Here is an 83,875-nt window from a genome sequence, read left to right on the forward strand (position 1 = left end):
TTCGCAAGCCCTACGGCAAGGTCACGGAAGAACTTGCTTCCGCCAATGGATTCATCCCGATTATTCGTTCCCGAACCATGGACAAGGACGACAACGGGGAATGGACCGTCCCCTTGCGGAATGGTCAATGCTCCTGGTAATGCGGTGCTGCCTTCTCCGATCTTCACTTCCTCGGCCTTGTAGCGTTCAGGATGATCATAGGACGGTGCATGATAATTATCGACCAGTAGCTGTGGGAAGAAGAAATCATCTACCTTTCCATCCCGATCAAACCGCACATCAATCGCTACTGGCACGCCTTGAGGCCCCGCGTACATGACGCGTACATTATGGTGAACCGCATTTGTCGTCTCTGACACGTTCAACACTTTATCCAATTTGCCGTACATCGCTATGATTTGTTGCTGCATCATCTGTAAAGTCGGCACAGGAACTGTCGCCTGCAAGGGTTCACTCATCGAAGCACGCATCTCATCAAATTGTCCTGCAACGACTTGCTTCAGTAAATGAGTAGCCCGGCTCTTCAGATCCGCTTGATCAATCACGATCTCCCCCTGCTCGCCAACCGATAGATGAACTTGCAAGGCCTTGTTCACATCTTCGACCGAGACTTGCAAATGATGCACCGCATTCAACACCGCAGGTATAAGCATCGGATACGGCTCCCCATTCAATTGCGCCTGGCTCTGCCCGACTTGAATGATCCATTCGGTCGTGCCGTATTGCACAACGGCAGCCCGCTTCGCTGCATCCCACTTCACTGAAGCGCCGACCCACTCGGCCGCTTGCCGCAATTCAATCCCTTTACCTGCTGCTGTAGCTCCTGTCACACCTTCTGCTAGTGCCGCTTGTGCTCCGCTTGCCAACAAGCCTGCGATGGTTAACACACTAATCATTTTTTTCATACGGTTACAATCTCCTCTCCCAAACAATCATATATAATTTAATAGTTAGACAAACATCTAAATAAAGTATACCTTTGGACTTTCATTATTGTCAATCTTAACCATTATCAACATAAAAAAAAGGCAATACACTTCATCCCGTGTACTGCCCTCTGATTAAAACATCTTAAATCCACTGCGACGCAGCATTCGAATCGTCGTACCGCTAATGACTGCACCGACCAACCCGGCACATGCTGTGAGCATATCTACCAGGCTATACGCCTCGATATTACCCAGGAAGGATAGATCACTCTTCCAATACGAGATGATCACCGCGGGTACAATAACGATCACGAACAAGTACGCCGGGAACCATGTTGTTTTCATTAACATATTTAAAATAAACCCGATCCCAAACATCATCACAAAAAACAATACGAACAAAATGATCGGAATGATAGAACCTACCACACCATTCATGCCCTGAACGACCTCCCTATATGTGCGTGTTCAAAAAGTCGGCATTTCAGCACCGTGAAGGTTGCGAGAACCTGAAGTCATGCTTCCGTAGCTAGTTTTTCTTCGAAAAACTTTTAGGAGGAACGGAGTTTAGGCAAAACCTAAATGAGTACCTGAAATGTTTCCGAAGGAAACATACTTCGTTAGCATATGCTCTTCGAAGGTGAGCGCAAGATTCGATGTCGATTATGCTTCTTGAATGACTTCGTCTCAAATGATGACTTTTTGAACTACCCCTATATGTACAACCTGCAGCTTGTGTCTTACGTCTTTCCTTGTAGTGTACTAGAAAAATGTGGTGGAATCAACGAACTTTCCGTGACGTTTTGTGTGAGGATTGTCACACCTTCTCCATTTGTTCTGCGCGGCTGTTTTCGTTACAATGGAAGAAGTTAGAGGTAAATTCATGAAGGAGTGATCACGATGAGCGAAGCAGCTCTTACTTTAGAAGGCTGGTATGCATTGCATGATTTCAGAGCTATCGATTGGAATGGTTGGAAACGCGCGACCGAGGCAGAACGTGCTACGGCACTCGACGAGTTACATACATTTTTGCAACAATGGGCAACAGTAGAAGCGGACAAACAAGGCAGCACGGCGGTATACTCCATTGTGGGACAGAAGGCTGATTTCGTATTCATGCATTTGCGTGAGACGCTTGAGGAATTGAATGAGCTGGAGAATGCTTTTAATAAAACATCATTCGCGCAATTTACAATTCCCGTCTACTCCTATGTCAGTGTCGTGGAGCTCAGCAACTATTTGGCGGGCGGCGGAGATCCTTATGCGAGCCCTGAGGTTATGGCGAGGTTGAAGCCAACGCTTCCGAAGAGCAAGCATATCTGCTTCTATCCAATGAACAAGAAACGCGACCTTGCGGACAACTGGTACATGTTATCCATGGATGAGCGTAAAGGCATGATGCGCAGCCACGGCATGATCGGCCGCCAATACGCAGGTAAAGTGAAACAAATCATCTGCGGCTCCGTTGGTCTTGACGACTGGGAATGGGGCGTTACGCTCTTCTCGGACGATGCGCTACAGTTCAAGAAGCTTGTCTATGAAATGCGTTTTGACGAAGTAAGCGCGCGCTTTGGCGAATTCGGCTCTTTCTACGTGGGCAACCTGCTCGACGCGGACAAGTTCCAAGCGATGCTTGCTCTATAAATACGATGAAAACTTCTCTCTTGACGAGGGAAGTTTTTTTATTGAAGAATAAAGTGAAATCATTTTTATAGAAGTACAGAAATATATCCATGGTGGATTAGTGTATATCCCCAAACCCTATGGATCACGTAAAAAATGGGGAGAGAACTCTGGGAGTCAGCATCAAGAAAATCATTTATTCCAAAAAATAAGAGATACCAGGTCATATGGGAGTGTACCCCATGTGGCTTTTTTTGTGTAACGAACACTTTAAGTTATTCTTTACGTATTTGCTGCTTATTGCCCTTGTTATCATTTGCATAACAGTTTTCTAGAGAGGGGCATCTACATGAATAAGAACAATCGCGTCAAAGAAGCTTGGAATCTATGGTCAGATACGGATTTCGCAAAATTCCGTTCGGAGGAACGCATTTCAGAGTTAATCGCACGGCCTGAATCTGCCTTCCATCCAACGACGTATTCAATGTTGAAAGAAACCTTTCCCGATTTGCAAGGCAAACGCATTTGTGTACCTTCAAGCGGTGACAATCATGCTGTCTTTGCTTTTCATTTAATGGGCGCGACCGTAACCTCATGCGACTTTTCAGAACGACAATTAGAGAATGCTTCAGATATCGCTCGTTATCATGGATGGGATATCGAATTTATTTGCGATGACACTATGAAATTAAGCAATATCAAAAGCGATGAATATGATTTTGTATATACCTCGAATGGCGTTCATGTATGGATCCACGATTTACATGCTATGTACGACAATATTCATCGAATTCTCCATCACAAAGGGGTGTATATCATGTTTGATATTCACCCCTTCTTGCGACCTTTCGGTATACAAGTTACAGAACAAATAAATGTAGTCAATCCTTATCACATAACAGGTCCATTCGGAGATATACCCACGTATAAATGGCGAATCCAAGATCTTATGAATGCGATGATTTCATCGGGATTCCATATGAAGCATATCGAAGAAATGTACGCAGAGACCGGATTATTCTGGGTGGATGACTCCAAAAATGAAGGTGATTCGATGACCAAGAAAGAGCTTGATGACATGTGCAATTGGAGACTAAACCCCTTAGCAGCACTTCCACAATGGTTATCCATACGAGCAGTGAAATCATAAAATCTAACATGAACAATACAATAACCTCCTCTTCGAAGTTAAGTTAGAGGGAGGGATTCACCTAATCCCTGTCGAAGAACAAAGAACCGTTGTTCTTGCCCATCCATCGAAACGAGGTGTTCTGCAGTGAATGAATTAACAAGCATTTATAACCTAGCCCAAGTCATCAAACGTAACGTTCAAAAAGTCATTGTCGGCAAAGATGAGACGATCGACCGCATTTTTGTTGCTCTTTTTACAGGTGGACATGTGTTGCTAGAAGATGTGCCCGGAACAGGAAAAACGCTGCTCGTGAAGGCACTTGCGAAATCCATCAACGGTAATTGCAAGCGCATTCAGTTTACACCCGACTTGCTCCCCACCGATCTAAGCGGCATGAATATTTACAATCAGAAGACGAGCGAGTTTCAATTCCGTCCGGGTCCGCTATTCACGAACCTGCTGCTCGCGGATGAAATCAATCGTGCGACGCCCAGAACCCAATCCAGCCTGCTCGAATGTATGGAAGAACGTCAAGTGAGTATCGATGGTGACACGATGCTGCTGGACGAGCCTTTTATCGTGCTGGCCACGCAGAATCCACTGGATAACTATGGGACGTTCCCGCTCCCTGAGGCTCAACTCGATCGGTTCATGCTCAAGCTGAAGCTAGGCTACCCGACGTTTGATGAGGGGCTCCTTGTCTTGTCCCGATTCCGGGAACAACAACCGCTCGAACAGCTCGAGCCCGTCGCTTCCAAAGCAGACATTATTCAGGCGCGAGCCAACTATACAAAAGTACATATTAGCGACGATATGCTGGAATATCTATTGAGAATCGTGGAACAGACGCGCAAACACCCGGATATCGCACTCGGAGCAAGCCCTCGAGCGAGCCAAGCCTTACTGCGCGCCGTTCAAGCTTATGCTGTTATCCGCGGCCGGGAATTCGTATCTCCTGATGATGTGAAAGAGATGGTCACACCTGTGCTCGCCCATCGCCTGCTCTTCCGGAATGCTTCGCAGCTGCGAGATCAGCAAGCCGAGAATGTACTGGGACAAATTCTGAATCAAGTTCCCGTACCTTCCGAACCACTATTGAAGGGGTAATCGCGATGCCATTGCATTGGTTCATTTTATTCGCCGTTATCGTTATTGGTCTACAAGCCCTCCTCTTTAAGGTGCGCGCGTTATCTCGCTTGGGCTATTCCAGAACGTTTACGAAGCATCGCCTATTCGCACAGGATCAAGTAGAGATGACAGAAACCATTCGAAATGATAAGCTGCTGCCGCTGCCATGGGTTCGTCTCGAATCGATGCTGCCTAGTTCGCTTCATTTCGGGAATCAGACGAACTTAGCGATCAATACAGGAGAACTGCTCCAGAATCATCGAAGCTTGTTCACCTTAAAATCATACACACAAATTGTGCGAAGACATCAGATTACTTGTACGCGCCGCGGGATTTACCGATTGAACAGTGCCACCATGACCGCAGGAGATCTATTCGGGATGTTCGATGCCGTGCGCACCCTTCCGCTCGATCTCGAATTGATCGTCTATCCGGAGATCGTGCCGCTGCATCAGATTCCATTCTCCAATAAGAGTTGGATTGGGGACATGACAGTACGACGCTGGATTCTCGAGGACCCCTTCTGGAAATCCGGTGTGAGATCTTATCAACCTGGGGACCCGCTGAAAACCGTACATTGGAAAGCAACCGCGCGCACGAACCAGCTTCAAGTGCATCAGCTTGATTTTACCGCTGACCGTAAGATCATGATTCTGTTAAATTTCGAGACAACGAAGGGCATGTGGTCCAAAGTCACGCACCCGGAGATGATCGAACAAGCGATATCCTACGCCGCTTCGATCGCGAATACGACCATCCCGCAAGGCATTGAGACAGGCTTTGCCTGCAATGGAACGATGAAGACGCTCGCGAAAGGGCAGCCCGTTGTCATTCCTCCCGCGGCTGGTACGCATCATCTTACCGATGTATTCGAAAATATGGCGAAGCTCGAACTGGAGCTATCCGCATCCTTTCGTACCTTTATGGAGATCTGGGAAGATGCTGCAGGAACAGACTTCATTATCCTGACCGCGATTCCGCTTACCGATATAGAGCCTTTGTTATCCCGAATCCGCATGCGGGGGAATGGTATTGAAATCGTGGAGCTCAAACGCACAAATCAATCCGCACATGAAGTTGAGGAGGACACCATCTATGTTTAATCGTATCCTCCGTTCTGTTGGACTGATTCGAACCCTGACCGAATATGCCATGATGCTTCCTATCATTCTGCTGCTCCATATCTATCTCATACCGGATATACCATCACTTACGCTCTTGCTTACTCTCGTCTATCCGGCCTGTCACCGGATTGGTCAAATGACAAAATCATGGATTTACTGGCAACGTGATGTCTTATGGCTTACTGGATTGCTTATCCTGACCGTCACCTTCATTGTAATGACAGGACCGCTGACCATGTCACACATGATACCGCCATTGATCGGCTTCACCCTATTCACGCGCGGTGTGAAAATCGTAACCAGAGGAATGCCAATGTGGAGCACGGTGACCTGGTATTGGGGCGCGCTCGCAGCCTATTTCTTCACTTATGCTCTTGCCAGCATTCGGCCTGAAATTAGACAATTCGGGTTATATTTGTTAGCTGGCGGGTTATGGATGATCGTAACCACCCTGATGATGATGAATCAGAATATCCTGCATCGTGCGAATATGACAAGGGATTCCGCTGCCAAACTGCCAGAGGGCATCCTTCGTCAAAATACAAAATATGTCTTCGCGCTGATTGCCATCACGTTGTTCTTCGCTGCGATGATTTTCGGCAATCTCATGGATATCCTGATGCTATGGTTCCGTCAATTCGTCGCATGGTTGCTGCAAGATCGGCCCGCCGAAGTCGAACCCCGCCCCATTGAGCCTGTAGCAGAACCGCAGATGCCGCTCGCCGGACTCGAACCCGGGGAACCTAGTGCATTCATGAAATGGCTAGAGCAAATCATAATGATCTTGTTCTGGAGTGCGTTGATCATCGCAGTTATCGTCTTGTTGTGGCTGGGTCTACGGCATCTGATCAAGAAGCTGTTCCCGAAATTCTGGGCCGCTCTGCTGCGGTTCTTCGCACAGAAGCAGGAATTTACCCCATCGACCACTTTCTCTGATGAGCGAACCAATCTATTCGAGTGGGATAAGCTTCGTCAGCGTGTGTTCCGACCATGGGAAAATATCATGACCCGGTTCAGACAAAGAGATGTCCCTTATACCGAATTAACGAATAACCGTGATCGTATCCGCTATTGGTATCGATTCAAAATGAATCAAGTGACGCGTAAGGGCTTCGCTGTGCAAGAGAGCTCCACCCCTTCTGAAACGCTCCGGCAAGTGAAGGAATGGGATGTACATGAAACCCCTAGCGACTTAGAGGAATTAGCTGAGACTTACAACGCGTCACGCTACGGGAGTCACGACATTCCCGATGAGACCGTCGATCGCCTGCGCAAGAAGTTCGGTAATTCATCTTCTTCGTAACAAAAATACCCCCAGTGACGATGGTCACTGGGGGTATTGAGCTAATCGCTCATACCATTTATGAATGCGCACAGGACTTCGATGACAACTGATCCGCAAGCGCGAGGAAAGTTCCTAGTACACGCATGATCCGTTTGCTCATCTCATGTTCGGGGTCGAGCTGCGGCTGCTCGAATACGTTGCGCTGTGCTCCGCCGACAGACAACCATTCCGGGCAATTGATGCCATGCAGATTCCGTACGATCGCTTGAATCTGCTGCAATGAACTTACGCCGACATCTCCGCCAGATGAACTGACAGCCAGAACCGGCTTTAAGCTGAAATGATCTTTATTCATAAAATCCAGAGCATTCTTCAGCACACCACTCACACTCCCATGGTATTCGGGTGTCGCAAGCACAATAGCCTGGGAAGACAAGACGGCTTTTTTCATATCGCTGACATTCACGTCATTCGCATAAGACAGATCTGGCGAATATAAAGGCATCGGCTTCTCATAGAGATCAATGAAAATCACCTCATGACCTTGCTCTTGTATCGTTCTAGCCAGAACCTTAGCCACTTGAGTACTGGACGCACCTTTTCGATTACTTCCTGCAATAATTGAAATTTTCATACCAATCGAATCCTCTCACTAATAGTTGATGTACGACTATTTTACCTTATTTTCCCTTATCGTACATCCTTAGCAAGTCTGAATACGTAATACGACTTTAGTCTGATTTTGTCAGACTTCTGGAAATAAAGCACCACACAAAAAAGCCTGCTAAGCATAACGCTTAGCAGGCATCTCATTAATCTTCATCATCCATTTGGTTCATCGATTCCAGGAACTCTTCGGTCGCTCGATCTCGCGCACGGCCTTTATCCTTAAGCCGTTCAATGGCAGGCTGGATCAAGAGATCCACTTCCCGTTGCACGGTATAAGCAAGATCGTATCGCGTCTGCGATTCGAGATAGGAACCAACTTCCATCAACGCATTGTATCGATCCAGTTCATCGCGGGTTAATAACCCACGAACTTGAACGCTGCAATGCCGCATCTTATAGGAATTTACCTTTTTTCAATACGAGCGACAATCCGCCAATAATGAACAGGTAACGAATATCGATAATTTTCTTCAATTGTGCAGCTGTGAAGCCCTTAAGCTTCTTCGTGCCTACGATACCAATCGCTTCGCCTTTACCAAGGGAGGCAACTGTACCTTTGTTGCTGAATACGAATTTCGTAGGTTGTTGGTTACGGATCGACGCAACGATATTGTTCGCACAAGTCACACCTTGCTGCATCGCAATTTGCGCTGTTGGCGGATAAGGACGACCTTCTGGGTTGAACATCAAGGAGTTGTCTCCGATAACGAAGATGTTCTCTTGTCCAGGAACACGCAAGAACTCATCGACTTTAACGCGACCGCGCATCGTCTCGATACCCGCTTCTTCGATCATACGGTTACCACGAACCCCAGCAGCCCATACGACAGTTTGTGACTTGATCAATTCGCCTTCACCAACGATAACACCATCTGGTGTTGCTTCTTTGATCGGTGTACCAATTTTGAACGTAACACCTTTGTTCTGAAGCACGTTCATCGCGTATTCTACAAGCTCAGGATCGAATCCTGGCAATGCAGATGGAGCTGCTTCTACGTTATAGATTTTTACAAGCGAAGGATCTACATCGTATTGTTTGCATAGTTCAGGAATACGATCTGAAAGCTCGGATACGAACTCGATCCCTGTGAATCCTGCGCCACCGACAACGAATGTAAGACGGTCAAGACGCGTCTCATCCTGTTTGTACGCTGCAAATTGATACTCGATGTGCTGACGGATCATACGAACCGAGTTAATACTGCGAATACTCATCGCGTATTCTTTCATCCCTGGGATACCGAATGTTTCCGTCTCGCCGCCCACCGAAATAATCAGGTAGTCATAAGAAAGCGCGCTTCCATCCTCCAGAAGAACTTTCTTCTCTTGCGTACGAATTTGTTGTACCGTTGCTTTAACGAAATCAATTTTGAACTCATCGATCAACTTGGAAATCGCAACGCGTGCGTTCTCCATTTGATCCGTACCCGCAGCAGGCATATGCAAATGCGTTGTGAAATAGTGGTAGTCATGCTTATTCACAAGCGTTACATCCGCTTCGTTATAGTTCAATTCTTTCTGTAGGCGCTGTGCTGTAAGAATACCGCCATATCCGGCACCTAAGATGACAATTTTAGGAATATTACTCATGGTTGATCCCTTCCAATCCTTCTTGTGATTTATTGTATAGTATAAAACATGAATATGTGAAAAATTACACTTACAAAATAAAAAAATGGTGTAATGCCACGTTCTATATTCAAATCAATGAACATTTCATGAACAAACTGTATCAGAATTGTGCAGGATTCGACAACTGGTTTATTAACCCAAATGAAATCATACTGATTTTTCTCAAGAATATCAAGCTTTTCTTCAAAAAAGATTCGACATTTTTCATTTTATTTTTTTTGCAACCCGATTAAGTTTATTTGTTGATTCAAAAATGAAAATAGGTTTCATTCCCTTGCTGAGAAGCTTATAATAATTAAGGATGTGTAACAAATAATATTGAATTTCGGAGGTGCCCCTGTGGACCAACAAAATCTAACGACTCAAGAGCCCGCTGATATCCTGATCATCGGTGGCGGACCTGCCGGTATGTTTGCAGCATTTTACGGAGGTATGCGTCAAGCGTCCGTTAAATTGATCGAGAGTATGCCACAATTAGGCGGACAATTGGCAGCATTATATCCTGAAAAATACATTTACGATGTAGCAGGCTTCCCGAAGGTCACTGCGCAAGAGCTCGTCGATAACTTGAGCAAACAGATGGAAATGTTCCAGACCGATGTACGACTCGAAGAGAAAGTTATCGATGTCGTGAAGAAAGACGAGCGCCTCTTCGAAGTTACGACAGATAAAGGTGTTCATTATGCTAAAGCCATTATCATCACTGCAGGTGTAGGCGCATTTGAACCACGCCGTCTAGAGCTGCCTGAAGCTGCGCAATACGAGAAGAAAAACTTGAAGTATTTCGTTAGCGATTTACAGCAATATGCGGGTCAAAAAGTATTGATCAGCGGCGGCGGTGACTCTGCACTTGACTGGGCTCTTATGCTCGAACCGATTGCAGAACAAGTTACGTTGATCCATCGCCGGGACAAATTCCGAGCACATGAACACAGTGTAGAGCGTCTCATGGCTTCGAAGGTAAAAGTCATTACGCCAACCGAAATTGTTAGCCTCCATGGCGCAGATCAAATCGAGCAAGTTACGATCCAAGATGTGAAGACAAATGAACAGACGAAGATCGATGTTGATGCTGTTATCGTGACATTCGGATTTGTATCTTCACTTGGTCCAATTGCAGATTGGGGCATTAACATTCAAGGCGGTTCAATTGTTGTTGACACACGCATGGAGACAAATATCCCAGGTATCTTCGCTGCAGGCGATATTACGACTTACCCTGGTAAATTGAAACTGATTGCAGTTGGCTTCGGTGAAGCACCTACGGCGATCAACAATGCGAAGGTCTATGTAGACCCAAGCGCGAAGCTATCCCCAGGACACAGCAGCAGCATGAAGGTATAGTCCACTTTTTTATTATATGTTAGTACAATAAAGGGTATCCTACATTTCAGAACTTCTTAAAGGAAGTTCAAAGTCATCTTTTGACTTTTGAACATGCACTTTACATTTTCTGAAAGGGGGATACCCTTGTCTTATCGCTGTCCGCTATGTAACGGTTTCATCGCTTCCCATGTGACTTGTCCAGCTTGTCACCAGCTTGCGTCAGACTACGGCAAATTAGAGGATTACGAGGGACCCTACAGCCCTTATGCGGATTACTCCGCTTATTCTGAGCTCCACTCGATGAATCAAGATGCACCCGTCTGTACACATCTTCTCTACTGTGAAGTTTGTCAGCGATCATCCCCTCTCCAAGTCAGAGAATGGGGCCCTAATCTGGAGTGAATAAAAGGTATGAATTACTGCAACGGAAGCTGACGCAATCGTATCTCGGCTAAGAGCAGTCGGATAAATTCTCCCTCTAACTGCAACTCTATCGCCTTATAATACGATTCTACCAATAGCTCATCGGATAGAATAGACATCACACATACTTCCTTCCCTTTTATTTCCTGTTATTGAATTTTACTATATCACGCACACGCAAACAGAACAAGCGTTCCGGTTATCCACACCACGTTGTGGAAATCCTGTGATCTAATTGTTAATAACTCCCAAATTAAGCGTACTTACGCCCTGTAATATGTGGATAATAGTTATTCACAGGCTCATAACCGGAAAGCTGTATAAAAAAATTCTATTACACCGCCTATCACCAAAAATCAAAACTATCATATAATATGATAGAAAGAGAAAAGATGAATCTCCCCCTTTCTTATTGCGGACGAGTATTCACCTCAAAAATCCAAATCTTCCCACTCGTATCGATTCCATAATCAAACCCTAGCTGCCCTATTCCCGGAAATTTCCGCTCCAGAATTGTCGTAGACAACACCGTCAATTGCCGCATTTCGCTCTTCTTCGCTGCTACTTGCCCTCCTGAAAATGATCTTCTAATTCCTTGAGACGCTGACAACTTTGCCCCGCCCTTGCACAAATTCGTCACGAACAACCCTCGCCGCGCCAATCGGCCGACCATCGCACGAATTTCCCAATACTCTCTAACCTTCACAACTTTGACTCGATAATCGATCGGACGGCCATCTATTTTTGCTAAATGAATTCCACGTTGAATGATGTAACGGCGTTTCTTCTTCACGCCGCTAAGGGAGCGAAACAAGCGGCCGAAACTCCTAAATGACCGGTGCTTCGACATGGCTGTATAGGAATAGGTCTCCCCTTCCTTGGTTACCTTGATGACGCCATAGCCTCCGCCACCAACAACCGGTTTAATTACGACCATACCATATGCGGACAACATGGAGTGTAGGTTTGCAGCATTGTATCTCTTTGTCTGAGGAATATGAGCTGCGATTTTAGCGTCAGACAGTAATACTGCTGTCTTAACCCATTTGTTAGCCAGTTGTCTTCCAGCCATTCCGTCATCCCCTTTCTGAGAGTATACTTATACATACTCAGATTGAGGGTGAGCCTCCTGTATCATTGTCCCCGGTATATGCCTTAATTTGGATAGATAATTGTGAGTATTCGAGATATTATAGAAGGACAACAACCAATATTAAGCAAGGAGGAACCTTCCTTTGGAACAATTCGTTCAGAATCTATATACCCTTAGCTATTATGCGATGGCTGTAATTCTTGTCCTTGTAACACTCTGTATCTTCGTTGTAGGGATTAAAATGTTCATCGATCGCAAACGCGGCATCGGCAGCGCATTCGTAGTCTTCTCGATCCTCGCAACCGGAATGATCGCAGTTATGCTCAATCTAAAGTTTCTGTAATCCAATCCGATCCATACATAGATGCCAAAAAACCCCCTGAAGTCTTTCTTCAGGGGGGTTTAGCATGTCTTATGGCGTTCACGCAAGCGTAACGCTATTCGTGTATTAACATTGCTCTGGTGCAGGCGTACCTGCATCTGTAGCCGTACGGAATGACGATCCGCATCCGCAAGTCGCACTCGCATTTGGATTGTCAATCGTGAATCCACCCGACATACCGGATTCTTTGAAGTCAATAATAAGTCCATTCAAATATTTGATGCTGTCTTCTTCAACGACAACCTTAAGGCCTTTCACATCAAATACTTTATCATTGAAATGCTGCTCATCATCGAATCCCATCCCGTATTGAAACCCGCTGCATCCGCCGGATTGAACACCTATACGCAAGAACATGTTCGGAATTTCCTCTTGTGCAAGCATTTCCTGTATCTTAGCAATCGCTGCATCTGTAATATTGATCATCTGAATCCCTCCTTCTGTTACTATATCTTCAGTATACATGAACGATGCATTTTGCCACAAGTGTGAGAAACTACCGGTTGAAACAAAGGTTTACCTTTTTTGTCACATTCTATTGCTCCTCATCACAACGAGGTTTATAATGGGGTTACGACCGAGTTCTATTGGTCATTTTTTCATGAGATTTTTGATACACATCGGTTGATCTTGTAAGAAATTTCACATACAAAAAGAAAATACGAAGCGTTCCCGAATGGAACTCTAATTACAAAGGAGGAACGATCCGACATGACGACACTTGTGACAAGCCATACGGACTCTCGGATGGCAGAAATCATCGAAAAAGTACAGCGAGGAGAACGTCTTTCACTGGAAGATGGCGTCTATCTGTACCAGAGTGACGACATATTAACCATCGGTCAATTGGCCAATGAGGTCAATCTTAAGAAAAATGGGAAGAAAGTCTATTTCATCGAGAACATGAGCCTCTATTTCACGAACGTCTGTGAATCCCGCTGTGCCTTCTGCAATTTCCGCAAAGATGAAGGCGACGAAGGTGCTTACACCCTTTCCGGCGCTGAGATGATCGAATACGTCGAACAGCATATCAATCCAGGTGTGCGTGAATTTCATATCGTTGGCGGACATAACCAACATGTATCATTTCAATATTATGTCGATTCCCTTCGTGCACTGAATGAGAAATATCCAGATATTACCTTAAAGGCGTATACAGCCGCTGAAATTGATTTCTTCACACGGATTAGTGGACTAAGCATTGCCGAAGTCCTTCAAGAGCTGATGAAAGCTGGACTTAAGACCCTCACAGGGGGCGGTGCTGAAATTCTCTCCGATCAATATCGTGAGAAAATGCATGTGGACAAAGCGAATGTGGATCGTTATCTGGAAGTGCACCGTGTTGCTCATGAGCTTGGCTTGCGTACACATACAACAATGCTCTACGGTTCCATCGAGAGCCATGAAGATCGCGTTCGACATATGCTGCAGATTCGCGAACTTCAAGATGAGACGAATGGATTCATGGTATTCATTCCATTATCCATGCAGCCGAAGAGTAAATCAGCTGATATTCGCCGCCGCAACTCAGCTTATGAAGACCTTAAGACCATTGCGATCAGCCGATTGATGCTCGACAATATCCAACATATCAAAGCTTACTTCATTAATATCGGAACGCAGTTGACCCAAATGGCATTAGCATTCGGCGCATCCGATGCGCATGGAACCATTGTGAAAGAGCGAATCAGCCATGCTGCGGGCGCTCTAACACCTGAAGGCCTAACTCGCGCTGAGTTGATCTGGCTCATTAAAGGCGCGGGCCGAATTCCAGTAGAACGCGATACGTTCTATAACGAAGTGAAGGTATATGAATCTTAATTGAAGTTAAGGACAATTATTTGAGGCATACGGGGAGAGAGCTACTCATGAAAAAATTGGTCATCCTGGGCGGGGGCTATGGTGGACTTGCAGTTGCTAATCGGTTGTTAGAAGGTGAAATCCCGGTGGACACATCGGTGATGTTAATCGATCGCCAGCCCTATCAAGGACTTAAGACAGAATATTATGCACTCGCAGCTGGTACAGCATCTGATCTTCAAATCCGCGTTGCCTTTCCGATAGACCCGCGAATTGAACTCAAATACGGTGATATTACACGTATCGATTTGCAGGCCAAACATGTCTACTTAAATGCAGAAGAAGTTATTCCTTATGATCAACTTGTTATTGCACTGGGATGTACAGATAAATTTCATGGTATTCTCGGCGCAGAACAATATGCAGAGAGCATTCAATCCTTATCACGAACACGCCGGACGTATCAGATGCTCAATGATGTGAAGCCTTACGGCCAAGTGAACATTATGGGCGGGGGTTTAAGCGGTGTCGAAGTCGCGGCTGAACTTCGTGAGAGTCGACCGGATTTGAACATTCGGATCATTGACCGCGGACCTCGCGTACTCTCTGCTTTCCCAGAGAAGCTGTCCGCATTCGTCTCGGAGTGGTTCCACGAGCATCATGTCGATCTGAGCTCGCACATTTCAACGACCCAATTAGAGCAAGGCGGCATTATCCATCAGAACGGCGTTATCTATAGTGACGTTACCGTATGGACCGCAGGTATCCAGCCAGTTAAGCCAGTTCAAGACCTAGATGTTCCGAAGGATCCGCAAGGACGCGTTCTTCTTAACAACCATTTCCAAATTCCAGGCCATGAAGAAGTCTATGTGGTAGGTGACTGTGCTTCCCTCTCCTTCTCTCCAAGCGCGCAAGCTGCCGGAGCACAAGGAGAGCAAGTTGCAGATGTCATCCAAGCAGGATGGAAAGGTGAGGAGCCGAAGCTTGGCAAGATTAAGCTAAAAGGCGTTCTTGGTTCCTTAGGGAAGAAGAGTGGATTCGGACTATTAGGAAATAGAACGATGAAGGGACGTGTCCCTCGTGTCTTGAAGATGGGCGTCCTGTGGAGATCCAAGCATCATTTCGGTTAATGCTAGTCGCTGCTCTCTAGAGCTTCAACGGCACGGATTTCTTGCATAATTTTGTCTTCTAATTCATCAATCGTCTCTGCAGCGACAATATCACCATTCACATAAGCGAACGGGAAGAGATAACATTCTCCACAATTCCCAAGGCAGCCATATTCGATGACATCGTAAGCTGGATTATGCTCCAGCTTCTTCATCACAAGGTCTGTCCCGTGATGCATGTTACTGACGCAGAACTCGATGATCGGTCGCATTGAATCACCCGCTTTTGCTGAAGTCGTTTGTTTGAGCCATTTTAATTTAAACATCTTTATACTATAATAAGGTGAGAAAGGAGTTGAAGCAAATGAGTGAAAATACAGCTCAAATGTATGATGAAGTTCTAGAAGTGCTTGATAAACTTCGTCCATTCCTACAACGTGACGGCGGCGACGTTGAACTCGTTGATGTGGAAGACGGTATCGTTAAATTAAAATTGATGGGTGCTTGCGGCAGCTGCCCAAGTTCCACAATTACTTTGAAAGCAGGGATTGAGCGCGCTTTGGTTGAAGAAGTTGAAGGCGTTCAAGAAGTTGTTCAAGTATTCTAATTTGAATATGATCGAAGCCCTGTAAATGGCAATAGAAGCAGTCAATCCTCGGATTGGCTGCTTTTTTGTGCTGATGATGTCACCATATATCCAGAATAAAGTAAATCATACAGGAAATACTATGGGCACCAAATGGACTTGAGGAAGGATCGTTATGTCATCCCAACAGCAACAGCGTGCCACAATAAGCAATAATCTATCGGACAATATTACACAGATCAAATCGCTCTTCCAGGGATCTCCTGATCTGGTTATTCGTGAGTTTATCATCCAATCTATCCGCAAAACCGCAGCGCTTGTCTATTTAGGCGGGCTTACGGATAAGAATTCCGTGAATAATAATGTACTTGAGCCACTCATGTTCCAATTGAATATGAACCCCACCGTATCCATCAGTCATCTGATTACAGAAGACCAGTGGAGAGCGATATCAGCCGCTATTTTAGGAGGCAGCAGTGTCCTATTCGTGAATGGGAACGCGGAGGCTTCCATCCTCGATACACAAGGGTGGCCGCAGCGATCCATCGAAGATCCGCAGATCGAAGCATCCCTAAAGGGCGCACATCAGGGCTTTGTCGAGACCGGAAGCCAGAATATCGCGCTTATTCGCCGCTATATTCCAAGTACTGAGCTCAAGATTAAGGAGCTTAGGGTCGGCCAACGTGGTGCTACGACCGTGTCGATTATGTACTTGGGAGATGTCGCACAGCCCGAGATTCTCGATGAACTGGTGGAGCGCATCCAGAAGATTAATGTGGATGCCATTATTAATGCCGGAGAACTCGGAGAATTCATTGAGGATAATCCCTATTCCCCCTTCCCACAATTCATCTCTACGGAGCGTCCTGATTCTGCGGCTTCGCAAATTTTGCAAGGGCGATATGTCATGGTGGTGGATGGGTCTCCAAATGTGCTGATCGGTCCGACGACCTTTGTATCCTTCTTCCAGAGCATTGACGATTATAGTACGCGGTGGCTCATCTCTTCTTTTATTCGCGTGACTCGTTATTTTGCCTTTTTCATTGCACTCTTCCTGCCTGCCATCTATATCGCGCTTATTTCCTATAATTATGTCATCATCCCTGTTAAATTGATCATTTCGATCGGCGAGTCGAGAGAACGTGTTCCTTTCCCCCCTTTTGCCGAAGCGATATTGATGGAGATTACACTGGAGATGCTCCGTGAAGCAGGGATTCGATTGCCTGCGCCGATAGGACAAACGGTAGGAATCGTTGGCGGGATTGTCATCGGGCAAGCTGCCGTGCAAGCCGGTATTGTAAGCAACATCATGGTGATCGTCGTCGCTTCGACAGCCATCGCCTCCTTCATCATACCTAACTATGATATGGGGGCCGCCGTCCGCTTCCTTCGGTTTCCCATGATGATCATTGCCTCGATATTCGGTATCGTCGGGATTGCCGCGGGACTGATGACATTAATTATCCACCTAATCACCTTGAAATCACTCGATACGCCTTACGGCAGCCCGCTAGCTCCTGTTCGATTCACGGACTGGAAAGACACCTTCATCAGGGCGCCGTTATGGATCATGAAGAAAAGGCCGGTGAATGCTCATCCGGTTCAATTAGAACGGCAAGACTCGCCGCAGCCTGAGGAGAACCCTTGATGCAGAAATCGAAATCCATTCAAATTACATGGCTACAATTTGTATTGCTCATTCACGGCACGCAAGTTGGGGTCGGTTTCCTGACGCTCCCCAGGGAATTAGCAAAGGTCGCTGGCACGGATGGGTGGATCTCCATCATATTAGGTGGGGTACTCTCCGTGGTAGCCAGCTTATTCATTATTCATGCAATGAAGAGACAGCCTGAGGCAACCTTGTTCGATTTGTTCAACCATTACTTTGGCAAGTGGGTCGGAAAAACAGCTTCCGTCATTTTTCTTTTCTATCTGATTGGAGGTTCATTGGCAATCATATTTTCTATCGTCTCCATCTTGAGGATATGGCTAATGCCAAAAACGCCGGATTTTATGCTCATCCTCCTCTTAGCGGTCCCGACGTATATGATTGTACATCATGGAATTAAGATGATCGGGCGTTATGCCGAGCTAATTTTCTATTTTTCACTCTGGATCATTATCCTGCTTGCCTTTCCTTTGAATCATAGCCATTGGTTGTATCTGCTTCCGTTCATCAAAGAAGGCTGGATGCCTATCTTATCCGCTACGAGGCTGACCATTCTATCGTACCTTGGATTTGAGATTACATTCATTCTCTATCCGTTCCTTATGAACAAGAAGAAAGCGGTCTCCGCTGTGATTGTTGCAAATACGTTGACGATGTTATTTTACATATTAACGACATTGGTCTGCTTCTCCTACTTCAGTTCGCTGGAAATTCTTCAGTATACTTGGCCGACGCTCAGCCTTCTGAAGGTCATTCGGGTACAATTCTTGGATCGGTGGGATGTCATCTTCCTTGCAATGTATATGATTGTCATCTCCGTAACCTGGATTGTGTATATGAGCCTAGCCGTCTTCGGCGTGAAGCAATTGATTCCAAAATCGAAGCCCAGCATTACAACAGTGGTGATTCTATTGATTACACTAGCCCTCTCCCTTGTCTTGGACCTCTCGCATACCCAGGTGACCCAAATGACGAGAACGATGAGTAATATCGGAATAGTTATCGCTTACGTATTTCCGCTGTGCTTGTGGGGCTATGTGAAGCTACTTGAAGGCATTCGCCGTAACCATGGAGGAGATTCATCATGAAGTATTATTGGCTCAAGATATGTATTATCGTGGTCCTCTTAGGACTGCTGCCCGGTTGCTACGATAAAATGTATTTGGAAGATGCCACGCTCATTCTTGTGCTAGGATTTGATATAGAAGAGGACCGATTTATCGTGTATAGCTCCAGTCCCCTGTTCAATAAGGATGCGAAGAAGAAAACAGAAGAATTCTATGATGATAAACCGGTGTCTGTCCGGCATAGCAAGAACAATTTTGACACGATGTCCTCGGGAATTCCGAGTGCAGGAAAAATCCAGACCATCCTCATCGGCAAAAAATTACTGGAGCATGGGAATTGGTTCTCTATGCTGGATACGCTGTTTCGCAATGCGGAGTCCTCGGTCAATGCCAATGTGGCTGTTGTGAACGGACCTGTATCCGAGGTTGTTTATTACCATGCCGATGACAAGCCGCCACTCACGCTGCTGCTTCCCAAATTGATCAGCTCTTCTTCCAAGAAAAATGCAACGTTGGACACGACCCTTCAAGAATTTCACCGGCAAATGTACGATCAAGCGATGACCCCTGCTTTGCCGATGATTAGGAAGAATACGAACCTTGTTGCCGAAGGAGCGGCATTGTTGAATGAACAGGGCAAATACGTCACAAGTCTCGATCTGCAAGAGACCACGCTGCTACGTGTTCTCCAGCGTAATTTGACGGGTGTTGGTTCTTATACTGCCAACGTGCCGGAGTCTCAGGCTGGTCAACCTAATCCGATTGTTCAGAGCAAACTGAGCGTTGATATCGCTAAGTTATCTGTCCGCATCCGAACATCCTATGAGCATGGCCGATTCATATTCAATCTTCGATATAAGATGAAAACCAGAATAACGGAAAGAACCTTTCCGTTCAACACGACCATGCGAAAAACTCAGCTGCAAAAGCAATTGGATTCCCTCATACAGCGAGATCTTATGGCGCTAATCCATAAAATACAGAAAAACTGCATTGACCCCATCGGGCTCGGAATTATCGCACAAGCTTACCAATACCATGCTTGGAAGAAGGTCAAAGACCATTGGGGTGATGCGCTATCTGAAGCAGACATTCGATTGTCAGTGAAAACAGAAATGCTGGATAGCGGGGTTCTACAGTGAATGGTAGAATAGCATATTCTTCTACGACAAATATAACAATCTTACGAAAAAAGCTGACACCTGTATGTACAGATGTCAGCCTCTCTTATTTCGTAATTATTCAAATGCCGGCAATACCGCTTCGCCATATTTCTCTGCAATGAATTTCTTTAATTCTGGCGAATGAAGCGCTGCTGCCAGCTTCTTCATCGCATCGGAGTCTTTGTTGTCTGGACGAGCAACAAGGATATTGGTGTAAGGAGAATCGCTTCCTTCAATAAAGAGCGCATCTTTCGTCGGTGACAGCTCTGCTTGCAGCGCATAGTTCGTGTTAATAATCGCAGCATCGAATTCGTCAAGGACACGTGGAAGCATTGCTGCTTCTAGCTCTTTAAATTTCAAATTTTTCGGGTTTTTCGTAATATCGCGGATCGTTGCGTCCGCTACTTTGCCTTCGGCAAGCTCAATTAACCCTTGTTTTTGCAATAACAACAAAGCGCGCGCGCCGTTCGAAGCATCGTTCGGGATAGCAATGGTTGCGCCATCTTTCAATTCGTCAACCGATTTGATCTTTTTGGAGTATGCGCCGATCGGTTCAAGATGGACGCCTACCACGCTGACAAGATCCATGTTGCGATCCTTATTCATTTGATCCAAGTACGGCTGATGCTGGAAGAAGTTCGCATCAAGCTGCTTCTCGAACACTTGCACGTTCGGCTGTACGTAATCCGTAAATTCCTTCACTTCAAGCGTAACGCCTTCCTTCTCCAACATTGGCTTCAAGAAGTTCAGAATTTCAGCATGCGGTACGGCTGTAGCTCCGACTGTTAGTGTCGTCGTCTCTTGCTTGCTTCCGTTGCTCTCCTCACCGCTGCTTGCACTGTTCTTCTCGCCGCAACCTGCTGCAATCACCGCAAACGCGAGTACTGCTGTTAATGTGATCAACCATTTTTTCATTGTAAATCCCCCCATGATAATGTGAATTTATTGCATCTATATTATTTTCTAGAAAACCGTTTAACAAGAATATCACCAAGCACTTGGATCAACTGAACGATAATAATCATTAAGATGACAGCAACGACCATAATCTCCATCTCATACCGTTGATAGCCATATCGAATGGCCAAATCCCCAAGACCGCCGCCCCCAATCAATCCGGACATCGCCGTGTAGGAGACTAACGTTACAATCGTGATGGTGATGCCCGCAATCAGACTCGGCATGGATTCTGGCAGTAATACTTTACCCACGATCTGTCCTTTTGAAGCTCCCATCGCTTCAGCCGCTTCGATCACCCCGCGATCCACCTCACGAAGTGAGGTCTCCACGAGTCTGGCGAAGAACGGAGCCGCTGCGAGTACGAGCGGTGGAATGGAACCAAGTACACCGATCGAAGTCCCAACAATTAATTTCGTCAAAGGGATAATCGAGATCATCAGAATGACGAAAGGCACGGAACGCAAAATATTGACGATGAACGAAATCACCCGATAGAGCATCCGGCTCCAAACCGAATTTCCTCTTGCGGTCATGAATAGCAGGATGCCGATCGGAAGCCCGATAATAAATGTGAATATCCCAGAGAAGAACAACATGCGCAGCGTGTCCCACGTTGCCGTCCAAATTTCGGACCAATAGATTTTCGAGAAATCAAACCCCGTAGATAGGAGTATCATCCGATTACCTCCAATTCATGTACCTGTGTGCGCAACATCTCATACGTCTTCGCAATCGCTTCTTTATCCCCTTCAAAGCGCACGATGAGCTGACCATACGGCGTGTCCTTCATCGTGGCAATCGTCCCTTGCAGAATCGCAAAGGAAACGCCTGTCGCCTGAACAGCCTCAGATAGAATCGGTTGATACGTTGATGTCCCTAAGAAGTTAATCTTCACGACCTCGGTATGATCATTCGATGGTAACGAAGCAATTAGACGGTCCAGCAGCTCCGCGCTCTCATTTTCTTCCCGAATAAAATCTCGGGTAACTGCATGCTGCGGCTTCAAGAAGACCTCGGTCACTGGTCCTTGCTCTACAATGCGGCCATCATGAATAACTGCTACCGTATCGCAAATCGTCTGAATGACGTGCATCTCATGTGTAATGAGCACAATCGTAATGCCGAATTGCTTATTAATATCGAGCAGCAATCGTAGAATCGATTGCGTCGTCTGCGGGTCTAGCGCGGATGTAGCCTCATCGCACAAGAGCACCTCGGGATCATTCGCTAGCGCACGAGCGATACCCACACGCTGCTTCTGTCCACCGGACAGCTGCGATGGATATTTATTCCGGTGCTCTTCTAGACCGACAAGTTTCAGAAGGTTGTCCACCTTCTGTTCGACTTCTGCTTTGGGTGTCCGTACTAACCGCAGCGGAAAGGCAATGTTATCAAAAATGGTGGCAGACGATAATAAATTGAAATGCTGAAAGATCATTCCGATCTTGCGACGCTGTCCTTGCAGATCTACATCCGACAAAGCCGTAAGATTAGTGTCGCCAATCCACACTTCACCTGCCGTTGGGCGTTCGAGCAGATTGATACTGCGCAGTAGCGTACTCTTGCCCGCACCCGAATGTCCAATGATTCCGAAAATTTCGCCTCGATCAATGGTTACATTGATGTCTGAAAGCGCAACGGTCTGTTTATGCTTACTGCCGTAGGTCTTCGACAGTTGTTTAAGCTGTATCATGATTGTCCCCTCTCGTTTCTGATCGAGTAATGAGAAAAACTTTTTGTGGTCAAAAAAGCCCTTTTCCGGCACAACGGAAAAGGGCTGACAAGTCATCATAGTCCTCTTCTCATCTACCAGAATTCTGACATGAATTCTGAAGGATTTAGCACCATGACACTCCATATCCGTATAATTACTGGATCTGGAATCGGTTGCCGGGCTTCACAGGGCCTGTCCCTCCGCCGCTCTCGATAAGAAAGTATCGTTTGTATTAAATTTAAATTGAGTATAGTGTTGATGCAATTAAATGTCAAACAGAAAAAAATTCCAATTATCGTTGATACTTGTTACGCAGCATTATTTCGATATATTCGAACGCCGCTTGCAAGGTATCACAGGCCATTCGATAACCTAGCTCCAGATCATTTTGACGTTGCTGAATATCCTCCAGTTTAATCTTTCCATCGAGTGTCTGATCTCGTTGATTAAGATCGTCCTGCATCTCCATATTCATGTAATGAATTTCGATATTACGCCATTTGCGAAGATGGCGAAGCGGTTCATTATATTGTTCCTTCAATGTATTTAGCTTATCCATGAGTGCCAAATGCACACCCAAATATTGAAATTGCCGCAAGACGGTAAAAAAAGAAAAATGAGCTTTGGCTCGTTCGGTATGGAGTTCAAAGAGGTCATTCATCAATGTGCCGAGCTTATCCAATATCGAGAATACCCGAATAAATCCGTCCTTGTAGAAATAGACATGCCTGTGATAATCCGTATTTTCTTGCTGCGACATTTCATCTTGATACGAATTCCGAACGCGATCCGCAAAATGGCCCGCTAAGAAAACACTCTGCTCCAACTCATCTAAGGATTCGATCAGACCTTTCGTCCAAATCTCATGTTTACGCCAAATATGCTCGGGATCATGTCCCTCGGAGATACGTTTCTGAAGCTGGCTCAACACATGCTGCATGGCCTCGACAGCACCTTGCATTTCAGCGAGTTCCGCGCGAGGAGGCAGTCCTAACAAGATTCGCAGCATATCGTTCACACTCCCTTGATGATTGATAAATGATGATATGTATTCCGGGTAAAACAAAAAGTTCTCGAACTTCATATGCTCGACAACTTTCGTTTCATTTTAGTATATCCGATTTTATCGTTTGCCCATTTGCCATACCCTGACACTCATATAACATAACACGCCGAACAGACCTGCAATGAGTACAGTATGGAACAAGCCCGCGAACAAGCCCGCATTCTCATCCCCTAACGTAAATACAACCCATGCCCCGCTCAGAATTTGTGCAGCACATAAGATTAGAGCACAAACACCTATAATCCGTAACTCACGAATTTGCTTATGATTGTGATATGCGAAATGCGCTAGCGTCGCTACAGCGATGAATAGGATGAGTGCTGCAACACGATGAATAAATGCAATCAGTGTCGTTCCATGAAGTTCTGGAATAATCTCTCCATTACAGAGCGGCCAGCCTTGGCAGCCACCATAGGCTTCCGTATGCCGCACAAATGCACCAATATAGACAACGACATAGGCATATAACGTCACAATCCATGTCGCTGTTCGGAATCTGCCGGATACGTACACATCGGATGGCGCATTGTCATCCAACCCCCGGCTCCACTTGTTCAAGACAATCGAGAGCAGCAGTGTCCCTGCAAAAGCGATAAGCGAAAATCCGTAATGCAGTGCCATAACGGCTGGAACTTGTCCAAGCACGACGGCAAGCGCACCCATAATGGCTTGAATAAATGTAAATAAAAATGCGATCAAAGCATACCACCAAGCATCTTTACGTTCTTTCACATGGCGCCATACTGCGATGAACAGGACTAGCACAAGAATTCCTACAAGTCCGCTCACAGCACGGTGCGAATATTCGATCATTGAAGTGATCGTATAAGCAGGCACAAATTTGCCATTGCACAGCGGCCATTCCGCGCCACATCCCTGACCGGAACCTGTCTTCGTGACTAATGCACCATTCAAGAGAACCAGCATCATCCCGATACAAGTAATATAAGCAAGCCACTTTAATGTATTCGCTCTCAATCCTTCACCCACTTACTCTCTCAAGAAGTAAATTTCACCATTTCTCATTATACCTGATTTCAAGTTGAAAACGAAGGCGGAATTGTGACAAAACACATTGTAAATGGACAAAAAAGGATATTAAAAAAAGCCACATCATCGTGAGATGACATGGCTTATCCGAACTTATTTGGATTTCTTAACGGTATTTGCGACTGCGATTGCACGATCCATGAATGCTTCAATCTCTTCACGTGTCTTACGCAGCTTACTTACGAACCGAATCAGCTCTTGGCCATCTACATAGGCGATAAAACTCGGTATCCCGAGAATGTTATATCGCTCGCACAAGTCCGGTAATTCATCGCGGTCAATATGAACGAAGGTGAGTTGATCGGCATACTTCGCTTCAACCTCCGGCATAAATGGATCGATAAAATGACAGTCCTTGCACCATACGGCTTTAAATACACCGATCGTTGGTTTCGACGAGGCGATGACCTCGTTAAATTGCGCTTCTGACGTTAATTTCTCCATTGTAAACACTCCTTCATAGGGAATTGAATTCCATTAGGAATCTGAAGATTGAACGGCTTGTCCACGCTGCAATCGCATCAATGGCTGGAATACCTTGCGAAGCGGACGCGGATAACTGCTAAGCTCCTGCTGCGTAACGACACGGAACACGACCAGCATCACGGGATAGAGTACAATCAACACCAATCCGACTAAACTGGATGAGATGAAATACGCGATACGCGCATGCATAACATGAGTTAATTGATTACCTGCCCATTCGATAAGATAGCCAATACCTGCTAAGGCAATGACCGTCGTCAAGAAACCAGCCCACCGTGAGCCCAGGATCTTAAAATCGACGATTTGCTTGAGCGAACGTTGATTCAAATACATCGTAACGGCAAAGCAAAGCATCGTTGAACCAACAATCCCATAAATGCCGAAAACATAACCCAGCGTGAAACTTCCGGCTAACTTTACGGCAATACCAATCATCACATGAAACATCGGTGTCTTAGGTCGTCCAAGACCGAACAGAATCGAACCCGATACCATCATAACAATTTGGAAAATGGTACAGAACGTTAATAACGAAATAATTCCGCTACCATTCGTACTACTGAATAACAGACCATTCACGGAGAAGGCAGCGGTGCAAAGAATGAGCACGATTGGCGTCCCAGACAGAATCGCAATCCGAAGAGCTAAGGTTACCTGCTTATTCAGATGATCCATCTCTTTGCGCGCAAAAGCGCTTGAAATAATCGGAATGATCGATGTACTTAGTGCGATCGCCAGAATCGGGGGAATACCTGCAATGGATTGTGCATTCATCGTTAAGACTTTAAGTGCTTCCTTCGCAAGAGGCTCGCCAATCTGTCCTTTCAGAATTGGAACGATTATACTCGAATCAATGAAATAAATGATAGGTACTGCAAGCGATGTAATGACGATCGGAATCGAAAGCTTGAAAATATCCTTGTATATTTGACGAAGAGGCATAATAACGCTCTTATCTTGCCCATTCCGGGCTAGTCCCGCTTCACGGTCTGCCTTCTTCAGCTTCCTAGCATAATACAACATCACGAGAAAGGCACCGATACTGCCAAGCACGCCGCCGAAGGAAGCGCCTGCAGCCATTTTCTCTTCACTGTAGCCCCACGTTAAGAACAGATACGCAAGACCAACAGCTGTTATTACACGTAAAATTTGCTCAATAATTTGCGATATCCCGCCGGGTGCCATTTGATTTCGCCCTTGGAAATAACCGCGCATCATCGCGATAACAGGGAACAAGATCAGCGCTGGCGCTAAAGCCCGAATAGCAAGCGTTGCCTCCGGAACAGAACTCATCGCTGCATAGACAGGCGCGAATATGTAGAGCAGCGCTGTGATGATCCCCCCCATACCTAGGCCGAATAGAATAGCAGCAAAATAAATCCGCTGCGCCTCTTGTGGGCGATTCAGCGCATATTTCTCGGACACCATCTTACCTAACGTGCTTGGAATGCCGGCTGTCGCAAATGTCAGCAGCATTAAATAGACATTCGATGCTAATCCAAAGGCCGCCCCTCCGCTTACCCCAAGCATATGCTCCAAAGGCACCCGCTGTACCACACCGAGCACGCGCGCGATTAACGCAGCTGCTGCGAGTATGAGCGTCCCTTTGATAAATGATTCTTTTGCCACGACAACAATCTTCCCTTCTCCTCTACTTACGCACTAACAACCCAGATGATGAAGATTACGATCATGGCAAGCTGCAACACAATCTTCACGAGGGTACTTGTGAACAAGCCCACTAATGAGCCAAAACCAACCTTAATCGCACGATTCATATCGGAACCCGTCATCATCTCACCAATCATTGCACCGAGCAGCGGCCCGAGCAGTAGACCTGCAACCGGGATCACAAAGGGGCCAATAATAATCCCAATCGTACTCCCAATTATGGATGCGCGTGAACCACCATATTTCTTGACACCCCAGGCGCTGACCACATAATCGGCGATGAACAGCACAATAACGATGACTGTCTGAATACTCCAGAACCATATTCCAAAAGGCTCGAAGCTAATACATAGTCCGTAAACGAAGTATGCCGCATAAATGGCCACTGCCCCCGGTAGAATCGGGTAGATTGTACCAGCCATGCCTACTGCGAATAAGACGACAACCAAGATCCAGCCGATGATCTCTAGAGTCATCCCGAACTCCTCCTATGTCAATAAAAATTTACGGATCACTTCAGCGACACCGTCTTCTTCATTCGAAGCTACGACTTGGTCTGCCGCTTCCTTCACCGTTTCTTGTGCATTGCCCATCGCAACCCCGAGACCAACAGCTTGAATCGCTGCTAGATCATTAATACTGTCGCCAACGGCAACCACTTCATGCATACCAATCCCGAGCAGCTCACATACATCCAGAAGTCCTGATGCCTTAGATATGCCCTTCGGATTTAATTCAATATTGGTCGGCGAAGAATTCGTAATCTCCAGCCCGCCCATTGCTCGAAGCTGGGATAAGATCTCATGACGCATCCCATCATCTTCAACGGTATATCCGAATTTGAGCCATTCTTTATCCTCGAAGATGATCTCGTTATCCCAGCTCGAGCGCAGATAGATTTGACCTACCGAATAAGCCCAGAACCATACATCATATCGCTTCACGATCTGATACAGCTCCTTCATGACTCCTGCATCCATCAGATGTCTGCGATGAAGCTGATAGGGCGCTGACCATACCTCGCCGCCGTTCACCGTAATCATCGGTGAGTCCAGTCCAAGCTGCTTTGCGTAAGGCATGGCAGAATCGAATCCACGACCCGTTGAGAAGCTGACCGTAATGCCTGCCTTCACAGCCTCCTGTATCCAATACGCTGTATCCGGTGTAATCTGCTGTTGATCATTTAATACTGTTCCATCCATGTCGAGTGCCAGCAATTTATAGCTTCCCATTGTCTCCTCCAATTCTCTATCTGATATTCCGCATTTGCTGCATATCGACATTTTACCATAGATCGTGTTAAAAAGTTAAAAAGACAAGGGCCATCAGAAACCGTTTCAGGGAGGAACTCCATTTACGCCCTTTACGCATCGCATCATCCCACCTCTCGTGAGGGGTTAATTTGTCCCCTTATACTCCATTAAATGCAGGACCTTATCCGATTGTTCCGCCCCTCCAAAAAAGTTGGATATAGGAAACTATTGGACGAAAGAAAAAGAGAGCAAATTTCTGCTCTCTTATCGCGCATGTGTTATACGAAATTCAATCCGCCATTGAAGGGGAGTGGAACGGGAAAAACATGGTTCAGGAGGGTTCTTAATTCCTCCTCCATGGAAATGGCTTCATTTGAACCGAATAGCACATCCAGCAGCTCTTCTGGTGTGACTTCGACAGATCGATCACCGACGGTAATCCATGTATGACCATTTTCCAATGACGATACAGCGATCTGTTCTGCAACCTCCGATGATTGCGTCGCCAGATACGGACGCAGTTGTTCGAGCAGTCGCTCTGAACGAATAATCTTCAACGTCCCTCCGCATTTCCGTTCTTCATGATGTACATGCTTCAATTGTTCTTGCATCTCGAGATCATGAGCAGGTACGGTTATGTTCAATCCTGCTGCAGCAAGGGTTGCCATCGCGCGCTCGAACAACATATGAATCGTAGCCCGATCTCCTGCGTAATGATACACCTCAGGGCTGACCTCGGTCGATGCTGCTGTAGGGATACTGTAGACAATAAAAGCCTGAACCTTACCTTCACGCTCAGCCACCAGTGAGTGCATCGTATGCTTTCTATTGCTCGCGACCGCACCGGCTTCAATCAATTGCGCTAAGTCCCATAGGCTCTGCTCGTACCGTACGGATTCACCTTGGGTTAGATGATGTAGCTGAAACCAATCTGTCGATTGAATTTCCCTAATTACGAAATGATCTATTGCCTCTCTGAGCTCCTGACTGGATAAGTGGGATGAATCGTATCGACATCCATACACTCGTCCGAATGGGTAACAACCTGCCCGAGAATACAAAGAACGACTGCCGGATACGAACAACATGGTTCCATCTGCATCATCGATATGTGAGAATATTTCGCTCAATATATCCCCAGCAATCCCTTGGCCCCGATAATCGGGATGTGTACATACCGAGCCTAGACTATATACATTCAACGCTGCGGGGCCTATGCGAATTACAGCAGGCACGAGTCCCATAAATGAAACTAATCTCCCATCAACAAATGCACCATAGGATTGACCTAAACTACTGGAGAACACATAAGGATATGCTTCACCCATCGAACGATGCTCATGATCCCGAAATGTAGCATCTGAGAGGGCAATTGCCTCTTTCCATTCTTGCTCGGATTGTAATCTTCGAATATCTGCCATACTATGAACCTCCCCATGCATTACTTGAACAGTTTGATTAACAACATACTTTGACAAAAGCAATCATTTTCCTGCCTAAATCATTCAGAAACAAAAAGAAACCCCAAACTTTCAGGGTTTCTTAATCCTATTACGTCCGTAGTTCTTGTGTTATCTACCACTATTACTCGTGGAACCATTACTTCCGTTTCCACTCGTGGTTGTTGAATTTGTACCTGATGTACCCGTTTGTTGGCCATTCGCAGGTGTCTCTGGCTTCTTCGTTGGGTTCTTCGGCACGCCGTCGAGTCCCACTTCTGCATCATACGCATCGAAAATTTCACGTGCGATCGGGGCTGCCCCCTGTCCGCCGTATCCACCTTCCGGCACAACGACAGCGACAGCGAGAACGGGATTCTCTGCCGGAGCATAGGCAATAAATACCGCATTCTCGACTTTAATATTAGAGCCAACATCTTGCTGTGATGTACCTGTCTTACGGTTAAACGAATATGGGAAACCTTCGAATCCCGTTACACTAACTTTGGCCATCCCAGCTTCGATCGTCTTCCAATATGATTCATTGAACTTAACCTCGTTAAGCACTTCTGGCTTAAAAGTTTTTACTACATTTTTGTCTGTATCTTGAATTTCTTTAACAAACTGCGGTTTCAACCGTTTACCGTGATTTGCCAGCATCGTGACATATTGGGCAAGTTGCAGCGTTGTATAGCGACCTTGCTGTCCAAACGCAGCATATGAAAGAGCCGATTGGGCACTACCCGTTTTAATCTCTTTGTAGTAATCCACTGTACCAACACTCTCATTCAACAATCCGCTTTCTGTCGATACGCCGAGTCCGAATTTTTTCATATATCTATCCCAAAGTTCAACCCCAGCTTCACCATCTCGCATATACAGATTATTCCCAACCATTTCAGCCATAAATGCGTTAGATGATTTCTCAATCGCTCTTGACGCTGTTATCGATCCATTTGCTTTGTTCGATGCATTTCGGATCTTAACTTCATGTCCTTTTTTACCAAATTGGAAAAACCCATGATCTTGATACACAGTCCTTGAAGTGAACAATTGCTCCTGCAATCCAATGAGTACAGATAATGGCTTAATTACAGAACCCAATGGAACAATGGAAGACGGATGTCTGTTCTGTTCCTTCTGCGTCTTATATTTCTGCGATACCGAACGAATCGTCCCGTTCACATAACGGCTCTCAATCTCGTTATAATCATCTGTGCTAATTTTGCCCCCACGCCAAATGTTCGGATCATAATCCGGCATACTGGCCATGGCGACGACATTGCCTGTCTTCACTTCCATTGCTACCGCATAACCTGCACGAGGATTTGGTTTAAAGCCTCTGGATAAATGAGCTCTATCATTAATGCGCTTAATCCCATCCATAATTGCCTGCTCGGTTTTCAATTGGACGTTCTTATTGATCGTTAAGATCAAATTATCGCCTTTCGTCGGCTTCGTCAGTTCCATCGGTCCAATAATACGACCTGCGTTATTCACCGGGAACTTCTTAATTCCGTTCTTGCCACGTAATTCCTTCTGGTACAACAACTCCAGCCCATCAAAGCCTACATCTTCATTTTGCAAATATTTCTCATCGGATTTACTATCCAAATTATTACTATCTTCTTCAATTTTCCGGTAGTAATCTAGACCACCCTGTGGATTGACCGCGGATTTATATTTCTTCAGATAACCGACCAATTGAACAGCCACTGTATCGGGATCATAGTTCCGAATGCTTTCTTCGACAATATCAATGCCTTTGAACTCTTCCTTATGCTGCATGAAATAAGCGATTTCCTTCTGTGTCAGACCGGATTTAATCCGCCGAGGCACATAACCATAATTGAGCCGTGATTCGACATCCATCTGGTAGCGAATGTCGTCTTCGTTCATCTGAGGCACGTTCGGATCTCCGTATTTATCGAATACCTTTTTCAAGCTGGATATGATTTGATTTAATTCTGCCTTATTCTCGTCCAAGGTGTAATTCTTATTTAACGTAAAGTATAAAGACTGTGTCGAGGTGGAATAGGCGATAGGCTCCCCGGTTGAATCATAAATCGATCCACGAATCGGCGGGATTGGTACTTCTTTTGTTCCCATTTTATCTGCCATCGCCTTCAATTCCGGCCCTTCGACGAATTGTAGAATAGCAAGTCTCACAATTAATACCGAGAAGACAATAAATGAAATGAAGAAAAATATATTAAGCCGCATAGAGAAGTTCCGTCGGTTCGTGATTTCCCGTTTTTGCTGGTCATCCATCGAATGATTGCTCATACTTCGTTAGTCCTTCCTTTTTACCAAATGTCCGTTAAAACTACCAGAAGTAGTGTACCATATTTCACCCCTCTATTGCATCTTTACTATGATTCTTCCCACACAAAAAAACGCCTCGATCACTCCATCGAAGCGTTTTCTATGTAACGAATGAAATATTACTTGGTCGCCTGCTCCATAAACGATTTGACCGTCGCATCATTTAGGCTCATTTCGCCGAGCGATATGCCACGGAATGACACCTTCACTTTATCTTCCTTCGCTTTTCCTGTAATTTCGAGGTTATCTGTCTTTATGCTATAAGTTCCGTCATCATTTTGTGTATATTCAGCATTTTTGGCTTCTTTCAGCATGGCGTTCGTCGCTTGATCTTTGAGTGTCTGAACAGCATCATCTTTGACTGTCGTAACAACCTTGTTAAGATCATCAATCGTATACCCGCTGTAGATCGCCACCCCAAGGATGATTCCGATTACGAGCACCCATTTCAATACCGTCTTCAGGAAGCTAACGACTACGAATAGGACAACGACTGCAACGGCAAGCAGCATCCAATTCTCTTCGAGAAACTTCATAATTACTTCTTGACTCATGGTATTCCCTCCTTTCCACATCTTAACATTATACATGATAGCCATTTTATTCGTAAATCTTACCTTTGAATTAAAATAAGGGCATAAGTTCGTCCCGCGAGGCGTACAAGTAGATAGCAGAGGAGATTACAAATAATTGTTCATTAATCCAGCTATTCAGCATTGAACCTGCTCCTTGATTAACTCCGTGATCAAAAGTTGGATTTTTGAACTACCTTTAAGGAGTGAGTGGCTGTGAAAATTGCTATATGGTTGTATCTGTTCTTATTCGTCGCTTTTTTTGATCTGCATGCGCAGTATCCTATATTAACACCTTTTGCAATTTCTCTCGGAGCCGCCCCGTCCTTTATCGGTCTCATGATGGGAATTTACTCATTCACACACCTGCCTGGTAACTTACTTGCCGGGATAGGCGTAGACCGTTACGGCAGCCGAATTTTCATTCTCGGAAGTTTATTTGGTGCGGGTCTAATTCTTCTGTTCCAAGCGCATGTGACGAATCCATGGCAACTGCTCGTACTCCGCTCCATCAGCGGATTCGTGCTCGCCTTCCTCTCTCCTGCCTGTATGTCGCTACTCGCAAGACTTGCCCAAGATCATATCACGCAAGGAAAGCTCATGGCTGGCAATGGTCTAGTCCATACGTTAGCCTCTGTTGTCTCTCCTGCGGCTGGCGCCCTCCTCGTAGCGAAAATAGGCTTCTCTCAAGCCTTTAATGTACTGGGCTGGGTATTAATCGCTATCGCTGCGATTGCCGTATTTGCCATTCATGATCGACCTGCAGCAGTCACTGATTCCCAAGAGGCGATTTCGCTCCCTGAAAATGCGCCATTACCACAAATGCCGTGGCGATTCTTCATCTTGCCGCTTGCCATCTCCTGTTCACAAGGCATTCTGTTTTTTGAACTGCCCCTGATGAAAGAAGCACTTGAATCGATCATGAAAGCTGGCGTTTTTTTCTCCGTCATCAGTCTTGGCGCTTTGCTTACACTAAGCTTACTGTTCTTGAATCGATTTTCGCCTTATGTGAGAACATGGATCGGTAGTCTGTCTCTTGCCATTTCCTTTTTTGTTATCGCGATTCCTACGCCGTTCCCCTTAATCGTACTTCTCTTTGTTGTCGGGATGTCGAAAGGTATCATTTTCCCAGCTATGTCCTCCTACCTTATTGAACTGAGTGGCGGCACGCGTTATGGGCAGATGTTCTCCACGATGTCAATCGCATCGTCTATTGGTTATTTTTTCGGACCTTTATTAGCAGGAAATCTGCGCACCTTCGTCTCTCCTTACTTTATTGCATTTTTCATTCTAATGACCGCACTCGTCATACTGCCTGCGCATCATAGAACGCGCACGCAACTCACGCCAACATTACATGAATAGGGATTCACCCATTTTCATAGGCATGGGTATTCGCACAGCACGATAGCCCCCTCCACACATACTATAACATTGTCTCTAACAAGAGCTTGAAAGAGAGGTGACTTAAAATGGGTTTCGATAATTGTGGAATTATATCCCCAGTAGCTGTATCGCCAGTCGTTCCTTGTGGTCCTGCCGTAGGCGGTATTGGATGCGGTGGTTTGGGGACGACAACTGGTGTGATCTTGGTGTTGTTCATCTTGCTCGTTATTGTTCTTCGTGCAATGCGCCATCACATTTAGTCAATTGACTCCTTGATTTTTTGCCAAGTTGCGATTCTTTCCTCTACCCTTGGGCTCGCGATGTGCGGGCCTTTTTTTGTTATGATCGCATTTATCAGTTTGGAGTCCCCGCAAGTACCTGAATTTGCTTCGGATTCAGAGCGTCACTTTGTGGTGTAATTTTGCATAAAGCTTGTCTAACGCTGTACACTATTGATAAACGGCGCACGACCCGATTGTTAAATATCGACATTTCCCGGGGAATATATACAGATCAGAAACGAGGGATGCAGCATGGAGCCCATAATAATCGTCGAAGGAAAGAACGACCGTAGCCGGCTGAAGCGGTTATTGTCGCCTGACATCACCATACTCTGCACATACGGCACCCTGAGCACAGATCGTCTAGAAGATTTAAAAAGGAAGGTTGGAGATGAGGCAGTCTATTTGTTCATGGACAACGACGCATCAGGCAAAAAAATACGAGGCATCCTGCGCGATGCGTTTCCTGATGCAGAACAAATCTATACAAGGCGTGGGTACGCGGGTGTTGAAGGAACACCTGATGAATACATCATTCAACAATTAGAAAAAGCGGGGTTGGAGGAGTATATACAATACCCCGACCCAACCCCGTTCTAATTAATGTTTTTAAAATATCCCACGATTATAACGAAGGAACTCAGGAAGTAGTTCGACATCGAAGCTTGAATTCAACCGGGAATTCCGGTACTCACGTAGTCTCGCCTACGCTCCGTTTCCTCATTCCCTAGTTTCATCCAACCTTCTCGGTTCTTATCGCGGAATATTTTAAATTCTTATTTTTGATTACAATCTGACCTTACTTATGCGCCGTATCAATAATCATGATGATGAAGACCACCATGAGATAGTTGATCGACATGAAGAAATGTTTCTTCGCCCAAATTTCGTCGACCTTTGCCTTAAATCCGATAAAAGTCATGAATAACCATGCCGCGGAAAGTAATGTTGCAACGCACAAAAAGATCCAACCAACATATCCATATACATAGAATAAGATGGATACAAGCACGAGCAACGCGACATAAGGAATCATCTGGAACTTCGTGCGGCGTATACCTTTGACAACAGGTAATAACGGGAAACCCGCAGCGCGATATTCTTCCACTCTACGGATGCCTAGCGCCCAGAAATGCGGCGGCTGCCATAAGAACAACAGAGCGAATAACAAGATCGCCCCCATATCTATAGCGTTCGTTACTGCCACATACCCGATAACCGGTGGCATGGCCCCCGAAATTGCACCCACGGATGTGCTCCATGTCGAAGTACGTTTAAGCCACAACGTATAAATTCCACCATATACCAACATTCCGACAAGACCAAGTACACCTGCTAATACGTTCGTGAATACGAAGAGGACGGCAAGCCCGAGAACTCCAAGCACAATGGAATACCATAACACAACAGTCGGTGTTAATCGGCCTGTTGGAAGCGCGCGATCACGCGTGCGTGTCATTTTCATATCCAATTCACGATCGTAATAATTGTTAAAGGCACAAGAAGAAGCCATAACAAGCGTTGTACCAAGCAACATCCAGACGAGACTGACAAAGTTAATATCCCATTGTGATGCTAGCCAGAAACCGCCGAATGCAGCAATCAAATTCGAACGTAAAATCCCAGGCTTAATCACATTAATAAAGTCTTTCCAGGAGCCTGCTTGTATCGAAACTTGAGAAAGGGGTGCCGAGTCGGAAGAAGGAGCTTGGTAACTCAACTGTTTATCCACGTTTGAAGATCCTCCTCTAATAATTACAATTACACTACTGTGAGATTTATCATATCAAATGCATTCGATGTTTGACAATGTTCGCCGTCACAGTTCATCAATTTGACAATACATTGATAGGATTTAGGAAGTAATCGACGACTTCGCTCATATTAATATGTATTTCCGTTCATAATAAGTTTAAATATGGTAAATATTGAATAGAACATCATCATGAAGGAGAGAACGATTTGGATACAGGCACACATCTTGTTATGGGCCTTGGTATTGCAGGCCTATCCTATATCGATCCCGCTGTCGCAGCGGATCCTGCTCTGGCATCTGCCGTATTCTTTGGCGCAGTCATTGCAGGGCAAGTGCCTGATTTCGATGGATTTCTTCGACTCAAGAGCAACACCTTGTACATTCGTCATCACCGCGGCATTACGCATTCCCTCCCCTTCCTACTGCTATGGACAGTTCTGATTACAGGGATTTTCTCCTTCTTATGGGGCTTTGCATGGGGAAGCGCTGCAATCTTCCATCTCGGCTTTTGGGTCCTTCTATCGACTTGTTACCATGTCTTCTCCGACTTATTTAATACGTACGGAACACAGGCGGCCAGACCCTTCTCCTCCAAATGGATTTCGTGGAATATCATTCACATCTTTGATCCGACTATATTCACGACCCATGTTATCGCCATTGTGTTATGGGCATTTGGACTCGCCAAACCCGAGGTCATCTTTCCCATTCTCTACGGGTTCATCGCAATATATTATGTATGGCGAACCGTCGTCCACTGGATTCTAGAACGCCGGTTACCAGAGATAGATCCTGACCATGAACGAGGGGATACGTACATCGCAATCCCAACCGTTTCACTAACGCATTGGCATATCGTCAAAACCAGACGGGACGGATGCTTTGTTCTTGGTCATTATGACCGTACAGGACTTCGATTTATGGAGACAGCTAAATGCGCTAAGCATGCGGCAGTCGAAGGATCCAAAGCAGATCCAACCGTTCAGTCCTTCCTCTACCTGACGAATTATGCTTGTGCTGAGGTACGAGAAATCCGTGCTGGCTATATTGTGCGCTGGTCCGATGTTCGCTATCGGCATCGCAAGCAGTATCCGTTCGTTGCTATTGTCATGATGGATCGTAAGTTCAAAACAATTGATTCCTATGTCGGCTGGATCAGTGACAGCCAAATTGAGAAAAAATGGAGCCTCTTGTTATCTTAGAATTGAAGAAGCACGCTATCTATTGACGCATTCATTCGAATGCGTCAATATTATGTTCGAATGGAAATTGCCAAAAAGAAAGACCCAGAGCAGTCTGCTCTGAGCCTCTCTCTTATGGATGCTTAGCGAGTGCGGTTCGATGAGGAGCCTGCAAGAGACTGCTCAGCGATTTGCACAAGGCGCTTCGTGATATATCCACCAAGGGATCCTGCTTCACGAGAAGTAACATCGCCATAGTATCCACTGGAAGGGATTGAAACACCCAATTCTTGTGCAGCTTCCATTTTCAATTGCTCAAGAGCTGCTGAAGATTGAGGTACAACTAAAGAGTTACGTCCATTTGCCATTCGTAAAAACTCCTTTCACCCTGCTTCTAAAATATGTTTGCTTGCAAGCTTGCAAACTTATTATGACCTTCTTCTAGAATGTTATTCTCAGATATTCAGCCAAATTTGATGGAGGGTATTTCCAAATGACAAAGTCGCTATCGCTCCTTTTTGCCGTCATTAATATCTTGTTCATGCTAGCTATCGCCATCTCCATTGCCATCAGTATATGGCTGGTCTTGTTATTCACGTTATGCCTCATTGGATTCATGGGATTTAGCTTCGCTATGAAAGCACGCCTCGATCGCAAAAAAGCGGAGTGAATCACTCCGCTTTTGCTTTAGTTTAGGATTTTAAGTTTTCGGGGTTATTTAAGGGAGCAAAAAGCCCATCCGTTCCTTCACATCGCGTACGGTCTGATCTGCCACAGCAGCAGCACGTTCAGCGCCCTGACGCAGAATGTTATGAATCTCGCCAGACTCACGGATCTCACGATAACGCTGCTGCAGCGGCTCAAGGACCGATACAACAACCTCTGCTAAATCCTTTTTAAACGCCCCATAGCCTTGTCCCTCGTATTTCGCTTCAATCTGTTCAATGGACAACCCCGCACAATGCGAGTAGATGCTGAGTAGATTACTTACTTCCGGTTTATCCGCAGGATCGAATTTCACTTCACGACCTGAGTCTGTTGTTGCCCGGCTAATTTTCTTCCGTACCACATCTGGCGGATCCAGAAGTGCGATGAAGCTGCCAGGGTTCGGATTGCTCTTACTCATTTTCTTCGATGCGTCATCCAGTGACATCACGCGTGCACCAATCTTCGGAATATAAGGCTCTGGTACAGTGAAATAGTCTCCATAACGACTGTTGAACCGACCTGCGAGATCACGAGTCAATTCCAGATGCTGCTTCTGATCATCTCCTACAGGTACTAGATCCGCGTTGTAGATCAGAATATCTGCAGCCATAAGCGCTGGATAGACGAACAACCCCGTGCCAATCGACTCTTTGCCGGCTGACTTATCTTTGAACTGCGTCATCCGCTCTAATTCGCCCATATAGCTTAACGTCGTTAATAACCAACCTAGCTCCGCATGTCCGCGCACATGGGATTGCATGAAGATGTTCGCTTTGGCCGGATCGATCCCTGCCGCCACATACAATGTTGCAACCGCCTCCGATTGTTCGCGCAGCGCAGCTGGATCTTGCGGCACAGTAATTGCATGCAAATCCACCACCATGAAATAACATTCATGATCATTCTGTAACTTCACGAAATTCTGCATCGCTCCAATGTAATTCCCGAGGGTAAGCTGACCACTCGGCTGAATCCCTGATAATACTTTTTTCATTTCCTATGACCCCCTTCATTCCTTATCAAACAATACAAAAAGGCCTCCCGCCGCAAGGGACGAGAGACCGTGGTGCCACCCTAATTTATCTGCTGCCAGTCATTCCTCAGCAGCAAATCTTTCGTATTCCGTAACGTGGAACTGACGGCTGGCATACTAGACCCGGCTTACGCAAGTAAGCTCCATAATCGTTCTGCGCTCAGCACTCCAGGGTCCATTCGGTTCATGTGATACACCGGTTCGCAGCGAACACCGGCTTTCTGAAGTATCATTCCATCAACTTACTTATCCCTTTCACGGCTTTAAACAAATATTTGCGCTAATCATAACAATCTGACCCCTAATTGTCAATCAAGAAGGGACAGACTGTGAACCTAGGTGCACTTATGACTTTACACGGAACATCTGGTATGATGAAGTAGTGAGATGTCGGTTATTATCCATAAAAGGAGTTGAGCAACTATGTATCAAGTGACGAAAGGCCAGTGGAGCGGACAAGATACATATATATTAAATAGCGATCAGCTTGCCGTTACGCTGCTGCCTGGGCTTGGAAATAATGTGATTCGAATTTGGGACAAAGTGCTAGAGCGCGATGTACTGCGTAAACCGGAAGAATCAGATTATGAGTTCTACATGCAGAAGCCTTATCACTTTGGGATTCCTATCCTAATCCCGCCAGGCAGAATTCGTCGAGGCAAATTCGAATATTCTGGCGTACAGTACCAATTCGACCAAAATACAGCGAACAATAATCATATTCACGGCCTGCATCGTACACAATCTTGGAAGGTTACCGATTTGCAGGAGCAAGATGATTACTGTTCGATTACGACAACCTTCTATACGAAAGAAGATCCAAATTGGATCCGTCAATACCCTACCCCATTGAAGCTCGAAGTCGTTCTTGAGCTCCGGGGCACAGAATTGAAGCAGACTTTGCATGTTCAGAATCTAGGAGAACAATCTGCTCCGTTCGGATATGGCGTTCATACGTGGTTCATGATCGATGGGACTCCAGATCAATGGAATGTACAAGTCCCTGTTGATGCAATCTATGCATTAGATGAAGAACTGATTACAACAGGCGAAGTCGTATCACTCGGTGAATTTAGCGAATTGCCTAACGGATTGAACTTACAAGGAGTCAACTTGGATACCGTCTTCCGCGGCACTCAAGATCAACCCTTCGAGGCTCAATTAACGCGCAATGACGGACTCAAGATCAAATATAGCGCAAATCAACCATACTTCAAACATTGGGTATTATATACAAAAGGTGAGGCCGATCAATTCATTTGCTTAGAGCCATACACCTGGTTAACCGATGCGCCTAACTCCAAATTCGGCAGTGATGTTACAGGATTAATCGACATGCAGCCGCAGGAGCAAATTGAGCTCACGATTACACTTGATATCGAACATCCCTAACATAATAAAAAAGCAATGCCGGTTTACGCTTTACAGGCGCTAACCATGGCATTGCTTTTTTTGATTCGAATTACATCCCATAAATACGTTGAATGCCTAATTCTTCGAACACAGCATCCATCGAAGATTCGAGGGGAGCGTCCGTAACACAAGCGTGCAATTGATCTAGTGGAGCTATCGAGAATAAAGAGGCTTTGTTGACCTTCGTGCGGTCGAATACCGCAATTGTATGCTTCGCGCGGCTCATGAGCATTCGCCCTGTCTGTGCCTCGAGCTCAGAATACGTCGTAATCCCCTGCTCCGCAGATATTCCATCCACTCCAATGAATAACTTCTCGATATTCAAATGAGCGATCGTCTTCTCCGCAAGTGGTCCGCAAAGCTCAAAGCTCTTATTCCGCATAACCCCTCCGACGACAACGACTTGAATCCCTTCGCTATCCGCAAGTTCCATCGCGATATTGACGGCATTCGTGACGACGGTTACGCCATGGCGCTGCTTCAATTCCCGCGCAATCAGGAACGTTGTCGTGCCACCTGTCAGACAAATGCTGTCTCCTTCTTCAATCAGCTCAACAGCTTTGCGGGCAATGGCTTCCTTCTCGAGCCACAAATGCTGCTTCTTCTCTGCAAAAGGCATTTCACGGATAGGGGAGATCCCATCGAATAGTGCCCCACCAATCGTACGTATAATTTCACCTTTGCGATCAAGCAGATCGAGATCTCGACGCGCCGTTGCCTCAGAGCAGTCGAACTGATCAATAATTTCCTGTATCGTGATACGACCTTGTTGTTTCAACAATTGCAACATTTGTTGTCTTCGTTGCTCGCCTTTGGAAGGGTTCAAGCCTGCCATCAATTATCACACCTACTATTTATATTTCTACGAATTGCGTAAGATTGCGTGGATCATCCGGATTAAGTCCTAATTTCATCGCTGTATAGTAGCCATTATACTGAATCCATGGTAAGTATAGCACACTTCTTGCTTCATCGCTAAGCGATTGTCCACCTGTTTCAAGTACAAGATCAGCAAAAGTGGTATCGCTTCCTGCAGCTGCCGTAATGATCACGACAGTTGCACCGTAGCCTTTCATTTCACGAGCGACTTTAAGCTCGAACTCACGTGCAGACTCCGACAACATCAATACAACTTGCGAGCCAGGTTCGATAATGGATTTCGGGCCGTGACGGAACTCAAGCGTACCGTAAGCCTCTGTCCATGTGCAAGTCATCTCTTTCAATTTCAAGCACGCTTCAAGTGCAAGTCCACCAAAGGCACCCATACCAAGGAAGACTGTACGGGAGAATTCATGGGTCTGAACCCAATCTTTCATGACATCATCGGCTTTTTTGACAAGAGCTGCATCAAGGGCCAACACTTGCTCAAGTTCAGCCATCAATTCTGGTTTGCCTGCCACAAGAGCAATCGCTGCTTGCATCATGAATGTCATACTGCTAAGCGATTTCGTCATGACGGTACTTTTTTCTTTTCCTAATGGAGATAGAAGACAATCCGTCATTTGCGCCATTCTACTCGTCTCGTGACATGTGATACCGCAATGATCCCAGTTCGCAACGTCTTTGAACGAATCCAGAGCAATGATCACTTCATGAGATTCACCAGAACGAGATACCCCTACAATAAGAAGCTTCTTATTCACATTCAATGTCTGTTCACGGAACAAGAAGATGTCGGAGGATGGATACGCTGCCGCACTGCGTCCTGTCCATTTGCGGTAAGTAGCAGCCATTGTAAGCGCTTGATAGTAGGACGAACCTGATCCGATGAAAATAACTTCCTCGTACTTCTCATTTCCTATATATTGGGCCACCCAATCTTTCTGCTGTTGCAATTGTTCCCATGCTGCATTTAAAGCTTCGGCTTGAGCACTAATTTCCGTATACGTAAGTTCACCTGCACCAATTGACACTGTTAAAGTCCTCCTTTATAATCGAGTTAATGAAATTATAAATCATATTTTTGATTGTTTCAATCATTTTATTGGGAGGGTTTTGGAAATGGGTCATTTGATATCATCAACAAGAATGCTTGAAGTCGCGCGGGCAAACGGATACGGTGTTACAGCCTTCAATGTCCATACATTAGAAATGCTGCAAGCCGTCGTCGAAGCAGCTGAGGAAGCACAAGCTCCACTCATTCTTCAGACAACGGTAGGAACAGTAAAACACTTAGGACCGGAATATATCGTAGCTGCTGCACAAGTCGCTGCCAAGCAGTCTTCCATCCCGATTGCACTGCATTTAGACCATTGTACGGACTATGAATTGCTTGTCCAATGTATTCGTGCAGGCTATACTTCCGTGATGATCGATGCGTCCATGCATCCATTCGAAGAGAACGTTCGTCGTACGGCTGAAGTGGTACGTGTTGCTCGTGCAGCAGGTGTGAATGTCGAAGCTGAGCTGGGCAAAGTCGGCGGCGTTGAAGATGACATTATCGTCAGTGAAGAAGATGCACGCCTTGCAGATCCTAACGAATGTGTGGAATTTGTAGAACGGACGGGTGTAGCTACTTTTGCACCAGCGATCGGTACAGCGCATGGCATTTACAAAGGTGAGCCGAATATCGCATTCCATAAACTTGAGCAAATTTATAATCTCGTTCAAGTTCCACTTGTCCTGCATGGCGGTTCCGGTATCCCTGCTGAGCAAGTGAAACGCTGTGTCGCGCTGGGTATGGGTAAAATGAATGTTGCAACTGAACTGCGTATTGCATTCTCCGATGCGATCAAGCATATTTTCGAACAGAATCCTAATGAAAATGATCCTCGTAAATATATGGTTCCAGCAAAACAAGCAGTGAAGAAATTAGCTCTCGAGAAAATGCAGCTTACAGGTTGTGTAGGACGGGCGAAAGATGTCTATATCTAATCCCAATATGAATTCACAAATTGTGACCGTGACATTAAATGCAGCGATTGATAAGACTTACACGGTACCTCAATTTAATCTGAATTATGCCTATCGCGTGAATGAAATGGTAGCGACTGCTGGCGGCAAAGGAATTAATGTTGCCAGGGTCGCTTCGACCTTACAGCAGCCTGTTATTGCATCTGGTTTTGTTGCAGGTTCCCAAGGACGTTTCATTACGGAGGGACTGAATCAAGAAGGAATTACACATGATTTTGTTGAGGTTCCGGGCGAGTCGCGAGTATGTATCACCATCTTAGACCCTGCCAGACCCAATGAACAGACGGAGCTTCTCGAGCCTGGGCCGCGAATTACGCCAGACGCGATTGATGCGTTGTCGTTGAAATTGCAAGAGCTCGCGAAGACTTCTACCTGCATGGCTTTCTCAGGAAGCTTGCCGATGGGTTGTCCTACGGACACCTACGCTAGACTCATTCGGGATGTGAGGACCAGTAATCCGGATCTTCGGATTGTACTCGACGCAAGCGGTGATGCCCTCGTCGCTGGACTCGAAGCGAAGCCTTTCCTCATCAAACCCAATGAACATGAAATTGAGAAGCTTGTCGGCAAAAGCATCCAGTCGCCTGATGAACTGCACGAGTGCATTCTCTCATTAATGGCTGACGGCGTCGCTTGTGTCGTCGTGTCTCTAGGAAAAGACGGGGCGATTGCTGGCTATGAAGGCAAGCTATACCGCGTCACCTTCCCACCGCTCGAGATTGTAAATCCCGTCGGAAGCGGCGACTCCATGGTCAGCGGTATGATAATTGCCCTAGAACGTGGCTATAGCATTGAAGATACGCTGCGACTAGGCTCTGCGTGCGGCAGTGCAAATGCGCTCATGATTGGTGCTGGCTCTGTTCAACCGATAGATGTCGAGCGATTGTTCGCGAATGTCCACGTCGAAGTAATTCCTGTTGAAGGCTAGAATATAATAGAACACCTCCAGAATTGATGTTCGATTCTGGAGGTGTTCTTCATTTTTGTACGTATGCGAATCACGAATTAAAATTAAATAATTATGAGTCCAAGTTCGATCCTGCATACACATTCGTATTACGTTGGTTCATTCGAATCATGACGTTCGCCATATTGTAATGCGATTCAAATTGTGCGCTTGCGATAAGCATCTGTTGGCGAATTGTAAAATCGAAACAAATTTCTCCGTGGGTCCAGCCCTTCTTGAAGTTCAAAGCCTCAATAGCCATATTGCGGAATGCTCTCTGCTGTGATGCATCTAGGCCCTTAGAAGGTCTACTCCCAGTGCTTTCGATACAATCAATTGGATTATGACGTATGCCAAATTTACCAATTGTATTGTTTCGAATTTGAAGGAATAATGTTCCCGAAGTTAAGGTACCTAGCTCCTCACCCAGTTCTTTAAACGCCATGTCTGTCTGTCTAGCAAGAGAAATTTGTTCTAAATTCAATTAATTCCCTCCCATTCTGTTGTCAGTTTAGGTCATAATTTGTAGGACTTATTCCTCATTATACGGAAGGATTTTCCTTTTTACAACAATTTAATACAAAATATTGGAATATATTTTAAATTGTGCAAATCGTTCTTATAGACCATTTCTGAATTGACTGATATAATATGGATTAATCTTCCCATAAAGGAGCGTTCATATGAACTGGTTCCATTCTCTATCTTTTAAGCTTAAATTGCTAATTGGCTGTTACACGCTTGTAGGTATTTTCTCCCTTGCGACAATTATCCTACTCCTGACAGCGGGCGGTTCATTTATTCCCGGATTGATCGTCATTGTTGTGTTGGTCGCAGCTAGCTATCCGCTCATCAATTGGCTGGAACAGTTATTAACAGAACCGATTGTGAACATCTCTCGTGTTGCATTGAACATTTCCAAAGGGGACTTCTCCACCAAAATCAACGTATCATCGAATGATGCACTAGGACAATTAGGGCATTCGTTCAACAGTATGATCGATAAATTGAAAGAAATCCTGAATGATACATCGAATATTTCCCGACTCGTCGCTGACGCAAGCCGAGATATCTACTATAAGAACAACAACATGAAGCTTGTTATGGAACAAGTCGCATCCTCTTCCAATGAGCTTGCAACAGGCGCATCGGAGATTTCGGAAGATGTCGCATCCGTATCGGAATCCATCAAGGATATCGAGAGCAAAGTCGAAGCTTATGCCCACTCGACCAAAGCGATGAATAATCGCTCCGAGCAGACGATCCAGCTCGTCGAGAAAGGTCGAAGCGCTGTCGAAAGCCAGAGCCACGGCATGGAGAAAAATATTGAAGCGACAGCAAATGTTGCGATGACGATAGAAGAATTGGCGAAGCAAGCCGATGGGATTACGAAAATTACGAGGACGATCTCTGAAATTGCTGAGCAGACGAATTTGCTGTCCTTGAACGCTTCAATAGAAGCCGCTCGTGCTGGTGAGCACGGTAAAGGATTCGCGGTTGTTGCTCAGGAAGTACGCAAACTGGCTGAAGAATCCTCCGCATCGACGAAAGAAGTCTTCCTACTCGTTCGCGGTATTGAGCAAGGTATTAAGAAAGCGATCACAAATATTCAGACGAATGAAAATATTGTTCAAATTCAGACCGAACTCATTCGTGAAACCGAGCGCGTATTCGCAGAGATTGTGAACAGTGTCAGGTTCATTACAGAAGAAATTTATAACTTCTCCAAAGAAAGCGATGTCATGCTTGAAGGTGCACAGAAAATCTCAAGCACGATTGAGAACATATCGGCTATTACGCAACAATCTGCAGCTGGAACAGAGCAGGTCTCAGCTTCCATGAATGAACAGATCCAATCGGTTCTCGCCATGGTTGAGCAGACAGAGAAGATGCAGCAAGTCGTTGTTCAGTTGCAACGAACGATTTCCGTCTTTAAACTCTAATACATACATACGAATGAACAGGACTGAACTTCAGTCCTGTTTTTTCAAATCAAATTATAGAAATGAGGCACCTTAGATGAAAACACATTATGAAATTGTAGATGCAGCCTTAGCTGATCTGGATCGTATTGTTGAAATTTACAACTCCACCATAGCGGGACGCATGGTGACGGCGGATCTTGACCCCGTCACTGTGGAGAGCCGTATGACATGGTTCGATGAGCATTCACCAGATTTCCGCCCTCTGTGGGTTTTGAAACAGGATGGGCGAATTGCAGCATGGTTAAGCTTCCAATCCTTCTATGGCCGTCCAGCATACAATGCAACAGCTGAGATTAGCATCTATATTGCTGAGGAATACCGAGGGCAAGGGATCGGAAATCTCCTCATTCAACGGGCGATTGAAGCATGTCCAAGGCTTGATATCTACACCTTGTTAGGGTTCGTATTCGGTCATAATGAACCTAGCTTGGCACTGCTTCGCAAGTTCGGTTTTGAGGCTTGGGGAACCTTGCCGCAGGTAGCGAATTTGGACGGGATCGAGCGTGATCTGGTGATCGTGGGGAGAAGAATTTAAATCGAGAGTGTGAGCTATTGGGCATCCCATAGGGGAAGTGAGGGACTCCTTCCGGTCGCTTCTTGTCCGCCATTTACTTTGATGAGATAGAAGGCGGTAAATGGCTCCCAAAGAGCGAACGCAGGCTCCTACACGAGTTCCCTCCCTTCCCTTTCATGCCCTTTAGCTCACAAGAGATTTAAATTCTTCTCCGAAGTAGAGGAAGTAGGGAAAAGTAAAGGAGGCAGCGACCACGCTGCCTCCTTTTTGTTTAATTAATACCTCTTATACATGCCCACAGAACGAGGAGCCGTATGAGCAAAACCATATTTCTGATATAACTGATCCGCTGGAACATCTGCGATCAGACTCACATAGGAGTCCTTCGGTGCATACGTATCCAAGTAATTCATGAGCTCAGCCATTATCGTTTTGCCATAGCCTTTTCCTTGGTATGCTGGGTCCACGGCAATATCTACGATTTGATAAAAACAACCGCAATCACCAATGATCCTTCCCATTCCTATAAGCTGTTTATCCGCATTTCTCAACGATACGGCGAAGACGGAGTTTTGCAGTCCGATCTTCGCACCTTCTATACTTTTCGGACTTAGTCCTGCTGTGACGCGGAGTGCCATATATTCATCTGCATCTGGTACCTGATGAATGACATCGATAGAAGGATTCATAGGCTTATTCTGTCATTGCCATGAACTCACGAACATCGGCAATCGAGAGATCCACTGCTTTTTGCCAGAATTCCGGCTTCGTCAGATCGACGCCTAGATGCTTCTGAGCCAATTCCTCAACCGTCATACGTGCTGTATCACGCAGCAAATCGATATAACGCTGCTCGAATGCTGCACCTTCTTGCATCGCTTGCGCATAAATCCCTGCGCTGAACAAGTACCCGAACGTATACGGGAAGTTATAGAACGGCACATCCGTGATGTAGAAATGAAGCTTTGACGCCCAGAAGTGCGGATGGTACTCGGAGAGTGCATCACAAAAAGCTTCCTTCTGTGCCGCCACCATCAGCTCATTCAATTCCTCAACTCCGACGAGTCCTTCCTTACGCTTCGCATAGAAACGCGTCTCGAATAAGAACCGTGCATGAATATTCATGAAGAATGCGATGGAGTTCTGAATTTTGTTTTCGAGCAATGCCAACTTCTCATCGTCGCTCTTCGCCATCTTCACAACAGAATCCGATACGATCAATTCCGCGAAGGTTGATGCCGTTTCTGCCACATTCATTGCATATTCTTGCGCCATCGCTGGCAATCCATCGGTCACGTATTGATGATAGGCATGCCCTAGCTCATGGGCTAACGTTGAGACATTTGAAGGCGTTCCCGCATACGTCATGAAGATCCGCGTCTCTTTGCTCACCGGTAATGAAGTACAGAACCCACCAGGACGTTTACCTGCACGATCTTCGGCTTCGATCCAACGCTTCTCGAACGCTTGAACGGTGAAATCCGCCAGTTTAGGGCTAAATTTGCGGAATTGTTCTTCAATGATCTGTGCACCTTCATCATAGGAAATCACTTGACTCGAAGCACCCACTGGTGCCTCGACATCCACCCAGCTTAGACGTTCCGTACCGAGAAGCTTCGCTTTCCGATTCAAATACTCGATGAAGATCGGTTTATTCTTAATGATGACATCCCACATGACATTCAATGTCTCTTCGGACATCCGGTTAATGGCAAGCGGCTCTTTGAGGATCGAATCCCAGCCGCGTTTCTCATATAATTTCAGACGGAACCCTGCCAAGTGATTCAAGGCATCGCCACAGAAATCTGCTTTCTCGCCCCATGCCTCTTCCCACTTCTTGAACATTTCAGCGCGAACTTCACTGCTGCCATCTGACAATTTATTGTACGCTTGACCAGCGGACAAGTGCGTTGTCTTATCGCCTTCTTGCCAAGGAATCTGTACGCTGCCGACAATCGTGTTATACAGCTCTCCCCATGCATGATACCCGGAAACCGCAAGATCCCCTGCAAGTGCTTCGAGCTCTGGAGATAGCTTTTCTTTGGCCCATTCGCGACGTTCATTCAAGTTAAATGCTACCTCAGCGATCTCAGACTGCTTCAGCCATTCGCTCCAGACTCCGTCATCCAACGAACGGATTTGCTCATCAAACACCGTCATGACGGACAACAACTGCGCATTGATTGTCGTAACACGTCCTACGAGCATGGTCGCTTTTTTATCCTTCTGATTCTCTGCTGTTAGACAAGAAGCGAAGGAAGCTGCCTCACGAACACGAAGCGTAATATCTTGAAGCGATTGAAGCGATGCTCTAAATGAATTCACATCTGTAGAACCTGCAGCCGATGTTAATTGTTGTTGGAGTCCCTTAATATCGCTCTCGATCTGTAGTAGAAATTGTGCGAACGAGTCCGAGGAGGAACCTCCTGCAAAGATGGATTCTAGATCCCATGTTTGTTGTAATGGTTGTTGCATGAATTTTTCACCTGTCCTTTTGTCCATTTCTGATGAATGGTATACTGGAATAGCATTGAATTGCATTTGAACTGAACCCGAATTATTGTCCCACAAAGGAGGAACTGTATGAAACCTTTACAAATATCGCCTGAAACTGCTATCGCATTGTCTAAGAAGCTTGGTGTCCCGCTTGAGCATCTAATGCATATGCCGCAACATATTCTAATGCAGAAAATTGCCGATCTTGCCAAAGCTGATACAGCAATAACAGACGCCCCGTCTAAAGAGGATAAGCAATGATTCCGTTCGAAAATACATGGCCTTATGAACAGATCATGAACGATATTTACATCCACGCCTGCCCATTCTGCAGCAAAGAGAATGTTCTCTTGCCCTTGAAGCCGAAGGAGCTGCAAGACATTCATGACGGGAAAAAGAAGCTGCTCGTCTTCCCATGCTGCTCGCATCGTGTTACCTTGGTCGATATGGATCATGACTATCTGCTAGCATCGGAACCTCTACGAGGACGGCGGTAAACTGGAAATCAAGATGAAGACGCAACAAAGCCGCAATCCAAACCTAGGACATTCCATTCTTCATGGTACGTGCGGCTTTTTGTTGCGTCCATTATGTATACAAGCACTAATTACTTCGCTTCGCTCATTTCCTCAGACAAATCCATATGCTGCTCCTGCATTTCTTCGCGAAGGAGTTTCCACTGTTCACGTGACGCATGAATCATCGCAGAATCCACAATATTCTTATCGTTGATTACACGAGAGAACCATTTCACGGCTTCATGATTGTTACCCACGCGGCGGTATAATTCTCCGATGAGGTACAATAACCTCGCGTTATTCGCACCCACCCCATCCAGCTCATACACATGAATATACGCCTCAAGCGAGAATTTAAGGAATCTCTGCTCTTGTTCGATATTCTCTTGATAACGATAGAGCCAGGCAATATGCTGCAGCAGACTGGCAATAAGCCTTTCAGAATCTTGAATCGTCTGCGCGCACAAGAGCGCAAGTTGATAGGTCTCAAGTGCTTTCTCCCATGTCCGTTCCCCGCCATACTCACGCTGGACCCAGCGCGGCTGAATTTGTTCAGCAAATGCTTTTCGCTGCTTATCTGTCAGCTTTTCCGTCCCATTCTCCGTCGAAGCATAGCCGCAATTCGGACAGACCCGTACAACATAAAAATCCGGATTGGCTTCTTTATAATGCGAACAAAAATCGCTATCTGTCTTGTACGGTTTCTTAAGACTTTGGCGTACGCGTGAAGTACGATATTCCATTTCACAGAAAATACAGTTCACTTTAATTTGATAAAGCGGTTCGAGCGCCATGTGTCTGCCTCCAATACTGTCTAAGGTGTATTCACAAAATGATAAGCCGGACCTGATAATCTCTCTAACACAAAATTGCGCAGACTATCCTCAATTTCAATTTCTTGTAGCGCTTCGTTCATACACTGGAGCCAAGCATCCGCGTGCTCCTTCGTTACCGGGAAATGCATATGTCTTGCCCGCATCATCGGATGTCCGTACTGATCAGAGTATAAAGAAGGGCCTCCAAAAAACTGGCTCAAGAACATATACTGTTTCTCTTGCACAGGCACAATATCTTCTGGAAACAGCGGTCCGAGCAGCGCATTGCGCTGCACGCGTGGATAGAAGGCTGCCACCAAGCGACGAACAGAATCCTCACCACCCAAAGCTTCGTAAATTGTACTATTCGGTTTCACGTTCCACCCATCCTCTCTTTATCTTCGTTGCCTCATTATTATAACAAAAATAAACGCGCTGCATATCTGCTAAATGTTACTCGAGTATACGCAAAAGAAATCCGTGCCTCATAGACACGGATTTCCTTATCTCATAGCCTCAGGCAGTCAGATAACAGCCCTACATCATGGTTCTAAAGGTCTAGCTATCCCACTCTTCTTCGCCGGGTGTTAAAGACGCTCTAATAACATAAACAAAAGCACATACGAGAATGCCCGCCACAAGACTCATCTTCATCACACCACTTTCTAAAAAATGTATTTCTGCCGTTGACCCCTCTTTTTTCGTATATAGTTCTATTGTAGCATAGGATGCGAAAAATTAAACATGTTTTGTAACCGTTTTCTTAAACTATTTTTCATCCCTTGTCCTATCCAAGGGTCATGTTTGTCCTGCTTTTTTCATATATTGGCTAGGAAGAACTCTAACATTTTGACGAGCAGGAGGCTTACCCATTTGCGATTACGATTAACAATGACACCTATCATTGCTTTGATAACATGTGCAATTGTCGTATTCATGATCATTTTTCCGAGCGCGACCCTGGAATCCTCAGTTCGCGGTCTTGCCATTTGGTGGGATGTCCTGTTTCCCGCTCTGTTTCCCTTCTTTGTCATTTCGGAAATGCTGCTCGGCTTCGGAATTGTCCATTTCGTAGGTACCCTATTGGATCCGCTGATGCGTCCGATTTTTCGCATTCCTGGGACAGGCGGGTTCGTCGTTGCGATTAGCTTCGCTTCTGGCTATCCTGTAGGTGCCAAATTAACGGCTCAACTCTGGGATCAGAAACTGGTCAATCGGGAAGAAGGGGAACGGCTTGTCGCCTTTACGACAACTTCAGACCCGATCTTTCTCATCGGTGCTGTATCTGTTGGCTTTTTCCAAGATGCCCGTGTTGCGCCTATTCTTGCACTTGCTCACTATGGTGCGGGGATACTTATTGGTTTTCTTATGCGATTTCATGGTGCACGTTCATCTTCGACGAAGCCCATTCAGCCCTCAACGGGAGTATCCAGAGAAAGCCGAATCCGCCTTGCCATTCGCGCGATGCATCAGGCCCGGCTTCGTGATGGCCGAGATCTAGGGAAGCTATTGAGCGATTCCCTCCAATCCTCCCTGAAGCTCATGATGGTCGTCGGCGGACTTGTCGTCTTTTTCTCTGTTATACTCGAATTACTCACCTCCGCACACGTCATGAACGGCATGTATAGTCTGATTCAGTCCATCTTGGGGTTGTTCGGCATGCCACCTGAAATGTCCAAATCGATTATGAACGGCATCTTCGAGGTTACACTCGGTGCAAAATCGGCCGGAACCGCGGGAATCGATATTCCGCTTGTTACCAAGCTTGCCATTGCCGCATTTGTTCTCTCTTGGGGTGGGCTATCCGTACACGCCCAAGTTGCAAGCATTCTGAACGCAACGAACTTACGCTACTGGCCTTTCCTCATCGCAAGATTCGCACACGGGATCTTCGCTATGATCTTTGTCTTCTTATTCTACAAATCCTGACAAACAAACATTGTATTCTCTCTGCAGATTGATTATGATCTAATGAGGCAAGCATATCATTTTCACAAGACAAAGGGGCTCTTATTCCATTGAGATACAATGTGCAAAATCGTAATGATGAAATATCCAACCAACTCACAGCGAATTTTCATCGCTTGGCTGCGGATCGCGGTATGAAATTTGATGAGGAAGCACCCGAAGTTGTCGTATCGATCGGCGGCGACGGCACGATGCTGCACGCTTTTCATAAATATAGCGATCAATTGGATCGTATTTCTTTCGTTGGGGTCCATACGGGGCATTTGGGCTTCTATGCCGATTGGCAAGCCGATGAACTAGAACAGCTCGTTAACTTGATGGCAGGTACGAAGCTCCCAGACTCGATTACACCTCGCATTGTACAATACCCGCTCATTGAGCTAGAGATTGTCAGCGAACATGGCCTCGAGAAATATCAAGTACTGAATGAATTTACGTTAAAAGGGGTCGACGGTACACTCGTAGCCCAAATCGATATCAATGATCAAATATTCGAAATGTTCCGTGGGGATGGCATCTGTATCTCAACACCATCAGGCAGTACGGCTTATAACAAAAGTGTCGGCGGTGCCCTGATCCATCCGAGTATTGAAGCACTGCAAATCGCCGAAATTGCGTCCATTAACAACCGGGTATATCGTACGCTGGGTTCCTCGCTGATTCTGCCGAAGCATCATCATTGCGATATTTACTCCAGCAAAACCCAACGTCTTATCTTATCACTCGATCATTTAACCATCGCGGTAGATCAACTACAGTCCATTCGTTGTGCTGTATCCGCTAAAAAGGTAAGCTTTGCAAGATTTCGTCCGTTTCCCTTCTGGAATCGGGTCAAACAAGCCTTCATCGGGCAAGGCTTTCAATAAAATAAATTTCATTCAAACCAGGTCTGCGTACAACGAGATCTGGTTTTTTATTATGAAATATGTCCCAATGAAAAAAACGAGACTCCCTATTCGGAAGTCCCGCTGCTCGCTTGTACGAGTGGTTGTGTTGATGATGATGGTTGTTGGCCTTTTTCTGCTTTCTCAGGCTTGTTGTCAGCCTTATTATCAACCTTTTGTTGCTGTTGCTGAGTCTGCTGCTGTTTCTTCGCATGCTGCTTCTGCGCGGGCTGCCCGCCGCCATCCTGCTGCACCTTTTCAGGTTTATCCGATTTCTCGGACTTCTCGGTTTTCTCTGGCTTGTCCGTCTTCTCTGTCTTTTCTGGCTTCTCAGGTTTGTCAGATTTCTCTGGCTTCTGCTCACGCACTTTCTCCACCACGAAATAAGCACATCCGAAGTTGCAATACTCATTAATGTAATCGACCATACTGGCAATCATCGTATCCTTGGTCGCTTTGGAGTTATTATCTCGGAAAAACCCTTTAAGTCTGAGCTGATTGTATCCCCAGTCGCCAATGATGTAGTCGTAACGGTCGAGCACATCACTATACCGTTCTTTGAACGCTTCTGGGTTCCATCCGTTCTTATGATCCGTTATTACCTCATACGTTTTGCCGGTGATATGAATCAAGCCTACCCTCTCCTCGACCCTATGAACTGATTAACACTACATATAAGCTTATACTTGTTGTGCTGCATCTGCCTTCGACGCAGATTGTACTTGCTCATGTGCATGGTACGAACTACGAACTAATGGTCCGGATTCCACATGGCTAAATCCACGCTTCATGCCTTCTTCCTTCAATTTCGCGAACTCGTCTGGATGGTAATATTTCTCGACATTTAGATGCTTCTTCGTCGGCTGCAAATATTGACCAATCGTTAAAATATTACAACCCACGGCACGCAGATCATCCATCGTCTGAAGAATTTCATCCCATTCTTCGCCAACGCCAAGCATAATACTTGATTTCGTCGGGATCTGTGGCTGCATCTCTTTCGCACGACGCAACAGCTCCAGCGTACGATCATATTTCGCTTTGGCACGTACACGATCCGATAGACGTTCAACCGTCTCGACGTTATGATTCAGAATATCTGGCTTCGCATCCATTACAACGCGCAGCGCATCCTCATTCCCCATGAAATCTGGAATCAATACCTCGACACTGCAGAACGGCATTCTACGGCGAATCGCCTTAACGGTCTCTGCGAAGATCATCGCACCGCCATCTTGCAAGTCATCACGCGCAACCGAAGTGACGACGCAATGCTTAAGTCCCATCTGTTCTGTAGACTCAGCGACCCGTTCCGGCTCTTGCAAGTCAAGTTCCGTGGGCAATCCCGTATTTACCGCACAGAAACGGCAAGCCCGTGTACAAATATCCCCAAGAATCATGAATGTAGCTGTTCGATTCGCCCAGCATTCATAAATATTCGGGCAACGTGCTTCTTCACATACCGTATGCAATGTTTTGGAACGCATCATATTTTTAATTTCGGTATAATTCTCACCGGTTGTAAGTTTTATTTTGATCCATTCTGGTTTACGTTCTCGCTGTTCCGTTGTCATGCTGCTACCTTCTTTCGTATAACAATCACATTTGATTTGGCTCATACCTTCGTAATTATACCACATAATTAGCTTGGATAAAATGAACATCCTTGATTCAACCTAATGATATGATAAAAAAATTGGAGGGAACTGTTTGTGCTCTGGAACCATCGAACGTTACGGATCGGCTTACGTTGTCTGGCTGCGACAACAGCAATCAGTCTGTCGATTGTCTTGATTGACACCACTTCCCATCGTATAGCAGCACACGCTAAAGTTGACACTGAGCAAGCATCACAGCCTGAATCAAAGGAAGAGACTCTACGTAAACGAAAAAACATTTATGACAATATTCAAGCTAAGACACGTCTTTCCTGGAATCGACTGGCTGCCATTGACCAATATGAACGCACGATTGCGAAGACACCGAAAAAGTCGGCTGCTACTACCATTCAACAACAAGCTACCAATCGAATTACCGCAATAGCTATTCAGGAACCGGCATGGAGCGGCTGGCTAAACCCAGACTATGCAGATCAGAATCCGAAGTCAATCTCGATCTATTCAGGACTTGGCAAAGACGGCTCCGGTGATGGAATTGCAGATCCGACCAACGATCTCGATCTCCTCTATAGCATCGCGTCCTACGTTAGCAGCTATGGAACCTCAGCGGACGATTTCAGCATCGGACTCTGGAATTATTACCATAACTCGAACGCTGTGACACGTATTAATCAGTTCGCCAACATCTACGCGACATTCGGCTATGGAGCCCTTGATGAGCATGCTTTCCCTGTCCCGCTTCATGCGGATTATTCATACCGCAGTACATGGGGGACTTCCCGCAGCTGGGGTGGTTTTCGTATCCATGAGGGAACGGATATCTTCGCAAGATATGGCGTACCTGTACGCAGCACCTGCTATGGGATCGTAGAGACAAAGGGTTGGAATCCATTTGGAGGCTGGCGCGTTGGAATTCGTGATTTGAGTAATTATTACCACTACTATGCGCACTTATCAGGATTCGAGAAGACGCTGAAAGTCGGAGATCTTGTCAAGCCAAGCCAAGTCATTGGTTGGGTCGGCAGTTCGGGATACGGCAAACCAGGCACACAAGGAAAATTCCCACCGCATCTGCATTATGGAATTTACCGTGATCGGGGATGGACAGAGTGGTCCTTCGACCCTTATCCACTCCTACGCAAGTGGGAGAACGATGAACGACGCGCATTGAAAAAGGCAGGCAACCAATAGAGGTTGACTGCCTTACTTTTCGTTCCAACAGAGAGATTATTTCTTGCCTTCTAGATTCGCATTAACATCGACAGAAACATTCGACTGTTGTTCATGCGAATCGGTAATGACCGTTGTCGTCGTGCCTTGTGATTTTTTCTGTTCCGAAGAAGGTGTGTTAAGACCCGGTAACGCCAGGCTAGGCGCTCCCGCACTATTGTCACCTATGGCTTTACCTTTATTGTCATAATAATATTGCGGAACATTGCCAACCACCATCATATAGGAGATCGGTATATTAGACTCGACCACTTCGGGTTCGGTATCGAACGGGATAATGATGGATACCTCTGCTACAATACGGATGTATACTTCGACCAGAACCATATTAATGCCTGCATCCTGCTGTTTTGTATTCAACTCCACTTTTACGGCGCCTTGTGGTTCTAAGCGAATCGGAATTTGAGGCCCGAAAGAGGCAATCACGGCGCTCCCTAATGCTTGACCGAGCGGAATATGCTCGTTCAAATCTTCAATGTTCTTCAAGGTACCCTCGACAACCTCTTTGGTACGAGAAGTAATTCGCATATTCTCCGCATAATTCATCATAAATCCAGCGACCTTGCCATCCCGATCCGTCTTCCAATCAATCAAATTCTGAAAGTTACTGCCGCTGGCAATTTGTTCCGAGATCGCATTATTGATGGCCTGGGTCGCGATTTGTTTAATCCGGATTTTGGCTAGCGCCATAATTGGCGGCTTTAGATTCTTCTCTAAGAATATTAATGATTGCATCGATAGTAAGGTAAAGACGACGAGTGCGATAAAGAACAGTTTTCGTTTGCTCCCGGGCTTGCGGGTAGGCTTGCTTCGCCACCCTTTCCTAATCTGCATAGGCGTTCCTCCTGTGGGACACATCATACCGTTAACTCTAACAGCTTATGCAGCATGGCCCAGAAAAAGAAGAACAGGCTATCAGTGGTAGTTCAAAAAGTCATCTTTTACCCACGAAGTGCTACAAGAAGCGAATTCGACACCGAATCTTGCGTTCCTCCTTCTTCGGATTCTCACAACCTCAGCTGATACTTACGAAGCAAGTTTTCTTTGAAAACTCTTAGGTGCTGAAAAGCCGACTTTTTTGAACACGCATTATATTTTATTGCATCGCTTCGACATGAAAAAGAGCACGGCATACACCCGTGCTCTTCCCTTCTGATCATCATATGCAACTATGTAAATCGCCGCTGCCTAAGCGCCTCATATAGCAATACGGATGTCGCCATCGCAACATTAAGCGATTCCGCACGGCCCGGCATCGGGATAATAATCCGATCATCGACATAGGCTTCTGCCTCTGCCGATACCCCCTTGCCTTCATTCCCGACGAGCAGCCATGTCGATGGACGAAAATCATAGGCATAGCACGTGTGCTCCGCTTGTAAGCTGGTACTCACAATCCGTGCGCCACCTTGCTTGGCTGCAGGGAGTAATTCATTCAGATTCCCTTCCAGAATCGGCAAATGAAACATTGAACCCATCGTTGCGCGAATCGTCTTCGGATTGTACAGATCCACTGTGCCTTTCCCGAGAATCACTGCATCAGCCAGCACAGCATCCGCGCTGCGAATGATCGTGCCGAGATTACCTGGATCTTGTACGCCATCTACGACGACGACTAGCGCATTCTCTCGTTCCATTAAGGCGCCCATGTCCGAGCTTTGCTTGTGAACGACTGCGAAGACAGGCTGCGGCGTCTCGGTCGAGCTGCATTTGGCGATGATCGCTGACGTAACGCCGATCCATTCCACATCCAAGTGCGATGCTGTCAGCTTCTCAATTTCCGCAGGCATGCCCTGCTCCAAGCTATACACGATACATTCAACCGATGCACCTGAGATAAGCGCTTCCTGTACCAGATGAATGCCTTCAATAATATATTTGTGTTCTTTATCTCGCGTTTTTTTCTCCAGAAGCTGCGCCCATTGCTTCACCCGCGGATTCTGTAAAGATGTAATTTCCATGTACCCCTCACCCATTCGAATAGTGAATCTCCATCTTCTGAAGATCCTTGTTAGCCCCGACAATAATGAGAATATCATCGGATTTGATGCCATCATCCGCATTTGGAGAAATGTTCATTTTCCCATTATTTTTAATCGCCATGACGTTGCACCCGAATTTCGCACGCACATCTAATTCCTTCAAGTTCTTGCCTACCATCTGAGGCGCGGCTTGCATCTCGATAATACTATGATCACTCGACAGTTCGATAAAATCCATAATGTTCGGGGAGACTAAATGATGCGCGACGCGAAGTCCCATATCCCGCTCCGGATAAATAACTTTATCCGCCCCAATTTTATTGAGCACTTTTCCGTGCAATTCATTCTGCGCTTTGACAATAATCCTTGGAACACCAAGATCTTTAAGAATCAACGTTGTCAAAATACTGGATTGAATATCTTGTCCAATCGAAACAACGACCACATCGAAGTTACGAATACCGAGTGCTTTTAACGCTTCTTCATCTGTCGAATCGGCAGATACGGCATGTGTGACAATATTGACGATATCCTGCACACGACCTTCATCACTATCGATCGCTAGAACCTCAAACCCCATATCGCTAATGGCACGAGCCACACTAGAGCCGAATCGCCCCATCCCAATGACTGCAAATTGTTTTTTAGCCAATTCTGTCACCTTCCCCGTAGAAATCTCAATTGTGCTTATTATACCACACAACCTTCGAACGCATAAAAGCACATTTTCTCAAGAATCATTCCGGTTAATCTTGGGCATAGTACACAAGAATCCACTCTGGAGGTGCAAGTACATGGGTATACAACTGGATTTGCGACAAGCTATTCTCCGTAAAGTACAGAATAAGACCGATGCCGAGATTGCCGACATGATTGAGGATTCAATCGATTATGACGAAAAGGCGCTTCCCGGGCTTGGCGTGTTGTTCGAGTTGATCTGGAAACAGGTTGATGACAAGACACATCATGAGCTTATCCATGCGCTGCAAGAGAAGCTCTCCACCGACGCCCCCGCTCACTCGTAAATAATCGCGAACCTTTCCCTATATTGGGAAAGGTTTTTCACATTTTCATCACATTTCAATGCAACAAATTTCGTAGAAAAGAGAAACGAAAAGCCTTCTGATACGTTCTAGTATAGTATTTACATAAAATAGGGTTCAGAAAGGTGACTTCTTTTTGAGCTGCCTTTATGGCGATGAAGGGGAAGCTAATAGATTCGTCGTCTAATTCCATAGCACCATACTAGAAAGGAGGCTGCATCTTGCTGCGTGTAGAACATTTATCCCACGTCTTTCGCAATGGGAGCGAAGACACTCCAGTCCTCAGAGACATTAATTTCACCATACATAAGGGCGAGATCGTCGCACTGCTCGGCAGTTCCGGTTCTGGTAAATCCACGCTGCTCAACTTGATGGCAGGTCTGATGAAACCGACGGAAGGAACGATCTTGATTGCGGATCAAGCCATTGAGAAAATGAGCGAGAATAAACTGGCCGAATTTCGGCGTACGAACATTGGCTTTATTTTTCAGGCCTATGAATTAATCTCGCACATGACCGTACGCGAGAATGTGGAGCTTCCTCTTGTATTCCAAGGGGTCAAGCCTAGCAGCCGTAAAGAGAGAGCTCTATCCCTGCTCGAGAAGGTTGGACTCAAAGAAAAGACCGAGATGTTCCCTTCTCAGCTCTCCGGTGGACAACAGCAGCGTGTCAGTATCGCGCGATCGCTTATTACGATGCCTACCATTGTGTTCGCAGATGAACCTACAGGGAACTTGGATACAAAGACAGAGAATGAAATTATCGATCTACTCGTTGAATTGAACCAATCGCTTCAGCTGACCTTCGTCATCGTCACTCACGAGAAGGAAGTTGCTGATCGTACGAAAAGGATCATTCAACTGCGGGATGGCTATTTGATCGACCAGATGGTTGAGACGGGAGGTCAGGCCACATGAGAATACGCGATTATTTGAACATTGGTTGGGACCAGCTCAAACGGCGCAAAGTCGTTACGGCCATGTGTACCATCGGAATCGCCATCGGTTCCGCTGCTATTATCGTTGCCTTATCCTTAGGCGAGTCCGCACAGCAATACGCGCAGGAACAAGTCAATTCTTTTCTCAAAATTGATGAGATTACGATAACGAATGAAGCTAACACCTCTCAAGATAGCAGTTCATCCGATTCAGATCGTGGCATCATTACAAAACAGAAGCTCGATATTATTGCGCAGCTTCCTCATGTCAAGGCCGTAGGAACCTACAAAAGTATTGGAAACTTCGGATTCAGTGTCGATGAGACCAAGGAAGGACGTCTAGAGCTGACTGCGACCAATTTGGAATCGCTCGAAGCGTTCGATAACAAATTCAAGCAAGGCGGCATCTCGGAACAAGAGAATACCGTCGTGCTCAGTTATGGCGCGATGATGGGGCTTATGGATCAAGAAGCGATGGAGGCACGGGACAAGCAAATCCGGGCCAACCCGAATGATGAAGCCCTCTGGGAGCAATTCCGAGAGATGGATAAAATCGTGACACCACTCTACCAGAAGCAGTTGAAGCTGAAAGTCGACGTCACCCAAGATCTGAACAATCCCAAAATCGTAGAAATCCCGCTCCGAGTTGTTGGCGTGCTAGCCAAACCATCTGGTGTATCGGATAATCAAGTCTCCTGGATGAAGGATGCTTATATCTCCCATGCACTAGCTGACCAAATTACCGACTTAATGAAAGCTGCGCGACCTGGCACCGAACTTACTCCAGAGCTAAGCGCAGAATTCAACAAAGCTGTCGTCAAAGTCGATGACATCAAGAATGTCGAGACATTAGACAAAACGATCAAGAAACTAAGGTTAACACCTCAGAACAATTTACATCAGCAGGATCGACTCGCAGAACAATTCGCCATCGTTCGTACGGTTGCACTTGGGGTCGGGTTATTCGTCTTGTTCATTGCATCCATATCGATTGTTGTTGCCATGACCATGTCAACCTATCAACGAAGAAGACAGATCGGGATTATGAAGGTGCTTGGTGCGAACCTCGCGCAAATCCGCAACATGTTCATCGTAGAATCGGCACTCCTCGGACTTGTCGGCGGTGTGTTCGGCATTCTATTTTCCTATTGGGTCGTCTGGGGGATTAATGCACTCCTCATGGCAACCGAGGGCGGAGACCAGAGCATCCTCTTTATTTCCACCTGGATTCTTGGCGTTGGCATTTTCTTCGCCGTCCTGACCGGTATATTATCTGGCATTTATCCAGCGATCAGCGCATCGAGAACGGATGCTCTAACAGCCATCAAACGAGACTAGAACACGAACTATTACAGGAGAGTGACATCGATCATGAAAAAGAAAATATGGCTTGGGATCGCGGCCTTAATCATTATTGGGATTAGCTTCGGTCTCTACAGCCTCAGCTCGCCGAAACCGCCTGTTGTTGCCGATGGGCTGGACTCGACCTTGCAATTTGAAGTTACCAAAGAGAACTTATCCAAGACCATTGATGTAAAAGGCAAGTCCTCCTATCTCAATGAGACGGTCATTTATGCCCCTTATGACGCTTCCATCCTCAAATGGAATGTCAAGGACGGCATGCAGATCAAGCAAGGAGCGACGTTATTTTCCCTAGATCGTACGAAGATACATAATGAGATTGCGCAGCTCGAAGCGCAGCTTCAGAAATCTGCTCTTGAAGCCAGACTTAGTGACCTTCAGGCCAATGTTGCGGATACAGAAGCCACGTTAAGCCTATCTGAGGCGGACGCGAAGCGTGGGTTCGTGGAACGTGAGAAGAACAAAATTATGAATGAGCTGAACCAAGTGAATGACCAAATCAGCAAGACAGAGTTGGATTCGAAACGCAAGAAGCTGCAGCAATCGGATTTCAAGACACCAGCTTCCGGAATCTTCTTGTTCGATGATGCGAATGCGATTCCGAAGTCGGTGCATGAGAATGATCGGATCGGTAAAATTGTCGACTTAGATAAGCTTCAGCTCGTGAGCTATGTCGGCGAACAAGATGTCTTTCAGATCAAGGAAGGCATGCCTGTCAAAGTAAAAATCAATGCGCTCAAGAACGTTACGCTTACCGGGAAGGTCGTTAGCGTATCGAAATTCGCGAAAACAGGCACCGAGCAGAATGCCTCCCAATCCGCACAGTTCCAAGTTAATATCAGCCTGTCCAAAAATGAAAACCTCATCGCGGGTCTCAGCTTAACGGGATCCATTGAGGTTGCAAATAAACCGGATGTATTGGTCATTCCGACAATTGCTGTACAACGTGAGAAAGATCAATATTACGTCATGCTCAAATCAGGAAATGGCCTGGAGAAGAAATATATCAAAATTGGCCTTGAAACGCCGGATAAGACGGAAGTCGTTGAAGGATTGAAGGAGAAAGACACGGTCGTATTGCAGTAGATGAATCGGAATTAACAAATTAACAACCCCGGGATTATATTAATATTTCATACAAACCGATAAGGCACAACAGGATGCCTGCTAACACATTGGAGTAACGCCCGAACCATGTTCTAGCCATTCTCCTGCCGACGTTGGAGCCTACGCCGATGAATAATACAGAGAGTATACCAGTGATTACCGTCGTCCAGAGCGCTGATATTCCTGTTGCGCCGGCGCCAATGCCGGTAGCAATATTATTCAGCGTAAGCGCTAGGCCAAGTGCTAGAGATTCTTTCCATGAAATCACTTGATTATGATCCTGATCCGCATGGATCGGATTGCGCAGTACCTCAGATAAGGTAGGAGCTTCAAGCTCCTCCTTGGAGTCTGAGGACCGTATACTTCCCCATAGCGTCCAAATCCCGATAAGAATAATAACAAGCGCTCCTGACAAATTCGCCATGTCGCTTGAGATGAATTGGACCAGCCATTCGCCCATCCGCATCGAGAAATAAGTACCGATCATTGTGATACATGCAATCAGAATATTCGGTAGCCAAGGAATTCGAGTTCTTTTCATTCCAAAAGACAAACCAATCCCCAAATTATCCAAATTGGAAGCAACTGCAAACATAATCACAGATATCCAATGCAAATTCAATCACCTCTTCTATATCCCCTCCTACTCTATGCCCATTTTAAGAAGATGTGACAGAAACCGATATCTATTATCCAAATTGGATTGTGTCCGTCGAAGGAGCCACTACATTAGCACGAGGATCGATCTGCTCCATCAGCTTGATAAGCGCTTGCCGTTGCTGTTCCTCAAGCTCATTCGCCATAGCGCCTAACTCCGGACGCAACTGAAATTCAATCGACGTATCCCGCTTCAGCCACGCCGTATTCCTTCTTGCCGCACTACGCTGTACATCCTCGATCGTTGCCATAGGAACCGCGTGCGCTTCACCATATGCTGCAGAAATCGCAGCTTGACGGTACGATTGACGCAGCTCGATCACAGGTCTGATCGTACCGATCCCAACCGTTACATTCGTTCCATACATGTAATCCAAAAGCTTATAGAGGCGTTCAGCACGTAATAATGCAGCTTTACCTAGCGAGGTCTGATCATCTTCAGTGATGAAGAAAATCGTCATATATCGATTCATCATAGGGCTAGCTACGCATGGAGCTAGCTGCTTTGCAAATTGATTCACAGCATCATAATATCTAGATAAGCGCATATGATTCTCCGTCGGGCTTATCCCCTCAATTTGGGGGAAAGCAATCATCATCGCATACCCTGTATTCCATTGAAGATTGAGAATTTCTGTAAGCTGCCGGAACTTGGTATCCTGCATCGTCTCCATCATAAGGGAAATGGCCAATAAATTCTCAGTAATCGAGATTAACGTTGTTGTTGGCTTTGATGCCATACGGAGCTCTAACCGCTTCCATTGCTCCAGATCTAAATCCTGTACCTGTCTGCGAAGTGCATTTAGTAAATCTTCATCCGAATCCTGAGCGTCCGGGATAGTGTATAATATCCTGCATTGAGGGTCGAGCTGCTTCATCGCACAAGAGCGATTAACATCTGTATCATTCAACAACAGGATATCGGTTCCCCTCTGCTCGATACACCGTATCATTATCTCTTCGTTTTCTACTCGAAGGAGCTGGAATATCCCTGGCAACCGCCGAGTAATGAGCTCCTCTAACCTATCCTGTTCCTCAGGCTCATCGTTTACGATGAGTAACCGATACATAGTAATTCCCTCCTTAGCTACAATCCATAGTACCTGCTGCTGCGCTAATTTCGCCTCACCCTCTTTCCTTGGATGCGCTTTCACGAATTGGTAATATGATACAGTTTATCATAAAAAAATAAGGTTATCGATAGCCAAAGCTGATCGATAACCTTAAGTTTTGATGAATGTTTTGTTACGGCGCTGTTTCAAGGAATTTTGCCGTTGGATTCTTGTCCATTGCCGTCCGCATCGCGTATTCATTCTCGAAGAGGACAACATAATTGCCCTTCTTATCCGTGACGAGCTGCGAATTAATACGGAACTTGCCTGGATCGATTTTATTCTCCTCATCCACGATCCATCGTGCGAATTGATATGACATACGCTGCAATTGCACATCGACGCCATACTCGCCCTTCATCCGGTATTCGAATACCTCGAATTGGAGTTGTCCGACGACGCCTAGGATCGTCTCATCGAAGCCGCTAGCCGAATGGAAGACCTGAATCGTACCTTCTTCTGTCAGCTGGTCAACGCCTTTTTGATATTGCTTATGCTTCAATGCGTTCTTCACCGTTACTTTCGCGAAGATCTCCGGCGAGAACGTCGGCAGCTCATCGAATACGACCTCACTGCTCTGACTTAACGAATCTCCAATACGGAATATACCGGGGTCGAATAAACCAATTATATCCCCTGGATATGCATATTCAACAATATCCCGATCTTGTGCAAGGAATTGCTGCGGTTGCGACAACTTAATGTCCTTACCCGCACGTACATGGCGTACACTCATGCCGCGTTGGAACTTCCCAGAGCAGATGCGCAAGAAAGCAATTCGGTCACGGTGAGCCGGGTTCATGTTCGCTTGAATTTTGAAAACATATCCTGTAAACTTCTCATTCTCGAGCGGATCGATTGGACCAGCCGTACTGTTACGTGCTGTTGGTTTCGGTGCAAGCTCCAAGAAGTTCTCGAGGAATGTCTGCACCCCAAAGTTATTAATCGCGCTTCCGAAGAATACAGGTGTTAATTCACCCCGTTTGACTTTCTCGAGATCGAACGGATCGCCCGCAACATCTAACAGCTCAAGCTCCTGACACAATTGATCATGCAAGAATTCGCCCGCCATCTCACGAATGACTGGATCCTCGTAGCTATCAACCTTGCGAACTTGAATTTCGGAATGATCATTTCCTTGGAACAATTCCACTTGGTTATGGACACGATCATAGACGCCGCACAACTCACGGCCTGTGCCGATTGGCCAGTTCATCGGTACCGAACGAATGCCGAGCACTTCCTCCAGCTCTTCCATCAGTTCGAATGGGCTGCGGCCTTCACGGTCCAATTTGTTAATGAACGTGAAGATTGGAATCCCACGCTTCGCGCAGACTTGGAACAATTTCACGGTCTGAGCCTCGACCCCTTTGGCGACGTCAATCAACATGACTGCGCTATCCGCAGCAGTCAGCGTACGGTACGTATCTTCACTGAAGTCTTGGTGACCTGGCGTATCCAGAATGTTAATCCGATGACCTTTATAATCAAATTGCATCACAGAGGACGTTACCGAGATACCACGCTGCTTCTCGATCTCCATCCAGTCCGATGTTGCATGCTTGCTTGCCTTACGCGCTTTTACCGATCCAGCTTCGCGAATCGCGCCTCCGAATAAGAGCAATTTCTCCGTCAATGTCGTTTTACCAGCATCCGGGTGAGAAATGATTGCGAACGTGCGTCGTTTATCGACTTCAATCTGTAATTCTTCGGCTAATGTTTTGCTCATGCCCCATGTCCCTTCATCTACAAAATCATAACTTATATTGTAACATATTGAAGCGTGAAAATGTATTCGAATTGGAAGTGATAGCACCCATTTCATAAAAAAGACGCCTTCCTCTACCTCACGGCAGGAAAGCGTCTCAATATATCTCTTATTGGGCTGCCAATGCACGAATAACAACCGATATGACTTGATCCTCACCTTGACGTTCATGTTCGATAACGACCCAATTGGCAGCTAGGGCTGATTTTAATGAATCAACATTCACTGAAGATAGACGAAGCTGATCTACACGTCCTTCACTCGCCGTGAAGTCACGCCCCGCTTCAACACCGAAACGCTCGAAGAGCCAGATTTTCAACCCGTTATTCGTATTGAAAGTAATCTTGTAGCCTTCGCGAATCGCTTGCTCTAGAGGCTCGCCATTCTCTTCTGCATAAGAGAGAAAATCATCATAGCTGTAATACTCTTCCTCAGCAACTTTAAGCGGTGATAAATCACCTGTTTGAACCACGTTAAGCAGCACATCATCGGTTATACCGAAGCGGTGCGCCCGCTCCACCATAATCGCCGTATTCTGCGAGATTCTTACGATATTGCTCATAGCCAGCACATCCCTTCCCCATGATTCCAAGTTTCACTTAGTATAAATGACAGGCTGTATAATGACCTGGCGATATTTCTTTCCATTCCGGCTCTTCTGCACGGCAGTGATCTGTCGCGAATGGGCACCGGGAAGCGAACTTGCAGCCCTGCATGTCATTCAGCGGACTCGGCAAATCGCCCTTGAGCAATTCGGACGGCATCGCAGCAGCCTTCGGATCGGGTACCGGAATGGCGGATAGCAGCGCTTGTGTATAAGGGTGTGCCGGATGGGTGTAGAGCTCATCACTCGGTGCCAGTTCAACCAGCTTACCCAAATACATCACCCCGATCCGATTCGAGATATGCCGAACCATCGATAGGTCGTGGGCAATGAATAGGTACGTCAGACCGAATTCACCCTGTAAATCCTCCAGCATATTCACCACTTGTGCTTGTACAGACACGTCTAGCGCCGAGATCGGCTCATCACATAGGATGAATTCCGGATTGACGGACAAAGCCCTTGCGATACTGATCCGTTGTCTCTGCCCACCACTAAACTCATGCGGGTATCGATCAATATGTTCGGATTTTAGCCCTACCTTATTGAGAAGCTCGAGCACACGATCCTGACGATCTTGGCGGCTGCCGAACCCGTGAATCTCCATCGGTTCATTAATGATTTGCGAGACGTTCATGCTTGGGTTCAGTGAAGAATAGGGATCTTGGAAAATCGCCTGCATCCGCTTGCGGAATGGCTTAAGCTCCTTCTCCTTCATCTTCGCGACATCTTTGCCGTCGAACCAAATTTCACCGTCTGTCACCTCATGAAGACGTACGATGCTTCGACCTGTTGTTGATTTCCCACAACCAGATTCGCCGACAAGTCCAAATGTTTCGCCTCGGTTGATATGAAAGCTGATATTATCAACTGCCTTAAGTACCTTCTTTTCACGCCCGAAGCCTCCGGAACCCATTGGGAAATATTTTTTCAAATTTCGAACATCGAGCAATACATCGTCCTTCTTAGTCATTGTACTTCCTCCCCTCGACCCTTAGCACCATGCTTCATGTCATCTGAGAGCAACCAGCAGAGCGAACGATGTCCTTCTTCTGGTACGAAATAAGGCGGCATCTCACGGCATTTGTCCATCGCATGCGGGCAACGTTCCATAAATGGGCAACCTGAAGGCGGATGAAGCAAGTTCGGCGGCGTCCCTTCAATGGACGCCAGGCGCTCACGCTGCCCTTCCTTTACGCGCGGAATCGATCGCAGCAAGCCTTGCGTGTAAGGATGGCTTGGACGTTCGAAAATATCCTCAACCGTGCCCTCCTCCATAATCATCCCACCGTACATGACGATGACGCGTGTACATACCTGAGCAACGACGCCCAAATCATGTGTAATCAGCAGGATCGAAGTCTTCGTGTTATCGCGCAGCTGCTTCATGAGCGCAAGAATTTGCGCTTGAATCGTTACATCGAGCGCCGTCGTCGGTTCATCCGCGATGAGGAGCTCTGGCTTACAGGATAAAGCCATCGCAATCATAACGCGCTGACGCATCCCACCGCTGAACTCATGCGGATATTGATCAATCCGCTGCTCTGGCGAAGGAATTCCTACTTCCCTCAACAACTCAATCGCACGTTTACGGCTATCTGCCTTACTTAATTTCTGATGCCGACGAATCACTTCAATCATCTGCGATCCAACACGCTTCACCGGATTGAGCGAAGTCATCGGATCTTGGAAGATCATCGCGATTCTGTTCCCGCGAATTTGACGCAGCTGAGGTTCCGACATTTGGCGTAGATCTTGGCCGTGAAATAGAACCTTACCATCTTTAATGACACCTGGAGGCTGGATTAGCCCTAAGATGGACTTCGCAGTAATACTCTTCCCACTGCCTGACTCGCCAACGATGCCAATAACCTCGCCTTGCTGCACGTCAAAGCTAACCCCGCGGACCGACTCAACCTCACCATCACGCGTCATAAAAGACGTTTTTAAATTTTGCACGGATAATAATTCTGTCATACGTCTCACTCCGTTAAGTCATAATTCACGGGTTAACGCCGATTCACCTTCGGTTCGAATGCGACGCGGAATACATCCCCGAGAAAATTAAATGAAAGCACTGTTAATAGAATAAAAAGCCCTGGGATTATCGCCATATACGGCGCTTCCCCGATAAAGCCTTGCGCATTGTTCAGCATGCTGCCCCATGAAGAGTTTGGCTGCTGCACACCAAGACCTAAGAAGCTGAGTGACGACTCCATCAGAATCGCGGATGCGATATTAATGGATGCCGATACAATAATGGTCGGCAGAATGCTAGGTACAATATGCTTCGTAATGATCCGCTGCGTGCTCTGACCCGATACACGTGCGTACATCACATATTCCCGCTCCTTCACCGATAGTGTCTCCGCGCGGACAATCCGCGCAATACTCATCCAGCTGAGCAGCCCGATAATGATGATTATCGTCGGAATACTTGGTTTCAAATAAGCATTGAGAATAAGCATTAAGAAGAACGACGGAATAGACATCAGGACATCAACCATACGCATTAACAGGTTATCAATGAACCCGCCAAAATAACCACTGACCGCGCCAACGGCTGTCCCTACAACGACGGCAATGGCCATCGCCAAAAATCCGACACTTAAAGATACACGCCCCCCGTATAATGCCCTCGCAAAGTAATCCCGTCCGTAGTCATCCGTTCCGAACCAATGCGTCGCACTTGGCGGCAGCAACCGCTCTGTCGGGACAAGTTTGTTCGGATCGTAAGGGGACAAGAACGCGAACACGGCCCCGATGATGAAAATAGTAAGAATAATAAGGGCTACGATGCCCGTCTTTTGCTCTTTGAATTGTGCTTTTACATTACGCCATCTCATTCGATTCATCTGTCTAATCACCTCATCGTCTTGATACGCGGATCAACGACACTATATAAGATGTCCGCCACCAAGTTTCCAATCACGAGCATAAACGATGAGAACATCGTAATCCCCATAATCACGGGGTAATCCAGGCCGAATACCGACGAGATCCCGAGGGAACCCATGCCCGGCCAAGAGAATACCGTCTCTGTAATGAACGCTCCTGCAATCAGATCTGCGAAGGACATCCCCAGGATTGTAATAATCGGGAGCAGCACATTCTTCAGGACATGACGCCAAAGAACACTGCGTTTAGTTGCGCCATAGGCGTACTGAATCTGTACATAATCTTCTTCCAGCTGACTGATCGCTTGGGAGCGAATATACCGCGAATACATCGATACATTGATAAACGTTAGGACCGCACACGGCAGAATGCCATGCTTCACAATATCCCAGAAGGAATCCACGCCAATCGTACGCATCCCCATACTTGGCAGCCAGTGCAATTTCACGGCGAAAATATAAATCAACATGATCCCGAACCAGAAGCTTGGAATCGAGATCCCGATGTACGAAATCATGCTAATGCCGCGATCGAGCAGCCGATTTTTACGGGATGCCGCGATGATACTAAGTGGAATAGCAATAATTAGTGAAAGGAATAATGCTGAACCCATCAAACCAATTGTCGCAGGCAGACGCTCTAGAATCAATTCCAACACCGGACGATGATTCGTTAAGGAATATCCGAAGTTGCCTTGCAGCACATTCTTTAGCCAGATGAAGTATTGCATAATGACCGGCTGATCCAGGCCCAGACTATGCCGAATTCTCTCGACGTCTTCCGCGCTCATATTCGGTGTGACGAATGAATTCACCGGATCCCCCGGTGCGAGCTTAATTAATGCGAATGACACGACGGAGATAAACCAAAGCAACGGGATCGATTGTAGAACCCGTCGCAAGATGTTTTTTTTCAAAGGTGTCCCCTCCGAACTGAACACTCGGCGTTGCCGCCGAGTGTCGTGGAATGTTCTATTTAGTTACATACAATTTCGATAGATCCTCAAGCATAACAACCGGTTTCGTTACTGCTTCCTCCACACCACCGTAGCGTTTGTCGAGAGCAACAACACCTTTTGTATAAGCAATTGGGAAGACCGTCATTTCATTCGCAACGGTTTGTTGAATTTGTTTGTACAATTCGCCGCGTTTTGCTGTATCGGTCTGTACTGCTGCTTGATCCCATAATTTATCGAAGTCTGCATTTTTATAGTGTGAATAGTTATAAGCTTCATTACTCATGTAGAGCGTACGGTAAGCATCTGGCTCAAAGCCCATGATATAACCACCGAAGGAGAGATCATACTCTTTGTTGTTCATATCCAAGGATTTGTTACCGAAAGCCGTAATATCAAGCGGCATCAATTCCACTTCGATACCGACTTCTTTCAACTTTTGTTGAACATATAGCGCTAAGCTTGTTTGCGGTTTGTTCGAGTTCGTATAAGCAAGTTTCAATTTCAAATTCGATACGCCTGCTTGCGCGAGTAATTCTTTGGCCTTATCCAAGTTGTGGTCATATTTCTCAACATCATTGGTCTGATACAACGTGTCTGGCGTAAGGATTGAAGCAGCTGGTTCTGCATACTCACCGGACGTGTAAGCTGCTGTAATCATTTCGTTCTTATCGAGCGCATAAGCAATCGCTTGACGCACTTCCTTCTTCTTCATGACATCCACATTCAAGTTAAATACCATGTAGGACAAGCGGCCTTCTAGGTAAGTTAGGATGTTGAAATTGCCTGTATTCTTAAGTGTATTTACATCTTGTGTGTCAATCATACGCATTTGAATTTCGCCGTTCTGAAGGGCAAGATTAGCAGCATTCGGATCTTTCGCTACACGGTATGTGACGGAATCCAATTTCGGTGCGCCGCCAACATACTTGTCGAAGCGCTCTAATGTTACATATTCCCCTGCACGGTATTCTTTAAATTTGAATGGACCAGAACCGACCGGGTTGCTGTTCTTTGGACTTTTCTCAATATCCGCTTCCCCTTCGAAGATATGTTTAGGAATTGGGAAGATTTGAACGAGCATGCCTTCGAATGCTGCGGATACTTTCGGAAGAACGAAGTCCACCGTACGGTCGTCCACTTTCTTCATCGTTAACGGCTTGCCGTCATAGACGAATGAACCACGGAAGAAGCTATGCTGCTTCTCATCGAGAATACTGTTCATCGTGAAAATAATATCGTCAGCCGTCAATGGCTGTCCGTCGTGCCAAGTTAGACCTTCACGCAGTTTCAACGTGTATGTCAAGTTATCTGCAGATGGCGTCAAGCTCTCTGCAAGTACGAACGTCTTCTTATCTCCATTTACGTTGAATAGTGGTGCATACAACGCTTGGTCAATCGTTAATGTAACACGATCTCCCGCATAAATTGGGTTCAATACTTTAGGATCATCCTGAACGGCAATGACGAGGCTGCCCCCATTTTTTGCTGTCCCGGCAGGTGCCGTTGATCCTTGATCTTCTGCCTTTTTGTCGCTTGAAGCACTACCGCATGCACTCATGGTTAGAATCACAAGTGCCATTATCGCAGCAGTCCACATATTTCTACGCTTCATATTCGTTTACCCCCTGTAACATCATGTCGAATATTGTCTTTGGTTAAAACTAGTATACCAGTATCTTTTCATAAAGCAACTATTTTTTCCGAGTTTACAGGTAGGAATTAAAGTCACCCTAATACCAAACGGAAAAAAGGCACTCTGATAACATCAGAGCGCCTCCCTTCCAACGATGATCCTATTGTCCGATGAGAAATGCGCGTGCCGGAGCCGCTTCAATTCCCGTCATTTTCTAGCTGTCTTTTATGAATTTTTCCAGATCACTTCGTCCTCATCTTGCCCATTAACAGGCCACCAATGGAAGCCATCTTTGGCAAGAAGCTCATCCACCTTCTCAGGCCCCCAAGAACCAGCTGGGTAATGTTCGATAGCAGATGGGTTCGCTGCCCATGCTTCGGCAATGCGATCAACGAATGCCCAAGCGGAGGACACTTCGTCCCAGCGTGTGAAATACGTAGAATCGCCACGCGCAGCATCGAAGATGAGGCGCTCATAAGCTTCAGGCGAGTTAATGCCGACCAAGCAGCTCTGGCAGAAATCCATCGCAAGCGGTTGAATATCAGATTCCGATCCCGGTCTCTTCGCATTGATCTTCACATAAATGCCTTCCATTGGATTCACCCGAATGACGAGCAAGTTCGGCTCTAAGTTATGCTTCTGTCCGAGGTAGACATTCGTAGGCATCCGTTTGAATTCGACCACAACTTCTGTCGTCTTCACCGGTAGACGCTTGCCTGTACGAATATAGAACGGCACACCTGCCCAGCGGAAATTATCGACGAATACTTTGGCAGCGAAATAGGTCTCGGTATTGGACTCTGGATTGACGGATTCCTCTTCACGATAACCTGGCAATGCCTTGCCTTTCAACGCTCCGCTCGTATATTGTCCGCGAACGACATTCGCTTCCACTTCTTCCTTCGACGTATATGCACGTAGAGAGCGAAGCACTTTCACCTTCTCATCGCGAATATCCTCCGCAACTAACCGGCTAGGCGGCTCCATTGCGATCATCGTGAGCAGCTGCAGCATATGATTCTGTCCCATATCACGCAGCGCGCCCGCATGATCATAGTATCCACCGCGCTCTTCGACACCAACCGTCTCGCCAAGTGTGATCTGAATGTTCGCAATATGTTTGTTATTCCATAACGGCTCGAAGAAGGAGTTCGCGAATCGAATGACTTCGATGTTCTGAACCATCTCTTTGCCAAGGTAGTGGTCAATCCGGTAAATTTCCTCTTCGCGGAATACTTCGTTAATCTGCTTATTCAGCTCTTCCGCCGATTTTAGATCATAACCGAATGGCTTCTCGATCACAAGACGATGCCAGCCTTGGGATTCAAGCATACCGCCCTTCCGCAAATTCTGTGATACACCGCTGAACAGCTCCGGCGAGAGTGCAAGATAGAATAGGCGATTGCCTTCGATATTGAACTCTTGTTCAAGCACACGCGTCTGTTGATCGAGTTCCCGGAATCCATCAACATTATTAATATCTAGTGATTTATATTCAAAATGTCTAACAAAGTCATTCCAATCCGTATTGGCTTCTGGCTTGTAGCGGCAGAACTCCTTAATGGATTGAATAATATCCTCACGGAATTGATCATTCGTGCGTGGACGACGAGCAACACCGATTACCGCAAAACGCTCGCCTAGCTTGCCTTCACGATATAAGCTATAGATAGCTGGATACAACTTGCGACGTGCCAAATCTCCTGTCGCTCCAAAAATAAAAAAGACAGCGCCAGATGCTAAACTCGTTAGGTTATTCTCTATTTCGTTCATGGCTCCTCATTCTCTTCCTTATGTATTTTTATACAAAAAATTGACTCCCATCATCCAAGTGTTTCACATCTGTATCTTATGCCATTTTATCACAACCATCTCGTTGTTGCTATTCTCAGAAGACCAAATTTTTGCACATTCCTACATAATTTTTTTTGCATGTAATGCCTAATATTCCGTTGTTATAAGGGGAAGACCGATAGACACCCGCTCTTGATCTGTGCCGCTGATTTGATGAACAGCCATCTGAAGATGCAGCTCATGCTTACCACTTACGATACCTTGGCCCAACTCAGGGGCTGAATAAGATGCACTATAGGTGCCATTGTCTGTATATTTTTCCATTTGAATGAGTTTGACTTCCTTCGCAATTACATGCTCCAGTTGTTCTACGGTTACTTGTGCTGAACCCTTCGCTTGTCGTTCTTTCTCGCCTTGCACAGTACCATTCCAGTTATAATCCAAACCCAAGTCATTCAATTGACGTACGAATTTTTCTTGTGTCGCCTGTACTTCTGAATATAATTGCTTCTCGGATTGTGAAGAATCCACCCGCTTTGCTTCAATCTGATAGACCCAGAAGAATCGGTTCGCTTCACGTTGAACAGCCATCCAGTTCACACGCGAGCCATTTACTTGCCAGCTTGCGCTCACGATGACCTTTCCATTCTTCGTTTGTAGTTCGATTTTTTTCCTGGCAAGAAGTCCTTCGCTCCACGCCTCTACCTGACCCTTTAATGACTTGCTACCATCCATGAATTCCATCTCGCCATTGATTTTCACAACCCAGCGCGTCGGCTGCGCTTGCATCGATTCACTTAATTTCCATAGCTGTGCGAGGCGGTGTTCTGCCGTGGAGACGCCATCGCGCTGCTTGAATCCGGTTAGCATTGTGGCACTTAGCCACACGAGACACAAGCACATACAGCCTACCATCCATTTCCGCATCATCACCAGTTCCCCCATTCACGTCTTCGATTCTATGAATCTAGTAAATAGGATATCCGTTCCACCTCTCCCTTATACGCCTCATGCAAAAATAGGCACTTCACTGCTAGGTAAGTAACCATACACGTTTATCCCCGTTTGAATAGATTATTGTGAACCAGACAAATGCCGTATTCACATGAAACGGATCGTTAATTATAGGAGGTGTCGAACCTTATGATTCCGGTTTACCCTGTCAATGAAAAGAGTATTGGTCATATAACAGGCCGAATGGTATGTGTCGTGACAAGCCATGGAGAGCGTTTTATCGGTCGGGTCGCAGGCTGCAGGAATGGCAAGCTCGTACTGTTTGATGATGAAGATGAATCGCCTTTTAGCCCACCGTCCCATGAACATCATCATGAAGGTCCTAAGCATGAAGAAGAGCATCATGAGAAACATAAGAAACATCATAAGAAGGGCAAGAAACATCACTCCGATCACAAACCCCATAAGCATAAAAAACACAAGAACCACAAAAAAAGCTCATGCCGTATCGCCAAAAATTCAAGCTTCATCCCTAACCATGACAATCGCCGCAGATTTTTCGAAATCGACCTTGCACTCATCTCCTTTCTTTTCCTGCTTGTGCTATAAAAAACGCAGAAGAACCCGGAATCGCTCACGACCGCAGCAATTCGGGTTCTTCCTGTTTGTTACTCAACTATTATTCGGCTAAACCATTCTTATACGCATAAATGGCGGCTTGTGTGCGATCGTCCACACCGAGCTTCGCCAGAATATTCGTGACATGAAATTTCACAGTCTTGATTCCAATGAACAGCGCGTCTGCAATATCTTGATTCGACTTGCCTTCGGCGAGGAGACGAAGCACATCCATCTCTCGCTCTGTTAAATCTTCGTGTGCAGCAGCATGCTGCTTCGGTTGACGAAGACGATTCATCATCTTCGATGCAACCTGGGACTCCAGTACGGATTGGCCTCGAGCTGCCGCTCGTATCGCCTCTGCAATCTCGGTCGCACGGGAAGTTTTCAAGAGATAACTGAATGCCCCCGCTTCAATCACCGGATACATCTTCTCATCATCCAAGAAGCTCGTAAGCACAATGACCTTGCATTCTGGGTACAATTCAAGCAGCTTACGTGTTGTCTCGATTCCATCCATGCCTTCCATCACCAAATCCATCAATACGACATGTGGTCGATATTCTTGGGCAAGACGGATACCTTCGATTCCATTGCTAGCTTCGCCAACAACTTCGATCCCATCCTCTGTACCTAGAACTGCGGCAAGACCGATACGAACCATTTCATGATCATCCACGAGCAATACTTTAATCGGCGTCTCCAATCCCTTCACCCCATCCACTTTCCTCGTTTAATACCGGAATACGAATCTCTATTCTTGTCCCTTTGCCTGGCGCAGTAATTAACTGTAATGATCCACCAATTTCATTCACGCGTTCCTGCATCGTCGATAACCCATATGAGGTCTGCTTCTTCACATCAAGCTCAAACCCAATCCCGTTATCTCGCAATAACAGGCGCACCCCATCCTGACGTTGATGCAACTTAATCTCCATCTTCGTTGCCTTAGAATGCCTTAATGTATTCGATAAAGCCTCCTGTACAATCCGGAATAGATGATTCTCAATCCCCTTCATTAATGCAATGTCCTCATCCACCTCGTAGATAATCTCCATAGGAACTTTCGCTTTCATCTCGTGCAGGAGCTCTCTGAGACCTTCAGCAAGCGGCTTACCCTCCAAGTGTACAGGCCTCAAATGAAGCAGCAGCGCTCGCATCTCTGATTGGGCAACAGAAGCCATTTCTTCAATCAAGTTCACTTGCCTCAGTGCTCTGTCAAAATCTTCTTTCTCGAGGGTTCTGCCTACTGCGGTTGCTGTCATCGAGATCGCGAACAACTGTTGACTCACGGCATCATGAAGCTCCCTTGCAAGCCGCTGCCGCTCTTCAATAATAGCAGTAAAACGAGCCTTTTCTGCCAACTGCGCGTTGTTCGTCGATAGTCGTTGCAGCGAGCTCACTTGCTCTTCCCATTTCTTACTCATCCGACCTAACTGCTCTGCCAGGCGACCTACTTCGTCTTCACCTAGATCCGGCAGCGGGCGAGATAAATTTCCTTTCTCCATCTGAAGAACGGAATCTCTAAGCGTCTCCAACCTTCTACGCACATGGTAACTCTGATAGAACCCGAATATCGCTCCAAGCCCAATGGATATCGATACACCCGTAAGACTAATCCAGACGCCCTGCAGCCATGTCGTGAGCGGTTTCATATAGCCGTAGGACTGTAAGAAATAGATCGACGCTCCGAATAACAACATGGAGAAGAGGATCGTCTGGCCCATACTCCGTATAACCATATTGGTCGTTTTGGTCGTTTCCATGGCACCGATCCCCTTCCTGTTAATTAATTCGAATATCAATATCTCCTACGATATAGGAAATGACGAGTTTTACTTTTTGATCACACAAATCATAATGCGGTGACTTCCACACCCGTTTATTCATGAATCCTGCTTCCTTCTCATGGTTGAAATTAATCTGTCCCAAGACAACATTCGCTTCAAGCTCGAGCCCAATATCGTCTGGAATTGAGACATCAATATCCCCTAGCGCACCTTGAAGTACGACCGTGCACTCCTTCTCCTCCATAATGGCAAGTGATAGATCAAAATTCACTTCTCCCACGACATGCCAGAGGCTCATATTCCGCAATACCCATGGCTCGCGATCCCATTTCAAGCTACTCATTAGATTCTGCTTCTGTATATATCGTTCATCTCGCTGCTCTTTCTTCGATTTTGCATAGAATAGACCGAGTGAGATTAAGATTACTCCGAGTAAAAGTGTAAAATGATCCAGCAGCAATAGAATGCCACCAATGACAAAGAGCATATAGCCCCTTCGTGTATTTCCTCGTTTACGAATTTGATCTAAGCCTATGAAAAATAGAATGAGTGCGGCAATCGTCAAGAAGCTAATCCAATCGCCTAATAACATAAATAGACCTATACCGATCATAATAAATGCGATATTGCGATTTTTGCTTTGCATGTGCCGCCCTCCTCTCTTGATGGTATAAGGATGGAAAAGCCATGACAACGCAAATCTTGCGCTGTATGGCTTAACCTTTCATAGCATATCACAATTCGACATTATTACGAAATACTAATTTTGATTCAGTTTGTTCTTAAGTGCTTGAATCTGCTCATCAACCATAAGTTCTTTGCTTGGATCTACAGGGGCTTGATAGCGTCCTGCTACACCGCCTGGTACGCGCATAACATCAGCTTCTGCTTCCAATTGCATGATTTTCTCTTCCATGCGGTGGAATCCGCGAGATGCGCTACCGCCTTCGATCGTATGCAAGCTGCTGATCGTAGCCATTTGTTTCTTCGCTTTCGCCATTTGAGCACGGGATGCAAGCTCATTACGCTTATTGCGCAGTTTGTAGAACTCATCCTTCATCTCATGAAGCTGCTGCATCAAATCTTTTGCTTGTTCGCTGGATTGCGTATGCAAATCCGTATATTCAGTTATTTTTTGGTCGTGGTACAATTTCTCTTCGAGCAATTTACGAGCAACTTCCTCTTGACCATTACGAAGTGCATGCTCTGCTTGACGCTCACGCTCACCGCTTAGTCGGATGGATTCTTCAAGACGTTGCTTCACGCGACGCTCGTTAGCCATTTGTTTCGCTACAGTAACCTCTGCTTCATGAATTTCACTTTCCATATCACGAAGATACTGGTTTAGCATTACCACCGGATCTTCAACCTTATCCAACAATTCATGTACCGATGCCTTTGTCATGTCCTTAATTCTTTTAAATACTCCCATTTTACTTATCTCCCTTCTCGAATTGCGCAACTTTGGCGCGTAATTGTTCTAATTCTTTTTGCATTGCTTTCTTCTCGATATCCTCCATCATGGAGTCGAACGATGAAGATGTTGTAGATGATGTAGTGTTTGTCTTTGGTGCGCCATACTTGTTCATGTCTGAATAACCGCCTGATGTATAGGAAGGTCCTGAACCATATGTTGGTCCTTGGCCGTAATTCGTTCCACTACCATACCTAGGTCCTTGATGATAAGGATTCAAGGGATCCATCGGTTCCTTTGGAACAACCAAGCTAGCGACAATATAGACGAACAACGCAGTTCCACCAGTACAGACAGTTACGATAATGAGCGCTAAGCGTATGAACGTTGAATCGATATTCATGTACTGCGCAATCCCACCGCATAGTCCCGATACTTTTTTGTCATAAATCGAACGATACAGCTTATTCATCCTTTGTTACTCCTTTCTATCATTCTCCAGCTTCTGCTTCAGACGATCGAGTTCTCGATCTAAGACACCTTGGATTTGAGTGCCTGCCTGGTACATCATATCTTGGCCCATTCGCTTTATATCCCGCAGACTTCGCGTCTCAAGCTCAAGGTCCGATACTCGATCTTCGAGGCGATTGAACATGCGAGGAATCGTGTTCGATCCGTAAGCCTGTGTACGTTGGTTCATTCGTTGTTGAATCCGAATATTCTCCATTCGCGCAACATAATATTGGCGTTTATCGTATACCGTCTGGTATTCGATCTTTAGCAAATTCAACTGTTCTTCGAGTTCAATGATCGTGCTCTTGCTCTGTTCATATAGCTCCCCATATTGGGCTGCTTTTTCTTCGTGGATCATCTTCTCTTGAAGCGCCATCTTCGCAACATGTTCTTCGTCTGCCTTGAGTGCTAATAAGGCTTGCTGCTCACGTTTATCTCGCATGCTCTCCGCTTGTAGTACTTGATTCTTAAGCTGGTTGGCGTGCATAAGTACCTGTTGATACAATTTCTCTGATTCTACGATTTCATGTTTGGTCGACATGAGGAATTGATCGATTAATCTTACAGGATCCTCTGAACGTTCCAAACGGTCATTCAATGTTGCTGCCGTAATATCACGTACTCTTTTCATCACACTCATGATTCTCTCGAACCTCCTTATTCGTTTAATATGCCGTATTAGTAAGTTCTATTGTTTCGCTTGTTACTTAGCATTGATACACCTACAACTATCAACCCTATAGCGAGTAACAAGCCGAAGATCCAAGCGAGCTTACTGAAAAGGATAATGGCGCCGAGGACCATGATGATCCATCCAAAATACCGACTACCATTCTTTACGCCGTAATACCCAAGGGCGATCATCAATATTGGAACCAAGTAAGCCATCAATCCGCTTAAGAAACCAAATGCGAACTTCCCTAGTAGGATGACAACCCCGAGTCCGATGAGCAAGGCTGCAAATCCTGTTTTATTATTTCGATTCATCGTCGTTCACCGCCTTTCGTTTCTCTCTTGCTTATGTCTTTATTTTAGGCGGTTTAAGACTTTTCCAAAACGGACCCCCGGCGGTTTTTGATCCTAGACCTTGGTCCAGTCTGTTCACAGACCTTAGGGACGTATGAATTATTCATATCAATTGTATAATTCCGATTTTCATTGTAAGATATAGAAGGAATTTAAATTTGGGAATATATAGAAGATGCAAACCCTTTGTACATAGATGGCTCGGGAGGAATATCGTATGCTTAATCTTCAATCGCAATTCGCGAATATTCTATTAGGTCAACGATTAAAACACGATCTGTTTAACCATTCGGGAGTTCTTATCATTCCAGCGAAGACGGTCATCACCGAAGAACATTTGCAGATCGTATCCATGCATCACATTCCAATCTCGATTCATGATTTAGAAGAGATTACATTGTCCGAAGGAACAGATGGCTGTCAATTAATTGATCGCAGCGTTCTTATTATTCAGGATTTATATGAACGAGTAAGCTATAGGCGGGCCATTCCCATACTCGATATAAAGACACACATTCTTCCGATTATTCAACACACCGTCAAACATACAGACTTGTTCACATTACTCTCTTGGCTCAAATCTTCAGATGACTATACCTATCGCCACATGGTGGCTGTCTCCATTCTCTCCACGTTAATAGGCAAATGGCTTCAATTAAACGAAACAGAACTTCAAGATCTTACGATGGCAGCCGTCTTACATGATGTCGGCAAAATCAATATCCCTCTAGAGATACTTAATAAACCAGGGGCTCTCACCCCAGAAGAATTTGAAATCGTCAAACAACATACGAAAGATGGCTATGAGTTGATCAAAGCTACATCTGGAACGACCATGCGCCAAGCGCTCGTTGCCCTCCAACATCACGAACGTCAAGATGGCAGCGGCTATCCACTCGGACTTCGTAGCGATAATATTGATCTCTATTCCCGCATCGTCGCTGTTGCCGATGTATTCCATGCCATGTCCTCTGAACGTGTCTATCGCAATGCATCACCCTTCTATACATTATTGAATGAATTGTATCAATTTGCTTTTGGGAAACTGGATGCCAAGATCGTCCGCTTATTCTTAGACCGATTAATGCAAGCGCTTGTAGGAAATGAAGTCCTCCTCACGGATGGTCGCCGAGCGATTATTGTTATGATCAATTCCCATGATCCGATTCATCCGTTAGTCCGTGTAGGTGATGCTTTCGTGGATTTGAGTAAATGCTCGATTCAGATTGAAGAGGTTCTTGCGTAGGTTTTAATTGAATTGGACACTGACGTATGCAATTCGATGCTGCGTCTTTTTCTTTTGATCAAATATATGTATAAACAGCAAAAACACCTTAAGGATTAAATCCCTAAGGTGTTTATCATTTCATTTCCATTTGAAGAAGTGGTGCCGGTGAAGGGACTCGAACCCCCACGGTTTCCCTCACGATTTTGAGTCGCGCGCGTCTGCCAATTCCGCCACACCGGCTTATTAAACTTCTTGTTTTTAATGGCGCGCCCTAAGAGATTCGAACTCCTGGCCTTTTGATTCGTAGTCAAACGCTCTATCCAGCTGAGCTAAGGGCGCAATCATTATGGTAAATATGGTGCCGAAGACCAGACTTGAACTGGTACGGTAGTCACCTACCGCAGGATTTTAAGTCCTGTGCGTCTGCCGATTCCGCCACTCCGGCACGGAGTGAAAATGGTGGAGGCGCCACCCAGATTCGAACTGGGGGTAAAGCTTTTGCAGAGCTCTGCCTTACCACTTGGCTATGGCGCCAAATTATAAATGGAGCGGACGACGGGAATCGAACCCGCGACCCTCGCCTTGGCAAGGCGATGCTCTACCGCTGAGCCACGTCCGCGAAATGGCTGGGGATATAGGATTTGAACCTATGCATGACGGAGTCAAAGTCCGTTGCCTTACCGCTTGGCTAATCCCCAACAATTTTGTTATTTCATTGATTTAATTAATGGGGCGACCGAGGGGAATTGAACCCCCGAATGTCGGATCCACAAACCGATGCGTTAACCACTTCGCCACGACCGCCATAATTAAAAATGTATCAAGTTGTAATGCTCTTGGCAGGGGCAGCAGGAATTGAACCCACACCAAAGGTTTTGGAGACCTTTGTTCTACCTTTAAACTATGCCCCTATATTGTGGTGGAGGCTGATGGATTCGAACCACCGAACTCGGAGAGAGCAGATTTACAGTCTGCCGTGTTTAGCCACTTCACTAAGCCTCCACAATGAATTACATGGTGCCGTCGAGAGGACTTGAACCCCCAACCTACTGATTACAAGTCAGTTGCTCTACCAGTTGAGCTACAACGGCATATTAAATTTAAATGGTGGCTCGGGACGGAATCGAACCGCCGACACGAGGATTTTCAGTCCTCTGCTCTACCGACTGAGCTACCGAGCCTTATTCATGTTCTAGATGGCGGAGCTGACGGGATTCGAACCCGCGGTCTCCTGCGTGACAGGCAGGCATGTTAGGCCTCTACACCACAGCTCCACAGTATTGGCTCATTTAATAATTGGTTGCGGGGGCAGGATTTGAACCTGCGGCCTTCGGGTTATGAGCCCGACGAGCTACCGGGCTGCTCCACCCCGCGTCATCAAAAAAATATATATGGTGGAGGCTAACGGGATCGAACCGCTGACCCTCTGCTTGTAAGGCAGATGCTCTCCCAGCTGAGCTAAGCCTCCGTTTTACAGCGACATCTATTATTTTATCAGATGTTCTATCAACTTGGCAACCATCAATTTTTACCAGTTACGAAGTTTTAAATGGTGACCCGTAGGGGATTCGAACCCCTGTTACCTCCGTGAAAGGGAGGTGTCTTAACCCCTTGACCAACGGGCCATACTAGAAATAATTAGTGGCGGAGAGAGAGGGATTCGAACCCTCGAGACGCTTGTGACGCCTACACGATTTCCAATCGTGCTCCTTCGGCCAACTCGGACACCTCTCCACATGGCTCCCCGAACAGGACTCGAACCTGTGACAACTCGATTAACAGTCGAGTGCTCTACCAACTGAGCTATCAGGGAATATTCAGTTCAGAGTTTGATCTCTGAAAACCAGATGCGAAATAAATTTACGTTTTATGTTTTAGGATAAGCCCTCGACCGATTAGTATTGGTCAGCTCCACACATTGCTGCGCTTCCACCTCCAACCTATCAACCTCGTCGTCTTCAAGGGGTCTTACTAATTGGGAAATCTCATCTTGAGGGGGGCTTCACGCTTAGATGCTTTCAGCGCTTATCCCGTCCGTACTTGGCTACCCAGCGGTGCTCCTGGCGGAACAACTGGTACACCAGCGGTACGTCCATCCCGGTCCTCTCGTACTAAGGACAGCTCCTCTCAAATTTCCTACGCCCACGACAGATAG

The 83,875-nt window shown here is 46.0% G+C and carries 89 protein-coding genes, 17 tRNA genes, 1 rRNA gene, 1 riboswitch and 1 other annotated feature (1 of these 109 running past the window's edge); of the genes, 35 read left to right on the plus strand and 72 right to left on the minus strand.

The genetic code is table 11. The features are described 5' to 3' along the window. Together C558_RS0124020 and C558_RS0124025 are read right to left on the minus strand one after the other, a co-directional pair. Window positions 1–905, minus strand: partial view of an alpha/beta hydrolase family protein gene (locus C558_RS0124020; protein WP_018758866.1) — the 5' portion only. It extends 745 nt beyond the left edge of the window; 905 of the gene's 1,650 nt are visible here — the first part of the coding sequence; it begins with the start codon at window positions 903–905; the stop codon falls past the left edge of the window. Window positions 906–1,061: 156 nt separating this feature from the next. Next, window positions 1,062–1,367 carry a YuiB family protein gene (locus C558_RS0124025; RefSeq protein WP_018758867.1) on the minus strand — a complete coding sequence of 102 codons (306 nt, stop codon included), beginning with the start codon at window positions 1,365–1,367 and terminating at the stop codon, window positions 1,062–1,064. A gap of 462 nt (window positions 1,368–1,829) precedes the next feature. Between C558_RS0124025 and hemQ the strand changes: the two genes are divergently transcribed. From hemQ to C558_RS0124050, 5 genes are all read left to right on the plus strand, one after another. Then, window positions 1,830–2,573, plus strand: coding sequence for a hydrogen peroxide-dependent heme synthase (gene hemQ / locus C558_RS0124030; protein ID WP_018758868.1), 744 nt, complete (start codon window positions 1,830–1,832; stop codon window positions 2,571–2,573). Window positions 2,574–2,901: 328 nt separating this feature from the next. After that, a complete protein-coding gene (locus C558_RS0124035; protein WP_018758869.1) occupies window positions 2,902–3,702 on the plus strand; it encodes a class I SAM-dependent methyltransferase in 801 nt (266 codons plus the stop codon). Window positions 3,703–3,828: 126 nt separating this feature from the next. Further along, a complete protein-coding gene (locus C558_RS0124040; protein ID WP_018758870.1) occupies window positions 3,829–4,791 on the plus strand; it encodes an AAA family ATPase in 963 nt (320 codons plus the stop codon). A 5-nt stretch (window positions 4,792–4,796) separates the two neighbouring features. After that, window positions 4,797–5,915, plus strand: a complete 1,119-nt coding sequence (locus C558_RS31790) for a DUF58 domain-containing protein (RefSeq protein WP_018758871.1) — start codon at window positions 4,797–4,799, stop codon at window positions 5,913–5,915. Further along, window positions 5,908–7,239 carry a DUF4129 domain-containing protein gene (locus C558_RS0124050; protein ID WP_018758872.1) on the plus strand — a complete coding sequence of 444 codons (1,332 nt, stop codon included), beginning with the start codon at window positions 5,908–5,910 and terminating at the stop codon, window positions 7,237–7,239. The genes C558_RS31790 and C558_RS0124050 overlap by 8 nt, the downstream gene beginning before the upstream one ends. 58 nt (window positions 7,240–7,297) lie before the next feature. On the opposite strand, the gene C558_RS0124055 is transcribed toward C558_RS0124050, so the two are convergent. The 3 genes from C558_RS0124055 to C558_RS0124065 all read right to left on the minus strand — a co-directional run bounded on the left by C558_RS0124055 (window position 7,298) and on the right by C558_RS0124065 (window position 9,480). Then, a complete protein-coding gene (locus C558_RS0124055; RefSeq protein WP_018758873.1) occupies window positions 7,298–7,855 on the minus strand; it encodes an NADPH-dependent FMN reductase in 558 nt (185 codons plus the stop codon). A 178-nt stretch (window positions 7,856–8,033) separates the two neighbouring features. Next, window positions 8,034–8,282, minus strand: a complete 249-nt coding sequence (locus C558_RS0124060) for a hypothetical protein (protein WP_018758874.1) — start codon at window positions 8,280–8,282, stop codon at window positions 8,034–8,036. 1 nt (window position 8,283) lies between these two features. Next, entirely contained in the window at window positions 8,284–9,480 is a 1,197-nt protein-coding gene (locus C558_RS0124065) for an NAD(P)/FAD-dependent oxidoreductase (RefSeq protein ID WP_018758875.1), read from the minus strand. A gap of 381 nt (window positions 9,481–9,861) precedes the next feature. Here C558_RS0124065 and C558_RS0124075 point away from each other — a divergent pair, with 381 nt between their 5' ends. Together C558_RS0124075 and C558_RS33975 are read left to right on the plus strand one after the other, a co-directional pair. After that, window positions 9,862–10,866: an NAD(P)/FAD-dependent oxidoreductase gene (locus C558_RS0124075; protein ID WP_018758877.1), complete on the plus strand. Its 1,005-nt coding sequence runs from the start codon at window positions 9,862–9,864 to the stop codon at window positions 10,864–10,866. A 126-nt stretch (window positions 10,867–10,992) separates the two neighbouring features. After that, a complete protein-coding gene (locus C558_RS33975; RefSeq protein WP_156826250.1) occupies window positions 10,993–11,250 on the plus strand; it encodes a hypothetical protein in 258 nt (85 codons plus the stop codon). 14 nt (window positions 11,251–11,264) lie between these two features. Here C558_RS33975 and sda read toward each other — a convergent pair whose 3' ends face one another. Together sda and C558_RS0124085 are read right to left on the minus strand one after the other, a co-directional pair. Next, a complete protein-coding gene (gene sda, locus C558_RS0124080) occupies window positions 11,265–11,390 on the minus strand; it encodes a sporulation histidine kinase inhibitor Sda (protein ID WP_018758878.1) in 126 nt (41 codons plus the stop codon). A gap of 290 nt (window positions 11,391–11,680) precedes the next feature. Beyond that, window positions 11,681–12,343 carry a YheC/YheD family protein gene (locus C558_RS0124085; RefSeq protein WP_018758879.1) on the minus strand — a complete coding sequence of 221 codons (663 nt, stop codon included), beginning with the start codon at window positions 12,341–12,343 and terminating at the stop codon, window positions 11,681–11,683. Between the two features lie 163 nt (window positions 12,344–12,506). Here C558_RS0124085 and C558_RS0124090 point away from each other — a divergent pair, with 163 nt between their 5' ends. Beyond that, window positions 12,507–12,707: a hypothetical protein gene (locus tag C558_RS0124090; protein WP_018758880.1), complete on the plus strand. Its 201-nt coding sequence runs from the start codon at window positions 12,507–12,509 to the stop codon at window positions 12,705–12,707. A gap of 105 nt (window positions 12,708–12,812) precedes the next feature. On the opposite strand, the gene C558_RS0124095 is transcribed toward C558_RS0124090, so the two are convergent. Beyond that, entirely contained in the window at window positions 12,813–13,172 is a 360-nt protein-coding gene (locus C558_RS0124095; RefSeq protein WP_018758881.1) for a HesB/IscA family protein, read from the minus strand. 285 nt (window positions 13,173–13,457) lie between these two features. Here C558_RS0124095 and mqnE point away from each other — a divergent pair, with 285 nt between their 5' ends. Together mqnE and C558_RS0124105 are read left to right on the plus strand one after the other, a co-directional pair. Then, window positions 13,458–14,567 carry an aminofutalosine synthase MqnE gene (gene mqnE, locus C558_RS0124100; protein ID WP_018758882.1) on the plus strand — a complete coding sequence of 370 codons (1,110 nt, stop codon included), beginning with the start codon at window positions 13,458–13,460 and terminating at the stop codon, window positions 14,565–14,567. Window positions 14,568–14,614: 47 nt separating this feature from the next. After that, window positions 14,615–15,676 (plus strand): NAD(P)/FAD-dependent oxidoreductase, encoded by a 1,062-nt coding sequence (locus tag C558_RS0124105; protein WP_018758883.1) that lies wholly within the window; start codon window positions 14,615–14,617, stop codon window positions 15,674–15,676. Between the two features lie 2 nt (window positions 15,677–15,678). On the opposite strand, the gene C558_RS0124110 is transcribed toward C558_RS0124105, so the two are convergent. After that, window positions 15,679–15,927, minus strand: a complete 249-nt coding sequence (locus tag C558_RS0124110) for a YuzB family protein (protein ID WP_018758884.1) — start codon at window positions 15,925–15,927, stop codon at window positions 15,679–15,681. A 92-nt stretch (window positions 15,928–16,019) separates the two neighbouring features. Here C558_RS0124110 and C558_RS0124115 point away from each other — a divergent pair, with 92 nt between their 5' ends. The 4 genes from C558_RS0124115 (at window position 16,020) to C558_RS0124130 (ending at window position 20,119) form a co-directional block, all read left to right on the plus strand. Continuing rightward, entirely contained in the window at window positions 16,020–16,262 is a 243-nt protein-coding gene (locus C558_RS0124115) for a NifU family protein (RefSeq protein ID WP_018758885.1), read from the plus strand. Window positions 16,263–16,416: 154 nt separating this feature from the next. Continuing rightward, window positions 16,417–17,889 (plus strand): spore germination protein, encoded by a 1,473-nt coding sequence (locus tag C558_RS0124120; RefSeq protein ID WP_018758886.1) that lies wholly within the window; start codon window positions 16,417–16,419, stop codon window positions 17,887–17,889. Next, window positions 17,889–18,998 carry a GerAB/ArcD/ProY family transporter gene (locus C558_RS0124125; RefSeq protein ID WP_018758887.1) on the plus strand — a complete coding sequence of 370 codons (1,110 nt, stop codon included), beginning with the start codon at window positions 17,889–17,891 and terminating at the stop codon, window positions 18,996–18,998. The genes C558_RS0124120 and C558_RS0124125 overlap by 1 nt, the downstream gene beginning before the upstream one ends. After that, complete coding sequence (locus C558_RS0124130; RefSeq protein ID WP_018758888.1) at window positions 18,995–20,119, plus strand: Ger(x)C family spore germination protein; 1,125 nt, start codon at window positions 18,995–18,997, stop codon at window positions 20,117–20,119. The genes C558_RS0124125 and C558_RS0124130 overlap by 4 nt, the downstream gene beginning before the upstream one ends. 96 nt (window positions 20,120–20,215) lie before the next feature. On the opposite strand, the gene C558_RS0124135 is transcribed toward C558_RS0124130, so the two are convergent. From C558_RS0124135 to C558_RS0124190, 12 genes are all read right to left on the minus strand, one after another. Then, window positions 20,216–21,055, minus strand: coding sequence for a MetQ/NlpA family ABC transporter substrate-binding protein (locus tag C558_RS0124135; protein WP_018758889.1), 840 nt, complete (start codon window positions 21,053–21,055; stop codon window positions 20,216–20,218). A 41-nt stretch (window positions 21,056–21,096) separates the two neighbouring features. Further along, complete coding sequence (locus C558_RS0124140) at window positions 21,097–21,777, minus strand: methionine ABC transporter permease (RefSeq protein ID WP_018758890.1); 681 nt, start codon at window positions 21,775–21,777, stop codon at window positions 21,097–21,099. Next, complete coding sequence (locus C558_RS0124145) at window positions 21,774–22,793, minus strand: methionine ABC transporter ATP-binding protein (RefSeq protein WP_018758891.1); 1,020 nt, start codon at window positions 22,791–22,793, stop codon at window positions 21,774–21,776. Before C558_RS0124145 ends, C558_RS0124140 begins: the two co-directional genes overlap by 4 nt. Window positions 22,794–22,899: 106 nt before the next feature. Continuing rightward, window positions 22,900–23,033: riboswitch (SAM riboswitch) on the minus strand. A 73-nt stretch (window positions 23,034–23,106) separates the two neighbouring features. Next, entirely contained in the window at window positions 23,107–23,823 is a 717-nt protein-coding gene (locus tag C558_RS0124150) for a Cthe_2314 family HEPN domain-containing protein (protein WP_018758892.1), read from the minus strand. Between the two features lie 114 nt (window positions 23,824–23,937). After that, on the minus strand, window positions 23,938–24,858 hold the full coding sequence (locus C558_RS0124155; protein WP_018758893.1) for a COX15/CtaA family protein: 921 nt from the start codon (window positions 24,856–24,858) through the stop codon (window positions 23,938–23,940). A 165-nt stretch (window positions 24,859–25,023) separates the two neighbouring features. Continuing rightward, window positions 25,024–25,374 (minus strand): thioredoxin family protein, encoded by a 351-nt coding sequence (locus C558_RS0124160; RefSeq protein WP_018758894.1) that lies wholly within the window; start codon window positions 25,372–25,374, stop codon window positions 25,024–25,026. Window positions 25,375–25,407: 33 nt separating this feature from the next. Further along, complete coding sequence (locus C558_RS0124165) at window positions 25,408–27,045, minus strand: putative polysaccharide biosynthesis protein (protein ID WP_018758895.1); 1,638 nt, start codon at window positions 27,043–27,045, stop codon at window positions 25,408–25,410. 26 nt (window positions 27,046–27,071) lie between these two features. Then, on the minus strand, window positions 27,072–27,563 hold the full coding sequence (locus tag C558_RS0124170) for a DUF456 domain-containing protein (protein ID WP_018758896.1): 492 nt from the start codon (window positions 27,561–27,563) through the stop codon (window positions 27,072–27,074). A gap of 12 nt (window positions 27,564–27,575) precedes the next feature. Beyond that, window positions 27,576–28,319: a Cof-type HAD-IIB family hydrolase gene (locus C558_RS0124175; protein WP_018758897.1), complete on the minus strand. Its 744-nt coding sequence runs from the start codon at window positions 28,317–28,319 to the stop codon at window positions 27,576–27,578. Window positions 28,320–28,618: 299 nt separating this feature from the next. Next, window positions 28,619–29,761: a GNAT family N-acetyltransferase gene (locus C558_RS32815; protein WP_018758898.1), complete on the minus strand. Its 1,143-nt coding sequence runs from the start codon at window positions 29,759–29,761 to the stop codon at window positions 28,619–28,621. A 150-nt stretch (window positions 29,762–29,911) separates the two neighbouring features. Continuing rightward, window positions 29,912–32,065 (minus strand): peptidoglycan D,D-transpeptidase FtsI family protein, encoded by a 2,154-nt coding sequence (locus C558_RS0124185; RefSeq protein ID WP_018758899.1) that lies wholly within the window; start codon window positions 32,063–32,065, stop codon window positions 29,912–29,914. A gap of 158 nt (window positions 32,066–32,223) precedes the next feature. Beyond that, window positions 32,224–32,658, minus strand: coding sequence for a hypothetical protein (locus C558_RS0124190; RefSeq protein WP_018758900.1), 435 nt, complete (start codon window positions 32,656–32,658; stop codon window positions 32,224–32,226). 234 nt (window positions 32,659–32,892) lie between these two features. On the opposite strand from C558_RS0124190, the gene C558_RS0124195 reads away from it, so the two are divergent. From C558_RS0124195 to C558_RS0124205, 3 genes are all read left to right on the plus strand, one after another. Continuing rightward, on the plus strand, window positions 32,893–34,041 hold the full coding sequence (locus C558_RS0124195) for an MFS transporter (RefSeq protein WP_018758901.1): 1,149 nt from the start codon (window positions 32,893–32,895) through the stop codon (window positions 34,039–34,041). Window positions 34,042–34,226: 185 nt separating this feature from the next. After that, window positions 34,227–34,322, plus strand: a complete 96-nt coding sequence (locus C558_RS34820) for a YjcZ family sporulation protein (RefSeq protein ID WP_245583868.1) — start codon at window positions 34,227–34,229, stop codon at window positions 34,320–34,322. Between the two features lie 273 nt (window positions 34,323–34,595). Next, a complete protein-coding gene (locus C558_RS0124205) occupies window positions 34,596–34,943 on the plus strand; it encodes a toprim domain-containing protein (RefSeq protein WP_018758903.1) in 348 nt (115 codons plus the stop codon). A gap of 199 nt (window positions 34,944–35,142) precedes the next feature. Here the strand turns inward: C558_RS0124205 and cyoE are convergent, their stop codons facing one another. Beyond that, window positions 35,143–36,075, minus strand: coding sequence for a heme o synthase (gene cyoE, locus C558_RS0124210; protein WP_018758904.1), 933 nt, complete (start codon window positions 36,073–36,075; stop codon window positions 35,143–35,145). 230 nt (window positions 36,076–36,305) lie between these two features. On the opposite strand from cyoE, the gene C558_RS0124215 reads away from it, so the two are divergent. Next, window positions 36,306–37,301, plus strand: a complete 996-nt coding sequence (locus C558_RS0124215; RefSeq protein WP_018758905.1) for a metal-dependent hydrolase — start codon at window positions 36,306–36,308, stop codon at window positions 37,299–37,301. A 122-nt stretch (window positions 37,302–37,423) separates the two neighbouring features. Here the strand turns inward: C558_RS0124215 and C558_RS0124220 are convergent, their stop codons facing one another. Further along, the gene (locus tag C558_RS0124220; RefSeq protein ID WP_018758906.1) at window positions 37,424–37,648 is read right to left on the minus strand and encodes an alpha/beta-type small acid-soluble spore protein; all 225 of its coding nucleotides are present in this window, start codon (window positions 37,646–37,648) and stop codon (window positions 37,424–37,426) included. A 125-nt stretch (window positions 37,649–37,773) separates the two neighbouring features. Here C558_RS0124220 and C558_RS33980 point away from each other — a divergent pair, with 125 nt between their 5' ends. Further along, a complete protein-coding gene (locus C558_RS33980) occupies window positions 37,774–37,950 on the plus strand; it encodes a DUF5325 family protein (protein WP_018758907.1) in 177 nt (58 codons plus the stop codon). Window positions 37,951–37,998: 48 nt separating this feature from the next. Here the strand turns inward: C558_RS33980 and trpS are convergent, their stop codons facing one another. Continuing rightward, the gene (trpS, locus tag C558_RS0124230) at window positions 37,999–38,982 is read right to left on the minus strand and encodes a tryptophan--tRNA ligase (RefSeq protein WP_018758908.1); all 984 of its coding nucleotides are present in this window, start codon (window positions 38,980–38,982) and stop codon (window positions 37,999–38,001) included. Window positions 38,983–39,034: 52 nt separating this feature from the next. Further along, window positions 39,035–39,289 (minus strand) — a binding site (T-box leader). Window positions 39,290–39,444: 155 nt separating this feature from the next. On the opposite strand from trpS, the gene C558_RS0124235 reads away from it, so the two are divergent. Beyond that, window positions 39,445–40,413 (plus strand): aldose 1-epimerase, encoded by a 969-nt coding sequence (locus C558_RS0124235; protein ID WP_018758909.1) that lies wholly within the window; start codon window positions 39,445–39,447, stop codon window positions 40,411–40,413. A gap of 70 nt (window positions 40,414–40,483) precedes the next feature. On the opposite strand, the gene C558_RS0124240 is transcribed toward C558_RS0124235, so the two are convergent. Together C558_RS0124240 and C558_RS0124245 are read right to left on the minus strand one after the other, a co-directional pair. Next, entirely contained in the window at window positions 40,484–41,269 is a 786-nt protein-coding gene (locus C558_RS0124240; protein ID WP_018758910.1) for a DeoR/GlpR family DNA-binding transcription regulator, read from the minus strand. A 19-nt stretch (window positions 41,270–41,288) separates the two neighbouring features. Beyond that, on the minus strand, window positions 41,289–42,347 hold the full coding sequence (locus C558_RS0124245) for an SIS domain-containing protein (protein WP_018758911.1): 1,059 nt from the start codon (window positions 42,345–42,347) through the stop codon (window positions 41,289–41,291). 88 nt (window positions 42,348–42,435) lie between these two features. Here C558_RS0124245 and C558_RS0124250 point away from each other — a divergent pair, with 88 nt between their 5' ends. Both C558_RS0124250 and pfkB read left to right on the plus strand, forming a co-directional pair. After that, complete coding sequence (locus tag C558_RS0124250; protein ID WP_018758912.1) at window positions 42,436–43,308, plus strand: class II fructose-bisphosphate aldolase; 873 nt, start codon at window positions 42,436–42,438, stop codon at window positions 43,306–43,308. Further along, window positions 43,295–44,275, plus strand: coding sequence for a 1-phosphofructokinase (pfkB, locus tag C558_RS0124255; protein ID WP_018758913.1), 981 nt, complete (start codon window positions 43,295–43,297; stop codon window positions 44,273–44,275). The genes C558_RS0124250 and pfkB overlap by 14 nt, the downstream gene beginning before the upstream one ends. A gap of 91 nt (window positions 44,276–44,366) precedes the next feature. Here pfkB and C558_RS0124260 read toward each other — a convergent pair whose 3' ends face one another. Beyond that, complete coding sequence (locus C558_RS0124260; protein WP_018758914.1) at window positions 44,367–44,777, minus strand: hypothetical protein; 411 nt, start codon at window positions 44,775–44,777, stop codon at window positions 44,367–44,369. 199 nt (window positions 44,778–44,976) lie between these two features. Here C558_RS0124260 and C558_RS0124265 point away from each other — a divergent pair, with 199 nt between their 5' ends. Together C558_RS0124265 and C558_RS0124270 are read left to right on the plus strand one after the other, a co-directional pair. Beyond that, entirely contained in the window at window positions 44,977–46,236 is a 1,260-nt protein-coding gene (locus tag C558_RS0124265; protein ID WP_018758915.1) for a methyl-accepting chemotaxis protein, read from the plus strand. Between the two features lie 76 nt (window positions 46,237–46,312). Continuing rightward, window positions 46,313–46,813, plus strand: coding sequence for a GNAT family N-acetyltransferase (locus tag C558_RS0124270; RefSeq protein ID WP_018758916.1), 501 nt, complete (start codon window positions 46,313–46,315; stop codon window positions 46,811–46,813). Window positions 46,814–47,067: 254 nt separating this feature from the next. Here the strand turns inward: C558_RS0124270 and C558_RS0124275 are convergent, their stop codons facing one another. Next, window positions 47,068–47,481, minus strand: coding sequence for a GNAT family N-acetyltransferase (locus C558_RS0124275; protein ID WP_018758917.1), 414 nt, complete (start codon window positions 47,479–47,481; stop codon window positions 47,068–47,070). 4 nt (window positions 47,482–47,485) lie between these two features. Further along, entirely contained in the window at window positions 47,486–49,267 is a 1,782-nt protein-coding gene (locus C558_RS0124280; RefSeq protein WP_018758918.1) for a M3 family oligoendopeptidase, read from the minus strand. A 108-nt stretch (window positions 49,268–49,375) separates the two neighbouring features. On the opposite strand from C558_RS0124280, the gene C558_RS33330 reads away from it, so the two are divergent. Together C558_RS33330 and C558_RS0124290 are read left to right on the plus strand one after the other, a co-directional pair. Then, window positions 49,376–49,549, plus strand: coding sequence for a YycC family protein (locus C558_RS33330; RefSeq protein WP_018758919.1), 174 nt, complete (start codon window positions 49,376–49,378; stop codon window positions 49,547–49,549). Beyond that, window positions 49,546–49,785, plus strand: a complete 240-nt coding sequence (locus C558_RS0124290; RefSeq protein ID WP_018758920.1) for a hypothetical protein — start codon at window positions 49,546–49,548, stop codon at window positions 49,783–49,785. The genes C558_RS33330 and C558_RS0124290 overlap by 4 nt, the downstream gene beginning before the upstream one ends. Window positions 49,786–49,895: 110 nt before the next feature. Here the strand turns inward: C558_RS0124290 and C558_RS0124295 are convergent, their stop codons facing one another. Both C558_RS0124295 and C558_RS0124300 read right to left on the minus strand, forming a co-directional pair. Next, entirely contained in the window at window positions 49,896–50,600 is a 705-nt protein-coding gene (locus C558_RS0124295) for a DUF2225 domain-containing protein (RefSeq protein WP_018758921.1), read from the minus strand. Between the two features lie 20 nt (window positions 50,601–50,620). Next, entirely contained in the window at window positions 50,621–50,998 is a 378-nt protein-coding gene (locus C558_RS0124300; RefSeq protein WP_018758922.1) for a globin domain-containing protein, read from the minus strand. A 514-nt stretch (window positions 50,999–51,512) separates the two neighbouring features. On the opposite strand from C558_RS0124300, the gene ylbJ reads away from it, so the two are divergent. Together ylbJ and C558_RS0124310 are read left to right on the plus strand one after the other, a co-directional pair. After that, window positions 51,513–52,550, plus strand: a complete 1,038-nt coding sequence (gene ylbJ / locus C558_RS0124305) for a sporulation integral membrane protein YlbJ (protein WP_018758923.1) — start codon at window positions 51,513–51,515, stop codon at window positions 52,548–52,550. A gap of 89 nt (window positions 52,551–52,639) precedes the next feature. Continuing rightward, window positions 52,640–53,455, plus strand: a complete 816-nt coding sequence (locus C558_RS0124310; protein WP_018758924.1) for an NAD kinase — start codon at window positions 52,640–52,642, stop codon at window positions 53,453–53,455. An 86-nt stretch (window positions 53,456–53,541) separates the two neighbouring features. On the opposite strand, the gene C558_RS33335 is transcribed toward C558_RS0124310, so the two are convergent. After that, window positions 53,542–54,105, minus strand: coding sequence for a YutD family protein (locus tag C558_RS33335; RefSeq protein ID WP_018758925.1), 564 nt, complete (start codon window positions 54,103–54,105; stop codon window positions 53,542–53,544). Between the two features lie 48 nt (window positions 54,106–54,153). Further along, complete coding sequence (gene lipA, locus C558_RS0124320; RefSeq protein WP_026264112.1) at window positions 54,154–55,047, minus strand: lipoyl synthase; 894 nt, start codon at window positions 55,045–55,047, stop codon at window positions 54,154–54,156. 138 nt (window positions 55,048–55,185) lie between these two features. On the opposite strand from lipA, the gene C558_RS0124325 reads away from it, so the two are divergent. Next, the gene (locus C558_RS0124325) at window positions 55,186–56,283 is read left to right on the plus strand and encodes a M23 family metallopeptidase (RefSeq protein ID WP_018758927.1); all 1,098 of its coding nucleotides are present in this window, start codon (window positions 55,186–55,188) and stop codon (window positions 56,281–56,283) included. A 36-nt stretch (window positions 56,284–56,319) separates the two neighbouring features. On the opposite strand, the gene yunB is transcribed toward C558_RS0124325, so the two are convergent. The 3 genes from yunB to C558_RS0124340 form a co-directional block, all read right to left on the minus strand. Next, window positions 56,320–57,156 (minus strand): sporulation protein YunB, encoded by an 837-nt coding sequence (yunB, locus tag C558_RS0124330; RefSeq protein WP_018758928.1) that lies wholly within the window; start codon window positions 57,154–57,156, stop codon window positions 56,320–56,322. A 335-nt stretch (window positions 57,157–57,491) separates the two neighbouring features. Beyond that, window positions 57,492–58,283 carry a TrmH family RNA methyltransferase gene (locus C558_RS0124335; RefSeq protein ID WP_026264114.1) on the minus strand — a complete coding sequence of 264 codons (792 nt, stop codon included), beginning with the start codon at window positions 58,281–58,283 and terminating at the stop codon, window positions 57,492–57,494. A gap of 7 nt (window positions 58,284–58,290) precedes the next feature. Then, entirely contained in the window at window positions 58,291–58,956 is a 666-nt protein-coding gene (locus tag C558_RS0124340) for a potassium channel family protein (protein WP_018758930.1), read from the minus strand. Between the two features lie 142 nt (window positions 58,957–59,098). Between C558_RS0124340 and sspI the strand changes: the two genes are divergently transcribed. The 4 genes from sspI to C558_RS0124360 all read left to right on the plus strand — a co-directional run bounded on the left by sspI (window position 59,099) and on the right by C558_RS0124360 (window position 62,732). Next, entirely contained in the window at window positions 59,099–59,329 is a 231-nt protein-coding gene (sspI, locus tag C558_RS0124345; RefSeq protein ID WP_018758931.1) for a small acid-soluble spore protein SspI, read from the plus strand. 239 nt (window positions 59,330–59,568) lie between these two features. Then, window positions 59,569–60,264 carry an ABC transporter ATP-binding protein gene (locus C558_RS0124350; RefSeq protein ID WP_018758932.1) on the plus strand — a complete coding sequence of 232 codons (696 nt, stop codon included), beginning with the start codon at window positions 59,569–59,571 and terminating at the stop codon, window positions 60,262–60,264. Beyond that, a complete protein-coding gene (locus C558_RS0124355) occupies window positions 60,261–61,622 on the plus strand; it encodes an ABC transporter permease (RefSeq protein WP_018758933.1) in 1,362 nt (453 codons plus the stop codon). Before C558_RS0124350 ends, C558_RS0124355 begins: the two co-directional genes overlap by 4 nt. 33 nt (window positions 61,623–61,655) lie before the next feature. Continuing rightward, window positions 61,656–62,732, plus strand: coding sequence for an efflux RND transporter periplasmic adaptor subunit (locus C558_RS0124360; RefSeq protein WP_018758934.1), 1,077 nt, complete (start codon window positions 61,656–61,658; stop codon window positions 62,730–62,732). 34 nt (window positions 62,733–62,766) lie between these two features. On the opposite strand, the gene ytaF is transcribed toward C558_RS0124360, so the two are convergent. The 11 genes from ytaF to C558_RS0124415 all read right to left on the minus strand — a co-directional run bounded on the left by ytaF (window position 62,767) and on the right by C558_RS0124415 (window position 75,107). Then, the gene (gene ytaF, locus C558_RS0124365) at window positions 62,767–63,369 is read right to left on the minus strand and encodes a sporulation membrane protein YtaF (RefSeq protein WP_018758935.1); all 603 of its coding nucleotides are present in this window, start codon (window positions 63,367–63,369) and stop codon (window positions 62,767–62,769) included. Window positions 63,370–63,442: 73 nt separating this feature from the next. After that, window positions 63,443–64,480, minus strand: a complete 1,038-nt coding sequence (locus C558_RS0124370; RefSeq protein ID WP_018758936.1) for a hypothetical protein — start codon at window positions 64,478–64,480, stop codon at window positions 63,443–63,445. Window positions 64,481–64,655: 175 nt separating this feature from the next. Further along, window positions 64,656–66,251, minus strand: a complete 1,596-nt coding sequence (locus C558_RS0124375) for a peptide chain release factor 3 (protein ID WP_018758937.1) — start codon at window positions 66,249–66,251, stop codon at window positions 64,656–64,658. A 148-nt stretch (window positions 66,252–66,399) separates the two neighbouring features. Then, window positions 66,400–66,852 carry a hypothetical protein gene (locus C558_RS0124380; protein ID WP_018758938.1) on the minus strand — a complete coding sequence of 151 codons (453 nt, stop codon included), beginning with the start codon at window positions 66,850–66,852 and terminating at the stop codon, window positions 66,400–66,402. Window positions 66,853–66,889: 37 nt separating this feature from the next. Beyond that, window positions 66,890–67,867 (minus strand): ABC transporter ATP-binding protein, encoded by a 978-nt coding sequence (locus C558_RS0124385; RefSeq protein WP_018758939.1) that lies wholly within the window; start codon window positions 67,865–67,867, stop codon window positions 66,890–66,892. Then, window positions 67,864–68,871 (minus strand): ABC transporter ATP-binding protein, encoded by a 1,008-nt coding sequence (locus C558_RS0124390; protein ID WP_018758940.1) that lies wholly within the window; start codon window positions 68,869–68,871, stop codon window positions 67,864–67,866. The genes C558_RS0124385 and C558_RS0124390 overlap by 4 nt, the downstream gene beginning before the upstream one ends. Before the next feature lie 32 nt (window positions 68,872–68,903). Beyond that, on the minus strand, window positions 68,904–69,749 hold the full coding sequence (locus C558_RS0124395) for an ABC transporter permease (protein WP_018758941.1): 846 nt from the start codon (window positions 69,747–69,749) through the stop codon (window positions 68,904–68,906). Window positions 69,750–69,757: 8 nt separating this feature from the next. Beyond that, window positions 69,758–70,708 (minus strand): ABC transporter permease, encoded by a 951-nt coding sequence (locus tag C558_RS0124400; RefSeq protein ID WP_018758942.1) that lies wholly within the window; start codon window positions 70,706–70,708, stop codon window positions 69,758–69,760. A 55-nt stretch (window positions 70,709–70,763) separates the two neighbouring features. Beyond that, the gene (locus tag C558_RS0124405; RefSeq protein ID WP_018758943.1) at window positions 70,764–72,362 is read right to left on the minus strand and encodes an ABC transporter substrate-binding protein; all 1,599 of its coding nucleotides are present in this window, start codon (window positions 72,360–72,362) and stop codon (window positions 70,764–70,766) included. A 246-nt stretch (window positions 72,363–72,608) separates the two neighbouring features. Beyond that, window positions 72,609–74,156: a glucose-6-phosphate dehydrogenase gene (gene zwf / locus C558_RS0124410; RefSeq protein WP_018758944.1), complete on the minus strand. Its 1,548-nt coding sequence runs from the start codon at window positions 74,154–74,156 to the stop codon at window positions 72,609–72,611. 168 nt (window positions 74,157–74,324) lie between these two features. Beyond that, window positions 74,325–75,107: a YwmB family TATA-box binding protein gene (locus tag C558_RS0124415; protein WP_018758945.1), complete on the minus strand. Its 783-nt coding sequence runs from the start codon at window positions 75,105–75,107 to the stop codon at window positions 74,325–74,327. 213 nt (window positions 75,108–75,320) lie between these two features. Between C558_RS0124415 and C558_RS0124420 the strand changes: the two genes are divergently transcribed. Further along, a complete protein-coding gene (locus tag C558_RS0124420) occupies window positions 75,321–75,740 on the plus strand; it encodes a hypothetical protein (protein ID WP_018758946.1) in 420 nt (139 codons plus the stop codon). 70 nt (window positions 75,741–75,810) lie between these two features. On the opposite strand, the gene C558_RS0124425 is transcribed toward C558_RS0124420, so the two are convergent. From C558_RS0124425 to C558_RS0124455, 7 genes are all read right to left on the minus strand, one after another. Then, window positions 75,811–76,455 carry a response regulator transcription factor gene (locus C558_RS0124425; RefSeq protein WP_018758947.1) on the minus strand — a complete coding sequence of 215 codons (645 nt, stop codon included), beginning with the start codon at window positions 76,453–76,455 and terminating at the stop codon, window positions 75,811–75,813. Further along, window positions 76,439–77,515: a sensor histidine kinase gene (locus tag C558_RS0124430; RefSeq protein ID WP_018758948.1), complete on the minus strand. Its 1,077-nt coding sequence runs from the start codon at window positions 77,513–77,515 to the stop codon at window positions 76,439–76,441. The genes C558_RS0124425 and C558_RS0124430 overlap by 17 nt, the downstream gene beginning before the upstream one ends. Before the next feature lie 19 nt (window positions 77,516–77,534). Then, window positions 77,535–78,185 carry a cell wall-active antibiotics response protein LiaF gene (liaF, locus tag C558_RS0124435; RefSeq protein WP_018758949.1) on the minus strand — a complete coding sequence of 217 codons (651 nt, stop codon included), beginning with the start codon at window positions 78,183–78,185 and terminating at the stop codon, window positions 77,535–77,537. A gap of 114 nt (window positions 78,186–78,299) precedes the next feature. Next, on the minus strand, window positions 78,300–78,971 hold the full coding sequence (locus C558_RS0124440; protein ID WP_018758950.1) for a PspA/IM30 family protein: 672 nt from the start codon (window positions 78,969–78,971) through the stop codon (window positions 78,300–78,302). A gap of 1 nt (window position 78,972) precedes the next feature. Further along, a complete protein-coding gene (locus C558_RS0124445) occupies window positions 78,973–79,425 on the minus strand; it encodes a PspC domain-containing protein (protein ID WP_018758951.1) in 453 nt (150 codons plus the stop codon). Between the two features lie 6 nt (window positions 79,426–79,431). Continuing rightward, the gene (locus tag C558_RS0124450) at window positions 79,432–80,106 is read right to left on the minus strand and encodes a PspA/IM30 family protein (RefSeq protein WP_018758952.1); all 675 of its coding nucleotides are present in this window, start codon (window positions 80,104–80,106) and stop codon (window positions 79,432–79,434) included. Window positions 80,107–80,144: 38 nt separating this feature from the next. After that, window positions 80,145–80,453, minus strand: a complete 309-nt coding sequence (locus tag C558_RS0124455; protein WP_018758953.1) for a LiaF transmembrane domain-containing protein — start codon at window positions 80,451–80,453, stop codon at window positions 80,145–80,147. 256 nt (window positions 80,454–80,709) lie between these two features. Here C558_RS0124455 and C558_RS0124460 point away from each other — a divergent pair, with 256 nt between their 5' ends. Next, the gene (locus tag C558_RS0124460; protein ID WP_018758954.1) at window positions 80,710–81,738 is read left to right on the plus strand and encodes an HD-GYP domain-containing protein; all 1,029 of its coding nucleotides are present in this window, start codon (window positions 80,710–80,712) and stop codon (window positions 81,736–81,738) included. Window positions 81,739–81,877: 139 nt separating this feature from the next. On the opposite strand, the gene C558_RS0124465 is transcribed toward C558_RS0124460, so the two are convergent. The 18 genes from C558_RS0124465 to C558_RS0124550 form a co-directional block, all read right to left on the minus strand. Next, window positions 81,878–81,960, minus strand: a tRNA-Leu gene (locus tag C558_RS0124465). A gap of 22 nt (window positions 81,961–81,982) precedes the next feature. Next, window positions 81,983–82,059 (minus strand) — tRNA-Arg (locus tag C558_RS0124470). 17 nt (window positions 82,060–82,076) lie between these two features. Then, window positions 82,077–82,165 (minus strand) — tRNA-Leu (locus C558_RS0124475). Between the two features lie 15 nt (window positions 82,166–82,180). Beyond that, window positions 82,181–82,254, minus strand: a tRNA-Cys gene (locus tag C558_RS0124480). A gap of 10 nt (window positions 82,255–82,264) precedes the next feature. Next, window positions 82,265–82,339, minus strand: a tRNA-Gly gene (locus C558_RS0124485). Between the two features lie 4 nt (window positions 82,340–82,343). Then, window positions 82,344–82,418 (minus strand) — tRNA-Gln (locus C558_RS0124490). 30 nt (window positions 82,419–82,448) lie between these two features. Then, window positions 82,449–82,524: transfer RNA gene (locus C558_RS0124495), tRNA-His, on the minus strand. Between the two features lie 33 nt (window positions 82,525–82,557). After that, window positions 82,558–82,631 (minus strand) — tRNA-Trp (locus C558_RS0124500). 6 nt (window positions 82,632–82,637) lie between these two features. Continuing rightward, window positions 82,638–82,722: transfer RNA gene (locus tag C558_RS0124505), tRNA-Tyr, on the minus strand. 13 nt (window positions 82,723–82,735) lie between these two features. Continuing rightward, window positions 82,736–82,811, minus strand: a tRNA-Thr gene (locus C558_RS0124510). Window positions 82,812–82,825: 14 nt separating this feature from the next. Continuing rightward, window positions 82,826–82,901 (minus strand) — tRNA-Phe (locus tag C558_RS0124515). A gap of 16 nt (window positions 82,902–82,917) precedes the next feature. Beyond that, window positions 82,918–82,994: transfer RNA gene (locus tag C558_RS0124520), tRNA-Asp, on the minus strand. A gap of 23 nt (window positions 82,995–83,017) precedes the next feature. Then, a tRNA-Met gene (locus tag C558_RS0124525) sits at window positions 83,018–83,094 on the minus strand. A gap of 18 nt (window positions 83,095–83,112) precedes the next feature. Continuing rightward, a tRNA-Val gene (locus C558_RS0124530) sits at window positions 83,113–83,188 on the minus strand. An 82-nt stretch (window positions 83,189–83,270) separates the two neighbouring features. Further along, window positions 83,271–83,345: transfer RNA gene (locus C558_RS0124535), tRNA-Glu, on the minus strand. Window positions 83,346–83,362: 17 nt separating this feature from the next. Further along, window positions 83,363–83,454: transfer RNA gene (locus C558_RS0124540), tRNA-Ser, on the minus strand. 3 nt (window positions 83,455–83,457) lie between these two features. Then, window positions 83,458–83,533 (minus strand) — tRNA-Asn (locus C558_RS0124545). A gap of 62 nt (window positions 83,534–83,595) precedes the next feature. Continuing rightward, window positions 83,596–83,875 (minus strand): 23S ribosomal RNA (locus C558_RS0124550); the annotation flags it as partial.

It is taken from the genome of Paenibacillus terrigena DSM 21567, from assembly GCF_000374845.1.
Taxonomy (GTDB): domain Bacteria; phylum Bacillota; class Bacilli; order Paenibacillales; family Paenibacillaceae; genus Paenibacillus_K; species Paenibacillus_K terrigena.

Bases quoted from the DNA above. Each gene is read 5' to 3' on its own strand.
- C558_RS0124025 (WP_018758867.1), bottom strand. From the start codon at position 1,367: ATGAATGGTGTGGTAGGTTCTATCATTCCGATCATTTTGTTCGTATTG.
- hemQ (WP_018758868.1), top strand. From the start codon at position 1,830: ATGAGCGAAGCAGCTCTTACTTTAGAAGGCTGGTATGCATTGCATGAT.
- C558_RS0124035 (WP_018758869.1), top strand. From the start codon at position 2,902: ATGAATAAGAACAATCGCGTCAAAGAAGCTTGGAATCTATGGTCAGAT.
- C558_RS31790 (WP_018758871.1), top strand. From the start codon at position 4,797: ATGCCATTGCATTGGTTCATTTTATTCGCCGTTATCGTTATTGGTCTA.
- C558_RS0124050 (WP_018758872.1), top strand. From the start codon at position 5,908: ATGTTTAATCGTATCCTCCGTTCTGTTGGACTGATTCGAACCCTGACC.
- C558_RS0124055 (WP_018758873.1), bottom strand. From the start codon at position 7,855: ATGAAAATTTCAATTATTGCAGGAAGTAATCGAAAAGGTGCGTCCAGT.
- C558_RS0124060 (WP_018758874.1), bottom strand. From the start codon at position 8,282: ATGCGGCATTGCAGCGTTCAAGTTCGTGGGTTATTAACCCGCGATGAA.
- C558_RS0124065 (WP_018758875.1), bottom strand. From the start codon at position 9,480: ATGAGTAATATTCCTAAAATTGTCATCTTAGGTGCCGGATATGGCGGT.
- sda (WP_018758878.1), bottom strand. From the start codon at position 11,390: ATGTCTATTCTATCCGATGAGCTATTGGTAGAATCGTATTATAAGGCG.
- C558_RS0124085 (WP_018758879.1), bottom strand. From the start codon at position 12,343: ATGGCTGGAAGACAACTGGCTAACAAATGGGTTAAGACAGCAGTATTA.
- C558_RS0124095 (WP_018758881.1), bottom strand. From the start codon at position 13,172: ATGATCAATATTACAGATGCAGCGATTGCTAAGATACAGGAAATGCTT.
- mqnE (WP_018758882.1), top strand. From the start codon at position 13,458: ATGACGACACTTGTGACAAGCCATACGGACTCTCGGATGGCAGAAATC.
- C558_RS0124105 (WP_018758883.1), top strand. From the start codon at position 14,615: ATGAAAAAATTGGTCATCCTGGGCGGGGGCTATGGTGGACTTGCAGTT.
- C558_RS0124110 (WP_018758884.1), bottom strand. From the start codon at position 15,927: ATGCGACCGATCATCGAGTTCTGCGTCAGTAACATGCATCACGGGACA.
- C558_RS0124115 (WP_018758885.1), top strand. From the start codon at position 16,020: ATGAGTGAAAATACAGCTCAAATGTATGATGAAGTTCTAGAAGTGCTT.
- C558_RS0124120 (WP_018758886.1), top strand. From the start codon at position 16,417: ATGTCATCCCAACAGCAACAGCGTGCCACAATAAGCAATAATCTATCG.
- C558_RS0124125 (WP_018758887.1), top strand. From the start codon at position 17,889: ATGCAGAAATCGAAATCCATTCAAATTACATGGCTACAATTTGTATTG.
- C558_RS0124130 (WP_018758888.1), top strand. From the start codon at position 18,995: ATGAAGTATTATTGGCTCAAGATATGTATTATCGTGGTCCTCTTAGGA.
- C558_RS0124135 (WP_018758889.1), bottom strand. From the start codon at position 21,055: ATGAAAAAATGGTTGATCACATTAACAGCAGTACTCGCGTTTGCGGTG.
- C558_RS0124140 (WP_018758890.1), bottom strand. From the start codon at position 21,777: ATGATACTCCTATCTACGGGGTTTGATTTCTCGAAAATCTATTGGTCC.
- C558_RS0124145 (WP_018758891.1), bottom strand. From the start codon at position 22,793: ATGATACAGCTTAAACAACTGTCGAAGACCTACGGCAGTAAGCATAAA.
- C558_RS0124150 (WP_018758892.1), bottom strand. From the start codon at position 23,823: ATGCTGCGAATCTTGTTAGGACTGCCTCCTCGCGCGGAACTCGCTGAA.
- C558_RS0124160 (WP_018758894.1), bottom strand. From the start codon at position 25,374: ATGGAGAAATTAACGTCAGAAGCGCAATTTAACGAGGTCATCGCCTCG.
- C558_RS0124170 (WP_018758896.1), bottom strand. From the start codon at position 27,563: ATGACTCTAGAGATCATCGGCTGGATCTTGGTTGTCGTCTTATTCGCA.
- C558_RS0124175 (WP_018758897.1), bottom strand. From the start codon at position 28,319: ATGGGAAGCTATAAATTGCTGGCACTCGACATGGATGGAACAGTATTA.
- C558_RS32815 (WP_018758898.1), bottom strand. From the start codon at position 29,761: ATGGCAGATATTCGAAGATTACAATCCGAGCAAGAATGGAAAGAGGCA.
- C558_RS0124185 (WP_018758899.1), bottom strand. From the start codon at position 32,065: ATGAGCAATCATTCGATGGATGACCAGCAAAAACGGGAAATCACGAAC.
- C558_RS0124190 (WP_018758900.1), bottom strand. From the start codon at position 32,658: ATGAGTCAAGAAGTAATTATGAAGTTTCTCGAAGAGAATTGGATGCTG.
- C558_RS0124205 (WP_018758903.1), top strand. From the start codon at position 34,596: ATGGAGCCCATAATAATCGTCGAAGGAAAGAACGACCGTAGCCGGCTG.
- C558_RS0124220 (WP_018758906.1), bottom strand. From the start codon at position 37,648: ATGGCAAATGGACGTAACTCTTTAGTTGTACCTCAATCTTCAGCAGCT.
- C558_RS33980 (WP_018758907.1), top strand. From the start codon at position 37,774: ATGACAAAGTCGCTATCGCTCCTTTTTGCCGTCATTAATATCTTGTTC.
- trpS (WP_018758908.1), bottom strand. From the start codon at position 38,982: ATGAAAAAAGTATTATCAGGGATTCAGCCGAGTGGTCAGCTTACCCTC.
- C558_RS0124235 (WP_018758909.1), top strand. From the start codon at position 39,445: ATGTATCAAGTGACGAAAGGCCAGTGGAGCGGACAAGATACATATATA.
- C558_RS0124240 (WP_018758910.1), bottom strand. From the start codon at position 41,269: ATGGCAGGCTTGAACCCTTCCAAAGGCGAGCAACGAAGACAACAAATG.
- C558_RS0124250 (WP_018758912.1), top strand. From the start codon at position 42,436: ATGGGTCATTTGATATCATCAACAAGAATGCTTGAAGTCGCGCGGGCA.
- pfkB (WP_018758913.1), top strand. From the start codon at position 43,295: ATGTCTATATCTAATCCCAATATGAATTCACAAATTGTGACCGTGACA.
- C558_RS0124265 (WP_018758915.1), top strand. From the start codon at position 44,977: ATGAACTGGTTCCATTCTCTATCTTTTAAGCTTAAATTGCTAATTGGC.
- C558_RS0124270 (WP_018758916.1), top strand. From the start codon at position 46,313: ATGAAAACACATTATGAAATTGTAGATGCAGCCTTAGCTGATCTGGAT.
- C558_RS0124275 (WP_018758917.1), bottom strand. From the start codon at position 47,481: ATGAATCCTTCTATCGATGTCATTCATCAGGTACCAGATGCAGATGAA.
- C558_RS0124280 (WP_018758918.1), bottom strand. From the start codon at position 49,267: ATGCAACAACCATTACAACAAACATGGGATCTAGAATCCATCTTTGCA.
- C558_RS33330 (WP_018758919.1), top strand. From the start codon at position 49,376: ATGAAACCTTTACAAATATCGCCTGAAACTGCTATCGCATTGTCTAAG.
- C558_RS0124290 (WP_018758920.1), top strand. From the start codon at position 49,546: ATGATTCCGTTCGAAAATACATGGCCTTATGAACAGATCATGAACGAT.
- C558_RS0124295 (WP_018758921.1), bottom strand. From the start codon at position 50,600: ATGGCGCTCGAACCGCTTTATCAAATTAAAGTGAACTGTATTTTCTGT.
- ylbJ (WP_018758923.1), top strand. From the start codon at position 51,513: ATGACACCTATCATTGCTTTGATAACATGTGCAATTGTCGTATTCATG.
- lipA (WP_026264112.1), bottom strand. From the start codon at position 55,047: ATGACAACGGAACAGCGAGAACGTAAACCAGAATGGATCAAAATAAAA.
- yunB (WP_018758928.1), bottom strand. From the start codon at position 57,156: ATGCAGATTAGGAAAGGGTGGCGAAGCAAGCCTACCCGCAAGCCCGGG.
- C558_RS0124335 (WP_026264114.1), bottom strand. From the start codon at position 58,283: ATGGAAATTACATCTTTACAGAATCCGCGGGTGAAGCAATGGGCGCAG.
- sspI (WP_018758931.1), top strand. From the start codon at position 59,099: ATGGGTATACAACTGGATTTGCGACAAGCTATTCTCCGTAAAGTACAG.
- C558_RS0124355 (WP_018758933.1), top strand. From the start codon at position 60,261: ATGAGAATACGCGATTATTTGAACATTGGTTGGGACCAGCTCAAACGG.
- C558_RS0124360 (WP_018758934.1), top strand. From the start codon at position 61,656: ATGAAAAAGAAAATATGGCTTGGGATCGCGGCCTTAATCATTATTGGG.
- C558_RS0124370 (WP_018758936.1), bottom strand. From the start codon at position 64,480: ATGTATCGGTTACTCATCGTAAACGATGAGCCTGAGGAACAGGATAGG.
- C558_RS0124375 (WP_018758937.1), bottom strand. From the start codon at position 66,251: ATGAGCAAAACATTAGCCGAAGAATTACAGATTGAAGTCGATAAACGA.
- C558_RS0124380 (WP_018758938.1), bottom strand. From the start codon at position 66,852: ATGAGCAATATCGTAAGAATCTCGCAGAATACGGCGATTATGGTGGAG.
- C558_RS0124385 (WP_018758939.1), bottom strand. From the start codon at position 67,867: ATGACTAAGAAGGACGATGTATTGCTCGATGTTCGAAATTTGAAAAAA.
- C558_RS0124390 (WP_018758940.1), bottom strand. From the start codon at position 68,871: ATGACAGAATTATTATCCGTGCAAAATTTAAAAACGTCTTTTATGACG.
- C558_RS0124395 (WP_018758941.1), bottom strand. From the start codon at position 69,749: ATGAATCGAATGAGATGGCGTAATGTAAAAGCACAATTCAAAGAGCAA.
- C558_RS0124405 (WP_018758943.1), bottom strand. From the start codon at position 72,362: ATGAAGCGTAGAAATATGTGGACTGCTGCGATAATGGCACTTGTGATT.
- zwf (WP_018758944.1), bottom strand. From the start codon at position 74,156: ATGAACGAAATAGAGAATAACCTAACGAGTTTAGCATCTGGCGCTGTC.
- C558_RS0124415 (WP_018758945.1), bottom strand. From the start codon at position 75,107: ATGATGCGGAAATGGATGGTAGGCTGTATGTGCTTGTGTCTCGTGTGG.
- C558_RS0124420 (WP_018758946.1), top strand. From the start codon at position 75,321: ATGATTCCGGTTTACCCTGTCAATGAAAAGAGTATTGGTCATATAACA.
- C558_RS0124430 (WP_018758948.1), bottom strand. From the start codon at position 77,515: ATGGAAACGACCAAAACGACCAATATGGTTATACGGAGTATGGGCCAG.
- liaF (WP_018758949.1), bottom strand. From the start codon at position 78,185: ATGCAAAGCAAAAATCGCAATATCGCATTTATTATGATCGGTATAGGT.
- C558_RS0124440 (WP_018758950.1), bottom strand. From the start codon at position 78,971: ATGGGAGTATTTAAAAGAATTAAGGACATGACAAAGGCATCGGTACAT.
- C558_RS0124445 (WP_018758951.1), bottom strand. From the start codon at position 79,425: ATGAATAAGCTGTATCGTTCGATTTATGACAAAAAAGTATCGGGACTA.
- C558_RS0124450 (WP_018758952.1), bottom strand. From the start codon at position 80,106: ATGAGTGTGATGAAAAGAGTACGTGATATTACGGCAGCAACATTGAAT.
- C558_RS0124455 (WP_018758953.1), bottom strand. From the start codon at position 80,453: ATGAATCGAAATAATAAAACAGGATTTGCAGCCTTGCTCATCGGACTC.
- C558_RS0124460 (WP_018758954.1), top strand. From the start codon at position 80,710: ATGCTTAATCTTCAATCGCAATTCGCGAATATTCTATTAGGTCAACGA.